Source organism: Hymenobacter setariae (assembly GCF_007713685.1).
In the GTDB taxonomy this organism is placed as follows: domain Bacteria; phylum Bacteroidota; class Bacteroidia; order Cytophagales; family Hymenobacteraceae; genus Hymenobacter; species Hymenobacter setariae.
On record NZ_VMRJ01000006.1, the window covers coordinates 1 to 114,989 of the forward strand.

Below are 114,989 nucleotides of genomic sequence, written 5' to 3' on the forward strand. Positions count from 1 at the left end.
CGGTCCGTGCTGACTGCACGCTTCCAAACACGTCACTTCTTCCGAACTCAACTCGGTGGCAGGTCGTCGCATGCCGCAAGCTACCAATTGCGCACTATACGCTTACTTCTGTATGGCTACTTAGTGCCTAGGTAATCAGTACAACAACTGGAAGACTGTATGCAAGCACCAGGTACCAGGGCACCAAAAACTACCTATATATTCGTCTTAGGGTCTTCCTCTACGGTGAGCACTTCGCGTGCCCGCTGGCGGTTGCGTTGTCGGCGGGTCGGCGACTCGCGGCCAAATAGCTCACGTAGCGAGTTAAATTCTTCGGTGTGCAGCAGCGAAATACCGGCCCGTGCCTGATTCTGGTTTACGTTGTTGCCGAGGTCGCCGGTGCGTGGGGTGGTTTCGTAGCGCAGCTTGGCCCGGAACTTACCATCGGGCCGCAGGAAATACTCTAGGCTAAAATCGCCGAGCAGCGACGACTGGTTGGTGGTAGTGATGCCCGTCGAGGTATTGGTTGTGTAAGAGCTATTGCTGATGCCACCCTCGCGGGTCAGGCGCAGGCGGCCGTTCAGGAAGGAGTAGCTCAGGCGCACTTGCAGGGCTTGCAACTGGTCGGCGGTGAGGCCGTTGATGTTGAAGTCAATCTCCAGGTTTTGGTCAATCTGCGAGGTGAGAGCCCCGAGCTGCGACGAAATAATCTGACCTAGGCTGTTTTGCACCGCATTGCCCTGCCCACTGAGCGACACGCTGGTAAAAGCGTTCTGCTGCGACAGTGTGCGGAAAACCAAGAGGCTGAATACCTGCCGGTTCAGCTCCTGCTCGTCGTTGCGTAGCAGGGCAATAAAGGCGGCCAAGTCATTCTGGAGCGAGCTAGGGGCATCGTTAAACTCCAGCGCCAGCTTGATAACCGGCAGCAGCAGCGGTCCAGTCAGGTTCATTACGGCCGTGACGGGCACCACCGCCGAGCCGCTGCCTGTGCCAGGGCCAGTAGTGCTTTGCAAAACAGGCGCGAGCGAGGTGCGCTGAGTGTACGTTGCCGTCACGTTCATTTGCCCGTCGAGCGGGTCACCGTTCCAAGTGATAACCCCGCCCGGCCGCACCACAAACTCTTTATTTACCAAACCTTGCAAGGTGAAGTTGTAGGCGCCGCGCACAATCTCGACTTGGCCATACATGTTAAACTCGCCCCGCGTGTCGATGGCCAAGCGCAACTGCCCGGTGGCCGCGCCCCGAATTACATCGCCGGTGGCTTCGTCGAGCAAAATCTCGAGGTAGGCATCGGGCGTCACCGTCAGGTTCATATTGAGCTGAATGCCTGACAGGTCCACCTTATTCTGCGCGGCCAGCGCGGCAGCCGTGATGGCCTGCCGCCGCTTCACTGAATCAGGCAGGTTGCGATTTACAAACTTGATGTAGGTGGCTTGCTGAGCTTTAGCGGCATTATCGAGGGGTAGCGCCAAGCGCGTGCCCGCCTCCGACGTAGCGCGCACGTCTACTACCAGGTCATCAACTGGGCCGCGTACCGTGGCCGAGCCAGAGGCGTAAGCTGTGCCAAAATACAGGTCGTTGTCCTTGCGCGTGGTATTGAGGACCTGAAACTTACGGAACGCCGCCCGCAGGTTCAGGCTCATGTTTTGGAAGCCCTGGTGGTTAACTGCGCCATCTACAGTGCCCGTGTTGCCCTGGGCATCGCGCAGCTTGATGCCCGCCAGCAAGATGCTGGTATTGGTGAACGTGATGCGGTCGGCAAAGGTGTACGTGGTACCTAGGTAGCCAAATGTGAAGCGACCATTCTGCACATCTACCGCGCCCGTGAGGTTGGGTGCGCTAAACATCCCGGTTAGCATCAGTTCGCCTTGGCCCGTGCCACCAAGCTTGTCGAGAATGCCAGTGAGGAAGGGCTGTGCTAGCACCACGGGCGCGTCGTTGAGCCGGCCGGTGAGGTTAAACTGCTGGGTGGTTGACTTGGGCGCCAGGTAGCCCGTCACCGTGAGCACGCGTTGCTGCTGGCGGGCCACGTCAAGGTTCACGCGCAGCTGGCTGCTGGGGTTGTCCCAATCGCCGCGCCCGGCCACCTGCCCAATAGGCACGCCCTCGTATACCAAGGAGTCAACCGCCAGGGTGCTGTTGATAGCCAAGTCGTTATAAATGCCGCTTACCGACGCCTGCATGTTCAGGCGCCCCCCTAGGCGCTGGCCAATAACCGAGTTGAGCGTGCCTAGGTCGAAGTTGGCAATGTCGAGCTGCAAAGGCGGCTGGCGTGGGTCGGGCGAGATAATGCCCTGTGCGCTTAGCCGCTGGTTGCCGTTGCTGAGTACGAAGTTCTGAATATCGAGCCGCCGGCCGTAGTCGCTGATGCGTATCACGTTATCGGCCGCAATAGTGTATTCTTTATCAAGTAGATGTAAGCCGCTCTGGCGGAAAACTACCTCTACCACCCGCGGCAAAAACGAGAGTGCTCCATTGATAGTAGCGCGGTTGGTGGTGCCACTCTGGGCCAGCGAAGTCGAAAAATTGATGCGTTGCTGGTCCCACACGCCTTCCACCACAAATTTCTCGGTGTTACCCAGTCCTGGCACCTGCTGGCGCGCCGAGGTCACGCTGGCCTGGGCCAGTACCTCGGGCTTGTAAGGCAGCTTCGAGGTGGTGAAGTCAAACTCGGTGGCCACTGTGCGCACTGGCCCATACCAGATGCTATCAAACCGACCCCCAAGCTGCAAAATGGACGTTTCGCCCTGCCGGAAGGAACCGTCGATGCGGCTGTTATCCGAGACCTGCAAGTCAGGCATCAGCAGATTTAGCAGCGGATTGATGTGCTTGAAGTTCAAGTCAAAATCAATCTCGTAGTTGGGCAAGGCTTGTTGGCGTTTGCGCCGGTAATAAGCCGCCGTGGCGGCTTCGTTGCTCTCAAAATTGAGGCGATACTCGTGCCACAGGGTTTCGATATCGCGCCGCACGGCGTCTACCTCAAACCGACCGGTCGCCGTCACAGCCAGCAGCTCCGAGCGCAGGCTCACCTGGCGCTCGCCGCGGCTGCTACGGGTGCTGGTCACGTCAAGGGTATCAAGTTCAAGCGTTTGGCCCCGCAGCGTAAAGCGCGAGTTGCGCAGCCGAGCGTAGCCGAGCAGCGAGTCGAGCTGCGTGCCGCGCAGGTGCACTTGTGCATCGGTGCGCACTACAAGCGGCATGCTCAGTAAGCCTAGCGTGCCTAGGTTGGCCCGCCCGATGGCGGCAGTCACGTCTATCTTTTGGTGGCGCGGGTTCAGGTCAAATTCGCCGTTGGCGCTAAGCTGTACGGCGGGGTCATTGGCCGTTATTTTGCCCTTAAAGCCCTGCCCGGCAAAGTCGCCGTCGAGCGTCAGATTGTGGTAGCGGTAGCCGCTCAGCCAGATGGCGGGCACCGATACTACCGCGTGCCCCTTGGCCACGGGCGGCACAAAGCCGGTGCCGGTTACCTTCCCATTCAAGGTCACGTCCCGAATCACCGATTCATCACCTAGAAACTTACCTAGCTGGAAGGCGGTGCTTTGCACGTCGCCTTCGTACACCGCGTGGTCAAAGTCGCTCTTGGTTTTGAGGTTAAGGTCAGTCGAAACCTTACCTAGGGCGGTGTCAAACGAGGCGTTGGCCACAAAGTCAGTCACGTAGCCCACAAACTGGCCATTCAGTTTCACCAGCCCTAGGCGCTGCACCAGCGTGTTGGCCGAGCGCGGCAGCCAGCGGCGTAGGTCGGCCGCATCTACTTGCGAGGGCTTCAGGCGCAAGTCCATCAGGCTGGTGCGCCAGTTCGGGAGGTTGTCGGCGTGGGCGCGGGAAGCCACCACGTGGGTGCGCCGGCCATAGCGCACATCGAGGTTTTTAATTTGAAAATCACGCACGTAGCCCTTGGCGTCGCCCGAAATCTGGATGGAGTCCTTGAGCGTAGCCAGCTGCGGCGCAAACTTGGCGATGTCGTCGGTATAGACCTTGGCGCCGCGCAGCTGCGTAATGACTCGCATCGAGTCATTGAAGTCGGAGAAGTTGCCAAAGCGGTGATACTCAAAGCGCAGGTACTTCTGTAGCTGGCTGCGGCCCACGCGCAGCTTCAGGTCTTTGAAGTCCCAGAAATGCTCATTGTACTGAATATCAGCCGTGAGCTCGCGCAGGCGCGTTTGGGAAGGCACCTCAATGGCGCGCAGGCCCGCCACCCGGGCTCGCAGCGTATCGGTTTTGAAATTCAGCGCCGAAATATCGGCGTACACGCTGTCGACCTGCATGTGGGCGTAGTCGATGCTGCGGCCGTAGGCCGGGTCGCGGGGCGCGTCGGGCCGCTCCAGCTCAAAGTGGCCGTTGCGAATAGCCACGTCGTGCAGCTGAAAGTCAAAGGGCTTCGAATCTTTCTTGGTCGAGTCGGGCGGCCCAGCTAGGCGCTTTATGGCACTCAGAAACTGGTCGAGGGTGGTCGAGTCGGGCTGGCCTGCCACATCGCGAAGCGCAAAGCGAGGCTCCGTGAGTGTGAGCGTGCCCACGTGCAGGTGGCTAGGGTCGAAGACTGAAAATAGCTGAATGTCTGCGTCGGCCCGCCCAATGCTGAACAGCTCGCCCCCGCGGCGGTCGCGCACCCGCACGCCATCGAGTAGCACGTGCGAAAAAGGCCGCACATCTACCCCGGCAATTTCTACTACCTGCCCCAGCTTTTGGGTGAGCACGGCGGCGGCCTTTTGGGCCAGCCGCGTTTGCACGCTGGGCACGCGTAGGGCCACTAGCACGCCACCCACCAGCACCAGCCCGAGCACCAGCAGGCCGAAGACGATTCTGAGCAGAATGCGAAAAGCGCGACGCACGAATTAGAGCAAAAAGGAGTTATGAGCAGCTAGGCCCAGCTAGTAAAACGCAAAGGTGCGGCTTTTAGCGCACAGTGTCTCGGCAAACGCGACAGATAGTCGGCGGGTTCGCCCGACCTTTGCGACAGTTTTTAAGCAGTGAGCCTGAAAAATGGTTGTTCTTGGTCGTGCTTCCTCGCAAGGACAATACCAGATTACGTTATTTACTAATGTCTATTACTCTTCTCGCCATCGAATCGAGCTGCGACGACACAGGTGCCGCTGTATTTCGCAATGGGCAGCTACTCAGTAATGTAGTAGCCGGCCAGGCCGTGCACGAGCAGTATGGCGGCGTGGTGCCCGAGCTAGCCTCGCGGGCGCACCAGCAGCATTTGCTGCCCGTAGTGACAGCCGCGCTGCGTCGCGCTGGCATCGAAAAAACCGACCTAGACGCTGTGGCCGTCACCCAGGGCCCCGGCCTGCTCGGGTCCTTATTAGTAGGTAATCTATTTGCCAAGAGCTTCGCGCTGGCCCTAGGCAAGCCCCTGCTAGCTGTCAACCACATGCGGGCGCACATTCTGGCGCACTTCATTCGGGAGCCCAAGCCGGCTTTTCCATTTCTGTGCCTCACCGTGAGCGGCGGCCATACGCAGCTGGTGGTAGTTCGCAGTGCCTTGGATATGGAAATCCTAGGTCAGACAATTGACGACGCGGCGGGCGAGGCGTTCGACAAAACCGCTAAGCTACTGGGCTTGCCTTACCCCGGCGGCCCCCGCCTCGACAAGCTAGCCCAAACCGGCAACCCCCGGCGTTTTACTTTTCCCGAAGGGGCGCTCGATGGCTATAATTTTTCGTTTAGCGGCCTCAAAACGTCGGTGCTGTATTTCTTGAAGAAAGAAACGGCCGCCAATCCTAAGTTCGTCGAAGAAAACCTCGCCGACCTTTGCGCCAGCATTCAGCACACCATTGTGCAAACGCTGCTCAAGCAATTGAAGAAAGCGGCGCAGGCCACTGGGTTGCGCCAAGTGGCCTTGGCTGGCGGTGTAGCTGCCAACTCAGGCCTGCGCCAGGGCTTGCAAGTATTGGCGCAGCAAGAAGGTTGGGAGGTATTTATTCCTGACTTCGAGTTTTGCACCGATAATGCCGCCATGGTAGGCCAAGCGGCACTGTTTCAGTATGAAGCCGGCGACTTTGCCAGCCAGCTCACCAGCCCCGACCCGCGGCTAAAACTATAAGTAAAGCGCAGAGGCACCTAGGTTGCTTCACCCGCGTAGCTAGCTTGCCGCTGGCAAGCGTAGCCACGCCATCCGTTAAATCCGTTTAATCCGCGGTATGAAAGACAAGACTCCCGCCAATATCAACATCCGCAACCGCCGCGCTAGCCACGAATACACGTTCTTGGCCAAGTACGACGCGGGCATGATGCTGCAAGGCACCGAAATAAAAAGCATCCGCGCCGGCGAGGCCAACCTGCAAGATGGCTATTGCACCTTCGACCATAAAGGTGACCTGTGGGTGCACAGCGTGCGCATAGCACCTTATACGCAAGGCACTTATAATAATCACGACGCCATGCGTGCCCGCAAGCTGCTGCTCACCAAGCGCGAGCTAAAGCAGCTCGCCGGCAAAAGCCAGGACGCGGGCCTCACCATCATTCCGCTTCGCTTGTTCGTGACCGACCGAGGCTTTGCCAAACTCGAAATTGCCCTGGCCCAAGGTAAAAAGCTGTTCGACAAGCGTGAAGACCTCAAAGCCAAAGACCAGAAGCGCGAAATGGAGCGGTTTCGCTAGGTAGCTTCGGCAAATACAATCTATTTATTTAGTACCCAAGAAATTGAACCACGGTATTTGCGCGCTCAGCGCCGTTCCCGTTCGGGCCGAGGCCAGCGACAAGGCCGAGCTAGTTACCGAGTTGCTATTTGGCGATTGCTACACCGTGCTGCTCACGCAGGGCAACTGGCTGCACATCGAAAGCGCCGCTGATAAGTACCAAGGCTGGATGGACTACAAGCAGCACCAGCCCGTGAGCCCGGCGTACTTCGAGGCATGGCAGGCGCAGGAGCACCCTAGGGCCCTCGACTTGGTGCAGGTGGTGTCAGATGCTGCTACGCGCCAGCCTATTACCGTTGGTTGCCGCCTGCCCTTCTTCGACGGCATGACGCTGAAAGTAGGCGATAAGTGCCTATTCTACAACGGCACGGCTACCAACCCTACGCAGCCTACCACCCCCGAGCGCCAGCTAGCCCTGCTGCGCAAGCTAGGCCAGCTCTACCTGCGGGCGCCCTACGTGTGGGGCGGCAAAAGCGTGTTCGGCCTTGATTGCTCGGGCCTCACGCAGCAACTCTTTGGCTTGCTTGGCGTGCAGCTGCCCCGCGATGCCTACCAGCAGATTGCCCTAGGCCAGCCCGTCGACTTTGTAACGCAGGCCCGCCCTGGCGACCTCGCCTTCTTCGAAAACGCCGAGGGCCGCATCGTGCACGTCGGCATTGTATTCGACGAAGGCCAAATCTTACATGCGCACGGCGAAGTGCGCCTTGACCCCCTCGACCACCACGGCATCTTTAACCGCGACCGGCAGAAGTACAGCCACAAGCTGCGCCTGATAAAGCGGGTGCTTCCTGCTAGCTCTTAGTGGACAGCCGCTAAGAGCTAGCAGTTAAAAAATCACCAGGTTATTGGCTGCTCGCCATGCTGCTCCAGCCAAGCGTTAGCCTTGCTGAATGGTTTGGAGCCGAAAAAGCCCCGGTCGGCAGAGTAAGGTGAGGGGTGCGCAGCCTTGAGCACCAAGTGTTTGCTAGTGTCAATGAGCTCATCCTTTTTTTGCGCGTAAGCGCCCCACAGGATGAACACCACGTGCGGCCGCCCCGCCGACACTTGCCGGATTACCTCGTCGGTAAATTCCTCCCAGCCTTTCTTCTGGTGTGAGCCTGGTGTGGCCGCGCGCACCGTGAGGGTAGCATTGAGCAGCAATACGCCTTGCTGAGCCCAGCGGTCGAGGTTACCGTTGGCCGGCGCTGGCGTGCCGGGTATGTCGTCTTGCAGTTCCTTAAAGATATTTTGCAGCGAAGGCGGCGTGCGCACGCCTTCATTTACCGAAAAGGCGAGGCCGTGCGCCTGGTTTTTGCCGTGGTAGGGGTCCTGCCCTAGGATGACGACCTTCACCTCATCGAAGGGGCAGGCATCGAAGGCGTGAAAAATCTGGGAGCCCAGGGGGTACACCGTGGTGGTGGCGTATTCGCCGCGCACCCACGCGGTTAGCTTCTGAAAATAAGGCTTTTCAAACTCGGCGGCGAGCACCGGCCGCCAGCTTTCGGCAATCTTGACCATAAAGGGAAGGGGAGGGGGAAGACAAAAAACAGAAAATAAAGCAGCACGCAAGCCGTTGGCAGCGTTAATTCGTATAAAACCAAAGTTTCCGGGCCGCTGTTGGCCTCGTAGCCTACCTTCGCATTGCCGCCGCTTATGCCTACTACCACTACGCAGGGCGTAACTGTTACGGTTACGACCAACTATCTGCCTGATTATTCTAGTCCTTCGCAAGAGCACTATGTATTTGCCTATCGCATTGATATTCGCAACGATAGCGAATACACTGTGAAACTGCTACGCCGCCACTGGTTTATCTCGGATGCCAACAGCACCGTGCGTGAAGTGGAGGGCGAAGGCGTGGTGGGCCGCCAGCCCGTGCTCGAGCCCGGCGAGTCGCACCAGTACATGAGCGGCTGTAACCTCAAGTCGGGCGTGGGCAAAATGCAGGGCACTTACCTCATGGAGCGCCTCGTCAACGGCGAACACTTCCAAGTCAATATCCCGGAGTTTACCCTGATGGTGCCTTACCGGATGAATTAATTTTTTAGTGCTTGGTGCGTAGCGCTCAGTGCCTGGTCTTCTGGTAGCCAAGTGCATAGCCCTAGGTGCCCAGCGCTAAGCACTATGCACCAAGTACTAGCTTACCTGCGTTTCTGGCTGCGTTCGGGCAATGCCCACGGCCTGCATTCGCCGTTTATCTACGGCCTCTACACCACAGTTATTTGCCACAGCGGCAAGTTTGGTGCGTTCGGCCCGATTGAAGCGCGTCGGCGCGAGCTCTTGCGCAGCACGCGGCGCATTGCCGTCACCGATTTTGGAGCTGGCTCGCAGGTGGCGGGGGCCGGCGGCCGCGAGCGGCGGCTGCGCGACATTGCGCGCCACGCGGCCAAGCCGCCTAGGTTAGCGCAATTGCTGTTTCGGCTGGTCAACCATTTTCAACCGGCTACCATTTTGGAGCTTGGCACGTCGCTGGGCCTTACCACGGCTTATTTGGCCGCTGCCGACTCGCGCAACCAAGTCATTACCTTCGAGGGCTGCCCCAACACAGCGGCAGTGGCCCGCGAAACTTTCGAAAAGCTGCACCTAGGCAACGTGCAGCTCGTGACCGGCAACCTCGACCAGACGTTGCCCGCCACACTCGCCGAGCTAGCCAAACCCGTCGATTTCGTGTTCTTCGACGGCAATCACCGCTACGAGCCTACGCTGCGCTACTTCGAGCAGTGCCTAAGTAAAGCACACGAAAACAGTGTGTTTGTGTTAGACGATATCCATTGGTCGGCCGAGATGGAGCAAGCCTGGGATGCCATTAAGGCTCATCCTGCTGTGACCGTAACCGTGGACTTGTTCTATGTAGGGCTCGTGTTCTTTCGCAAGAAGCAACCTAGGCAGGACTTCTGGCTGCGGCTCTGATGCCAATTCCTTAAAGCAAAAGGCCACCTAGGATTTTATTCCTAGGTAGCCTTTTTAGCTTTTTGCAAAGCCGAAGTAGGCAGTTTACCTATGCATTCAGCCCCTGTGGGTCAACGCCGCCGGTGGGGCGCAGCGCTTCGCGTATGCGGGTGAGGCGCTGCAAGAGGCCTTCGAGCTGGTCGAGGGGCAGCATGTTGGCGCCGTCGGAGAGGGCTGTGGCGGGCGTGGGGTGGGTCTCGATGAACAAGCCATCGGCCCCAACGGCAATGGCCGCTTTAGCGATGGTTTCGATGAGGGCGGGCTGGCCACCCGTCACGCCGCTGCTTTGGTTGGGCTGCTGTAGCGAGTGCGTCACGTCCATCACCACGGGCACGCCGAAGCTGCGCATGGTAGGTAGGTTGCGGAAGTCAACTACGAGGTCGCTGTAGCCAAAGGAGTTGCCGCGGTCGGTGAGAATAACGTTAGGGTTGCCGGCGCCTTGCACTTTGTCCATGGCCCAGCGCATGGCCTCGCCGTTTAGGAACTGGCCTTTCTTGATGTTTACAACCTTGCCGGTTTTGGCGGCGGCTACCAATAGCTCGGTCTGGCGGCAGAGGAAAGCCGGAATTTGCAGCACATCCACATACTCGGCGGCCAGGGCTGCCTCGTCCGATTCGTGAATGTCGGTGACGGTGGGCACGCCAATCTCGCGGCCTACTTTCTGCAAGATGCGCAGTGCCGTTTCGTCGCCAATGCCCGTGAAGGAGTCGAGCCGCGAGCGGTTGGCCTTGCGATACGAGCCCTTAAAAATGTACGGAATCTGGAGCTTATCGGTGATGTGTTTTACGCGCTCGGCTATGCGCAGCGCCATGTCTTCGCCCTCGATGACGCAGGGGCCCGCCATCAAAAAAAACTGACCAGAGTTGGTATTGCGGAAGTGAGGCAGGGTGTTGGCGAGGGAGGTAAGCATGGGCAAGTAGGTAATGACGAATTGAGTACGGCTGTTATGGCTGCGCGAGGCTTGCCATAAGTAGGGTGTTTACAGCTTCTGGAGGCAAATAAATAGCTCGCGGCCGGCGCGGGCGGGCAGCGAGTTGTGGGCAGTTTCGAAATGAATAAACCGGAAATACGGCTCGAAGTACGCTGCGTACTCTTCGCGGCTGCCGCCGAAAGGCGGCTCGGTGGCCCCAGCAAACGGGGTGTCGAAGAGCAGCCCAACGAGTTTGCCGCCCGGCCGCAACAGCCGCGCGCACTGCTGGCCGTAGGCCGGCCGTAGGCTAGGGTGGAGGGCACAAAAGAAAGTCTGCTCGATTATCAAATCGAAGGTGTCAGCCTCACCTAGGGCAAAAAAGTCGGCCTGCCAAAGATGCTGGCGCGGGAAGTCGGGTACGCGGGCGGCTAGCTCGGCCAGAGGCTCGGGCGCTAGGTCGGCTACTACTACTTGTTGCAGCCCTAGGTGGTGCAAATACTCGGCTTCGTAGGCGCGGCCCGCGCCCGGAATAAGGATGCGTGGCTGCTGCTGCACGTCGAGCTGGTCGAAGTAAGCTTGCAGCGGTGGGGTGACGCGCCCGGCATCCCAGCCGGCGCGGCCGGGGGCCGTGTAGCGCGCCTGCCAATAGGCAGCATCGAAGGCCGGAGGAACCGTTTGCATAGCAGCAAAGTATAACGCAGATTAGGCGGAGTAGAAATAAACGCTATTTTTACCCGTTACAAAGGTAGCCGCCTTGCTTGGCGGCTGGCTCTTGTACGCATCTCTTTCACTTTTTTGGCCCACCTCCCCGCATGGAACCTCAGAACGAACAACCCGAACCCCGCCAGAATAACAGCCGCGTCCTGCTATGGGTGGCGCTAGTCCTCGTGCTGCTCGGTATCAACGGCGTCCTGTTTTACCTGAATACTCAGAAAAAGACTGAGAACGAGCAGCTTACCACGCAGGTGCAAGCAAAAGACGCCAAGCTGGAAGCTCAAATCAAGGAGTTTGAAGACCTGAAAGCTAACTACGAGCGCCAAAGCCAAGACCTGCAAAAGCTAGGCTTGAGCAATGACTCGCTGGTGGCTCGCATCGCGGGTATCAACGCCGATTTGCTGAAGTTGCGCTCGTTTAAGGCGGGCTCGTTTTCGCTGGCCCAGCAGAAGCAGTTTAAGCAGCGTGCGCTCAACCTAGAGAGCCAGCTGAAGAAAAAAGACGACGAAATTGCAGCGCTGAAAGCATCGAACGAAACGCTGTACACCGAAACGACGACGCTAAAGGAAAAGCAGAACAAGCTGACCGATACCATCAGCACGATTGCTAAGACCAACCGCGAGTTGAGCGATAAAGTCAATGTAGCCTCGCGCTTGCAAGCTGATAACATCCACGTAAGCATCCTGACCTCGAAGAATAAGGAGAAGGATGATGACAAAGAAGAATTCAAAGCCAAGCGCGTCGACCGCTTGAAAGTGACCTTCAACCTGGCTCGTAACGACGTGTCGCCGAAGGAAACCAAGCAGATTTACATGCGCATTCTAGAGCCTGACGGCGCTGCTCTTTACAACCTGAGCACCGGCGGCGGCACCTTCACCGTGGATGGCCAAGAGGCCTTCTACACCCAGAAGCAGGACGTAGTATTCGACAACACTAAACAGCCCCTGAATTTTGTGTACGCCAAAGGCGGTGACTACAAAATCGGCCAGCACACCGTGGAGCTGTACGAAGGCGGTGCCCTGATGGGCAAGACTACCTTCACGCTGAAATAGAAGTAAGTAGTTAGCAATACAAAAAGCCCTGCCACCTAGGTGGTAGGGCTTTTTTGTGCTTGTCCTCGGCCTGATGAACCGCTTTTGGGAGTCTGCAACGCAGACTCGAGAACCTAGGCATCTGAATACTGGCAGGCGTAAGCCAAACGCTGGATAGCTAATTAGCCGCGGTGGTTAAGCGGCGGGCAGTGGCTTCGAGGCGGCGCACGGCTTCGCTTTTTTCGGCTTCTGGGCTTTGCTTTTGTAGCACTTGTGCCGCGCCTTGCAGAAATACCACCGCTTTGCTGCGCGTGTAAACTAGCGGCGTAGGCTGGCTGGCACCTAGGGTAATGGCAAAGGTGCCAAACTTAGTGTCTTTGCTAGTTGGCTTATTAGCAGTAGCATAGCTTTCGGCGTAGCGTAGCAGTGGAGCAAATTCAGTTGCTGTAAGCAAGCACACATTCTGAAAAATGTAGCGGCCATCGAGGCCCTGAGCTGCATCGAGGGCGGGCTCTTGGGTAGTGAGGTATAAGTCCGGAATAGGCCGGCCTGCGGTGCCTAGGTGCGAGATTTTGATAAACGGCGCGTTAGGCGTTTGGGCCCAGCCGCTGAGGGCGGCCAGAAAAAACAGGCCGTAGAAGAACAATGATTTGAACATGGTAATGAAGCTAGAGCGGCGTGAGCGCCGCCCTAGGCCAAATATACCCGACTTTTACGCGCTCGTCTCGCCTAAAACCACTCGCTTAGCTTCAGCCGTTTCATGATTACTAACTCAGCCGCAAGAGTCGCCTTTAGGTTATTGGCTCCGCTAGCTTGGCCTGGGCTTGGTAGGTGACAGCAGCGCAGTCGGTGCCTTTGGTAATGGGGCCAAACGTGGTGCCTAGGTTATCAAAGGCATTATCGAAGGAGCCACGCACGAGCAGCAGTTGGTCATCCTTGTTGGCCTTGAGCAAGCGGGCCACCAAATTGAGGGCTAGGTCTGAGGTAGCTGTAATCAGAGCTGCCGGAGGGGCAGCTACTGCCGCCGCGGCCAGTAGGGCGGCGCGGGCGGCGTTAAACTGCTCATCTTGGCGAACTTCGTCGAGCAGCGCGCCAATGGCCCGCAGGTCGCTGTCGAGCTCGGTGAGCAGAATCCGATAATCGAGGTACTGCGGAATGCGTGGCGCCTGGGTCCGGTAAAGCGTAATGCCGCCTTCGCCAAGAGGGAGGTGAGACCACTTCTTCACTCCTTCAAACGTTTCCGAACACAGCTGAATGGGCTCAGCCGAAATACCATCGGTTACGATGGTGACGAGCTGCACCTCGGCCCGATTGAGCTCGCCATGCCGCTTAATGTGGACGTCTTGCAAAACCAAGCGCACGGCCTCCACCGATTGGGGCAAGCTACTGGCCGCAATGGTGCCGGCCAGCACCTCCCGGCGCAGGGCAGCCGAGGGCTCAAAGACAACGTCAGCTTCTAATAGGGTCATGGTCCTAAACAAAAAGTTGAAACTGCTGGCGACGACCTGCTGGTAGCGCGGCCGGTCATTGCTTGCTTACGTTGCGAAGGCTGCTGAGATACAGCTAACCATAGTTTCTGGTCAGATAAGCAACCTAAGGGAAGCCAGGCTGGCATGCGCGCCGACCTAGACCAAATATATCCGACTTTTACGTGCTCGTTTCGCTTAAAACTGCCTGCTTTTGTCCCGTATCAAACTTCTGCTGCTTGCGCTGTTGCTGAGTGCGCCCCTATTAGCCACGGCTCAGCGCCGTCCCGCCGCCCGGCCCATAAAGAAAACTGTGCGCCGTGTGGTCCCTAGGGCCACTGGCCAGGCGCCTGGCTTCCTGAGCTACCTGCACTCGCCCTGGGTCGACAGCTTGATGCGGAGCCTCACGCCGCGGCAACGGGTGGCACAGCTATTTATGGTGGCAGCTTACTCCAATAAACCCGCTATCTACCAAGATTCTATCTCGACGCTAATTAAAGATTATGGCATCGGGGGCTTGATATATTTTCAGGGTGGGCCAGTGCGGCAGACGCGCTTGCTCAACCGCTTCCAGAGCCAGAGCCGAATACCGCTGCTGGTGGCCATGGATGGGGAGTGGGGCGCGGGCATGCGCCTCGACAGCGTGCTGCGCTTTCCGTACCAAATGAGCCTAGGGGCCGTACCCGAGGCCGATTCGGCGCTCATCTACGACATGGGGCGCGAGGTAGCGCGGCAGTTCACGCGGCTGGGCATGCAGGTAAATTTTGCGCCGGTGGTCGATGTCAACAACAACCCCGCTAACCCGGTTATCGGCTTTCGCTCGTGGGGCGAAAACCCGGCCGCCGTGGCGCGCCTCAGCCGCCTCTACATGCGCGGTATGCAAGATGCGGGCGTGCTGGCCGTGGCCAAGCACTTCCCCGGCCACGGCGATGTCGATGCCGACTCGCACCTGGCGCTACCCATTGTGCGCGTAGACCGCGGCCGGCTCGATTCACTGGAGCTGCCGTCGTTTAAGAATATGATTGCCAACGGTATTGGCGGTATGATGGTGGCCCACCTTAACGTGCCCGCGCTCGACAGCACGGGTGCGCCGACTACACTTTCGAAGCCTGTTGTGACGGGGCTGCTGCGCCAGAAGCTGGGCTTCAAAGGCGTGGTGTTCACCGATGCCATGAATATGAAGGGCGTGATTACCAAAGTGCCTACGGGCGAGGCCGAGGTGCGCGCCATTTTGGCTGGCAACGATGTGCTGGAATTCAGCAAAAGTGTGCCCGTGGCTCTGCAAGCCGTGCTGGCGGCCGTGGACAGCGGGCGCATTTCGCAGGCGCGCATCGACGAAAGCTGCCGCCGCGTGCTGGCCCTCAAGCAGTGGGCCGGCCTGCGCAAGTACCGGCCAGTCGTAGAGAAGAATATTATTGCTGACCTCAATCCTGCGCATGCCCGCTACCTCAGCCACCGCCTCACGGAGCACAGCATTACGCTGCTGCGCAACCAGCGCAATATCTTGCCCTTGCAGCGCCTCGACACCCTGCGCGTGGCTACGCTGGTGTTGGGTGGCACCCCCGCCGATACCACCGATTTTCAGCGCGCCGTGGCCGACTACGACGCGCAGGTGGCACACTTCCATTTGCCTGCCGCTCCGACCATGGACGAGCTAATGGACGTGCGAGCCAAGCTCTTCACGTATGACGTGGTGCTAGTGGCATTGCAAAGCCTAGGCCGCCTGCCGGCCACTAGCTTCGGCATTGCGCCCGAGGCTCAGTTGCTACTGCGCGAGCTTACCAAACCTGGCCAGCAGGTAGTACTCAGCGTGTTTGGCTCGGCCTACGCTGTGGCCAAAGTGCGCGACTACGACCGCGCCAGCGCCGTGGTGCTGGCCTACCAGGAAAGCACCGACGCTCAGCAACTAGCGGCGCAGCTCATCTTCGGGGGCATCGGCGCCCGCGGCAAGCTGCCCGTAACGGTGGCCAACAACTTGCCCGCGGGCTTTGGCCTTACCACCCAGCCCGGCCTGCGCCTCGCCTATGCCCACCCCGAAGACGCGGGTATGAATGCGCGCCTCGAATCGCGCATCGACAGCGTAATGGCGCAGGCCCTGGCCGCCGGTGCCACGCCGGGCGGGCAGGTCGTCATTGCCCGACGCGGAGTAGTAGTGTTGCGTAAAAGCTATGGCTACCAAGCTGCTATCAACGGTGCGGCTCTGCCGACTGCTGGCACACCGAGTGTGGCCGTAGCTTCGGCGGCTGGCAATTTTGGCAGCGAGCCGGGTAGTGTACCAGCGACTAGTCAGCCAACTGCAGTAACCGCGCAGCCTGCTTCGGCCCGCTTGGTACGAGATACCGATGTGTATGACCTAGCCTCGCTCACCAAGGTACTGGCCGCCACGCCCGCGCTACTCAAGCTGCAAGAGCAGGACAAATTCAGCCCCGACAGCACCCTAGGGCAGTTTTTTCCCTTCCTGCGCAAAACCGACAAAGCAAGCCTGAAAATGCGCGACGTGCTGGCGCACCAAGCCGGGTTGCCCGCCTGGATTCCGTTCTGGAAAGCCTTGGCCACGGATGATGGCACGCTGCGCCGCCGCTGGTTCCGGCCCGATTCGTCGGCGCGGTTTCCGCTGCCGGTGGCGCGCGGGCTGTGGGGCCGCAAGGATTTGCCGACCTTCATCTACGAGCAAATTGGAGCTGCGCCGCTCAATGCCAAGCAGGATTATGTGTACTCCGACCTCTCGTTTTATCTGTATCCTGACCTCGTGCGGCGGCGTACCGGCCAGCCGTTTGCAGAGTTTCTGGCCAAGCAAGTGTACCGGCCGCTGGGCTCGGGGCTGCACTTTCAGCCGCTGCACCACGTAGCCGAAAGCCGAATTGCGCCTACTGAATATGATTCGCTGTTCCGGCGGCAACTGCTGCGCGGCTACGTCGATGATGAGGGCGCAGCACTCCTAGGTGGCATTTCGGGCCACGCGGGTCTATTTGGCTCAGCCAATGATGTGGCGCAACTGGCCCAAGCCTACGCCTGGGGCGGGCGCTACGGCGGCCAGCAGGTGTTCAAACCAGAGATTCTAGCCGACTACACGCGGTGCCAGTTTTGCCCCACCAATCGGCGCGGTCTGGCCTTCGACCGGCCCAGCAGCCCCGCCACGGGCAACACGGCGCCCGGCGCTTCGGCCAGCAGCTTCGGGCACTCAGGCTTCACAGGGACTTACTTCTGGGTTGACCCCGAAAAGGAGTTGGTGGTAGTGGTGCTCACCAACCGCCTCAACCCTTCGCGGCGTAACAATAAACTGAGCCAGCTCAACGTGCGGACCCAAATTCAGCAGGTAGCTATTGAGGCGATAAGGTGAGCCGAGTAGGGGAGGAAGGCTGTGGCAAAGATTTTAACCCTAGGTGCGCTTTAAGCGTGACCTAGGCTGCTATCTTCCGCTCACCAACCTCATTCCCACCCATGCTAGGATTAATGATGTCGACGCCCCTGCGCATTGCAGGGCTTCTCGAGCACGACGCCAAGTGGCACGCCGATACCGAAATCGTGTCGCGCCTGCCTGAGGGCGGCCTGCACCGCTACACCTACGCCGCCGCCCACCAGCGTGCCCGGCAGCTGGCCAACGCCCTGCACCGCCTAGGTATCCAAATGGGCGACCGCATCGGCACGCTGGCGTGGAATACGTACCGGCATTTTGAGCTGTACTACGGTATTTCGGGGATGGGCGCGGTGTGCCACACCATCAATCCGCGCTTATTCATCGAGCAGCTCATTTACATCATCAACCACGCCGAGGACCGGCTGCTGTTCTTCGACCTCACGTTTTTGCCTTTGGTCGAGAAGCTGGCCCCGCACTGCCCTAAGGTCGAAAAGTGGATACTGATGGCCGGGCCCGAGCACTTGCCCGCCGAGTCAACGTTGCCCGGCCTAGGTAGCTACGAGGCCCTGTTGGCCGCTGAAGCCGCTGACTACGAGTGGCCGACGTTTGACGAGAACACGGCTTCGTCGCTTTGCTATACCTCGGGCACCACCGACGAGCCCAAGGGCGTGCTCTACTCGCACCGCTCCACGCTGCTGCACAGCTACGCCGCCTCGCTGCCCGACTGCTTTAATTGCGGCGCCCGCGACGTGATTTTGCCCGTCGTGCCCATGTTCCACGTCAATGCCTGGGGCATCCCGTACCTGGCGCCGCTCAATGGCTGCAAGCTCGTGCTGCCTGGCCCCGCGCTAGATGCGGCCAGTCTGTACGAGCTGTTTGAGAGCGAGCGAGTCACTTTCTCGGCTGGCGTGCCTACCATTTGGTTTGGATTACTGCAGTTCATGCGCCAAGGCCCGCGCAAGTTCAGCACCTTGCGCAAAATGATAGTGGGCGGTGCTTCGTGCCCACCGGCTCTGCTACGGGCCTTTGATGAGGAGCTGGGCATCGAAATTCGCCACGCCTGGGGCATGAGCGAAACGTCGCCCCTAGGTACCGTGAGCACGCTCAAAGGCAAACACCTCGACTTGCCGGCTGATGCACAGTTCTTCTTGAAAATCAAGCAGGGCCGCGTCATCTTCGGCGTCGATATGGAGATAGTAGACGAGGCCGGGCAGCCGCTGCCGCACGATGGCGTGGCCTTCGGCGACCTGCTGGTGCGCGGGCCGTTCATTGCCAGCGACTACTTTGGCACCACCCAGCCCAGTCAGCTCACGGCCAGCGGCTGGTTCAAAACCGGCGATGTGGCCACCATCGACCCCGATGGCTTCATGAACATTACCGACCGCTCGAAGGACGTGATAAAGTCGGGCGGCGAATGGATTTCGAGTATCGACCTCGAAAACCTGGCCATCGCGCACCCCGCCGTGGCCGAGGCCGCTGTCATCGGCGTGCCACACCCCAAATGGAGCGAGCGCCCGCTGCTAGTAGTAGTCCGCAAGCCCGACCACGACGTGACTGCCGCCGAGCTGCTGGCTTTCCTCGATGGCAAAATCGCACCCTGGTGGAAGCCCGACGCCGTGGAATTTGTGGCGCAACTGCCCCACACTGCCACCGGTAAGCTACTGAAGACTCAGCTACGCAAGGACTTCTCAGGGTACGAGTTGAACACCTAAGCTTCTGCTTCGAATAGCTTTTGAAATTGCACTTCCACAAAAAAAGCCACCTTCATAGGTGGCTTTTTTTGTGGGTGATTATAGGCGCTTACTGCCCGCCGCCCTGTAAGTAAGGACCTAGGACGTCGTATGCCTTCTTAGCGCGAGCTTGGTCGCCGACCTGGGCCGCGGCTTGGTACACGCTCTGGAGCGTGAGCAGGTAGCCGCGCTGGGCATCGTCGAACATGGCACCGTCGTGGGTCTGGTAGTAGCTCAGTATCTTGATGCTACGGTCAGTCAGCTTATCTAGGATAGCGTTAGCCTGAGCTTTTTCGCCCACGGCATAAAGCACAGGCACCAGCTGCGGCGTGTAGTAGTCGAAGGGCACGGCTGCGTCGGGCATCACAGCCAGGCATTTGTCAGCTACTTCTTTAGCTTTGGCTTTGTCGCCGGCTTCGAGGTAAGCATTGGCCAGGCGGGCAAACTTATCGCGGTAGTTGGCCGGGAAGCGCAGGTTGTTCTCGTCGTAGAAGACATTAGCGTTGTTGAGGCCGCGGTAGCTGAAGGTTTTCATAAGTTCCTCGTAGCAAATGGGCTTCTCTACGTAGCCCTCGTCGCCGCGGGGATTGTAGTTCGGGTCCTTCAGCGGCAGCAGGCGGTAAGCCATGCCTTCGAGCTGGAAGTAGGGCTGCAAGTTCATGTAGTCCGATGGAGCCACCGTGGAACTGAAGTAGATAGGCCGCTTCCAGTTATTGGTAGCAATCATGTCCAGAATCACTAGGTTCTTCTTCTCGATGGCCCGCTTACCCATGCTCCAATCGAGGCGACCTACGAGTTGGTTCTGCCGGTCTTTCGGAATGATACCTAGGGACTTCACCGCCGTCGTATCGACAGTCATGTAGAACTGGCTGGTCGGGAACGTCGTCACCTGCTGGCCTTCGCCGTAGCTCTGGCGCAGCAGCGGGCTGTTCTGGCTAACCAAGCCGATGAACTCCTTCAAGTTCAGTTCCTTCACGGCCTCGTTGGGGTTGTAATACAGAATGTCATTATTACCCTGCGAGTAGCTGGCGTCGCCCATTGAGATAGGCAGCGGCTCTGACTTGTAGGAGGGGCGCTTCATCTGCTGGATATACCAGTCGGTGTTCAGGTACGAGAGTACGGCCACGCGCACGTCGGTGCGTACGCCTTCCACCTCTTGGGCATACCAAAGCGGGAAGGTGTCGTTGTCGCCGTTGGTAAACAGAATAGCGTTTGGCGCGCAGCTGTTGAGCAGGTTCTTAGCCGAGTCTACCGAGTTGTAGCGGCCCGAGCGGTCGTGGTCATCCCATCCTTGAGCAGCCAGGATACCCGGCGCGATAACACCCAGCAGCACCGCAATGCCAGCGCGTACACCATCGGCCTTCACCGCCGAGCGCAGTAGCTCGGCAATGCCCAGCACCCCGAGGCCAATCCAGATGGCGAACGCAAACGTGGCGCCCGTGAAGGTGTAGTCACGCTCGCGCGGCTCCAGCGGCGGCTGGTTGAGGTAGACGATGATAGCCAAGCCCGTGAACAAGAACAGCAAGCCCACAATTAAGGCGTCGTGCCCGCGGCGATACACCTGGAAGAACAAGCCAATCAGCCCTAGGATGAGGGGAATAGCAAAGAAATTGTTGTGCGCAAAGCTCTGGCCGATGCGCGGCGGCAAGTTGTTAGCGCTGGCGCTAAATGGCGTAACTACACCCGCCTGCTGAATATCAGACTCGCGCCCGATGTAGTTCCAGCCGAAGTAGCGCCAGAACATGTGGCCCATCTGATACTGGAACAGGAAGCCTAGGTTCTGGCCCATCGTGGGCTTCACGCCCTCCTGCAAGTCAGGTATCCACTTCTTATACTCTTGAATGTGAGCCGGCTCGTAGCTATAGATGCGCGGCAGCAGCATCTTATCGGCGTCGGCGTAGCCAGGCTCTTGGGCGCGGGGCAGTATCTCTTCGTAGTGGCCATCCTTGCGCTGGTAGCGCGGCGCACCTTCCTCGTAGTGGTCGGGTTGGGCATTGAACTGGGGGCCGTAGAGCAACGGGCGCGAGCCGTACTGCTCACGCTTGAGGTAGCTCACAAACGACAGCACGTCGTTAGGATTGTTCTCGTTGATGGTGGGCAGGAAGGACGCCCGGATGGGCACTACTAAATAGGTTGAGTAGCCAATCAGGATGAACACGAAGCACAGCATGGCTGTGTTCAGCAGTTGGCTCCGAAGGCGATACGACAGCTTGAAGCCCGCGTAGATGAGCCCCAGAAACAGCACCAAGAAAATAATCAGACCCGAGTTGAAGGGCAGCCCGAGGTTGTTGATGAAGAACACCTCAAACCCGCCCGCCAGCGTGGGCAGACCGGGGATGATACCCACTAGCACCGAGCCCACAATAACCAAGCTCACGACCAGCGTGATAATGCCACCTAGGGTAGTGGGGTTAGCCGTGCGGCGGTAGTAGTACATGAAGGCCAGCGCGGGCAGGGCCAGCAGGTTCAGCAAGTGAACACCAATGCTGAGGCCAATAACGTAGGCAATAAGAATGAGCCACTTATCGGAGTCGGCCTCGTCGGCGTACTCTTCCCACTTCAGCATTATCCAAACTACTGCGGCGGTGCACAGCGCCGACATGGCGTACACTTCGCCCTCCACGGCATTGAACCAGAATGAGTCGGAGAAGGCAAAGCTCAAGGCGCCTACCACGCCCGCACCTAAGATGAGCAGCGTCTGACCGCCGGTCGGCTCAGGCGTTTCTACATCCAACTCTTTACGCGCTAGTAGCAGTTTGCGCCCTAAGCGGGTGATAATCCAGAATAGAAATAGTACCGTGAATGCGCTGCTTAAGCCCGATAGCGCGTTGATGAGCACCGCTACCTTGGTCACGTCGCCGAAGCTCAGCAACGACATCAGGCGGCCCAGCAGCAAGAAGGTGGGGGCCCCGGGGGGGTGCGGTACCAGCAGCTTATAGGAACAAGCTATAAACTCGCCGCAGTCCCAAAAGGAGGCCGTGGGCTCCAGGGTGAGGAGGTAGGTGACGGCCGCAATGGCGAAAACCAGCCAGCCAACCAGGTTATTCAGTTTTTGAAAAGAACGCATACAACGCAAAGGCGGCCGAAGCCGGAGTGGGCGACCCTAGGGGCGGAAAGCCAGAAAAGCAACGAAATAACTAACTGCCCGCTAGGCTACAGTCCCCCAAAAGTAGGCATGAAGCTCCGAGGGGTTGCGTAATGCGCACCGGGTAAGCACAAAAAAGCAGTTCTCGGGCGAGAACTGCTTTCAGGTAAAAATAAGTTGCCGGGCGGTGCGCGGGTTAGTCGGCCTGCAAAGTCAGGCGCTTTGTGCTCACTATTTTATCGTTTACTAGCAGCGAGTAGAAGTACAAGCCAGCGGGCAAGCCGCTAAGGTCTACGGCCAGCGCCTCAGAGGCCTGCTCGGGCCGGAAAGCCAGCAGGCGCACTTCGCGGCCTAGCACGTTGGCAAGGCGAAACTTGTAGCCCTGGCCCGACAAGCCGACGGCTTGCACTGTGAGCTGCCCCCGAGTAGGGTTTGGAAACACCGTAAGCGTGGGCGTAGGAGTAGCAACCTGGGTAGCCCGGTAGCTGGTGAGCTTGGGGTGGCTAGCCGTCTGTGGCGCCGCCCAGCTCGTAGCGCCGGTCAGGAGGGTGAGAAATAATAAAACAGTAGTAGAGAAGCGCATAGTCAGAGCCGTAAGGCGAGCCTGGAAAGGATAGTTCAGCTGCGTTGCCGAATACCTGCCACGAAAGTAGCTATGACAAGCACCGTGCCGTACTACGCAGTCGACCAAACTAGGCCGATACTCGCCCTACCACTATCTTATCTGTGTCAACGTGGCGGCCTGCTCCCTAGGTTACTTCCCCTAAATATCTAATTTCTTGCACGCCAAAGCGCCGTACTTCGCCACTCAGGCGCACGGCAAGGCGACCGTCGTCTTCCACGCCTACAATTTCGCCCGTCGTGGCTTGTCCATCTACCAAAAACTGATGCGGCTGCTGATAACGGTACAAGGCTGCTAGGTAGTCGCGCCGCAGCTGGCCCACGCGTCCTGCTCGTAGTTGAAGGTAGCGAGCCTCAAGGCATTCTAGTAGGCGGGCAGCCGTAGTAGCTAGGTCGTACTGGCGGCCCGTAAGCAAGCTTAGGGAAGTAGCAGTGGGCACAGCAAAGGACTGCTGGTTCACGTTCAAGCCTATTCCGACAATACTATACTGAATTTTTGCCCCGCTTAGGGTGTTCTCTATCAGGATGCCTCCGAGCTTCTGATTGCCGACGTACAAGTCGTTGGGCCACTTTACGCGTAAGCTGTCCTCACCACTGGCGCCCAGCCAGCGACGGGCCCAGTCGAGTGCCGCAAGGGCTACAGCTTGGCTAAGCAAAAACTGCTCGGTGGCAACCAAAAAGGTGGGTTGCCACACTACCGAAAGCGTCAGGTTTTCGTTAGCGGCGGCTTCCCATTGGTTGCCGCGCTGGCCTCGGCCAGCGGTTTGGTGACCGGTAATGACGGTACAGCCTTCACTGGCCCGGTTTTCGCGCTGCAGTTGCTGCGCCACCGAGTTAGTAGAAGGGCAGGCCGGCAACCAAATAAGTTGCTGGCCCGTGAATAAGGTGTCGGGGCTGATGACCAACGGAGTTAGCAGTCGTACTTTAGCAAAGTAAACAATTAGATTTCTCTATGAAGAGCACGTTAGTCCGGCAGGATTCGGACACATTGGCAGAAGTAGTCGTTCGCGGCATGCAAGAAAGAAAGGGCACTGACATTGTGGTGCTCAATCTAAAAGAATTGAAGAACGCTGTGGCCGACTATTTTGTCATTTGCTCAGCAAATTCAGATACTCAACTCGACGCCCTAGCGCGCTCAGTAGAAGAGGAAGTAGAAAAACTTACCGGTCAAAGCCCTTGGCAGACCGAAGGGCGCACCAATCGTGAGTGGGTACTGTTGGATTACGTAGATGTTGTAGTGCACGTTTTCTTGCGCGACCGGCGTCAGTTCTACGCGCTCGAAGAGCTATGGGGCGACGCCGAGTTTACCTATATTGAAGAGCCTGCTGAGGCTTCCCGTTAAAGTATTAGGGGGGTGTTGGCGTTTTAGTGCAGGTGGCCTCGGCAGTTGCGTAGCAACAAACACTGCGGCCTACAGTTTTACCCCAGATTTATATTCCCTCGTTAATCATCTTTTATGTCTGATACCACGCCTAACAAGCGCCGCAAACCTACGGTGCCCAATCCCTCGCCCCGGCCGGGCGTGCAGATGTGGGTGCTGGGGGGGCTCTTGTTCCTGCTGCTCGGAATGTTCTATTTCAGCGGCTACAATTCGGCCATCAAAACCAACCAGCAGAAATTCGAGCAGATGCTGCTGGCGGGTGATGTCGAAAAGATTACACTCTACAACGATAAGATTGTCGAGTTTGGCCTTACGCCCGCTGCCCTGCGCAAGCCCGAGTACCTCAACGAGCTAACCGCTCGCCGTGGGCCTTTCGTGGTGGGACGCGATGTGCAGTTTGCCTTTCCCATTGTCGACCCCAAGCTTTTCAAAGAAGACCTAGACAAGGTGCAGGCCAATGTTGACCCAACCAAGCGCCAAGGCTTTGATATTCAAAACCGTGTGAGCCTGATTGACATCATTACTGGCCCCGGTATGATTATCCTGCTCATGGTCGGTTTCTGGGTGCTGATGCGCCGTGTAGGCAGCGCAGGTGGCCCCGGTGGTCAGATTTTCAACATCGGCAAGAGCCGCGCTGCCCTCTTTGAAGGTGGTGATAAAGTGAAGGTTACGTTTAAAGACGTAGCTGGCCTAGAAGAAGCAAAAGAAGAGGTACAGGAGATTGTGGAGTTCTTGAAGAACCCCAGCAAATTCACCATCCTAGGTGGCAAAATTCCGAAAGGCGCACTGCTAGTGGGCCCTCCTGGTACTGGTAAAACTCTGCTGGCTAAAGCTGTAGCTGGTGAGGCTGATGTGCCGTTCTTCTCGCTATCGGGCTCCGACTTCGTAGAGATGTTCGTTGGGGTAGGTGCTGCCCGTGTACGTGACCTCTTCAAGCAAGCTAAAGCCAAAGCGCCCTGCATCATCTTCATCGACGAGATTGACGCTGTGGGCCGCTCGCGTAGCAAGGGCTCAATGCCCGGTGGCAACGACGAGCGCGAGAACACGCTGAACTCACTGCTAGTAGAAATGGACGGCTTTGGCACCGACTCGGGTGTTATCATCTTGGCCGCTACCAACCGCCCCGATACGCTGGACTCGGCGCTGCTGCGTCCTGGTCGCTTCGACCGTCAGATTAGCATCGATAAGCCAGACATTAACGGTCGCACCCAGATTTTCCAGGTGCACCTCAAGCCGCTAACCCTAGGTACCGACGTAGACGCCAAAAAGCTCTCGGCCCAAACGCCAGGCTTTGCAGGCGCCGAAATCGCCAATGTCTGCAACGAGGCCGCCCTCATTGCTGCCCGCCGCGACAAAAAGATGATTACCAACCAAGACTTCACCGACGCTATCGACCGCGTGATTGGGGGCTTGGAGAAGAAAAACAAAATCATCTCGCCCGGTGAGAAGCGCATTGTCGCTTACCACGAAGCTGGCCACGCTATCGCAGGCTGGTTCTTGGAGCACACCGACCCGCTGGTGAAGGTGAGCATTGTGCCGCGCGGTGTGGCAGCTCTCGGCTACGCACAGTACTTGCCCAAAGAGCAATTCTTGTACAACACCGAGCAGCTCATTGACGAGATGTGCATGGCCCTAGGTGGCCGCGCAGCAGAAGAACTGGTCTTTGGCAAAATTTCGACCGGTGCCTTGAGCGACTTGGAGCGCATCACAAAGATGGCTTACAGCATCGTGACGATGTACGGCATGAACCCCAAGCTGGGCAACGTGTCGTTCTACGACTCGAAAGGCCAGAACGAGTACGGTTTCTCGAAGCCTTATTCGGAAGCTACTTCGCAGATGATAGACGAAGAAGTTCGCACCATCATCGATAATGCATACACCCGCACCAAGGAGCTGCTAACCGAGCGCCGCCACGAACTGGAGGTAATTGCCAAAGAGTTGCTTGAGAAAGAAGTGCTGCTGCAAGATGACCTAGAGCGCCTAGTAGGCAAGCGTCCTTTCGGTGGCCAAACCAATTACCAGGCTCACATGGCCGGTACCGACCGTTCGGAAACCGCCAGCGAAGTGAAAAATGAGAATCCTGGCGCTAAAATCGCCAGCGACCTGCCCGAGCTTCATCTGCCCGGTATGCCCGAGTCAGAGCCCGTATAAAACGCGCTTTTAGATAAACAGATACAAAAAAGGTCAGCCGATTTCGGCTGACCTTTTTTGTTTAACGCTCAACTACAAGTTATACCAAAAGTGGGTGCTTTCTTAGGGGTGAACTTCACTCTTATTAGCAGCTACTAGCATGAAAACAAGGCGACTATTTGGAAAGCGTGCAGGCTGGTTAGCTAGCTTACTAGGGTTGAGTATGGCCGCTTGCCAAGCGCCAGCACCAGTAGTGAAAGAATATCCCTACCTAGTAAAAGTGCAGATAAAAAACTGCCAGAATGGGATTGGTAAATTGTATCGGCCTAGTGGCCGCACAATTGAGTTACAGTATACTACTAGGATAGTGAATGGGGAGGCCATTTTTAGGGGGAAGGTAACGTACCCTGGCGTTTACGACGTGTATTGTGTATGCGAGAATAAAGTAACAAGCAGCCTTGATGTGTACCTGCCAACTGATTCTATGGCGGCCGTAGTTACACCTGGCGCCAATCTGCGGCCCGATATCTACCAGACAGCGGGCCTAGGGCCAACTGGCGCCGGGTCCTATCACCGAGATGCTCAGCTGTTTTCAACGGCACCGCAGCAGCGGGAATTATCCCTTTTCCTGCTCACGCGTGATAGCATCTGGAACAGCTACTTTCTGGATGTAAAGCGAATGAAAGCTAAGATGGACGTGGCCATCGGAGCAGGTAATAAATCCGAAATTGACCGTTGGGCTGATTCTACTCGCCGGGTGCAGGAGCAGTTTCTCGACTATATGGCCAGGGCTTCAGCACAGTTTGTTAAGCGCCACCCACATTCAGAGGCAGCTCTTTTTGCCTTACGCAATGCCGGTGACTTGCCGGCGGCCCGGCAGCGCCTGCGCCCTTATTACCAAGCATTGCCCGATTCGGTGCGGACCAGCTATTTTGGCCGGCAATTGGCTACGCGCTTTGGCGCTTCTAAGGCTGCTGATGCCTCACAATAGTGGCCGCAGCCAGAGCAGCTAACTAAGCTAGCCATCATCCTACCCCTACCTTTGCTCTATGTCTTCCCGCGATACTATGCTAGCCCGCATCCGTACGGCCTTGGCTAATGGACCGGCGCCCCAGCCTCCGCAACCCGACTGGGCTGCTCCCGTGCACCTACCCTTGCCTGATGCCGAATTGGCCGTCACGTTTGCCGCAAGTTTTCGGCGCATCGGGGGCGAGTTCTTTTACTGCGAAACGCTAGCGCAGCTAGGTGCCGAACTGCGGGCTTGGCTAGCCGAGCGTCTACCCGACGACCAGCAGTTCTACGTGTGGGAGCCCACTCTACAAGCGCTGCTAGCTGAGGCTGGTGTGCCCTTTCAAGCCACTGAGGCTGAATTTAAGGCCCAGGCGGCCATCGGGCTTACTTCGTGCGAAGCGCTGGTGGCACGCACCGGCAGCATTGTGGTGGCGCCTGCCACAGCTAGTGGCCGGCGACTCAGCATCTACCCCGACCAGCACGTAGTGCTGGCCCGGCCTAGCCAGGTGGTGGCCGAAATCGGCGACGCGCTGCGCGCAGTGCAAAGCCGCTATGGCACCGAATTGCCTTCCATGATGTCGCTCACCACGGGCCCTAGCCGCACGGCCGACATCGAAAAAACGCTTGTGTTAGGTGCCCACGGCCCGCGCCGGCTCACCTTGTTCTTGCTCGAAGATGACGCCTAAGTTGCTGCCCGAATTGCCGCCGCTGGCTTTGCCAGCCGGCAAGCGGGTATATTTTGCTTCCGACTTTCACTTAGGAGTGCCCGACGCGGTCACCTCACGCGAGCGTGAGCGCCGCATTGTGCGCTGGCTCGATGAGGCGGCCAAAGACGCGGCGGCCATCTACTTGCTAGGTGATGTGTTTGATTTTTGGTTTGAGTACAAGCATGCCATTCCCCGTGGCTTTAGCCGCTTGCAGGGCAAGCTGGCCGAGCTTACCGATGGCGGCCTGCCCATCACGCTCTTCACCGGCAACCACGACATGTGGATGTTTGGGTACTTCACGCAAGAGATGGGCATTCCTATTCAGCGCGACCCGGTGACGCAGCGCATGGGCGACAAACTCTTTCACATTGGCCACGGCGATGGCTTAGGGCCCGGCGACTTTGCTTACAAGCGCCTGATGAAGCCGGTATTCAATTCGCGCTTTACGCAGTGGCTCTTTGCGCGCCTGCATCCTAACCTAGGTATCGGCATTGCCAGTAAGTGGAGCCAGCACTCGCGCATCCAAAACGGGGCCGCCGACGCCAAATATTTTGGTGAAGACGAGTGGCTGCTCGTGTACTGCCGCGAGGTGGAAAAACGCCAACACCACGATTATTACGTATTTGGTCATCGGCACCTACCGCTCGACGTAGCCGTAGGCCCCGGCAGCCAGTACATTAATTTGGGTGAATGGGTCAATTATTGCTCCTATGGCGTGTATGACGGTACCACGATGGCTTTGCAGGAATACAAGGGGTAATAATGCCCCTAGGTCGGTTGCGACGAGGTTGCAGCAGCCAAGCTGGATAGGGGCGTTGGTCGTAATCCTGGCTTTGCCGCTGGGCGCCCTAGCGCAAGCTACCGTGCCCAGCGCTGCCTCCGTAGCGCCGGCCGCTGGGGTAGCCCCCGTCGAGGCCGCGCCTGGGCCCAAGACACTAAACCCCAATGCACCCGCTCCGGCACCCAGCGCCTGGACATTGGTCAAAAGTCTAACGCTGCCGCAGGCTAGCGCGGCTTCTGTAGACCGGCGCGGCACGCTCTACCTAGCCGATAAGGACAACAACCTGCGCCAGCTTACTACTGCTGGGCAGCCACTGAATACTTATTCGCCAGCCCAGCCCGGCCATGTGGCGGTACTTGAAGCCTGGAACCAGAATAGCGTACTAGTCTTCTACGACGACCGACAGCAGGTGCTGCTGCTCGACCGCTTCTTGGCGCCACTGAGTGAAATCCGGCTGGCAGACTATGTCGATGGCACCGTGCGCACGGCCACCCTGGCGCCCGATGGCCTACTATGGCTGCTCGACGAAAGCAATTTGGTGTTGCGCGAGTTCGACCCGCAGGCCCTGCGCCTAGTGCAAAACACGCCGCTCGACCTGCTCATCGGCCGCAGCCGGCCCGATTTCCGCTTTCTGCGGCAGTACCAGAACAATATTTACTTGGTTGACCGCACGAGTGGCATCTTCGTGTTTGACAACCTAGGGAATTATCGCAAGAAGTTACCCTTCACGGGGCTCGATTTTATAACGTTTCGGGGCGATGAGATAGCGTACTTGAGTGGGGGCCAGCTGCATTTCTTTCACCTATACAACCTCACCGAGCGCACTCAGCCACTTCCCGCCGACCTCGATGCAACGACTGTGCGCCAGGTGCTGCTGAGTGACCAATATGCCTACTTCGTTACGACTAAGGGCGTGCAGATTTATCAGCTTTAATAAGAAGGGTGAGCAGTTGACCTCGAGTGGTATAAGTGCTCTTTGCGGTTGGGTTTGAGTGTCGCAAAAGGCTGAGCAATAGCGATAATGAAACTTAGTTGCAGGATGGCGGAAAGATGTAACCTAGCGCAACCAGCCGCTAGCCGGGCCGTTAGTTTGGGTACTTTTCTCCTTCCCAACTTAGCCTACTCCCCATGAAAGCATTAGTGTTTCACGGTCCGCGCAATGTTAGCGTCGATACCGTCGATGACCCCACGCTGAAAGACTCGCGCGATGCCATCATCCGCGTTACCAGCACCGCCATCTGCGGCTCCGACCTGCACATCTATAACGGCTCGCTGCCCACCTCGCCCATGGTACTCGGGCACGAGTTTATGGGCATCGTGGAGGAAGTAGGCAAAGGCGTGGGTAACCTCAAGCGCGGCGACCGCGTGGTAGTGCCCTTTCCGGTAGCATGCGGCACCTGCTTTTTCTGCAACCACTCGCTGCCCGGCCACTGCGAAAACTCGAACCCCGACCACTACGGCCCCGAGGGCGGCTTGCTGACCCAAAAGGGCGGCGCGCTCTTCGGCTACACTGACCTGTATGGCGGTTACGACGGCGGCCAAGCCGAGTACGTGCGTGTACCCTACGCCGACTTTGGCCCGCGCAAAGTGCCTGATTTCCTCACCGATGAGCAAGTACTATTCCTCACCGACATCTTCCCGACTGGCTACTCGGGCATCGATTGGGCCGAAGTAAAAGGCGGCGAGTTCATCGCCATTTTCGGTGCTGGCCCGGTGGGTATCATGGCAGCCAAAAGCGCTTGGCTGCGCGGTGCGGCCCGCGTGGTTATCGTAGATACGCAGCAGTATCGCCTCGACAAGGCCAAGGAAACGACCCGTTGCGAAACCATTCTTTGGGAAAGCCACGACCAAGTAATACAGATAATCCGCGACATGAGCCAAGGCCGCGGCGCCGACGTGTGCGTCGATTGCGTAGGCTTCGAGCCCGACCGCAATCTGCTTGACCGTGCCAAGGCCGTCATTAACCTCGAAAAAGGCTCGCCCAAAATCATTGAAGCCTGCATGAGCGCCGTGCGCCGCGGCGGTGTAGTAACGGTGCTTGGCGTGTACGCCACTACCAACGACAACTTCCCGGTTGGCCAGTTTTTCGACAAAGGCATCAAGCTAGTGGGCGGTCAGGCGCCAGCTCACAAGCATATCGATAAGCTATTGCAGCACATTATCAAGGGTGAAGTAGTGCTTGACGACATCATCTCGCACCGCCTGCCGCTTTCGCAGGCCGCCCACGGCTACGATATCTTCCGCCACAAAAAGGACAACTGCTTGAAAGTGGTGCTGAAGCCCGGCGAATAAGCCCACCCTCCATCATTGTAAAAAAGGCCAGTCTGCTCCTTTGCAGACTGGCCTTTTTTGCTTGTATTCGAGAAAAAAGTCAATCCTAGTTGAGCCGGTAGGCGATGCCGAAACGCAGCACCTGTCCGAAGGACTTTCGCAGTGGGCCACCCAATAGGCCACTTTGCGCGCTAATGAGCCCAGTTGAGTAGCTAATATTAATACCTGCCCGGCCATGCCAAGCAGTGAAGTCACCCCGCAAGCGGCCATCCAGCCCAAAGGAGCTACGCCGGGTATCGGTGACCCAAGTGCGCCCGTTGTTGAAGGTGCCTTCGCCGCTTTCACGGCTTCCAAATGTTGTGGTGATTTCGGGGCCAGCCAGTATATCAAAATGCCAAAGTCCTTCCCCAAAGCGGTGACCATACCCCGCAAATAAGCTGATATTCTGCGAGTGTAGGAAGGTTTCGCCGTCGGCCGCATACTGCGTCTGAGTGCCGGTTTGCGACTGCCGCGACCAGTCTACGTTGCTGACGGCCACTATGTCGGTGCGGGTGCGCTGCCAGTCATAGCCTAGGTCTATCACCAACAGTCCGGCCCGCTTCCCTACGTACAGTGCCCGCAGGCCTAGCCCTAGGCCTAGTCCGGCGTGCCTGCCATAAGGGCTGTTGGTGTACGCCCCACCTTTATACACTCCATCGTCCGAACTCCGGTTGATGAAGGATGTGCTATTGGCATCGGGCCCGCTGTACCAAGACAAATTTGGCGCGGCCCGTTCTACCACTTCAAAGTGCTGGGCGCAGGCCGGGCGCGCTAGCGCCAACAGCGGCAATAAGTAAATGTATTTTTTCATAGGAAAAGATGGATGGGCGATATAGTGATTGAGCTAAAGTGAAGACCTTTAGTTGCAAGGCATCATAGCTGCAGAAAGAAAATATGTCGTGGCGCCCCCAGCGCTACTGCTTCTCTATGCGCAAAGCAGGCCAATCGACCTAGGCGAAGTAGTATTAAGCGTGTTCAGCACTCTGCTTGACCTGCTGCGCTCGCTTAGCTCAACGCTTTTGCACCGTACCAAGCCAGGCCAAACCTTTCCGCTTGCTCAAACGGTTATATTTGCTAGATTCCTGCTTTCGTGCGGCTTTTCTTACGCCGCCTCAACTATAGATATATCAGCCTTATGGCTTGTGCTTCCTGTTCATCCGGCGGCGGCTGCTCTACCAGCAAGGTAGGCGGCTGCGGCTCCAAGGGTGGCTGCTCGTCGGGCGGCTGCACCCGGCTCAATGTGTTCGACTGGCTTGCCGATGTCGATATGCCCTCTGATTTTCGGGGCTTTGATTGCGTAGAAATCCGCTTTAAGGGCGGCCGAAAGGAGTTTTTTCGCAACGATAAAAACCTGCCGCTCGTGACTGGCGATGCCGTCGTAGTAGAGGCTGCTGGCTCGGGTTGGCACTTAGGGCACGTGTCGCTCAAGGGCGAACTGGTGCGCCTGCAAATGCGCAAAAAGAAGGTGCCCACCGACTCGCGCGATATTAAGGCCATTCTGCGCGTAGCTACTCCCGATGATGAGGAACGCTGGCAGGCCGTACGTGACCTTGAAAACGGTACCATGTTCCGGGCCCGCGCCGTGGTCGATGAGCTGCGCCTCAAAATGAAGCTTTCCGATGTAGAGTATCAGGCCGACCGCACGCGGGCGCTGTTCTACTATTCAGCCGAGGACCGCGTCGATTTTCGAGAGCTCATTCGGCGGCTGGCCGACGAGTTTCGGGTGCGCGTAGAGATGCGCCAAATATCGCTGCGCCAGGAGGCGGGCCGTATCGGCGGCATCGGAGTGTGCGGGCGTGAGCTATGCTGCTCTACCTGGCTCACCGACTTCAAGGCCGTGAGCACCACCGCCGCCCGCTACCAAAACCTGAGCCTGAATCCGCAGAAGTTGGCTGGCCAGTGTGGCCGCCTCAAGTGCTGCCTCAACTACGAGCTCGACGCCTACCTCGATGCCCTCAAGGATATTCCGCAGGTGCAGCGCCCACTGCAAGTAGCCAACGGTGAGGCCTTTTTGCAGAAGACTGATATCTTCCGCAAGCGTATGTGGTTTGCCTTCAAGGGCGACAACAACTGGGTAATGCTCTCGACAGACCGCGTGCGCGAGGTGCTGGAGCTTAACAAAAAAGGCGAGCGGCCCGAAACCCTGGCTGCCCCCCGCGTGCAGGAAGAAGTAGCGCCCGCTGTTTCGACCTTGATGGAAGGCGACCTAGACCGGCTCGACGACCAAATAAAAGGTGGTAGCAAGCGCGGCAAGCGCAAGCGCAAAGACAAAGACCGTAGCGACCGCCCCGAGGCCCGCGAGACCAGCGCCACTCCGGCCGCACCCGAAGCCCGCGAGCCGCGCGAAGCCCGTGAGCCCCGGCGCCGCGAGCGGCCCGACCGCTTGGAGCGCCCCGAAGGTGGCCGCCCGCCCCGCCCCGAAGGCCAGCCTAGTGCTGCCCCACGGGCCGAAGTAGTACCAGCCACTCCCTCGGGCCCGCCCTCCGACGAAGCCGGCGAGCAGCGCGGCCGCCGTGGGGCCGCCGCCCGCCCCCTCAACCGGCGCGGTGGTCGCAACCGTGGAGGTAATTCCAGCGATAGTGGCGCTACTACCCCCGACGCTACCCGGCCCGAGCAAGAGCGCCCGCGCCGCCCCGACCAGGCCAACCGCCCCCCCAAAGGCTCGGCGCCTGCCGAAGGCAGCGGCGCCCCCCAGCAGCCGCGCCCACCCCGCGAGGGCGGCGACAGCGGGCGTAGCGGCAACCGTGGCCGCGGTCGCCGCGGCGGTAGTGGCCGCCACGGCGGCGGTCAAAACCCCGCTGGTCCGCCCGCCAGTGGCAACTAAGCACCTAGCTTTTGTGAACCGACAAGCTTCTTTCCTGCTCATGCCCAAGCTGCTCTCTCGGCTGGTGGCCCGGCCCTGGCCGGTGCTGCTGGCGCTAGCTGCCCTTACTACCCTCAGCGCCTGCGACCCCAATCGGGTGTACGAAGAAAATACCGACCTCAAGTCGCCCACCGGCGACCCTTACGTGTGGGATGTGCAGCAGCGCCCAAGTTTTACCTTCCCCATTGCGGACACTACCGGCCGCTACGAGGTATACTTCAACGTACGCAATGCGTCGGCTTATAGGTTTTATAATCTATATCTCAAGCACACGCTCACCGGCCCCGATGGCCGCGTAGTGGGCCAGCCACTGCTGCATTACATGCCACTCTTCGACCCCAAAACTGGCGAGCCGCTAGGTGCAGGTGCGGGCGACATTTTCGACCACCAGTTTCTAGCGCTGCGCAATGTGCACTTTGCCCGGTCCGGCAACTACAAAGTGACCCTAGAGCAGTATATGCGCCAAAACCAACTGCCCGGCATTATGTCGGTAGGCGTGCGCGTGGTAAAGGCTGACGCTGGGAAAAAGTAAGTATAATCCCTAGGTCTACCAAAAAAGCGGGCGCAACGTCGGTATGACGTTGCGCCCGCTTTTTTGGTAGACCTAGGGATTACTTTATGTCTTTGAAGGCCACGTTCAAGCCTTCGGCCCACACGGGGTGAGCTATCACCATTTCGGCGAGTTCTTGGTATTGTAGGCCACCAGCCATAGCTACTTGCACGATGGTCATAATTTCGCCGGCTTCGGGGCCAATGATGGCCGCGCCAATGATACGGTCGTCGGGACCTACCAACATTTTCCAGAAGCCTAGGTCGTCGCCGGTTTGCTGGGCCCGGCTGATTTTCTTTACCGGCGTCACGCTCACGCGGTAGTCGATACCCTGGTCCTTGGCCTGCGTCTCGCTCAGGCCAATGCGCCCGAGGGCGGGGTCGGTGAATACGCAGTAGGGCAGGGGGCGCTGCTTGGCCGAGCGGCGCGGGCCCTGATGCAGTAGGTTGTCGCGCACCACGCGGTAATCGTCGTAGCTCAGGTGCGTAAACTGCGGCCCGCCGTGCACATCACCTAAGGCATAAATATGGTCTACGTTGGATTGCAGGCGGGTATTCACCTCGATGTAGCCTTGCTCATCGGTCTTGACCCCGGCCAGTTCCAGCCCTAGGCCCTCGGTGTTAGGTTTGCGGCCGGTAGCTACCAGCAGGTGGCTGCCGTGCAGGCGGCGCTCGCCCTGGCGGGTACTGGTAGCAAGGTTAAACTGACCCTCAGCGTTTTGTGACACGTGGTGCACTTCGGCGTTCATAATAAACTCGATGCCTTCGGCCGTAAGCGCATCTTGCAGTACTTGGCACACGTCGTCGTCTTCACGCTCCAGCACCTGCCCACTGTGCTCTACTATGGTGATGCGGCTACCAAAGCGCCGAAACATCTGCCCAAACTCCAGCCCGATATAGCCGCCCCCCAGAATGAGCAAGTGCTCAGGTACTTCTTCCAGGTCAAGCAGTTCGGTAGTAGTCAAAAACTTGGTATCGGCCAGGCCGGGTACTGGCGGCACGGCAGCGTGCGTGCCCGTGTTCACAAAAACTTGCTTGGCGGTAATCTCACTGCTGCGCTCCTTGGTTTCCTGCACGTGCACTTGGTACGGGCCAGTGAAGGCCGCATGGCCGCGCACTACTGTAATATTTTCGTGCTCGGGAGCCAGCGATTCAGTGAGGCTGCGGCGCGATTTGGCGAGCAGCTTTTCCTTGCGCGCCACCACGGTCGGCATGTCTATTTCGACCTCGCCCCGCACGTACACTCCTAGGTTAGCGGCAGTGTGCACCTGGTGGGCACGGGTGGCCGAGGCCAGCAAAGTTTTAGTGGGTACGCAGCCGTAGTTGAGGCACGAGCCACCCATCTGCGCGGCTTCTACCAGAATAACTTTTTGGCCGGCTTCGGCTAGCGCTTTTGCTAGGGGGTTACCAGCCTGGCCAGAGCCGATAATGAGGGCATCGCAGGAATAATCAGACATAAAAAAGGCAAACTGAGGCCACTGAACAGGCGGCTCCTTGCTATACGCGAAACGCCGCTCCGCGACCGGACCAGCTTTTAAATTAGGCTCCTGCAACGCTCAGCCCGCGGCTTGGCTCTCAGTAGGAAAGCTAGGCAAATAGCGCTGCCCCAGCTTTCTTTACGCTTCTTATTCCTTTTCTCATATCCGGATGGTTAATCGTTACTCAAAATCAGTTGTAAGTGCTTTGCTGCTAGGCGTAAGTAGCTGCTCAGTGTATGTGCCTATGCAGGGCGCGGCACCCGAAATCAGGGCTAAAGGTGAAGTGGAAATAACTGGCAGCTGGGCGCTCAGCGACCGCGTCGATTTTGGGGTTACTTACTCGCCCGTGCCTCACCTGCTGGTGCGTGCGGCCACCAGCTTCAAAGGCAGCCGCCCAGGCCCGGGCCAAGGCTTGGACAGCGCTAGCTACGCCAAAAACAACCAGTACGAGCTGGCCGTGGGTACCTATTGGCCCCTAGGCCAGCATTGGCTGGTGGGTGGGCTGGCCGGCTTTGGGCGGGCGCATGCGCAGGCACGTTACATCGATGATGGGTCCACCCTGTTTACGTTTCGCGAGCCCATTCGGCACCAGCTCGATGGCAATTACAGCAAATATTCGGGCGAGGCCTACGCCACCTTTCAACCCAGCCCGCTAGTTAGTTTGGGGCTGGCATATCGGGTGGTGCAATTGCGTCTCACCGATATCACCGACCAAGGCGTGCCGGTGGCCACGGCGCCCATCTTGCGCCAAGAGCCGATGTTCTATTTCCGCTTGCGGCCCGAGTTTGCCCAGCGTAGCCTGCAGCTTCAGCTGGCCCTAGGTGCCTCCAATACCTTCGGCTACCGCCGAGGTGCCAATGATGAAGCTGACCCGGCCCGGCAGTTCAAACTGGGGCGCAGTTACACGTCGGTGGGCATAGCATTTTTTCCGCACTTGTTGAAGCAGAAGAAGTAAGTAAAGATGGGTACTGATTTAATTCCAATCCTTAACCATCAATTACCCTTCGAAGGCAAAACGCTAGGCGAGATAATCGCCCTTATTCAGCCCCGGCTTGATGCAATGGTGCTAGCTAACAGAGGGTCTTTTCTGGAGCATATGTATGCTTGGAAGGGTGCTAGCCCACGGCAGCGATTGGCACTGGCTAAGCCTTCGGCCTGGCAGCCCATACTAGAAGACCCGCTTTATTACGATTTTGATACGGCAGCTATTCCAACTATTGATTTTAAAGGGCCTTACGGTCTTAGGCTCTCGTTCGACCCCTTTGCAATATTTTCCTTCTCACCGCCTTATCGTTATCGGCAGTGGTTTGGCCTGCAAAATGCTGATGGCAGCGAAGCTACGGCTGCCCGTAATGAGTGGCGTCGTTATTTGCGGCAGGTGGCGCATGCTTTTGGTGGCGACCGGGTGCTATATCTAGCTGACAATACGCATCCTCTAGAAAAATATTTGTATGCAGATAAACCCGTCGCAGAGATTGAGCGGCAGATGCGCCAGGAGCTAGGCGAGCCCAAAAGAACTTTTCGCGAAGTACTAGAAAACGAAAAGCATAGCTATTATATAGATTACTTTGCTGATTTATAATAGTTTGAATAATTAAAAAAAGCCCCGGCGCAAACCGGGGCTTTTTTGAAGATAAAGTGCGCAGCTTACTTAGCGCCCAATACTTTCAGCATCGTTTCGCCAATCTCGGCGGGCGAATCCACCACGTGGATGCCGCACTCGCGCATGATGGCCATTTTAGCAGCAGCCGTGTCGTCGGCGCCGCCTACGATGGCACCGGCGTGGCCCATGCGGCGGCCGGGAGGCGCCGTTTGGCCAGCAATGAAGCCTACCACGGGCTTCTTGTTGCCGCTTTCCTTAATCCAGCGAGCAGCTTCGGCTTCCATGCCACCACCGATTTCGCCAATCATCACGATGCCTTCGGTTTCGGGGTCATTCATCAGCAATTCTACTGCCTGCTTGGTAGTAGTGCCGATGATGGGGTCGCCGCCGATGCCGATGGCCGTGGTCTGACCTAGGCCAGCTTTGGTGAGCTGGTCAACAGCTTCGTAAGTCAGCGTGCCCGACTTCGACACGATGCCTACGCGGCCTTTCTGAAAAATGAAGCCAGGCATGATGCCCACTTTGCACTCGCCAGCGGTGATAACGCCGGGGCAGTTTGGCCCAATCATCGTGATGCCGGGGCGGTCTTTGAGGTAGTGCTTCACGGCAATCATGTCCTTGGTCGGGATGCCTTCCGTGATGGTGACGATAACTTTAATACCGGCCTGGGCAGCTTCCAGAATAGCGTCGGCGGCAAATGCCGGGGGCACGAAGATGATGCTGGTATCGGCTTGGGTAGCAGCTACGGCGTCGGCCACGGTGTTGAACACGGGGCGACCTAGGTGCTCGGTGCCGCCCTTGCCGGGCGTTACGCCACCCACTACCTGGGTGCCATAATCCATCATTTGCTGCGCGTGGAACGAGCCTTCGGAGCCGGTGAAGCCCTGCACGATGACCTTGGAATCTTTATTGACGAGAACGCTCATGGGCGGCTGACTTGTTGGGAGGAATGAATTGGGGCAAAAGTAGGGCCGGGCCGGGCATTCTGCACCGCTTTGCCTGCCGCCGCCCGCACCTAGGGCCCCTGCCTACCTTTGTGGCTTCGTGGCCGCTTCATTTCCCCTCCCACCTCTTCCCCATGTATTTTAATCATATAATAGAAACCCTCGGCAACACGCCACTCGTGCGGCTCAACAAAGTTACCGAAGGTATCAAAGGCACTGTACTCGCTAAGGTAGAGTATTTTAACCCCGGCAACTCGGTGAAGGACCGCATGGCCCTGCGCATGATAGAAGACGCCGAGGCGGCTGGCATTCTCAAGCCCGGCGGCACCATCATCGAGGGTACCAGTGGCAACACGGGCATGGGCCTAGCCCTCACGGCCATTGCGAAAGGTTACAAAACCATCTTCGTGATGAGCGATAAGCAGAGCAAGGAAAAGCAGGACATCTTGCGCGCCGTAGGTGCCGAGGTGGTCATTTGCCCCGTCGATGTGGCCCCCGAAGACCCTAGGAGCTACTACTCGGTGGCCAAGCGCCTGAACGCCGAAACGCCCAACTCATTCTACCCCAACCAGTACGACAACATGTCGAATACGGCGGCGCACTACGAGGCTACTGGCCCCGAAATCTGGACGGGGACCGAGGGCAAAATCACGCACTTTGCGGCGGGTGTGGGCACGGGAGGCACCATCTGCGGCACCAGCAAGTACCTGAAGGAGCAAAACCCTGCCGTATTTACCCTAGGTATCGACACCTACGGCTCGGTATTCAAGAAGTATAAGGAGACCGGGATTTTTGACGAAAACGAAATCTACCCCTACAAAACAGAAGGTATCGGCGAGGACATTCTGCCCAAGAACGTGGACTTCGACGTCATCGACCAGTTCATTAAAGTAACCGATAAGGACGGCGCTCTTATGACCCGCCGCTTAGCCAAGGAAGAAGGCCTGTTTGTGGGCTGGAGCTGCGGCTCGGCCACGCACGGTGCGCTCGAATACGCCCGCGAGCACCTCAACGAAGAGGACACAATGGTGATAGTGCTGCCCGACCACGGCACGCGCTACCTAGGCAAAATCTATAACGATGATTGGATGCGCGCCCAGGGTTGGCTTTAGCTCGGCAGTAGCTAAATAAAATAGCCACAACGGTAAAAAGAAGTGAGGCGAGCGTGGTAACTTCGTAGGAGTATAGCAATAAGTGAACAATCTAAAGGTTTAATAGAATACCCCATGGAAGTGCTCAACCATATCGTGCTGGTGGATGACAACGAGACGACCAGCTTCCTCAACAACCGGTTGCTGGGTCGCCTAGCACTGGCGAAGAAGGTTAGCACCTTCACGCGGGCCGAGGAAGCCAGCCGCTTCCTCTGGAGCGATACGCAAGACACACCCGCCCCGGCAGCCGATCTCGTCTTTGTGGACTTGAAAATGCCCGGCATGAGCGGTTTCGACTTTCTGGAACAATACAACCAACTGCCCGCCGAGGTGCAAGAGCGCACTGTAGTAGCCGTGCTCACAACCTCGATGCACGCCGCCGACACAGCCCGCGTGGCGCAGTACCCCAATGTGGAGTACCTCACTAAGCCGCTGACTGAAGAAAAACTTCAGCGTCTACTTGCCAAGCGTTTTAATATCGATTTTGCCGTACCTGCCAAGTAAACTTCCTAGGTATAAAAAAATGGGGCCAGGTAGCAATTGCTACCTGGTCCCATTTTTTTATGGCTTTCTAAACCTGGCTAACGCACAAAGTCGAACTTGTCGCCGTCGAAAAGGCCTTTGTCGCTGAGCTTGAGGCTCGGTATCACCAGCAGCGCCATGAAGGACAGCGTCATAAAAGGTGCTTGGAGCCCCGAGCGTAGCTCGATTTTAGCAAAGTCATCGAGCCTAGAATACGCCGCAGCCACTTCAGGACCAGGCTGGTCTGACATGAGGCCGGCCACCGGCAAGGGCAGCACGTACTCGGCGCCCGCGGGTCCCACGGCAGCTAAGCCGCCCTGCGCCGCTACTACTAGGTTGATGGCGCGGGCTATGCTGTCGTCGTCAACGCCCACGGCTGTGATGTTGTGCGAGTCGTGGCCTACGCTGCTAGCCAGCGCCCCTTCCTTCAGCCCAAAGCCCTTGATGAAGGCCACCGCTGGTGCGGCCCCCGGCGCGTAGCGGTTGAGCACCACCAGCTTAAGTACATCCTGCTCCAAGTCGGGCTGAATGTAGCCGCCCGCTGTGGGCAGGCCTAGGTCGCGCCGGGCCGTGATGAGCTGGCCATCAAAGCATTCGATAACTGGCGTGAGCAGGTGGCCCCCCGACACCGCGACGGCCAAATCGGCGGCCTGCACCGGCTGCGCGTGAAAGTTATTGAGTACTTCTACCGAAGCGGCGGGCAGTAGGCACTGGCCATTTTCGGCCACCAGCACCCCATCAAGGTAGGTTTGTTGCACCGCAAATTCCGTTAGGTTTTCGACCACGATAAAGTCGGCGGGGTCACCTAGGCGCAGCTGGCCCACCGGCAGGTTGTAGTGCGCTATGGGGTTGAGGCAAGCTATTTGCAAGACCTCAAATACGCTGTACCCTAGGGCAACTGCCCGCTGCACTAGCTGGTTGATGTGGCCCAGCAGTAGCGTATCGGGGTGCTTGTCGTCCGAGCAAAACATGAGGCAGTCGTAGTAGCGCGGCAGCAGCTCGATGAGCGCGTCAAAATTGCGCGCTGCCGAGCCCTCCCGGATGAGTACTTTCATGTCGGCGGCCAGCTTGTCGCGCGCTTCCTCAGCCGTAAAGCACTCGTGGTCGGTGCTGATGCCAGCGCTGGCGTAGCGCTCGGCATCGGCCCCACGCAGGCCCGGCGCGTGGCCATCCACGGGGCGGCCATAGCGCAGCGCTAGGTCGATTTTTTCCATCACCACGGGGTCGCGGTTCAGCACGCCGGGCCAGTTCATCATCTCGGCTAGGTAGCCGATTTTGGGGTTTTGAAAGAGGGCCTCGATATCGGCGGCCGTAATTTCGGCGCCAGCTGTTTCGAAGGGCGTGGCTGGCACGCAGCTCGGCGCACCAAAGCAAAACTTAAATGGTACGGTAGCCGCATTGTCGAGCATGTACTGCACGCCGGCCACCCCTAGCACGTTCCCAATTTCGTGCGGGTCGCTCACGGTAGCCACCGTGCCATGCGGTAGGGCCAGGCGCGCAAACTCACTAGGTACCAGCAGCGAGCTCTCGACGTGCACGTGCGCATCCACAAAGCCCGGCAGGGCATAGGGTAGGGCGGGGTCGGGGGCCGTAGCGTCGGGCGTGGCCTCAATGGCGGCAATGCGGCCATCGGCCACGCGCAGCGTAGCCGGATAAATTACGCGGGCCGGAATATCAACTAGATTGATAGAAAGTGAAAAATCAGAAGCCATGAGCGGTAGAATAAACTAGTTGCCCCCTGCTACACGTTGGGCAACCTAGCTGAAGTAAAGTACTTTTGATAAAAAAATATTCGCCGTGAAGCTATTCATTAACTCCCGTTTGCCCGCCCTGTTATTGCTGGCTGCCATGTTGGGCACCGCCAGCGGCTGCGCCCGCCACGGCTCGCTGCAAAAGAAAACCCGCTGGTATAAGAGCCACGCCGGTAAAACCACGCCGTGCCCCTGCGGGCATTAAGCTAGCCGCCTAAGGTGCTTAGCATACCAAAGTGACCTTGACGCATCACGTGGAGAACCCATTTCTCTCATCAGTGCCGAAGCAGCAGCTAAGCTCCTACTTAGCCCCACTGCGCGCTGCGTAGTGGGCAAAATAACAGTTGATTTAAGTACATGTCCGACCAATCTGCCGAAGCCCTTGCCCTCACTACCGCCGCCGAGCAGGTGCGCCAGCAACTGCGGCTGCCAGGCTACGGCGGCGAGGCCATAGCGCACCTCAGCCACACCATCGATGCACAGCGCACCAATTTGGCGCCTGCCGAGCGCGTCGATTTTATTACGGCCGTGGGCTGCTACCTAGGCGAGTGCTTGGTGCGCACCTACCAAGGCGAGTGGGCCGCCGGGCCCGACGGCACTACGGGGGTGGGTATTGCAGGCCAGCTTTTTTTTAATCCTTTTTTTCTGGTGAAAGAACAACTGGATAAGGGCGCTACGGCTTCGGTAGCGGGCTTTTTTGCGTCGGTGCCGTGGCGGCTAACCGACCGACAGGCGGCGCGAAAGGACAACATTTCGTAATCTTGCGGGGCCAATGGCCACTCCCGCGCGTTTATGAAAAACCTCGTCATTGCCATTGACGGCTACTCCTCTTGTGGCAAAAGCACTACGGCTAAGGCCGTTGCCGCCGCCCTGCACTACGCCTACCTCGATACCGGGGCCATGTACCGGGGCGTAACCCTCTACCTGCTCGAAAATGATATTCCGTTTGACGACCTAGAGCGGGTAAGGCAAGCTTTGCACCAAGATATCCACATTAGCTTTAAGCGCAACCGCCGCACGGGGCGCAACGAGCTTTGTCTGAACGACAAGATTCGGGAAGATGATATTCGCCAGATGCGTATCTCCAACGCAGTGAGTGAGGTATCGGTAATAGTAGAAGTGCGCCACGCCATGGTGGCCCAGCAGCAGCGCATGGGCCGCAAGCGCGGCGTCGTGATGGACGGCCGTGATATTGGCACTACCGTGTTTCCGGATGCCGAGGTCAAGATTTTTATGACGGCCGAGGTAGAAGTGCGGGCCCGCCGCCGCCAAGAAGAACTAGCCGCCAAAGGCGAGCACGTGCCGCTCGAAGACATTATCGAAAACCTGCGCAAGCGTGACCACATCGACTCGACACGTGCTGAAAGCCCCTTGCGCCGTGCCGCCGATGCTGTACTGCTCGATACGACGCACATCACCATTACCGAGCAGGTAGATTTTGTGCTTGATAAAGTATCGTCGGCTCTCTTCGCCGCCTACGCCCACAAAATCAACGAGCAGCTTAGCGAGTAAGCGCTTAATCCTGCTAGCTAGGTATGATGTAGCCTGGCGGGTTAAGATGAAGGCATACAGGCGGTGGAAGTAATGCAGATTCACACGGCTTAGCTTCGATGAATGCGATGGCTCTACGAACAGGGCTAAAAGTATAAGTAAGGAAAAACGATGGCAAAGGCCGCCAGGTAGTGCATAGTGCTGCTTGGCGGCCTTTTGTTGCTACTTATAAGTCACAGTTAGTGAATAGGCGTACTGAGTACAAGGTTTTTAGCTGTATTTATCATTAAAAAATAATATATTAAATACGCTTAATAGTGTCCGTTGTATATTGTATTTAAAGGTTTGATTAATAAGTATTGTGCTAAATGATATAATGTGAAAGTAAAAAATAATTCATTTTGAGCGCATTTAGGCATTTAAAAAATTACTTATTAATTTAGAAGTGCAATTTGCTTAAGAGCGTAGTGTTGATTACTTGAGTAATTTATTATCATTAATTAGTACAATTTACTAAAGATTAGTATTGCTAGATAATAAGCAGGTGAGGAAAGGACGGGTGAGAAATATAAATTTTTATGGGGTTGAGCTATAAAAAGTCAATTATACCAAGTAGCACGATAAACTCGGTATATTATCGGCCTGAGCAGCAAGGGGAAAAAACTAAGTTTTGGGAACTAAGTACTTCGGCAGCGTCAGCTCCTACGAAGAGCACTTTTGCCAGTACAGACTTGCCCGCCAGCAGATGCAAAGAGAGTAGTGCCTTGCTCGGTTGGCCTAGGTGCCACCGTTGCGCTGTGAGGCTGCTGATACTACTGGCTATGTTGCTGAGTGGCCTGAGCCAAGGCTGGGCACAGGCCCCGACCGCCGGCGGCAGCTGGCGTCCGGTGGGAGCTAACCTAGGTTATCCGCGCACGCTACTAAAGGCGGAAGCGCTGGCCGGCGTGCGGGCCACCCTGACTGCCCCCGACCGATTGGCAATCTACCGTAGCCTGTGGACCGATGTGCAAAGCGCGCCCACGGCCGACAATGCATCGTCGGCGGGCCGGCGGGCCCGTGCTACGTGGGCAAAGAATGCGGCTTTCGTAGTGTTGCTCAGCCAGCAGCCCAATGGGAGCGACGGGTTGGAGGGGCTCTCAGAAGCCCAACGCAGCATTTTGGTGAGCACTACACGCAGCTTGCTCGAAAATCTTAACCCTGCCGTCGAAGCCTTTGCAACCTGGACGGGCACCACACCTTACACCGAATGGCAGTGGCGCTCGAAGGAATTAATTGACTACCTAGTCGCCTATGATTTGCTGCGTGGAGCGGGCGAGTCGGCCGCCTCGCTACAAGCTAGCCAGCTCAAGCTTCAAGTTTTTGCCGGTAACCTCTACCGGCAGTCAACCACTCCGCTGTTGTGGGTTACTTTCTTCGGTACCATCAAAAACAACCACACCCTGATGACGTCCGCGGCGTTGGGGATGGCTGCCGTGGTGCTCAGCGAAACCAGTAGCACCGACGCCAACCAGCAGCCCAGTAGTTGGGCGGGGGCCGGGCTATACCACATCGACAATGTGCTGTGGCGTGATGCCCAGCGGCAATCAGACTCGACCCAGGTGACAGGCTATGCCGAAGGGCCCTACTATGCCAAGTATGCGCTACTCAACTGCTTGCCTTTCTTTCGAGCCCTAGGTAATTTCCTGCCCGATGGTAGCCAGGCTTACACTTTTGGGGGCACCACGCGGCGCATCCGTAACCCTTACTTCGACTCTAAATACACTCGACTCTACGACTGGCTGACGGCCATTATGTTGCCCGACGGGCGGCTGCCCGCCCTAGAAGATTCTTACGTAGACATGGGCATGCCTGAGCTGGCCCTGACAGGCCGGCCCGAGTACGTCAGGCCCATGTATTTCAGTAAGCTCTCGGGCACTAACATGGCCTCGGCTTTGGCTCAGCTGCGCGATGCTACCGTAGATATGCGGGCCGCCTGGCTAGCGGCGGCCGTGTTGCCCACATCGCAGCAGCAGCCGGCCCTGACCGTGCTGCCCGGCAGCGGCAATCTCGTATTTCGGTCGGGCGGCGATTCGGCCGCCACTTACCTGCACGTGTATGGCCGGGGCGGCCTAGCCCAGGCCAATGCGGGCGGCCATAGCCAAGGCGATGCCAGCAGCTTTATTCTGCAAGCCCAAGGGCAGTTGCTGGCCCTTGACCCCGGCTACCTCAGCTATAGCCGCCGCGCTGAGGTGGGCCAGGCCGCCCACCACAACCTAGTGCTGGTAGATGGCGCCGGGCCGGACATCGGCACGGCCGGCGCCGGTAGCTCAACGCAATCGACCATTGGGGCCGCATTTTGGACGCCCCAGTTAAGCTATGGAGAGGTCGCCACGGCCTACCAAGGCACCCGCATCGTGCGCAAAACGCTCTTTGTGCGCAACGCCTACTTTTTGCTGGCCGATGCAGTGAGCGCCCCGACCGCGCACGCCTACACGTGGCAGCTGCACGGCTATGGCCTAGAAGGGGGCACTGCTGTCACGGGCACCTTTGCTGGCAACCTAGGGGGGCAGGAGGGCACGTGGCAGAAAAATGGAGTGCACCTGCTGGCCCACGTCACGGCTACGGGCGGCGTACCTACTTATGGCACGACCACCAATGTGCACGAAACCACTTATAACACTGCCGAAAACCACACAACGCTGCTGGTAAAGCAGGCGAGCGCAACCCAAACGCAGTTTTTGGCGGCGCTTTATCCCTATGCCACGCAAGCGCCCCAAGTAGCTACCACTAGCCAGCCCACCACGGCGGCACTGGCCACTTCCAGCCAAGGATACATCGACGTGGCATTTGCCCAGGCCGACTCGGTACTGGTGGCTGACACCAGCGACCAACTATTGCAGGCCGTGCAGGCCGATGGGTTGCTCAACTTCTACTCGGCCAAAACTAATGGTGACTTTGCCCAGCTGTTTATGCAGGCAGGCACACGGCTGCAAGTAGGAGCGAAAGTTATGTTTAGCTCGACGCGCCGGGCCGACCTTAGCTGGCAACGCACTAGCCTGACCAGTTATACCGGCTACGCTAGCCGGGCTACTACACTCATCATTAGTTTGCCGCAGGGGCCCGTTTCGGTGGCGGGGCCGGCTGTAGTTAGCTACGCCTACGATGCCAGCCAGGAGCAGTTGCGCGTAGTGCTGCGCGCCGCTGCTAGCTTCGAGGTAGGGTTGCCGGCTCGCATTGCCCAGCCCTTGCCCGTACAGCTGACTGACTTTGTGGGGCAGCGCCAAGCAGGTGTAGTGCTGCTGGCGTGGCACACGGCCTCGGAGCAGCGCAGCCTAGGGTTCGAGGTGCAGCGCCAAACGGCCCTAGCGCCAGAAGCACTTTTCGAAACTATCGGCTTCGTGGCCAGCGCCGGCGACCACGCGCAGGCCACGGATTATACCTTCCGCGACGCTACTGCGCCCGCCCGCGGGGCTTACTACCGGCTGCGGCAGCTCGACCACGATGGCACTGGTACTTACTCGCCGGTGGTGGCTATTGGGGCGGCAGCGGTGGCCACGCCGGTGGCTACACTGCTCCCCCCAGTGCCGCAGCCTGCCACCGATTGGCTGCGCGTGCAGCTGACCGGCACCGATGCCGAAGTGACCCTGCGTCTGCTCGACGGCCTAGGCCGCCCGGTGCAGCAACTGCGCGTGCGGCAGCAAGCACAGCTGGCCGTGGGCAGCTTGGCGCCGGGCCTGTACTACCTAGTGGCATATGACGACGCTGGCCAACAAGTGGCTGGCCGCCATAAGGTAATAGTAGCGCACTAGTTAATTACTGGCAAATACTATTTGCAACGCTAAGGGCCCTAGGTTCTGTCAAGTCGATGAGGCACGACAAAATCTAGGGTCTTAATTCATACCTGACGACTGCCAGCGTGCTATCCTTAGGTAGCAAAGCTGGGCGGGGTGAGGTAAGGAGTACTCATCTCATCTAAGCGCTGCGAGTGTCAGCTTTGGGTAGCTGGTAACTCCATAGCGGTCACCGCCTCTTACTTAAATAGTCAAAAAATGAGTGAGTTCCGTGAGTAGGCGCAGCTGGTTTTGCGCGCGGTCAAGATTGTGGGTGGCGTGGCGCGTGGCATAGTAAACATCGCCATTGAGGTAGTCCGTCAGAAATCGAACGGCTTGGATGAAGATAACCGTTTGAGCCGCGTAGTCCAGATTTTTCGCTTCTATCGGCGCTAGCAGCTTGCCTAGGTGGTGGCTGAAGCCTTGCTTGACCGCTAGGTACATGTCGGGGTCAAAAACGCTAGTAGCCTGGGCATCGTCCTCCACCGTTTCATTGGTGTAGGAGCGCGCCATATCTCCAAAGTCGTAGAGCAGAGTGGCTGACATTACCGTGTCAAGGTCAATCACACACAGGCCTTGATTATTGCTATCAAACAGCACGTTACTAATTTTAGGGTCACCGTGGATAATGCGGCGCGGGAGCGAATCAGCGGCCTGCCAGGCTATCCATTGGTCGGGAAGCGTTAGATATTTATTGACTAAGTGAATGGCAGCGGCAGCTTGCTGCCGCCGCGTGGGGCTGGCCGACCCTAGGGCTGCCTGATAAGCGCGCATCCGGCCTGCAAAATCCACGAAGCCGGGTAGGGTTTCTTCAGGCTCCGCAGAGGAGTGCTGGTTTAAATAAAATAAGAATTCGCCTAGGGTCTTAGCGGCTTCAAAAGCAGTGGCCGGACTGTTGGCTTTGTGAATGGTATGCGCCCCGGTCACGAAGTCTAGCAGGCGCCAGGCAGACTGTGCGTCTACAGTAAGTAGGTCGTTGCCTACCGTGGTTTTTAGCTGCCGCACCAGCTGCCTAGGGTAACTGGTTTTGGCTAGCAGTTCATTAACTAGGCTATGGTTGCGCGCTACAGCGGCGGGGTTTCGGAAGATGGCAGTATTGATTTTCTGAAGGATAAACTGCTGTCCTCCGGCGAGTAGCTCGACGCGGTACGTGGCGTTGATGAGGCCATCGGTAATAGGCGTGATGCGCAGTTCGCCCTCGACGCAGGCCGGGAAATGACGGGCAATGGCGACTAGGTCCATAGGGGCGCGGGGTAGCGGTGCCGGTCGATTTCCTGTTGCACAAACGCTACCAGCTTCTCCTTGTCGCCGGCGTAAGTGACGCCCATCCAGCGCGAGGGCGAGAGCTGCACCTGTACCCGCACGGTGCCCGCGGCGAGCATCGTTTGCACGGCGGTTGGAATGTAAAACTCGCCGTCGGGGGCGGGCGCGGCGCGCAGAAACTGCTCGAACAGCGTGCGCAGGTGGCCGAACACCGACAGGTCAAAAACCCAGCAGTTCATCGACACCGGCCAGTCGGGCGGCAGCTCGCGCTGCTGCCCATCTTCCACGTATACTATATGGCCGTTTTCCGACTGCAAGCTGTGTTGCTCGGTGATGCGCAACAGCATTCCGTCCTTATCGACCTGGCAAATGCCCCGCGACACTACCCCCTGCTCGCTGAGCGTGGCCGCTACTGGAAAGGCCATTAGCTGGTACGTCGTGGCATCGACCTCGGCCAGCGCCCGCAGGGCCAGCGGGTACATTTCGCGGCCGTAAAAGTCGTCGGCGTTGATGACGGTAAATGGCTCGGCAATAACTTCCTGGGCGCACAAAATAGCGTGGCCGGTGCCCCAAGGCTTGCGCCGCTCGGGGAAGGCTAAGCCTGGTAGCACACCCACGGCCGGGTCCTGCACCACCCAGTGCGCCTGGGCCTGGCGCTGGGCCAGCACCGCCGATAGCCGCTCGATGAACGCCGCCGGAATGCGCGGGTTGATGATGAATACGAACTTGGTGAAGCCCGCTGCCAGCGCGTCATACACTGAAAATTCCAGGATGCTTTCGCCGTGCGGCGTGATGCCATCTATTTGCTTGAGGCTGCCGTAGCGGCTGCCTAGGCCCCCGGCCAGCACCAGTAGGGTGCGCGGGCTAGTGGTCGGCCCCGAGGGCGAAGGCAGGCTTGCGGGTTTTGTATTTTTCATTCGTAAAATCGAGTATGTCAATTACCTTTTCTTCCTGAATCGACTGCTCACTCAGAGGCATAATGGCGTACCAGGTAGCTAGGTCGTACACACGGTTCTTTACGCTTGATGCACTCGATAAAGCTATTGATGACGAAGAAATCCATACCGCCGTGGCTGGCGCCTTCCGCCTCCTTGGTGTAGCAAGCCCAAAGCGGGTGGTCGTTTTCGGTCAGCCACTTCCCAGTGTTTTCCCAGCGGTGGCTGTGTTTCATCAGCTTTTCGAAGCAGATGTTGCTCGTGTTCAAGGCGCTCGCGTCGTACTCTTCCCACAGGCGATTGATGCCCTGCACCCAGAAGCCCAGGTTGTAGGGCCCATACTCGGCAGCACTTCCCCGGCCTCACCAACGGCGAGTGGTACGGCTACCTCAACCGCCAGGGCGAAGTGCTGCTGCCGCTGAAGAGTAGCAGGTGGAAGAGCTGCTTCCAGGTGCCGCGCGGACTGTGCCAGTGCCAACAGGTGCTAGGAGGGCTATTGCGCAAGCAAACCAGTCAGGTAGAATAAAGTAAGATATTTGCTTGCTTCTATACCCACCCAAGATGCTCGCAACCCTTTCTTCAAAGCTCGCCGTTTTTCTGCTAGCGGCTGTGCTAAGCCTCGTTGCCACGGCCGCCCGCGCCGCTGACACCCTGCATGTGGTCACGCATCAGCGCGTCACGGTCGTGACGGACCCGGCCAAAGGCACCAATACCTACAAGGCCTGGGGCCGGTTTCCGGCAGCTAAAGAAGGCATTCGGAGCATCAAGTTGAACGTGCGCCTAGGGTGCCCCGACGGCATGCGCTGCGCCGATTGGGACTACAACGACCACATCACTATCCGGCGCACGGGCGGCGTGAAAGGCGCCTCGCAAGACTACGAGGTAGGGCGAATGCTGACGCCTTACGGGGGCGCATTCGGCAAAGACTGGCATTTCAACTGGGAAGTGGACATTACCGATTTTAGTTTGCTGCTGCGCGACAGCGTAGAAATAGAGTACAACCACACCGGCTACGAGCCCAACAAAGACCGGGGCTGGAGCGTGACCCTCGACTTTGAAATCGTGAAGGGACGCCCGGCCTGGGAGCCCATTAGCATCCAGAAAATCTACGACGGCTCGTTTCGTTACGGCGACCCAGCCAACAGCATCGAAAATCTGCTTAAGCCCGTGGACTTTACGGCGGCGAAGGACGCGGCTTTTGCGCGGCTGCGCGTGGTGCAAACCGGCCACGGCATGGACAAGCCCGACGGCTGCGGCGAGTTTTGTGACAAGTACCGCGAGCTGTGGGTCGATGGGAAGCTGTTTGATAAGCGGCCCATCTGGAAGCAGTGCGGCGACAACCCGCTCTACCCACAGGCGGGTACCTGGGTGTATAGCCGCGCCAACTGGTGCCCAGGCGACCTCATGCAGCCCGACCTATATAACCTGCCCGTGCTCGGCGGCAGCCGCCACACCATCGACCTGACTATGCAGCCCTACACCGCTGCCGCGGCGCCCAGCGCCGACGAGGTGATTTCGGCCTACCTAGTGCAGTACCGGAAAGCCGCCGCACAGCATGACGTGGCCCTGCAAGCCGTGGTGCGCCCCTCGCTCCAGGATGCCTATCGGCGCGAAAATCCGGCGTCCATGCAGCCCCGCATTATTGTCAAGAACATGGGCGCCACCCCTGTGCGCAGCCTGACGGTGCGCTACGGCTTGGCGGGCACCGCCCGGCAGCAGTACCAGTGGCGGGGTAACCTAGCGCCCAGTGCGTCCACGGTTATCGACCTGCCGGGTCTTATCGCTGGGCGGGCGGGGCGCAACACTTTTGTGGCCGAGCTGCTGCGCCCCGACGGCAAGGCCGACCAATACGCCGCTGATAACCGCCTAGCCAGCCCCTACGAAGCGGCGCCCACACACGGCAGCGACCTAGTAGTGCACTTGCAAACCAACAACCAGCCGGGGCAGAACAGCTACACCCTAACCGACAACGCGGGCAAAGTGTGGCGGCAGCGGCCAGCGGGCTCACTCAAGGCTAATACTTTATATCGCGACACGTTGCGCCTGCCCGTAGGCCAGTATCGGTTTGTGCTGCTCGACTCGGCCAATAATGGACTGGAGTTTTGGGCTAACCCTAGGGGTGGCCGCGGCAAGCTGCGCCTGCTCAATGCCACCGGGGCCATGCTCAAGGATTTTGAATCGGATTTTGGCTCCTCGGTAGTGTATGATTTTGCGGTGGGGCAGCCGGTGGCTCCCATCACGGCGCAAACCTCCTTTGGGCTCTACCCCACCAGCACCAACGGCCCCACCACGTTCGACTACTACGCCAACTTTCCAGAGGACCTAGTAGTGCAGCTCGTGACCGACCCCGGCGATGCGGTGGTGGAAGAGCACCGCTACCCGCAGCTCAAGGAGGGAGTGTTTACCTACGACCTTAGCCGCTTCCCAAAAGGGCGCTTCTACTTAAAGGTGTTGGTAAACGGCCAAGAGAAATTCAAAAAGCGTATTCGTTTAAAGGAGAGATAATTGGTAATTAGTGGCTGCCTTCTACTCGCCTTCAGGTGCTGCTGCTAGCTGCGTGATGTCGGTGGCTAGGCGCTGGCTGAACTGTTCGGCTGCGTCGCGCGTGAGGTGGTTGCCATCGTTGGTGGCGTAGGGTGAGTGCAGATAGGAACGATAAATAACGTGCTGCTCGGCCGCTGCCTGGCCCATTAGCTGGTCGAAGCCCGGCTGGTAGTCGTCTTCGAGTGCGGCCATGGCGGCGCCAGTGGGCAGGCGCACGAGCACCACCTGGCCGTGCTGCTTGAGCAGCGTAATGGTTTGCCACAGGCTAAGTAGGCGGACTGCGGCTAGGCGGCTATTGGCGGCAATGGGCCGGTAGGTGGCCAGCTTTTCGGCCGTGCGGCGGCGTAGCAACGCGGTGTCGGCGGTAGGCGGCGGAATGGCTATTTCGAGCCAGCCATCCGGGTGCAGGCGCTCGACTACGTGCCGCGGGTCAGTATCGAGCAGCAGCTGGTAAAACGGCTTGTGTAGGTAGTGCGCCAGGTAATCAAGATTGGGGCTTTGACTGACGCTGCGTAGCTGGCTGACCATTGACTGCGCCTCCGGAAACACCAGCGGTCGCTTGTCCAACACCGCCGCGGGCATCGACAGCGACCACGGGTCTACAGCCAGCACAAACAGGCCATGGCGCGTGCCCGGCGCCAGCTTGCGCTGGATGCTACCTAGGTAGCCCGGCCCGTAGGGCGACTCGGCCAGCGTGAACGCATAGTTGAGCCACGGCCCCTGGTAGCGCCCGCCCAGCCGCGCCGCCAGCACGCCAGGCTTAATGCCCTGAGCCGCCCGCGAGGTGCCCAGCACCAGCGAGCCCGCCGGCTGCGCCGCAAAGCGCGCATAAAACGCATCAACGTAGCCATAGCGTAGGCCCAGCCAAATGCCTAGGCCGCCCAGCAGCCCCACGGCCCCCAGCAGGAGCGCCACGCGTAGCAAGAGCTTGGTCATGGGCTTAATGTGCTAAAAATTCAGAAATCAACGCATTCATTTCTTGCTGCTGCGCGGCAGTAGCACCGTCCCACATATCATTGTGTTGCGTAGCGGGCAGCGGTACGATAGTCATCCCAAACTGCGCTTGTTCGGCGGGGGTGGGTAGTACGCCCACATCGGCGGGCTGGTCGTTGGAGCGTAGCGATAGCACGCGCGGCCGGCGGGTGCGTGGCAGCGGCATTCGGCGGTTGTCCAGCGTTATCACGCGCTCGACCAGCCTAGGGTGCTGCTGGGCAAAGAGCATCACCATATCGCCGCCGTTAGAATGGCCCATAAGTAGTAGCTGGCGGTAGTTGAGCGCGGGCTGCGTGCGCTTGAGCTCCTGTAGTACGTATAGCATATTCTGCACGCCCCGCTCCCAGTAGGGGCGCCGCACCACAGCTGGGGTGCCCATCGTGGGCATAGGGGTATCGGTAGGCAAGTCTTGCTGTAAGCTGACTACGTAGTAGCCGTGGGCCACCAGGTTTTTGGCCACAAAGGAATAGTCCGTATTAGTGCCACCATAGCCGTGGTTGAGCAAGGCCAGCTTGAGCCTGGTGGTGGGTGCCATGCCAGCCGGAGCATACGTAACCAGCGGAATTGGCCGGTGGCGAACGGCATCGACCATTCGCAGTGTGTCGGTGCGTAGCGCTACGGTAGTCCAGTCGGGCGCCGAGCTAGCTAATGGCTGTGGCACGGGCCGGCCTCCGCAGCCGCTAGCTAGCAGCCCTAGGGCAGTAATCCAGCCTGCCGAGCGCAGGAGTAGAGGTGCCGTTGCCATCGGCTTAGAATTGAAAATAAATAAACTGATTGCTGCCAAACACCCCGCCGTACAGCGTAGCTAGCAGCAGCCCTAGGTAGCTGGCCCAGCGCAGCGGTGCGGGCCACCGGGCCAGCCACGCAGCCACTGAGCCCCGCTCGGCGCGATAGTCGGCCACGGCCAGCAACGCTACCGCCCCGGCCGCCACCAGCAGCTCGGCTACAAAATGCCGCCCTAGGCCCGCCAGCAGCCCTTGAAGCTGCGCGGGGTGCAGCTTGCCCCAGCCCCGAAACAGGTGCGTGCTGATGTAAAAGGCATCGGGCAGCGAGTTGGCCCGGAAGAATATCCAGGCGTAGGCTACTAGGGCCACCGTAGCGGCCGAGGCCAACACCCGGTGTAGGCGCGGCCGGGCGGCCAAGCCCGTTAGCTTGGCTAAGGACGTACGAATAGGCGCGGTCCAGTTTTCGGCTACGAGGTACAGGCCGTGCAGCGCCCCCCAGACTACAAAGGTCCAGCTGGCGCCGTGCCAAAGGCCGCTTAGTAAAAACACAATCAAGATGTTGGCGTAGTTGCGCGCTGGGCTGCGGCGGCTACCGCCCAGGGGGATGTACACGTAGTCGCGAAACCAATTGGAGAGCGATAGGTGCCAACGCCGCCAAAAATCGCCCACCGAGGTGGCCAGGTAGGGCTGCCTAAAGTTGAGCACCAGCTGGTAGCCCAGCACCCGCGCCGAGCCCCGCGCCAAGTCGGTATAGCCCGAAAAATCGGCGTAAATCTGCCCCGTGAAGGCCGCCACTGCCAGCACCAGCGCCAGGCTATCAAACCGCCTAGGGTGGTCGAAAACCGGGTTGGCGAGCAAGGCCAGTCGGTCGGCAATGACCACCTTCTTAAACATGCCCCAGGCCATAAGCCGCAGCCCGCTGGCCACGCCACCGTAGTCGAACTCATGTGACTGGCGCAGTTGCGGCAGCATTTGGCTACCCCGCTCGATGGGCCCGGCCACCAGCTGCGGAAAGAAAGCCACGAACAGTGCAAACCGCCCTAGGTTACGCTCGGCCTCCAGCTTGCCCTTATACACATCCACGATGTAGGCCACCGACTGAAACGTGTAGAACGACACGCCCACCGGCAGCACTAGCGCCAGTGCAGGTGCGGCCATGGGCAGGTGCAGCGCCTCAGCTAGGCCATTAGCCGTATCGCGGAAAAAGTTGAAATACTTAAAAAGAAACAGCGTGCCTAGGTTGCTGGCCAGGCTCAGGTAGAGCCAGGGCCGGCGCTGCGCTTGGGTGCGTAGCCGGCTCATGCGCAGGCCGCTGTAGTAGTCGAGCAGCGTGGTAGCTGCTAGCAGAAGTGTATACTCGGGCCGCCAGCTAAAATAAAAATAGTAGCTAGCCAGCAGCACCAGCGGCGCCCGCCAGCGTGCCGGCAGCGCGTAGTAAAGCCCAACAACGAGCGGAAAAAAGACGAGAAAGTGAAGCGAATTGAACAGCATAGCCGGGCGCGGGCCGGCAAAGGTCGGGCCGGCGGCGGCAAGTGTGGCACAAGCTTTGGAAGGGGCCCGCGCGCCAAGGCTGCTAGTTGCCCGCCCTAGGCTGCGTACCTTTGTCTTTTCGAACCCGGCCATGCGCTGGGCTGTTATGTCGCTACCATGCAGGTTACTATCGATAAAAATTCCGGTTATTGCTTCGGCGTCGAGTTTGCTATCCAAATGGCAGAAGATGAGCTAAACAGCGGAGCCGAAACGCTTTACTGCCTCGGCGATATCGTGCACAACCGCATGGAAGTAGAGCGCCTCAACAAGCAGGGCCTGCGCGTGATAGACCGCGAGCAGCTTGGTACGCTGCACGATTGCAAAGTGCTCATCCGGGCCCACGGCGAGCCACCCGAAACCTACCAGCTAGCCCTTCAAAACAACCTGGAGCTCATCGATGCCAGCTGCCCAGTAGTGCTCAAGCTACAAAACCGCGTGAAGCACGCCTTCGACGCCAGCACCCGCAGCAACGGCCAGATTGTAATCTACGGCCAGCCCGGCCACGCCGAGGTAGTAGGCCTCACCGGCCAGACGCGCAACCAGGCGCTCATCGTGATGCACGAGGCCGACCTCGACCAGATTGATTTCACGCGCCCCGTCACGCTCTTTAGCCAAACGACCAAGAGCACAGCTGGCTTCTACAAAATGAAGGCGCTCATCGAAGCTCGTATCGCGGCGGCTGGCGGCGAATTGGAAAGCTTTGACGCCAACGACAGCATTTGCCGGCAGGTGAGCAACCGCGAGCCGCAGCTAGCCCGCTTCGCCCAAGAGCACGACGTTATTCTCTTTGTGAGCGGCCGCAAAAGCTCTAATGGCAAAGCTCTATTTACGGTAGTAAATGGGGTGAACTCGCGCAGCTACTTTATCGAAAACGAAAACGAGCTGCAAGATGAGTGGCTGGCCGGCGCCACCTCGGTAGGTATTTGCGGCGCTACCAGCACGCCGCTGTGGCTCATGCGCCAAGTAGCCGAGCGCGTAGAGGGCTTGAGCGTGGCCGTATAGTTCTAGTGTTGCGCGGACTTTGTAATCCGCGTGCAGACAGCCAGCCGTAGGCTATAAAGCTCGCGCAAGCTCTTGCTCGTATAGCTGCTTTGTCTCGGCATCAAAGGCCACTAACACCACTTCCCTAGGCCACTCGTGGGCTGCCAGCCATTGCTGTACTTCGCTCACAGCCAGGGCGGCGGCCTCTTGCTTAGGGTAGTGGTAAATGCCTGTGCTGATGCCGGGAAAAGCTACCGACTCAAGCTGACGCTCTAGCGCAATAGCTAGGCTATTGCGGTAACAGTTGGCTAGTAGGTCGGACTCGCCTTTGTGCCCGCCGTTCCAGCGCGGACCTACGGTGTGGATGACGTAGCTAGCCGGTAGCCGCCCCCCGCTCGTGATGACCGCCTCGCCCACCTTGCAGCCACCCTGCCGGGCCCGAATCTGGCGGCACTCCTCCAAAATTTGCGGGCCGCCCGCCCGGTGAATTGCCCCATCCACGCCCCCTCCGCCGAGCAGCGAAGAGTTGGCGGCGTTGACAATGGCCGTGGTGGCGAGCTTAGTGATATCGCCCTGCACAATGCGCAGGCGAGCGGTAGGGGAGGCAGACATGAGAGAGAGAAAAATAATAGACCTAGGCGGCTGTACGCGTCGCTTCGGTAGGCGTTTAGGCGGTTTCGGTAGCCAAGGTTGCGGCTTCGGGAAGGGCAAATTGCGAAGGGGTAGGTCACTATTCTACATTTGACTATCACTTCCAACCACCACTAACCCCCACGCGCCATGCAGCCCCTTCGCTCCGCCTCCGATACTACCCGCGACCAGCGTCTGTGGCAGATTGCCAATGCCCGCACCAAGTTTCAGAGCCACTTAATCACCTACTTGGTGGTAAATGCTGGGCTGTGGCTGCTGTTGGCCGTCACGACGTGGCCCCTAGAGCGGCACCACCACCTCGGCCTGCCCTGGCCTATCTGGTCTACCATCTTTTGGGGTGTGGCAGTGGTAGCTCAGGGCCTGACTGCCTACGGCAACTACAACCGCGGCGAGCGCACGCAGCGCGAATACGAGCGCCTGCTAAACCAGCAGCAATATTAAATTTAAGATAACATAGCGCACCACCGGGCTTGTGGTGCGGAAAAACGACGCTGCCCCCTTTCCTTTACGCCCACGAACTTGCTGGCCGTGCGGAAGGGTGGCAACGTCGTTTTTTCGCGTCGAGACACTTTCACGTACTAGCGCATGCTAAAGCCGAAGCCTAAGAAGAAGCGCCAGCTCGGCCGCCGCGAGCTCATCGACTTGCCCATGCTGGCTTTGCGCGGGGTAGAGGCCAAGGTCGATACCGGGGCTTACACCAGCGCTATTCACTGCAACGAGGTGCGCCTCGTGCCCGATGCCGCCACCGGCCAGCCCGTGCTGCACGTGCGCCTGCTCGACCCCAAGCACCCCGCCACCAATGGCCGGCCACTGGCCTTTCACGAGTTCGACCAGCGCCTCATTCGCTCCTCCAACGGCGAGGTGCAGGCCCGCTACATCATCAAAACGGTGGTGCGCCTCTACGGCCAAAACTTCACGACCGAGTTTTCGCTGGCTGACCGCTCCGACCTGCGCCATCCTGTGCTGCTAGGCCGTGCGCTGCTGCGCCAAGGCCACTTTGTAGTCGATGTGGCCCGGCGCGATTTGTCGTATAAGGCTGAGCACCGGGCTGCTGCTCGTCTAGGGGCCGAGCCGCCCAACAACGGAAAGGGGGATTAGCCGTAGTTTGGCGCCAGCAAAAGCCACTTTTTCCAACAATGACCGCGTGCCCAGCCGCCGGGCAGACGTGTTTCGAGAGCGGTCCAGTTTATTCTTCTTACGTTTTTAGGTAGTGCCGGTATTTTTTATATGAACCTGGCTATTCTTTCGCGGGAGCCCAAATCGTACTCCACGCAGCGGCTGGTGGCGGCCGCGCTCGAGCGCGGCCACGCGGCTCAGGTCCTCGACCATTTGCAATGCAACCTGGTGCTGGAGCAGGGCCAGCCCGATATTATTTACCAAGGCCAGCCCTTGGCCAAATTCGACGCGATTATTCCGCGCATCGGGGCCTCAGTCACGTTCTACGGCACGGCCGTGGTGCGGCAGTTCGAGATGATGAAAGTGCGCACGGCCGTGGACAGCCAGGCCATTGTGCGCTCGCGCGACAAGCTGCGCTCGACCCAAATCCTGAGTCGTGCCGGCGTGGGCATGCCCAAAACGGCCTTCACCAACTTCACCGACGATGTACCTGCCCTTATCGAGCACGTGGGCGGCGCACCCGTCATTATCAAGCTGTTAGAGGGTACCCAGGGCCTAGGTGTAGTATTGGCCGAAAGCGCCAAGGCAGCCCAATCGGTTATCGAAGCTTTTCATAATCTCAAGGCCCGCATCTTGGTGCAGGAGTTCATTGGCGAAGCCAAAGGCGCCGATGTGCGCGCCTTTGTGGTCAATGGCGAAGTGGTGGGCGCCATGCGCCGGCAGGGCAAGGAAGGCGAGTTTCGCTCTAACCTGCACCGTGGCGGTGTGGGCACGCTGGTCAAGCTCAGCCGCAGCGAAAAAGCCGCCGCCCTGCTGGCTACCAAGGCCCTCGGCCTAGGTATTGCGGGCGTGGATATGCTGCAAAGCAAGCGTGGCCCGTTGGTGCTCGAAGTCAACTCGTCGCCTGGCCTAGAGGGCATCGAGAAGGCTACTGGCCTTGACATTGCCGGCCGCATCATCGACTACACTGCTGCCCTAGCCCAGCGCAAACGCGGCGGTAAAGGCAAGGTAAAAGCCAAGAAATCAGCGCCCGATTCGGCGCCCGATTAAGAGCTTTTAAGTGTCCTTATAGTTGAATTGGCCGGATTCTTGAGCGGCGGACTGCTTTCCTCCTTATTCTGCGTGGCTGAGGCTTGCTCAGCCTGCCCGCCCTAGGTGCCGCTATGCCCCCCGACGATTCACTATACATCAATGGCCTGACTATCAAACCCGGTGAGCGGGTGCTTACGCGGCTCGTTATTTCGAAGCTGCCCTCAGGCACGGTGATAGATGTGCCGGTGCACATCATTCGGGCACAGAAGCCGGGCCCGGTGCTGCTACTGATGGCCGGCATGCACGGCGATGAGGTAAATGGCATCGAAACTATTCGCCGCATGCTGCGGCGCGAGCTGTTGCAGCCCACGCGCGGCAGTATCGTGGCCATTCCGATACTCAATATCTACGGCTTTCTGAATTTTAGCCGCGAAGTGCCCGATGGCAAGGACGTCAACCGTTCCTTTCCAGGGCACCCGCGGGGTTCGCTGGCCAGCCGTGTAGCGCACCGCTTCATGCGCGAGGTGATGCCGCTTGTGGACTTTGGTATTGACTTCCATACTGGCGGCGCTGCCCGCGCCAACTACCCGCAGCTGCGCTGCGTGCTGGGCGAAGACGACGTGACCGACGACCTAGCTGCAGCGTTTGCGGCGCCCTTCACGCTGCACGCGCGGCTGCGGGCGGGCTCGCTACGCGCCACAGCTCACGCCCTCGGAAAGTCCATCATCGTGTACGAAACCGGCGAAAGCCTGCGCCTCGACGAGCCCGGCATTGAGGAGGCCATTGCGGGTACGCTGCGGGTGCTGCACTACCTAGGCATGAGCACCGCGCCCAGCCCTGCGCCGGCGCGCCCCAGCATTGTGTGCCACCGCCACCGCTGGCTGCGGGCGCGCTATGCGGGCTTGTTTCGAGCCTGGGTCAAGCTCGGCGATTTTGTCGAGAAAGGCCAAGTCTACGGCTCCGTGTCTGATCCCTACGGCTTGCAGTCGGTACGCCTCGAATCGCCTATAAGCGGCTACGTCATTGGCTTCAACAATATGCCCGTCGTGAACCAGGGCGATGCCCTGCTGCACTTGGCCGTGCCCGCCTAGGTCAGCGCAAGCAACTATAAGCGGCGAGTAGGCCAAATAACGAGCGTTCCGCTTGCTCGTTGCTAATTGCTTATTGACTTTACCTTTGCTACTATGAAGAACCCTGCCCAACTAGCTTTTAATGCCGTGCTGCTCGTTGCAGTGGCGGTGCTTTATTTCCTGCATTTCAGCCAGCGGCCGGCCGCCGCGCCAGTGGCCGCAGCACTCACCGAAACTGTGGTTGCAGATAGCGCAGTAGCTGCTACCCCGGCTCCTGTAGAAGAAACGGCGACTCCAGCGGCCGTCGCTCCAGTCGCAGCTACCCCGGCGCCCACGGCGGGAGCGGGCGCCATTGTGTATGTTGAGTCGGGTAAAATGCTCGACGGCTACCAAGGCATGAAGGACGCTCGCAGAGCCTTCGAAGCCAGAGCCAAAGGCTGGGAGCGCCAAAATCAAACGCTGGTGAATGGCTTCCGCACCGCTGTAGAGCAGTACCAGAAAACGGCCGCCTCGCTCACACCCGAGCAGCGCGCTGCCGCCGAGCAGAAGCTGCAAGCCCAGCAGCAGCAGGGTGCCGTAGAGCAGCAAAAGATTCAGGCCCAAGCCCAAGAAGCCGAGGCTAAGCTGACGCAAACCGTACTCGAAAGCGTTAATAAAAAAGTAGAGGCTTACGGCAAGTCGCATGGCTACAAGATGATACTCATCGCAGCGCCCAGCGGCACCATCGCTTACGGCGAAAAAGGCCTCGACATCACTGCGCCTGTGCTAGCGTACTTGAACGCCGAATACCGCAAAAAATAAGCGTCACTTACGCGCCTCGTGCTGCAATAAAAAGAGCCCGCAACGAAGGTTGCGGGCTCTTTTTTGTGTGTATAAGTACCTTAGGCAATGGCTAGCACTACCTTGCCGAGCTGCTGCCCAGCCGCTAGGTAGCGTAGGGCGGCCTCGCCCTCGGCCAGCGCAAACTGCTTATCGACTACTGGCACCAGCCGATGCTCGTTTACAAACGCCAACATGGCGTCGAAGTCTTGTAAGCTGCCCATAGAGGTGCCTAGGATGCTGAGTTGCTTCCAGAAGACCTTGCCCGGCGGCAGCGACGTAATGTTGCCCTGTGTGCCCCCGTAAAAAACGATGCGCCCACCCGGCGCAGCAGCATCGACCAAGGCATCGAAACCAGCTCCCGCGGCGCTGTCAATAATGACGTCGAAGGCGCCGCCAGCGCGCTTGGTGAGGTCTTTGGCCCAGCCTTCGGTCTTGTAGTTGGCGCCGCCGCGCAGGCCAAGGGGTAGGGCAAGTGCTCGCGCCAGCTTCTCATCATCGCCCGAGGTCACCCATACCTCGGCGCCAGCCGCCGCACAAAATTGCGCTGCTACTAAGGCCACGCCGCCGCCGATGCCCGTCACGAGTACGCGCTCGCCGGCTTGCAGCTGGGCCCGCCCAAAAGCTGCCCGGTAGGCCGTGAGGCCCGCCAGCGGCAAGGCCGCTGCCTGCGCCCAGTCGAGGTGCGCTGGGCGGGGCCGCACGTAGGCCGCGGCCGCTGTGGTGTATTCGGCAAACGTGCCGGGGTCGGGCATACCTAGGACCCGAAAGTTGCGGCCTTGGGCTCGCTGACCATCGCCCCAGTCTACACCGGGGTACAGGATGACCGGGGCGCCTACTGCCAAGTTATTTACGCCCTCGCCCAGTGCTACCACTTCGCCGCTGCCATCGGCCCCTAGGGTGCAGGGCAGCTTAATGCCCGCGTACTGGCCTTTCTGAATCCAGACATCACGGTGGTTGAGTGCCGCCGCGTGCAGCTTGAGTAAGACTTGGCCGGCCGCGGGCGTGGGCTGAGTGATGTCCCGCACTACGGCGGGCTGGTGCACGGCATCTTGTTGGAGCGCAAGCATAATTAGAGAGGAATTTGGTGGGAAACACGAGCTAAACAGCGCACCCGCCAAATTGCTCAACTCGTTTCTTTTGTTTCGCCATCCAGTACTTCGGCGGGCATCGTGAACACTGCCGCCGGGCCAGCTATTAGCAAGCCCATCAAAAGCCCGCCTAGGTGGGCAATGTTGTCAATGTTGCCAGTAATACCCGAAATCAAGTTGCTTAGTATCAAATAGACTACTAGCCCGAGCATGGCCCGCCGGTCAAACTTATCGAGTACCATCTTTTTGCTCAGTAGCAGAGCTAGCATGAACCCATACAGCCCAAAAATGGCCCCGCTCGCCCCCATCGAGTTGATGCCGGCTGTGTGGTACCACACGGTAGCCAGGCTGGCTGCCAGCCCGCTGGCCAGGTACACGGCCAGCACCCGCCAGGTGCCCACGCGCTGCTCTAGCATCAGGCCCAGCAGCCAGAGGCTAATCATATTGAGCAGCAAGTGCGTGGCACCCCCGTGCACAAACAGGCTGGTGAGCAGTCGCCAGGGTTGCCCGTGCAGCGTGAAACTGCTCACGTTGGAGCCCCAGGCGGCGAGCTCGCGGCCGGCGGGGTCGGTGGGCGATATGCCGCTGGCCACCATCAGCAGCCACACGAGCACGTTGAGGTCAATAAGTAGCGGCACTGCCACATAGGGTGGGCTAGGCCAAAAGAGCCCTTTGCCAAGCTGCCGTAGCAGCTGGCCCCACGTTTCGCGAGGAGCCTCGGCGGGTGCGGGCGCAAGGGAAGGGGCGGGCGCTTCGGGCACGAGGCCCCGACGCTGCAACTCTGCCACAGCGGCCGCGCCCACGGCGGGCGGGTAGCGGCTGGCATGGCGAGCCAGGTAAAGCAATTCGGCATCGGGCCGCTGGGCAAAGTGCGCCGCCGCAGCCTCGGGAGTGGAAATATCCATTGCGTACCCTAACCGCCAGTGGCCGCCTTTGGGTTTCGGCGCGCGTGGGGCGGTCTCACGAAATCAGTGGCAACCGGCGTAGCAACTCGTCGCGGTAGGTGCGCCCTAGGGGGGCCTCCAGGGCCCCTGGCAGCCGCACAATGCCCGCCACAGGGTCCACGTACTCGACGTAGTTCAGGTTGACCAGCCACGAGCGGTGCACTTGCACAAACGTATCGGGTAGGCTTAGCAAGAGCTCGGCCAGCGGCGTGCGCACCGAGTGCCGTCGCCCCGATACCAGCGTTAGCACGGCGTGCTTTTGCTCGGTGTGCACGCACGTAATGTCAGCTAGGGCCAAGCGCATCAGCACATCGCGCTCGCGCACAAACAACCACGGCGAGGGCGCCGGCTCAGCACCTGAGCCGGGCTGCCAGTCGAGTGGCGTGCGCGCCTGCCCGTATAGCCCGAGCTCGACCATGCGGCGCAGGCTCGTGATGGTGAAGGGCTTAGGTAAGATAGCTACTGGTTGCAACGCCCGTGCCCGCGCCAGCAGCTCGGTGTCGTCGGTAGCAGAAATAAAAATGAGGGGCAGGGGGGCGCGTTGCTGTAGTTGTTGAGCTAGCTCTACGCCGTCGTTGCCAGCCTCCAGGCCTAGGTCGATAACAGCCAGCGCTGGCCAAGCAGTGGCACAGAGCGCCAGCGCGGCACTGGCTGTGGCAGCGGGCCCTAGCAGCGGTAGTCCTAGCTGCGTCAGGCAGGCGCCCAACAACCGGGCCTGGGCCGGGCTGTCTTCTACTACCAAGATGCTAGCACTAGGATGGGCCATAAGTATAGTATAACACGAATGGAACTAATAAAAATAAAATCTTGAAATAATCCTTAATAAATAGGCTATATTCTTCCGTTCACTAAAGATACAGCAGTAAAATGAAAAAAGTCCCTCCCCTGGGTAGGGGAGGGACTTTTGGCAGGCGCAAGCGCCAGAGAAATTACTTGGGGTCTTTAGCGTCAGCCGAGTCGCCGATAGCCTCGCCAGCTTTGTCAGCCGAAGCGCGTACCGAGTCAGCCTTCTCTTCCATAGCGTCAGCCTTAGCTTCGCCAGCCTCTTTTACAGCAGTGCCTTGAGCTTCAGCAGCATCTTCTTTCTTGCTGTCGCACGAAGCGAGCGAAAGCGACATAGCAGCAACGGCGAGGAACAATACTTTTTTCATGGTGAAAGGGGAAAGTGTTTTTTAAAATTTCCGCCCCTTAATGCCGTCCCACGGAGGAGGTAACCCAGCGCCATGAAAAAAATTATTTTTTTCGGAAAGCTAAACCAATCGGCACGCCCGTGAAGTCGAAGTGCTCGCGCATCCGGTTCTCCAAGTAGCGGGCGTAGGAATCGGGGATGTACTGCGGCAGGTTGCAGAAGAAGGCAAACACCGGGTTGTGCGTGGGCAACTGCGTGGCGTACTTAATGCGCACCATTTTCCCCTTCTGAATGGGGGGCGGGTACTTCTCAATCTCCTTCAGCATCACGTCGTTGAGCTGCGAAGTCGGAATCTTGCGACGCTTATTTGAATACACCTCCATAATGACCTCTAGGGCCTTATGCACGCGCTGCTTATTCAGCACCGAAATGAACACGACGGGCGGGTAGGCAATTGGCGCAATCTTCTCCTTGATTTTAGCTTCAAAATCGCGGGCCGTATTTGTTTCTTTGCCCTCGATTAAGTCCCACTTATTCACCAGGATAACAATGCCTTTGCGATTTTTGTCGGCTAAGGCGATGATGGCCACGTCCTGGGCCTCGATGCCGCGGCTGGCATCAAGGAGCACCACGCATACGTCGGCAGCCTCCATGGCCCGGAGCGAGCGCATATTGGAGTAGAATTCGATGTCCTCGTTTACCCGCGCTTTGCGGCGCAGGCCGGCGGTGTCCACCAGCATAAACTCGTGGCCGAAAGCGCTGTACTTGGCCTCAATAGAGTCGCGGGTAGTGCCGGCTACGTCGGTTACGATGCTGCGGTCCTCACCTAGGAGCAAGTTCACAAACGACGATTTGCCCACGTTGGGGCGGCCGATGATGGCAATGCGTGGCAGCTCTGAGTTGGGCTCTTCCTCGCCAGCTTCCTCAAAATTGCTCACGATGGCGTCGAGCAGCTCGCCGGTGCCCGAGCCGTTGGCCGAGCTAATGGCAAACACCTCTGTCTCGCCGAGACCTAGGGCATAGAATTCGCCCGAGCCGTGCGCCCGCAGGTTGGTATCAGCCTTGTTAGCCACCAGATAGATAGGCTTTTTGCCAATGTAGCGACGCAGGATGTGGGCGAACTCCTCGTCCAGACCGTGCAGGCCAGCTTCAGCATCAACCATGAAGAGCACTACGTCGGCTTCCTCAATGGCCAGCTTTACCTGCTTGTTGATTTCCCCCTCGAAAATATCATCCGAGTTGTGCACGTAGCCACCCGTGTCGATGACGGTGAAGTTGTGGCCCGTCCAGTCGCCGTAGCCGTAGTGGCGGTCGCGGGTCACCCCGCTTTGGTTGTCCATGATGGCTTGGCGGCGGCCCACCAAGCGGTTGAACAGGGTGGACTTGCCCACGTTGGGGCGGCCCACTATTGCAATGGTATTCATGTGCTTGACTCCAGCCGCCGGCCCGACCAATGGCGCGGCAGTACCCGGAGTAATTAAGTGAAGTATGGTCGGTTTTAAGCTGTTGTCTATTAGGTTGTCATGCTCTTGCGAAACATTTTGTCAGGCTAGTATTCCTGGCGTGAGAAGATGCTTCGCAAGCTCAGCATGACAATGAGTGGCTACTGGTAGCCAAAGCGGCTGAGCGCCTTGCTGTCCGTGCGCCAATTTTCATTGACTTTCACGAACAATTCCAGGAAAACTTTTTTCTGGAAAAACTTCTCCATTTCCTCGCGTGCCCAGGTGCCTACTTTCTTAAGCGCCTCGCCTTTGGCCCCGATAATAATGCCCTTTTGGCTGCTACGCTCGACGTAGATGACGCCGCGGATACGGATGATGTCGTCGTCCTCCTTGAATTCCTCGATGGTGACTTCGCAGGAGTAGGGAACTTCCTTTTTATAAAGCTTGAAAATTTTTTCGCGCACCATTTCGGCGGCAAAAAAGCGCTCGGGCTTGTCGGTGAGCTCGTCCTTGGGGTAGTACGGCGGGTGAATGGGTAGGCTGTCGAGGGCCAGTTGCAGCACCCGCTCGGTGCCGAAGGCGTTGAGCGCCGAGATGGGCAGCACATCGGTAGCATTGGGTAGCTGCTCTTTCCAGTAGGCGAGCTTAGCCTCCACGTCTTCCTGGCTGGCCTGGTCTATTTTATTGACCAGTACGTATATAGGTGTGTCCTCCGTCTTGCGCAGGCGCTCTACTACGGGCTCTTCGTCGTGCTTTTCGTAGATGTCGGTGACAAAGAGAATCACGTCGGCGTCTTCCAGCGACGAGTACACGAAGGCCATCATGGCGTTGTGCAGCTCGTACTTGGGCTGAATGATGCCAGGCGTATCGGAATAAACTAGCTGAAAATCTTCGCCGTTGAGAATGCCTAGGATGCGGTGGCGCGTGGTTTGGGCTTTGCTCGTGACGATGCTCAGGCGCTCGCCCACGAGCGCGTTCATCAGCGTCGATTTGCCCACATTGGGCTTGCCGATGATGCTGACAAAGCCGGCACGGTGTGGCTTAGGTTCGGGGTTCACGCGAGGTAGGGTTTTGAAAATGAGCCCGCAAAGGTACGGCGGGAATTAGTGGTTAAGGTTTAATGGTTAATTGTTAATAATTTTTGTGCTGTCATTAAAGTCTAAACCCGGACTTTTTGGTTAAAGATTCAACAGACATAAAGCAAGTGGCTGGTTGCGATTAGTGCAGGTCGTAAAGCATTAGTCATTAACAACTAACCATTAACCATTATATATAATGCCTACCCCCACCCGCCGCATTGGCGTCTTGCTAGTGAACCTAGGCACGCCCGACTCGCCGCAGACCGGCGATGTGCGCCGTTACCTCAACGAATTCTTGACCGATGGCCGCGTTATTGACATGCCGGCCGCGGTGCGCTACCCGCTGTTTCAGGGGCTGGTGGTGCCACTGCGGGCGCCTAAGTCGGCCAAAATCTACCAGCAGCTGTGGGATGCTGAGCGCGGCTCGCCACTGCTCTACCACGGCCTCGATTTGCAAAAGCTCTTGCAAGAGCAGCTAGGCGACAAATACGTGGTGGCCTTCGGCATGCGCTACCAGAAACCCAGCATCGAGAGTGCGCTAGAGGAGCTGCGCGACGCGGCCGTGGACCGCATTATCGTACTGCCGCTGTTTCCGCAGTATGCGGCAGCCAGCACGGGCTCGGTGCAAGAGAAGGTGATGGACTTTGTAAAAGATTGGTGGATAGTGCCGAGCATTAACTTCATCAGCACGTTTGCCGACGACCCCGGCTTTATTAGCAGCTTCGTGGCGCGGGGCAAGGCCGAAATGGCCAAGCACGACTACGACCACGTGGTATTTAGCTACCACGGCATACCCGAGCGGCACGTGCTCAAGGGGAGTTTCAAAGGTTACTGCCAACTGGGTAAGTGCTGCAATACCTACAACAAGAATAACCGCTACTGCTACCGGGCGCAGTGCTTTGCCACCTCGCGGCTGCTGGCGGCGGGCCTAGGGCTGCGCGACGACCAGTACACCGTGACCTTCCAGAGCCGCCTACAAAGCCGCCTGCGCGACCCCTGGCTGCAACCGTACACTGACGAGGTTATCAAGGAGTTTCCGGCCAAAGGCATTAACAACGTGCTGGCGTTTTCGCCTGCTTTCGTGGCCGACTGCCTCGAAACCACCATTGAGGTCGGCATGGAATTCAAGGAGCTATTTGAAGAGGCTGGCGGCAAGCACTGGCAACTAGTGCCCTCGCTTAACTCGGAGCCTTACTGGGTATCGGCCGTGGCCGACATGGTGCGAAGTAACTAAGCAATAGAGTAACCAAAAAAGCCTGTCATGCTGAGCTGGCGAAGCATCTTATCATGCTGGATTATCCAAACGTGATAAGATGCTTCGCCAGCTCAGCATGACAGGCTTTTTTGGGTTTCTAAACTTTAGTCTATTGTTTAGCTACCTAGGGCTTGTTGCATGGCGCCCTCAAATTCGCTCGGCAAAATAAAATCGACAAAGGGTGGGTAGCTGCTAACCGTATCGCGGCGCAAGGCAGTAACGAATACATTGTTGCCTTCCATGTCGAGATTAACAGCGGACAGCGGCAGCAAAATTTGCGTTTCGGCGTGCGGCGGGGGCGCTGGTACGCCAGGCAGGCCTCTTTCAAGCTCGACATTCAGGTAAAGAACGCGCCGGCTTTCTAGGTCAACCAGTAGCTCCGTGACGGTGCCAAAGGCCTGGCCATCGCCACCGCGCACGGCCCAGCCGCGGGGGTCGGGGTCGCCAGTGGCCATCTCGAAGGTAGGTAGGTCGCGCAGGCGGCGCAAGATGGGGGAGCTCATAGGTAAGCAGCGTTAGAGCACGTCTTTGGCAGGGTAGCTCATGGTATTGAGCAGGCTGGCCACCTGCGCCAGGTACGTGCGGTTTTGAGTTTGCTCGGTGGGGGTAGCGTCACGGCCCGACAGTTCGCTGGCTTGCAGTGTCAGCGCGTTGGCTTCCGTTTCGAGGTTGGGGTAGCCTTTTTGCTGCACGGCCAGCAGTAGGTTGGCAGCAGCCACGAGGCCGGGGCGCAAGCTGGCGGCGGGGTCATTGTCTTCGAGCCGCGAAGTGGCACTAGTAAAATTGTCGCGCTGCTCCCGGATGGTAGCATCGTCGCGCAGGTCGGTGCGGTCGGCAAGCTGGGTAAGCTGCGGGCCTAGCTCTAGCAGCCGGATGCGGGCGGGCGAAGCATTGCCCAGCGGCGGACTGGTTTCGATAGAGTCGCCGGGTGGCGGGGTGGCGCGGGCTGCGGCGGCTGGGCTGCCCGGGGCCAGGCTATCGGCGGGGGCAGGGGCCGATGTTGCTGCTGGCGCTGGGGCGGGCTCGTCGGCCGGGTCGGGGCGAAGGAAAAAGTAGGCAGCCGCAGCCAGCACTACCACTGCCAACGCCACCAGCAGCCACGGGCTAGGAGCAGATTTTTTGGGTTGAATACGAAGTTCGGCCATAGAAAAGCAGTTGGGTAGGCAGCAGTACGAAGAGCAGCCACTAGCAGTTGAGCTAGCGTACGGTGGCGGCGTGCCCTAGGTAGCCTATGTTTACGGCCGGTTTTATCTGGCTTTTACTGCTTCATGGCTCCTCCTATTTTCCGCCTGCTGGCCGACCTCGAAGCCGAGGGCCTACTGCCGCCCACCCAAGCCGATGTCATTCGGGCCGACGAGCGCACCCGGCCCTTCTCGCTGCACTACGAGTTGCGGGCGTTGCTCTACCTAGGTATCACGCTGCTAGTGGGTGGGCTGGGTGTGCTGGTATATCAGCACCTCGACAGCATTGGGCACGGGGTAATTATCGGCGTCATCATCCTTGCAATGGCTAGCTCCTTTGCCTATGCGGCCCGCCACCGGGCACCTTTTACGTGGGGCGAGGCACCGCGCACGTCCATTGCGGCTGACTACCTGTTACTGCTCAGTTGCTTGTTGTTTTTGGTGCTAGAAGGCTACCTGCAAGCGCAGTATGCGCTGTTTGGCACGCGCTACGGCTTAGCGGCGGCGGTGCCAACGGTGCTGTTTTTCTACTTGGCTTACCGCTTCGACCACCGCGGCGTGCTCTCGATGGCTATCACCGCATTGGCCGCTTGGGTAGGGGTAAATGTGGCTCCTTTGGCCTTGTTCACGAGTGGTTTTCCGGCTCAGGAACTGAGCGCGCCAGGCTTGCTGCTAGGCCTTGGGCTGCTGGGTGCTGGCCTGGCCTCGGAGCTACTGCGGCGCAAGCCCCACTTTGTTTACACCTATATGCTGCTAGGTAGTAATGTGGCGCTGCTAGCGGCCATGGTGCGGCTGTTTGATGACCTAGACCACGGCAACGATTGGCAGGCGCTGCTGGTAGCGCTACTGGTGCTGGGCATCTGCACAGTGCTAGTGTGGTACGCTCGGCGCACGCAGTCCTACGTCTTTTTGCTGCTCGCGGCGGGCTACGGGTACGTGGCTTTTACGACTGGACTAGTCATCGTGGCAAAAGCTATTTTGACAGATATAGTGGGCTGGCAAGATGCTATTTTCTCCCTGGCAGTGCTTTATTTTCCCATGAGCCTGATAGGCTTGGTCTTGCTATTAGTTAACATCAAGAAAATTCTGCACCGCGCATGAATACGAAAGCGTATCCTGCTACTTGGGCGCAAGGCGATGCCGTACGGGCGGCGGCTAGCCGCTGGCAGCGGCGGGGGCTGCTCACCCCGGCCCAGCGGGCGACCATTGAGGCGGCGCACCCAGTCACCTACTATCGCCCTAATAATTGGATACGGGTCTTGCTATTCGTCGTCACATTGCTCGGTGCGGGCACCGCGATGGCTTCCGCAACTATCACCACCGCCTTTGAGCTAGGACCGGTGGCGTATGCTCTGCTGACGCTCATTGGGCACCTAGCAGCCTTAGAGCTGCTCATTAAAAAATCTCGCTACTATCGCTCCGGCGTCGATAATGCCCTGCTCTACGGAGCGCTGCTGGCGTGGGCTTTCCTGATAGCCTGCCTAGGGCGCGATACTGACCCAAGCGCGCTCACTGACCCCGCGCTCTGGCGGTGGCTGGTGCCGGTATTGCTGGCGCTGCTAGCTGCCCTCGTGCGCTATGCCGACCCGCTGGTGGCAGCCACTAGCTTCGCCGCCGCCTTCGCACTGCTTTTTAATGTGCTTTTGCAAAGCGCTCTAGGTCGGTTGCTACTACCCTTTGGGATGATGGCTGCCGCAGGTGCCCTATTGCTGGCGCTAAGGCAACTGCCCGCTCGCGACGATTATTTTTACTATCGCAGTGCCGGGCTAGTGCTGCGTACACTGGGGCTGGCCGTGTTTTACTTGGCCGGCAACTACCTAGTGGTGCGCGAGGGCAATGCCCAACTGCTAGGCGGTGGCGGCCCGTCGACACAGATTCCGCTGGCGCCGCTGTTTTATGTCTTCACAGCGGGTATTCCGCTGGTGTATATCGGGCTGGCCCTGCGCCGCCACGACCGGCTTTTGCTGACCCTAGGGCTGCTGGCGCTAGCATTTTCCATCTTCACGCTACGCAATTATCGCTCGCTGCTGCCGCCCGAAATAGCGGCTACGGTGGGCGGGGCTGTGCTGCTCCTAGGTGCGCTGGCCGCCCTGCGCTACCTGCGCACGCCGCGCCACGGCCTCACGGCGGCCGCCGATGCTGAGGCCCGTCCCTACTTCAACCTAGAGTCGCTGGTAGTAGCCGAAACGGCTCATGCACCGGCTGCGCCTGAGCCCGGGTTTGAGTTTGGCGGCGGGCATTCGGGCGGCGGCGGGGCTGATAGTAGCTATTAGAGGGGAATCATTATTGACTGCTAGTAATCTTCAAAAGAATATGACTGACCCGCAAAAGGAATTTCTACGCCGGCATCTTATTGAACAAGAGTCCTATCAAACTATCATCAACCAAATGGGCGTAACCAGAAGCGACTTGTCTGGGTGGTATGACGAGCTAAAAATGGAGAGGATGGCAATTGCCAAAATCAGAGACCTTTGGCTGCGTAAGAAAGTGGCTGGGGTATTTGCAGACTTTTACACTTGGTACACGTGCCAAGAGCGAAAATGCGGATACTGCAACATCACTGAGGCAGAAATCAAACTGCTACTGGAGGCCGACTTGCTTGCTACGAAACGGATTGATACACGCGGAAAAAAACTAGAACTTGACCGCCGCCGTCCCGAAGCCGCCTACGACGACCTGGACAACCTAACACTAGCTTGCTACTGGTGTAACAATGCCAAAACGGATACTTTCACCGCCGAGGAGTTTGCCGAAGTCGGCCAGGTGTTTGCTAAAATTTGGCAGCAACGCTTGGCCCAACTGCCGTCTGCGGGGTAGGACGCTACCGAATTAGGCTAAGCAAGCCGCTTCAGATTAATCCCGACCTTTGTGCCCGCGCCCGAAACCTTCCGCCCCCCGGCCGGCGTTACCGCATTCATGTCCGACAATTCCGCTCTGCAAGTGGCCGCCCCGGCCCACGACGAAATCGACCACCTCGACCCGCGCCAGTTTATTGTTATCAAAAACGCGCGCGTGCACAACCTCAAGAACCTGAGCGTGGCACTGCCCCGCAACAAGTTTATCGTGGTCACCGGCCTTTCAGGCTCGGGCAAATCGAGCCTGGCTTTTGATACCTTGTACGCTGAAGGCCAGCGCATGTACGTGGAAAGCCTGAGCAGCTACGCCCGGCAGTTCCTAGGTCGCATGGACAAGCCCGATGTGGACTACATCCGGGGCATTTCGCCGGCTATCGCCATCGAGCAGAAGGTTAGCATCAAGAACAACCGCTCGACGGTGGGCACCAGCACCGAGATTTATGACTACCTCAAGCTGCTGTTTGCGCGGGTGGGCCGCACGTACTCGCCCGTGAGCGGCGAGCAGGTGCGCAAGGACACGGTGGCCGACGTGGTCGATTATTTATTTAGCCTCGAAGCAGGCACGCGCGTTACCATCTTGGCTCCGCTGCTGCGCACCGAGCCCGACCGGCCCATGAGCAAGGAGCTAGACCTGCTCTTGCAAAAGGGCTACGCTCGCGTGGTGCTGGCCGATGGCCAAAACGCATTTATCGAAGACCTGATTGGCGAGGGCAAGCCGGAGGTTGAGGGCGACATATCCATCCTCATCGACCGCGCTGCCGTGCAGCCCGACGATGAGGACCTGCAATTCCGGCTGTCCGACTCGGTGCAGACGGCTTTCTTTGAAGGCCACGGCACGTGCGTCGTGAAGCTGGACGACGAGACGCGTACCTTCTCCGACAAGTTCGAGCTGGATGGGCTGACGTTTGAGGAGCCGAACGTTAACTTCTTCTCGTTCAACAATTCCTATGGCGCTTGCCACACCTGCGAAGGCTTTGGCTCGGTGCTGGGCATTGATGAGGACCTAGTAATTCCAGACAAAAGTATGACGGTGTACGAGGGTGCCATCGCACCCTGGCGCACCGAAAAACAGGGCGAGTGGCTGAAGCCGTTGCTCAAGAATGGTATTCGGTTCGACTTCCCCATTCATCGCCCCTACAACGAGCTGAGCGAAGCCGAGCAGCGCTTGCTCTGGACTGGTAATAAGTATTTTGAGGGACTAGATGCTTACTTCCGGTGGGTGAGCGAGCAGACGCATAAAATTCAATACCGCGTGCTGCAAAGCCGCTACCGGGGCCGCACCACCTGCCCCGACTGCCGTGGCACCCGCCTGCGCAAAGACGCGCAGTACGTGAGAATCGACGGCCGCAGCATAACCGACCTCGTGCTGCTGCCCATCTCCGATGCGCTCACGTTCTTCCAGAACCTGGGCCTGAGCGAGCACGAAATGGCGGTGGCCGACCGCCTGCTGGCCGAAATTACGAACCGCCTAGGCTATCTAGACAGGGTGGGCCTAGGGTACCTCACCCTCAACCGCTTGAGCAATACGCTGAGCGGAGGCGAGAGCCAACGCATTTCGCTCGCTACGTCGTTGGGCTCAGCGCTGGTGGGCTCGATGTATGTGCTCGACGAGCCCAGTATCGGCCTGCACCCCAAGGATGCCGAGCAGCTCATTGGCGTGCTGCGCTCGCTGCAAGAGCTAGGCAATACCGTGGTGGTAGTGGAGCACGAGGAGAAGATGATGGAGGCCGCCGACCAGATTATCGACATCGGCCCCGAGGCCGGCAGCGGCGGCGGCAACCTGATGTTCCAGGGCACTTTCCCGGAGCTGATGGAGGACGAGGCGACCTACACCGGCAAGTACCTGAGCGGTAAAATGGATGTGCCAGTGCCCGCTGTGCGCCGCCCCTGGCGCAATGCGCTGGAGCTGACTGGCGCCCGCGAAAACAACCTCAAAAACGTGAGCGTCAAGATTCCGCTGAACGTGATGACGGTGGTGACGGGCGTGTCAGGCTCGGGTAAGTCCACGCTCATTCGGCGCATCCTGGCCCCGGCCCTGATGAAGCAGCTTGGTGGTGGCGCAGGCGAAAGCACCGGCAAATTTGACCGCTTACTGGGTGTGAACGGGCAGGTAACGCACGTCGAATTTGTAGACCAAAACCCGATTGGCAAATCGTCGCGCTCGAACCCGGTAACCTATGTCAAAGCCTACGATACCATCCGCACGCTGTTTTCGGAGCAGCCGCTAGCTAAAGCGCGGGGGCTGAAGCCGTCGCACTTCTCGTTCAACGTGGAGGGCGGGCGCTGCGAGGTGTGCCAAGGCGAAGGCCAGGTAAAAATCGAGATGCAGTTCATGGCCGACATTTTCCTGACCTGCGAAAGCTGCGGCGGCCACAAGTTCAAGCAGGATATTCTGGAAATCAAATTTCAGGACAAGAACATCTTCGAGGTGCTCGACCTGACGGTGGAAGACGCCGTGGAGTTCTTCAAAGGCCAGCCCAAAGTAGCCGAGCGCCTGCGCCCGTTGCTCGACGTAGGCCTCGGGTACATCCGCCTAGGGCAGTCGGCCAACACGCTCAGCGGCGGCGAAGCCCAGCGCGTGAAGCTGGCGAGCTTCCTCACTAAAGGCGCTACACTGCAACAAGATAAAATCTTGTTCATCTTCGACGAACCGAGCACTGGCCTGCACTTCCACGACATTGCCAAGCTGCTGGGCGCGCTCAACGCGCTGGTAGAGCAAGGTAATTCAGTGCTCATTATCGAGCACAACATGGACATCATCAAGTGCGCCGACTGGCTCATTGACATGGGCCCCGAAGGCGGCCTCAACGGCGGGCACCTGCTCTTCGAAGGCACGCCCGAGCAGCTGGTGAAGCTTAAAGACACGAACCATACGGCGCGCTTTCTAGCCGAAAAGGTGCAAGGCTAAACCTAGGGCAAGCGCCCGCGCTACGACACCAGCCGGTAGCCTACGCCTCTGATATTGAGGATGGCCAGGCTGGTGTCGTGGCGCAGGTGCTTGCGTAGGCGCGAGATGAACACATCCATCGAGCGAGCGTGGAAAAACGAATCGTCGCCCCAAAGCTGTAGCAGCGTAGCTTGGCGAGCCAGTGGGTGTGGTCGGTGGCTGGCGAGCAGGCGCAACAGTTCGCTTTCGCGGTGCGAAAGCTTGACCACCAACTCGCCCTCCAGCCACAGCTCTTGCTTAAGTGGGACGAAGCTATAGCGACCTAAGGCAAGGGTATCAGGCAACTCGGGTGCGGCGGGCACCCGGCGCAATAGTTCGCGCAGGCGCACGGCTAGTTCTTCGAGGCTGAAAGGCTTGCGCAGGTAGTCATTGCCACCCACGCCGAAGCCCTGCACCACATCGGCAGGCTGCGACTTGGCCGTGAGAAATAGAATGGGAACCTGCTGGTTGGTGCGCCGCACCTCGGCCACGAAAGCAAAGCCATCGAGCTGCGGCAGCATGACATCGACGATGCACAGGTCGAACGCATCGCGCTGAAAGGCAGCCAGCCCGAGCACGCCATTAGCCGCGTGGTGCACCTGGTAACCCTGGCGCTCTAGGCTTTCGCGCACAATGCGGGCGAGTGGTAACTCATCCTCTAAGAGCAGCAGCCGGGGCGAGGGCGACATGGGGCATGAGGGGAAGGGTGATGATAAACGTGGTGTGCTGGCCCTGGCTACGCACCACAATGGTGCCGCCGTGGTGCCGCACCACGGCCTGGGCGTAGTGCAGCCCCAGGCCATAGCCGGGCACGTCGTGGCGGTTGCCGGTGGGCACCCGGAAGAATTTTTCAAACACCCGCCCTAGGTACTGCGGTGGAATGGCTGGGCCTTCGTTGGTGAGCTGTACCACGGCGCTACTGTCGCGCACGCCGCCCCATAGCTGAATTTCGCCCCCTAGGCGGCCGTGCTTCAAAGCGTTGTCAAAAAGCGTCAGCAGCACATTGGTGAGGTGCACGGCATCGCCGGCGATGGGTAGGGGAGAGGGCGGCGCCTCGTACACCAGCGGACTGCCAGCCTGCATCAGCCGCGGCTGCACCTGCGCCAACACCTGAGCCAGCAATGGCCCTAGGTCGAGGGGGCGGCGGGCGAGGGGCGGGCCGGCGTGTTCGGCCACGGCACTCTGCAAAATCTGGTCGATGAGGGTACCTAGGCGGCCTGCTTGCTGGCGAATAATGCCCAGGTATTCAGCACTAGCTTCTGGGCCGAGGTCGAACTGCTCCAGCGCTTCAGCCGCCACGCCGATGGTAGCCACGGGCGTTTTGAGCTCGTGGGTCATATTGCTCACAAAGTCGTCCTTGAGCGCCGCCAGCCGCTCCTGGCTGAGCAGCGACCGCACGGTGTAGGCGAAGCAAAACACCACGATGCCAATCAGCCCCACCGAGCCTAGCAGCACGCCCTGCATACGACGCAGGTACACGCGCTGTGGGTTTGGAAACCACGCCCGCAGCCGAGCGTTCTTTTTGCCGAACGCATTGGCATCTACTGCACTTGTTGCAAAAATCAGTTCTCTTGTTGGTTGCGACCGTTGCGCCAGCGCCAGCTGAAATGGCGTCGAAATATCGCGTTGCCGCAGGGCGCGGGCGTATAGCTGCCCTAGGCGCCGGGTGTGCACTGTATCGGCCTCAAAGGCAGCCACCAGCTTGTCGCCTAAGCGGCGGGTGTAGTAGTAAGCCAAGCCTTCGCGCACATTGTTGGCTACAGTGCTAGCAGTGAAGCGCTTAATAAAGAAGGCCCGGCCGGCGGCATCAAGGCGCTTGGTTTTAAGTTCGAAATCGCGGAAGCCGATGGTGTAAGGCGCCCGCTTCTCCCTAGGCAAGGGATGCTTATCAGCGAGCGAGAAGATGGTGTAGCCTTCGGCTGAGTCTACGTGGGCCGCGATAACAAACTGGTTGGTATCGGCTAGCCAAGCCCGGCAGCGTTGGAATAGCGCTTCTTGACGCAGACGGATTTCTTGGCGGGTAGCGTCGGCCAGAGCCTCGTTGGCATCGCGCCGAAAGCTGCGCAGCGCCTGCTGGTAGGCCTGGTAGTTCCAGTAGGCTTGCAGGCCTAGCAGCGCTAGCGTGCACCCGGCCATAAGGGCCACCAAAAGCTTGATTCGTCGCTTCATCTAACTCGAAAGTAGCCGGCGAATAAGCAAAGTGCTTGAGGTTTAACACACCTTAACACTTCTTAACGGGTGTTAACTAAGGGTAGTGGAGAGCTACGGCGAGGTTTGCCAAAAAAACAATCGCCATGAAAAAGCTCCTAATTTTTTGGCTCGGCTTACTGCTGAGCACCCCGGCCAGCCACGCCCAAGCCATTCTAGGCCAGCTGGCACCCAACCTGCGCTTCAACACCGTGCTCAATGGCTCGCAACCCAGCCTCACGCTGGCGCAGCTGCGCGGCAAAGTGGTGCTGCTAGAGTTTTGGGCCACGTATTGCGGGCCGTGCCTCACGGCGATGCCGCACTTGCAGGAGTTGCAGCGGCAGTTTGGCGAGCGGCTGCAAGTGGTAGCCATCAGCCCCGACTCGCCGGCACGCCTAGGTCGCTTCCTACAGGCGCGGCCATCCAACCTGTTGTTTGCCTCCGTGGTGGGGGCGGCGAGCGACTCGCTCCAACAGCTCTTTTCTTACCAAATTATTCCGCACTCGGTGCTGCTCGACGCGGCGGGCCGTGTGGTAGCCAGCACCGAACCTCAATTCATTACGGCTCAGGTAATAGCGCGAGTGCTTAAGGGGCAAGCTATTAATTTGCCCCTTAAACAGGATGTCGTGAGCCGTAATGCTATCGCCACCTACTTTCCGGCCACGGCGGCCACTCCGCCGCGCTTCCTGATGCAGCCCGCCCTACGCGGCGTGGCAAGCATGACCCGCAGCTATCCGCAAGATTCGTCGGCCTTCCACAACCGCCGCCTCACGGCCCTCAACATTGCCTTGCCCGAACTCTACCGCTTGGCCTACGGCGGGCTGCCCTACGGCCGCACCCTCGACCTGCGGCCCGCTGCGCCCACCAGCTCCAAGCTGCCCCTGTACTGCCTCGATATCATTGTGCCCAAAGGGCAGGAAGCCAGCCTGCTGCCTACAATGCGCCAGGAGCTAGCCGCCCGCTTCGACTTGCGTGCCACTTTAGAGCCGCGCCCTAGGTCGGTGTATTTGCTGCGCGTAGCCGATGCCCGCAAGCTGCCGCCCGCCACTGGCTTCGAAAAGCCGAGTAGCGAAGCTGCCTCAGTAGGCACGTACCAGGGCGCTAACGTGACTTTAGCCGAAGTAGCCGATTACCTCGAAGGATTCGGTTTGGTAGAGCTGCCCGTGCTGCTGGCCACGCCCACCACTACCCGCTATAACCTGGAGTTTAGCTACCAGCAAGAAAAGCCCGGCGACTTGCTGCGGGCTTTGGCCGACCTAGGGCTGACGCTAGAAAAAGCCGAACGCCCAGTTGAGATGTTAGTACTGCGGTGAGCCGCTAAGCTGCTCGCCACAAATCCTGTTTCAAGGTTATGAATGTAAAATATCTCGCCCTAGGTGCCGTGGTGGTGCTGCTCGGCTGGTTTGTGTACGACTCGCTGAGCCAGCCCACTGGGCAGGACTTGCCGGGCAATTTTCAGGAAGTAGCGGCTTACCGCAATGAGAACAATACTGGTCCCGTCACCCGCGTAATGGCCGTGACGGTGGCCGATACACTCTGGCGCGAAATGCGTCAGTACGGCGACCTAGCGCCCTACACCAAGTACGGCACCACCAAAGTCTACTTCTTCCGGCAGGGCCAGCCAGTGCCCAAAACCGTGCAGCCTGGCGAAGTCAATTTCAGCCCTGAATTCAATAAACACTGCTTGGCCAAGTATGAGAAGGAAGTCATGAGCAACGTGTCCTTCAAGCGCTACCCGCTACGCTAACCTAGGCCGCAGCTACGGCCAGCGGCTGCTGATGCTTTTTGCGGTTGTGCTGCCGGCCGCGCCACACTAGGAAGCCTGTGATGGGCAGGCTAGCTGAAATTAGGCTGACGGTGAACGCGATAACCTTGCCTCCCAGACCCAGGATAAGGCCGGTGTGCAGGTCGTAGTTCATATCGGCCAGCTTCTTGCCGTTGCTCTTGCTATCGTGCGGCTGAACCATTAGCAGCTGGCCAGTGCGGGGGTGAAAGCGGTACTCGTCGCGGTGGTAATAGTGTAGTGACTTGCCGTAAGCGGTGCACCATACGGGCGTAGCGGCGTCGGTAGTAGGGCCAATGAGCAGCATCTCGGCCTGGGGCGACTGCTGCCGCATATGGGCGTAGGCAATGTCTACCACCGGCCGGGCGGGCCGGGCCGTAAGCAAGGTGTCAACCTTAGGCTCCGCGTTTTCGGCGGCGATGGAGCGGCCGCCATTGGCCAGGGCGCCCACGCCATCCATAAGCCATTCGTAGCTGATGCACAAGCCGGTGAGGGCCAGCACCAGCCCTAGAGCGCTGGCGTAGAAGCCCAGCACGTTGTGCAGGTCGTAGTTGCGGCGCTTGGGCGAGGCCTGCCACTTTACCGAAAAGCGCTGCTTGCGGGCCGCCTTGTTGCGCGGCCACCACAGCACTATCCCCGAGATAAGCATCACCACAAACGTGATAACGGCAATGTCTACTATCCATTTGCCGATGGCGGGCGGCAACAGCAGATACATGTGCAAGTATTGCACAATAGTAAAAAAGTCGCTTTTCAGATTCTGTACCTTCAGCAGCTGGCCGGTGTAGGGATTCAAGAAGGCATAATACACTTCCTCGCCCTTGCTCAGGTACACGGCCGTAGAGCGGTCGGGGCCGTTGTAGGTAGTCCAGGAAGCCGTGAAGCCAGGCTTGGCCTGGGCGGCTGTAGCTTGCAACACCGAAGGCGGTAGCATATGCCGGGCCTGCACCTCTAGCTTGCGCCAGGGCTGCGTTAGGTCCCGGATTTCGTCTTGAAACACAAACACTGCCCCCGACAAGCTTACGATGAGCACAATCAGCCCCGAGGCTAGCCCCAGCCACAAATGCAGCTTGCCGATAAGTTTGCGGAAGGTCATAGAGAAACGGGGAAGTAAAATAAGATTGTCATTGCAAGTGCAGCGAGACAATCGCACCCTAGGTAGTAGCCAAACAGGTGCGAATGCTTCGCTGCGCTCACAATGACAGACAGCAGTAAAGCTGTTATTAAAACTTATACGCCACCGAGCCGATGATGCTGCGCAGCTTCTGCGGGCTCATAGTGGTGTAGCCTATCCAATAGTGCTTATCGGTCAGGTTGTCTACTTTCACAGACAGGCGGTATTTGGGCTGGTCATAAAAGGCGCTGGCATTCAGCACGGTGTAGCTAGGCAAGGTAAAAACGCCCAGCGCCACGCTGTTCACAATTTTGTTGTCGCTGGCGTAGTTGCCGCCAAAGCCCAAGCCCAGGCCTTGTAGCGGGCCTTCGGGCTGGCGGTAGCTTACCCAGGCATTGGCTAGGTAGGGCGAGGAGGCAGTGTTAGGGCGGCGGCCATTCACGTCGCCGTCCGATTTCACGTACACCGAATAGTTGTAGGCAAAGCCACCCACGATGTTGAGGCCGCGCACGGGGTTAGCCGTTAGGTTCAGCTCGGCGCCGCGGCTCCACTGGTTGGCATCCTGCAGCTGAGCCGAGGGGTTAGCGACGGTAGGCGCCTGGCGTAAGCGATTGGCCACCCGAATGTCGTAGTAGCTAACCGTGGCACTTACGCGGCCACCAGCGGCATCCAGCTTCACGCCGGCCTCCCACTGGTTGGCACGTTCGGGCTTGGCAATCGTCGCTACAGTGCCGCCCGGCGCCACAAACGAACCTAGGTTGGTAAAGCTGTTCTGGTAGTTGGCAAACAGCGCCACCCGGTCTTTCACTGGCTGGTACACAATACCAAACTTGGGCGAGAAAGCCGTTTGGGAATACGCTTCTACCGGCGAATACAGAATGCCGCCTTTGTTGTCGAAATGGTCAACGCGCAGCGCGGCCAGTACACTCAGCTGGTCAGTCAGATTCAGTACATCCGACAGAAAGGCGCTGTACGTGTTCGTCTTGGTTGTAATCAGGTAGTGCGCGGGCGGGGTAGTGGCATAGGCAGCAGCCACGGCCGCCCCCGTAAAGTCGCGGTACGCATCGGCACCTAGGCCGAGGGGGCGCGAGTCAAAATTACCTCCGAGAAAATCTACGTTTGAGTCAAAGCGCTGAAAATCGAGGCCTAGCACTACGCGGTTGCGCAGGTTGCCGAGCTGAAAATCACCATTAAATAGTTGCTGCACCTCGAAAATCTGGCGGCGGCTATTTTGCGTCGATTGGTCGGCGCGGGCAATGGAAAGTGGCCCACCATTGGCGCCTGGCGACAAGTAGAAATAGGGCCCGAAGCCGTTGGAGAAGCTGTGGCTGCTGGTGAGGTAGGTAGTAGAAGTAAAGCTCGGCGAAATCTGGTAGCGTACTTGCCCAAACAGGTTGGTGCTGCGCGAGTCCTGCGTTAGCCCATCGCCCTGGTACGACTGCCGGTAGTCGAGCGGTAGCTGGTCGGCGCGGTCGGCCCCAAGCTGCGCCGCAGGGAAGTAGAAGAAAATAAGCTGCTTACCTACGTTGGTGCCTTTGTAAATCTCGGCATCGAGGTTGATGGTCAGCCGGTCGCTGGGGCGGTATTGCAGGCTGGGGGCTACGGCCAGGTTTTTGGTGAAGCCCGGGTAGCCCACGTTCTGGAAGTTGTCTTCGTAGGTGTAGGCCGTGTTCAGGCGCAGGGCTAGCTGCTTGGGCTGGTCGGCGGGTACGTTGCTGTCTACCAAGTTCACGTCGGCGCTCACGCGGTGGAAGCCGTAGCTGCCAGCCGCCACGTTGAGCTCGCCGCCGAAGGCATCGAGCGGCTTCTTGGTTACGCGGTTGAGCAGGCCGCCGTAGGAGGTAAGCGAGCTGCCAAACAGCGTGCCCGACGGCCCTTTAATAACCTCTAGCTTTTCTAGGTTAATGGCGTCGATATCGCTGGTGACATTACCGGCCACCCCGTTGCGCAGCTGGCTCGACACTACAAAACCCCGGCTGGCGTAGAAAGCGCCGCCATCGCCGCCGCGGCCAGTGGCTTCCCACATTTTCTGCAGGCCCGGCACGTTGCGCGTGGCATCATCTACCGAAAACACCAGCTGCTCGGTCAGCAGCTCCTTGCCCACGGTGGCGTACACCTGCGGGTTCTCCAGGTTTTTGAGCGGCATCTTGGCCACGTCTACGCTGACAGGGCGGTTAAACTTGTTGGTGCGGTTGCCGCGTACTACCACTTCCTTCAGCTCGGCCGCGCTCTCAGTCAGCGCAAAGTCTACGGTCGCCGTTTGGCCGGCCGTTACGGTCACGGTGCGCTGCTCGGTTTTCAGACCCACCGCCGACACTACGATGGTGTACTCGCCCGGCGCTACTTGCCGAATGCGAAACCGCCCCTGCTCGTCGGTCAGGTCCCCCTTCGTTTGTCCCTGCAAGCCCACGCTTACGGCCTCCACTGCTCCACCATTACTGTTAGTGACGCGGCCATTGATGGTGCCAGTAGTCTGAGCCTGAGCGGTAGTTGCCGCGGCACATACTACTAGCGGAAAGAGTAGGTAACGAGAGGGGTTCATTGAAACTTTAATTAGAAGCAATCTAAAGAAGTTGCAAATTAACAACCGCCAAGGGGCGCGCTCAAAATTTGTTTAGAATTAATCTACACAAATGATTGACGGGGCTATATAGAAAAAGGGACCCTAGGGTCCCTTTTCGGTAGGTAAACAAGCAAAGTCCAGCTAGGCGCTAGGCCCGAATGCTATGCACAAACTCTTTGATAGCCAGTGGCTGTCGCTCGGCAGGTGTCTGTTGCAAGAGGCGAATGAAGGCGCTGCCAATAATAGCCCCCGTGGTGTGCCGGCTCGCCGCCGCAAAGCTGGCCGCATCGCTGATGCCAAAACCCACAAGCGTCGGGTTTTGTAGACCTAGGGCTTTGGTACGGCTGAGATATGCGTCTACATCAGCGTTCATGTCGGTTTGGGCGCCGGTAGTGCCGGCGGCCGCTACCAGGTAGATAAAGCCATCGGCCAGGGCATCGAGCTGGCGCACGCGGGCGGCGCTGGTTTGCGGTGTTACTAAGAACACTACTTTCAGGCCGTACTGCACAAATAGCGGGCGGTACTGGCGCTCATACACTTCGAGCGGTAGGTCGGGCAAAATGACGCCATCGACGCCCGTGGCCTGGCACTGCTGGCAAAATTTCTCGACCCCAAACTGCACCACCGGGTTGAGGTAGCCCATGAGCAAAATCGGCACCGTAATGCCTTGCTCTCTAATATCTTGTAATTGCTCAAACAGCTTGGCCACGGTCATGCCGTTTTCGAGGGCCTGCTGGTTGCTGCGCTGAATAGTTTCACCGTCGGCCACCGGGTCGGAGTAGGGCATGCCGATTTCTACTAGGTCGGCGCCGGCCTCTTGCAAGGCTTTGAGGATAGGCACCGTGTCGTGGAGCTGCGGGAAGCCGGCCGTGAAATAAACGTTGAGCACGTCGGCCGTTTTGCGTTGGAATAGGTCGGTGAGGCGGTTCATGGTAAGAGTGTAAAAAGCTATCTATCGTGCTCATCTAGCGTCCCAAAGAGGGCATCTTCTCAGGTGCGCACGGTTTAATACCCGCGTGATAAGATGCTTCCTGTGGGATGCTAGATGAGCATGATAGATAGTTAGCTTGCGTATTCTTCCAAATGCTTGGTGTAAGTAGCTAGGTCCTTGTCGCCGCGGCCCGACAGGCAAACCACTACCACGTCATCTTTCTTAGCCCCGATGAGCGGCAGGCAAGCCAGCGCGTGGCCCGTTTCGAGGGCCGGAATAATTCCTTCTAGCCGCGAAAGCTGAAAGGCTGCGTCGAGCGCCTGCTTGTCGGTGATGGACAAGAACTCGGCCCGCCCGGTGGCAAACAGCTGCGCGTGCTGCGGCCCGATGCCCGGGTAGTCCAAGCCCGCCGAGATGGAGTACGGCTCGGTCACCTGGCCATCTTCGGTCTGCATCAAGATGGTGCTAGCGCCGTGCAAGATGCCGGGCTTACCTAGGGCCGTGGTGGCGGCCGAGTGGCCAGTGTCGATGCCCTGGCCAGCGGCTTCGGCTGCAATCAGGCGCACGCTGGGCTCGTCGAGGTAGTGGTAGAAGGCGCCCGCGGCGTTGGAGCCACCGCCCACGCAGGCCAGCATGAAGTCGGGCGTGGCCCGGCCGGTCTGGTGCAGGAGTTGGCTGATGGTCTCGGCCGAAATAACAGACTGAAACCGCGCTACCATGTCAGGGTAGGGGTGTGGCCCCACCACCGAGCCGATGATGTAGTGTGTGTCGGTGGGGTTCGAAATCCAGTGGCGCATTGCCTCGTTGGTGGCGTCTTTCAGCGTTTTGCTACCGCTAGTGGCGGGTACTACTTTGGCACCTAGCATCCGCATGCGGTCCACATTGGGCTTTTGTCGCTCAATGTCAATTTCGCCCATGTACACAATGCACTCGAGGCCCATGAGGGCGCACACAGTGGCTGTGGCCACCCCATGCTGGCCTGCGCCGGTTTCGGCTACAATGCGCTGCTTGCCCAGGCGCTTGGCCACCAGTATCTGGCCGATGGTATTATTAATCTTGTGCGCGCCAGTGTGGCACAGGTCCTCGCGCTTGAGGTAGATGGTGGTGCCGTAGTGAGCCGATAGGCGCTGGGCTAGAAACAGCGGCGTGGGCCGCCCCACATAATCGGTCAGCAGCTGCTGAAACTCGCGCTGAAACTCCGGGTCCTTGGTGATGCGCAAGTAGTTGTCGCGCAGCTCCTCCACGTTAGGATACAGCATTTCGGGCACGTAGGCGCCGCCGAAGGGGCCGTAGTAGCCGTGGGCATCTACCTGGTAGGGCGAGGGGGCGGTAGCAGTCATAATTAGGTTATGAGTTATCAGTTAAGAGTTAGGAAGCGGCCTGATGCAGGCGCTGCAAGAGCGTACGGGTGGCGGCCACATCCTTCAGGCCGGGCGCGGTTTCGAGGTGGCTATTAAAATCGAAGCCGTAGAGCTGGGGGTGGTGAAAATCGAGCAGTGCGTTTAGATTATCCGGCCCTAGGCCGCCGCTCAGCAAAAAGGGCGTGGTGCCCGTGTAACCAGCCAAAATCTGCCAGTCGAAGGCCGTGCCATTGCCGCCGGGCAGCGCACCTTTGGTGTCAAACAAAAAGAAATCGCAGCTGGCCTCGTAGTCAGCAAGGCTTGCAAAATCGAAGGTTTCACCTACTGCAAAGGCCTTGATTATCCGCAATCCTGAAGTATGCGCCTGTTGGCAGTAAGCCGGTGATTCGTGGCCGTGTAGCTGCACGTAGTCAAGCGTGTAGGCGCAGGCAGTAGCTTGTACTTCCGCTAGGCTGGCATCTACAAACACCCCCACTTTGGCAATGCTTGGGGGCAAGCTGCGGACCTGCTCGGGGTCAAGCGTCTCGCGCATGTAGCGCAGCGACTTTTCGTAGAAAATAAAGCCCAGCAAGTCTGGTGATAAGTCGGCAACCGCCCACAAATTGCCAGCTTCGCGCATGCCGCAGATTTTGATTTTCATAGTCGCCTAAGAAGCCGAAACCGGGCCGGATAGTTCGCTCACTAGCCCCGCGAGTGCCGCCGCAGGGTCAGTGGTTTTCATAAACGTTTCCCCAATGAGGAAGCCTTGGTAGCCTACCGCACGCAGAGACTGGATGGTGCTGGCGTGCTGCAAGCCGCTCTCGGCCACTTTCACAAAGTGGTCTGGAATGAGCGTCGCCAGTCGTGCCGAGGTGTCTACGTCGGTCACGAAGGTGCTGAGGTTGCGATTGTTCACGCCTACTAGGTCTACGCTGTCGGTGAGGTGGCTGCGCAGCTCGGCTTCGTCGTGCACTTCTAGTAGTACTTCCAGCCCTAGGCTGTGCGCAAACTCGCTGAACTGCCCGACCTCGGCCGGGGTAAGGCACGAGGCAATGAGCAGAATTAAATCGGCACCCATCGCTCGCGCCTCCGTAATCTGGTACTCGCTAACAATAAAATCTTTGCGCAAAATCGGCGTGGCTGGATTGGCCGCCCGAGCCGCCCGCAAGTCGGCCGGCGTGCCGCCAAAAAACGGCTCATCGGTAAGCACCGATAACACAGCTGCGCCCGCTGCCACGTAGCCAGCCGTAGTGGCCCCCGCCTCGGCCGTACCATTAATCAGGCCCTTCGACGGCGAGCGTCGTTTAAACTCAGCGATAATGCCAGTCGAGCCCGCGGCCGTGAGCGCCGCCCGCGCCGACAGCACCGGGCGCGTGAAATCGGGCTGCTTTTCGAGGTCGGCAACAAGGGTTTCAGCCTCGCGGCGGGCTACTTCCTGGCGCTTTTCGGCGATGATTTTATCAAGAATGGTCATGAGTGTCTTTGTCATCTATCATGCTTCGCGGCGCGCTGCATGACAATCGTGCTGTATGGTGACTGCTGTTAGTTTAAAGCCAGCAGCTTCTCAAAAGCTTGGCGCGCCCGGCCGCTGTCCAGCGACTCGGCGGCCATGGCCAGGCCTCCGGTCACATTGGCGGCGCGGCCAGCAGTGCGCAAGGCTAGCGCGGCGTTGGCGAGTACGGCATTGCGGTGGGCCTCCGGGGCTTCGTTGCGCAGCACTTTCATAAAGATGTGGGCCGCCTCAGCTACCGTGTCGCCGCCAAATAATGCTTCGGGCGTGGTTTGCGGCAGTCCTAGGTCGGTGGGCGTTAGCAGTTCTTCGCCCTGGCGGCTAATGAGCTTCACCGGCCCGGTTAGCGATACCTCGTCGTAGCCATCGAGGCTATGCACAATGAGAAACTCTCGGTTCGTTTCCTGCTGGTGCAGGTAGGCGTAGAGGCGCGCCAATTCCAAGCTGAATACGCCTACCAACTGCAAGCGCGGCCGGGCTGGGTTCACAAGCGGCCCCAGCATGTTGAAGAAGGTTTTTACACCTAGCTCCTTGCGCAGCGGTGCCACGTTTTTGAGTGCCGGGTGAAACAGCGGGGCGTGCAAAAAGCAGATATTGGCCTCCTCAAGTTGGCGCTTCAGCTGGTCGTTGTCGGCTGTAAACTTGACCCCTAGGTGCTCCAATACCGTGCTGCTGCCACTGATGCTCGACACGCCGTGGTTGCCGTGCTTGGCAATGGGCTGACCCGCGCCAGCTAGCACGAAGGCCGATAAGGTGGAGATATTGAAGGTATTGCGGCCGTCGCCGCCAGTGCCGCATACGTCCATCGCATCGACGCCGCCTAGGTCTACGGGGCGACACAACTCGAGCAGGGCGTTGCGGAAGCCCGCCAGCTCTTCTACCGTCACGCTGCGCATGAGGTACACGGTGAGGAAGGCTGCGATTTGGGCCGGGTTGTACTGGCCTTGGGCGATGCCTAGCACCACGCGGTGTGCCTCCTCTTGGGGCAGCGTGCGGTAGGCAAAGAGGTGGTTGAGCGTGTCTTTCACTTTAATAATTCAGGGTTTGGTCGTCATGCTGAACGCAGTGAAACATCTTGCGTGCAGCAGTAAGCAATAGGTTAGCAATGAAGCGGGCGAGATGCTTCGCGGCGCGCTGCATGACGGCCGAGTTTCTCGGCAATTACCCGTTGACCCAGTTTGCCAGCATGGTTTTGCCGTGCTCCGTAAGCACCGACTCGGGGTGAAACTGCACACCTAGGACATCGTAATCGCGGTGGGCGAGGGCCAGCACCTGGCCGTTTTCGTCCACAGCGGTTACGCGCAGCTCGGCGGGCACGCCGTCGGGCGCGATAGTCCAAGAGTGGTAGCGGCCCACGCGCACGTCGTTGGGCACGTCGTTGAAGAGACGGTTATCGGCCGCGTCGGGCGTTTGGTGCAGCACGTGCGCCACGCCGTGGTGCACCTCGCCTAGGTTAGCCAGCTGGCCGCCAAATGCTTCGCCGATGGCTTGGTGGCCCAAGCACACACCTAGGATATGCTTGGTGGGCGCGTAGCGCTTGATAAGTTCAGGCATGATGCCGGCTTCGCTCGGGATGCCGGGGCCGGGCGACAGCAAAATGTGCGAGTACTTATCGACCTCGTCGAGGCTGATTTTATCGTTGCGAAACACGTCTACTTGCTGGCCTAGCTCGCGCAGCATGTACACGAGGTTGTAGGTGAAAGAGTCGTAGTTGTCGAGAACTAGGATAGCCATTTTATTAAGAGTTTATTTCAACGTCTGTCATCCTGAGCTTGCGAAGGACCTTATCACGCTCGCACCGTTGGACTTAAATATTCCGGACGAAGCAGTCGTGATAAGATGCTTCCTTCGTCAGCATGACAGACAAACTGGTATTGTTTAATTACACCCGTTCCGCCTGCTGCAACGCCGCGCGCAACGCGCCTAACTTGTTGTGCACTTCTTGTAGCTCGCTGGCCGGCACCGATTTGGCGACTACGCCCGCGCCGGCCTGGTAATAGAGCGTGTTGTCCTTGCTGAGGAAAGTGCGAATCATGATGGCGTGGTTGAAGTCGCCGCCAAAGTCGAGCGCGCCGATGCAGCCGCCGTAGAAGCCACGCTGGGTGCTCTCGTACTGGTCGATGAGCTGCACGGCGCGGTATTTAGGGGCGCCCGAGAGCGTGCCGGCCGGGAAGGTTTCGCCTACCACGTCGAGCGGCTCGGTGTCGGCACCTAGCTGGCCCACTACCTTAGACACTAAGTGAATAACGTGCGAATAGTACTGGATTTCCTTGAAGCGCTCCACGGCCACTACGTCGCAGCGGCGGCTGAGGTCGTTGCGAGCTAGGTCCACGAGCATCACGTGCTCGGCGGTTTCCTTGGGGTCGTCGAGCAGCTGCTGGGCCAAGCGGGCATCGGCCGCGTCGTCGCCAGTGCGGCGGAAGGTGCCCGCGATGGGGTAGAGCACCGCTTGCCCCTTATTAACCACAATCTGCGACTCGGGCGAGGAGCCAAAAATTTTGTAGCTACCGTAGTCGAAAAAGAATAGGTAGGGCGATGGATTGAGCGAGCGCAGCGCCCGGTACACATTGAACTCATCGCCCTGAAACCCTTGCTGAAAGCGCCGCGACAGCACAATCTGAAACACGTCGCCGCGCTGGCAGTGGTGTTGCCCTAGGCGGATAAGCTCCAAAAACTCTTCGTCGGTGGCGTTAGAAGTTTCCTGCCCGTTTAGCCGGAAGGGGTGCGTTGCGAAGTTGCGGCTCTGAATGAGCGTCTCGATGCTGTCGAGCGTATCAGCGGCGGGCTCCTCGCCTTCGCCTAGGTACTGGTGCTCAAATAAATACAGCTCGTCCTTGAAGTGGTTGATGGCGATGACATAGCGAAACGCTTGGTACACGATGGCCGGCACCGTGCTGGCGCCGGGCTTGTCGCGCAGCGTCACGTCCTCAAAGTTTTGCACCGCCTCGTACGCCATGTGCCCAAACAGCCCGTTGGTGATAAACGGCAGCCCCGAAGGCGCAGCTGGCTGGAAGCTCTCCCGAAACTCGCGCAGCAACTCGAGAGCCTGGCGTGGGTCGGCGAGGGTATCGGTACTGGTCGACTGGCCGGGGCGCTGGGTGGTGAGCTGGTCTTTATCCAGCTCGAAGCGCGCTACCGGGCTGAAGCAGAGGTAGGAAAAGCTGTTGTTGTTGCCGTGGTAGTCGGAGCTTTCGAGCAGCAGCGTGCCCACAAACTGGTCACGCAGACGCAGGTATAAGCTCACCGGCGTGAGGGTGTCGGCCAGCAGCCGACGGTGTCGGCTGTGAACGAGAATAGCGGAGGAAACTTCAGTAGTGGCCGACATGGCAAAAAGAAAACGAGAAGCTAAAACAACAAAAAAGCCCGCTGCGGTGAGCAGCGGGCTTGGAGAATCTCAGAGGGGTTCAACCAACTTATAATGCCTAATGCTCAGCCTTCGGGGAAGGTTGAGTGCCACCAGCTTTGCGAAACGGTTGCGTAGAAAGACATAGTTGAAATCGGTTTGCGGGGGCAAAGGAACGACGCTTTTGGAGAAAAGCAAATTTTTGAAGCGAAAAGTTAGCAATTGGCTACTTCTCCGTTACGGCGAAATCGATGTTAACCTTATTAGTTGCTGGGTCAGGCTTGGGATTGATATCGACTTTAGTAGGGTCAACAAGGCCACTTGCCGCCAAATTACGTTGTGCCTGTAGCAGCTTGGCGCGACTGAAAAGCTCACCAGGATTTAGGGCGATTAGTTGGCTCAATTTCTCTGGCTGAGGCGCATCAGGAGCCAGTCCTTTTTTGCTTTCCTTTGCTCTTACAAAGACGGTGACGGTATTGATGTGTGCTACCGGACCTTCATTGATGGTGAGCACGATGTCGGTCGTTCCGTCGGGCCGGGTCGTAGCGCTCGGCGTAACCTGAAAAAACAAGTACCCATTGTCCATATAGCGCGAGGTGACGTCGCTATTATCGGGCCGGTAGAAGAGAGTCGTCCCTAGCACCTCTTTGCTATATGTGTCGCCAGCTTTCAGCCCTAGGGCTTCGTTGAGCTGTGCCGTAGTCAGAAATTTGTTACCCCGCCAAGTAATGGTGCCAATGCGACCTTGCGCCTCGGCTACCGGCTGGGTACTAGGTAAGCTGGCCGCCACAGATGGCGCAGGGCGTAGCACGGCGGCGCCCACCCAGGCCAGGGCAGCAACTGGCACAACTAACAAAAAACGAAGCTTTTTCATAGGAGAAGAGGGGGGAAAGGTGAGCATGTGAATGCGCTGGGTGACCTGCTTGGTAGAAAATGGATGCACCAGCGAGGTAGGTAGCGGCCCGGCGGCCAGCTTCAGCAGAAGGTGCCCGTAAGCGGTGCGGCGGCCGGCCGGGCGTGTCACGGCGGCATCGGCCAGGTACTCGTGCACTAGGCGCAGCTGCCGCTGGAAGTAGAACACGAGCCCATTGAACCAGAAAAACCACCCTAGGGCCTCGGCCAGTAACAAGTCGAGCGAGTGGTACTGCGCGCCGTGCACTTGCTCGTGCTGCACCAGCAGTGCATATTCGGCGTCGCTGAGCTGAGCGTGGGCCGGCGACAAAAACACGAAGCGCCCAAACGAAAACGCTGGCCGGCTGGGCTCGGGCAACTGCACCAACCAGCCCTGGCCAAGGCGCGTGCGCGGGTGCCACCGGCTGAGGCTATACAGCCACCCTAGGTGACGCAATGTGCCCCATGCGCGGTAGCCTACACCCAGCCAGTACACCGCCAGCGCCACACTTAGCCAAGGGATACCTGCTGGTGCGGCGGCCGTGGTAGCTGGCGCCAAAGCGGCCCCTAGGTGCCACGTCGGGAGTGTGGCGGTCGGTAGCGCCGCGGGCCACAGCAGCTGCGACCAAGCGGCGGGCAACGCTACCAGCGGCAGCACGGCGCTCAGCACGAGTGCGCTTAGTAGGTAAGCACGGTTCCAAGCGAAGGTGGAGAGCTGGGCCAGTAGTAGCCAATAGCCCAGCGCAAACACGCCCTGGCAAGCCGTAGCTGCCGCGAGGTACAGAAAAAAGCTGCTACCCACGGCCGGTCGAGTTTTTAGCCTCGTCCTCATCAAGCAGCTTGCGTAGCTGCTGAATCTCTTTCGGGTTCAGCGACTCTTCGACCATGTACGATACCAACGCAGCGGGCGAATTATCAAAGTAGCGAGCTAGCATGCGCTTTAGGCTTTGCGCCCGATATTGCGCCTTGCTGATGAGCGGAAAGTACTCGTAGGTCTTGCCATACGCCTTGAAGCCCACGTAGCCCTTGCGCTCCAAAATGCGCACCACTGATGACACGGTGTTGTAGGGCGGCTTAGGGTCGTCAGGCAGGTGTTCGATGATGTCCTTTACAAACGCCTGCTTTAACTTCCAGAGCGCCTGCATGATGGGCTCCTCGGTTTTGGTTAGTTCCTCCATGGGTCAAATGTATAACTGATATTTCAGTTTAAAAACTGTTTAGTGCGTTTTATAACTTATTTATCAGTTATATCATTACTAAGCATTTTTTTTAGGGCTCAAATTAGCGTGCAGTAGGTAGCGTACATTTGTTGATTATTAAGTGGTAAGCATCATTCTTTTGCCACCATCTTACTCTCATTTCATAAAGTATAGCACATAGTTTATATGAAGCAACTGATACTTCTTCTCTTAGTTGGTAGCCTATCGGCAAAAGCACAAGGCTCTCTAGATAATGGCTTGCTAGGCCGTTTCCCGTTCGATAATGATTTGGTTGACGCTACGGGTAACATTGCAAATCTTAGCAATGCCAACGTGGCATATGGCCTCGATGCGCGCAACCAAAACAATGCGGCCTTGCGCTTGGTAGGTACAGGCGAAGTAGCCGTGCAACCGAATGGTTTGCTTGACTTTGGGTCAACCGGCAGCTTTACCTTCACCATAGCTTTTCGGACCTTATCGTCGGGCACGCAGGCTTTTTTCAGTAATGCGGGTTACAGCATAGGTTCTACGCCTAGTACAAGCACTACCAGTGGCTTATCACAGGGCTGGAGCCTGGGTTTTAGCAGCACGCGAGTAGGTAAGTTGTACGTAAGCCTAGTGCGGGATAACTTTTACAACGGTGCGTTGGCCTTAGCTACGCAGGCTAGTTTCAACGATGGTTTGTGGCACACGGTAGCGTTGGTTGTAAACCGTAGTAGCCGTCAAATACGGATTTTTGTAGATGGTACTGCGCAGCCGTTGGTATTTATCTCTAGCAACCCAAACTATGGGACAGTATCGGGCTCTGTATTTAACCTAGAGGCGGCATACAGCCAGCTCGTGCAGATGAGCCCTGGCTACAGTTACGACGCCAAAGGGGTAAGTACGGTTAATAATCGCTTTGGCCTAAACTATAATGGCTGGCTAGATGAAGCTCGCTTTTATAACCGCGTGCTAACTAATACGGAGATACAAACCCTATCAGGGCGAGCGTTGGCGACCCTTTCGGCGCATGAAGCCGCTGCTTTAGTGCAAGTGGCTCCTAACCCCGTTGGTACTACTTCTTTTACGGTTACCCTTGCTAAGCCCTTAGCAGCTAATCAGCTACGGGTAGTAGACGTGATGGGCCGTGCAGTGCCCATCACTATTGTTGCGCGCCAAGCCAACAATCAGGTCTATGAGCTAAGCGGATTGACGACTGGCTTGTACCTGTTGCAAGTAAGCCTGCCGCAGGGATTGGCTGTGCAGCGCGTGCAAATAAACTAAGCACTTAGGCCTAAAAGCTCTAGGTTCGCTTTATAAGTAAAGTCTTGCTATTCGCCCTGCACCAGGCGCGTTTGCTCTGGCTCTAGCTCTACTAAGCCTTGCTTATAAAGCGAACCTAGGGCTTTCTTGAAGGTCTTTTTGCTCATGCCCAGGCGGCGGTACACGTCGTCGGCTAGGCTTTTATCACCTAGGGGCAGCGTCTTATTCGGGCGGTCGCGCAGGGCGGCGAGCACAAGGTTAGCAGCGGTTTCAATTTCGTCATAACCGGCTTGGCCGAGGCGCACATCAAGCTTGCCATCAGGCCGAATCTGGCGCACGTGGCCCGGCAGCAACTCGCCCACGCGCAGCGGCCGGAATACTTCGTTGCCGTAGAGCAGGCCCGCGTGCGTGCCGTTCACAATGACGGAGTACCCTAGGGGCGTTTCCTCGGCAATGAGCAGCTGCACGCTCGTGCCCTCGGCGCCCTCGAAGGGCTCGGGGCTGAGGAACTGTTGCCACTTGGCGGAGGCTACTAGGCGGTCGGAGGCGTCGTCGAGGTACACGTACACGAGCACGCGGTCGCCGATGCGCACGGCTTGGCGCTGGTTGGCGTGAGGCAGAAGTAGGTCTTTTTCGAGGCCCCAGTCGAGGAAGGCACCAGGCGCACCCATGTCGCGCACTGTAAGCGCGGCGAAGCTATTAACTACAGCCAGCGGCTCCAAGGTCGTCGCAATGAGGCGGTCCTCGGAGTCGCGGTACACAAACACGCGAATTATGTCGCCTACATGGGCGCCCACGGGACGGTATTTTTCGGGCAACAGTAGGTCGCCGTCGTCGCTGGTGAGGTAGAAGCCGATGCTGACTTCGCGGGCTATTTCGAGGTCGTTAAAATCGCCGAGGTGAAGCATGGGGTAAGGGCTAGGTTTGAGGCAAAGGTCGGCAGGGTATTCCGAACGATAGGCACTGCGCATAGTGCGCCAGAGTTGTACGGAAAGTGCAACGGCCCAAAATAAAGCCAGCCGGATTCCATGCTGGAAGCCGGCTGGCTTAGCTTCTTAAGGCTCAGCTGCTAGGCAGCAGGCAAGGGGTTGAGCGGCCGTTGCGGCCACCGCTGCATGTAGCGTTTGCCGTGGAGGAATATTGAATATAAAAAGGCAAAAAGAAGCAATAGCCTACTTATTGAGCTGGGATATAATTGGCTTCAGCTGCTGGCGCAAGTCACTTATTTGCTCTATCGTCATATCGAGGCAGTTACCCAGCTGAACGGGTATTTCCTGGGCTTGCTGCTCTAGGGCGCGGCCGGCCGGCTGCAGTGTGGCTATCACCGAGCGCTCGTCGTGCGTGGCGCGGCGGCGGCTTAGCCAGCCGCGTTGCTCCATACGCTTGAGCAAGGGCGTGAGGGTGCCAGAATCAAGCAGTAGCTTTTCGCCTAGCTCCTTCACGGTCAGCGACTCATGCTCCCAAAGCAATAGCAGCACCAAGTACTGTGGGTAGGTGACACCAAGGGTATCGAGCAGCGGCTGGTAGGTTTTGGTGATGAGGCGCGACAAAGCGTACACCGAAAAGCAGAGTTGATTGTCAAGCTTTAGCAGCGGATTGCAGAGCGGAATGTTTGGGTCGTTCATATCCTTCTGAATAAGAATGCAAAGTTAGTTGCTAAATGTTTAATTGTGCACAACCTAATAGGAATATTATAGTTCACTTTGTCGTGCTAGGTACCGCTATTTCGCAAAAAAGCCGCCCTGGCATAAGTCAGGGCGGCTTCCGAAGACCGAAGTGCTAGCGAGCACTACTTATTTCTGAATAATATCTTGCTTTAACTCAGGCTCGGCAGTCTGCTCTTGCAACGACGGGTAGTCGATGTAGCCGTGGTCGTCGCCGCCGTAGAAAGTAGCTTGGTCGGGCGTGTTGAGTGCCGCGCCCTGCTGATAGCGCTCTACTAGGTCGGGGTTAGCAATGTAGGGCACGCCGAAGGCGATGAGGTCGGCCTCATTGTTGTCGAGGGCGTGCTCGGCTGTTTCCTGGGTGTAGCCGCCGTTTAGGATAAAGGGGCCTTTGAAAATCTTGCGCAGGGCCGGGCCTACGGGCTGCTGGCCAGCTTTGGCGGCCATGGGGTGGCCGGGCAGCGCTTCAATCACGTGCAGGTAGGCGAGCCCAAACTTGTTGAGCTGCTCGGTGAGGTAGCTGAAGGTACCTAGGCGGTCGCTGTCGTGGATGCCACCCATGTTGCCGGTGGGCGCCAGGCGGATGCCTACGCGGTCGGCACCTAGCACGTCTACAGCAGCCTGCACTACTTCGAGGGCAAAGCGAGCGCGGTTTTCGACGCTGCCGCCGTACTCATCGGTGCGCTGGTTGGTGCTGTCCTGGATGAACTGGTCTACGAGGTAGCCATTAGCACCGTGAATTTCGACGCCATCGAACCCAGCTTCCTTCGCATTCTTGGCGGCCTGGCGGAAGTCTTCTACTGTGGCTTTCACTTCCTCGGTGGTGAGGGCGCGAGGCGTTGGAATCTCTTCCATGCCGTTGGCCGTGAAGGCTTTTACGTCCTTAGGCTGCACAGCCGAAGGGGCTACCGGCAGCTCACCATTTTGGAAGAAGGGGTGCGAGATAGCGCCCACGTGCCAAAGCTGAATAAAAATGCGCCCACCCGCGGCATGCACGGCATCGGTCACTTTTTTCCAGCCGGCTACCTGGTCCTCGGTATGAATGCCAGGCGTGTAGATATAGCCCACGCCCTGGGGCGAAATCTGCGAGCCTTCGGTGATGAGCAGGCCCGCCGAGGCGCGCTGCACGTAGTATTTCACTGTCGAGTCGGTAGGCACGTTGCCGGGGTTTTGGGCGCGACTACGCGTCATGGGCGCTAGCACTAGGCGGTTAGGCAGCGTAAAGGCACCGACCTTAAAAGGCGTAAACAGAACTGAATTTTGGCTCATGGTTGGGAAAACAAGCAGAACTGCCAGCGGGTAGCTCTGAATTTCAAAAGAATAACAGCTTAGTTTTGCTAAATTGTATTGCGAACAACCTATAGGGCTGCAAAATGTTATGCTGAAGGTGATTTTCTTAAGTATACGCACCGAATTAACGCGCTGTTGAGGCTAAGTGCGGCACCTAGGCAACTAGCTTACTGGTAATCGTAGCGCACCACACTGGGCTGCCCAAAGCTGAAGTCGCTAAACTGATACGAGTCGCGTGAGGTCTCAAACAGCCGCAAGCCATTGGGCGTGAGCTGTCCCCTAGGGTAAAAACCCAGCAGTAGCTGAAAAGTCCGCAATACTGTCAATTCGTTGCGGAAACGGAACCCGATGCCAAAGCCGGTGTAAGGCGTTTGGGTGCCAAACGGCGAGCCGCCCCCGATGGTCTGGTTGACAAAAGCCACATCGGCAAAAGCCAGCACTGCCATGCGAAAGCCCAGCAGCGAAAGCGGCGTGTATATAGTGCCTTCGTAGCTGGTAGTGAAGCGGCTGGTAGGCAGCACCTGGCCCGCCGGCTGAAAGCCGCGCACGGCCCCACCGGCCCCACCTACGCCGCTGAGCAATACCTCGGCCGGGTAGCGGTTGAAGCCCGCTGTGAGGCGCGCATTCAGCAGGTGGCGGCTCTGGTAGTTGCCCACCCGGTAGCGCCGCGTGAAGTACAGAAACTGTCCGGTCAGCAGGCCCTGCTCCCAGCCGCCATCCTGCACGCGCTGGAAGGTGCTAAAGCCTAGGCTGCCATAGAGATAGCCCTGGCGCTCGGAGTAGCCGGCAGTGGCCACTTTGGCATCGAAGTAGCGGCGCGCTCCCACCGGGTTGGCCTCCATGCCCGCCGTGAGGCTGAGCAGCGTGCCCGCTGGCACGTCTTCGGTGCGCCCAAAGCCGAAGAGGTACTTATCCTTATAGTAGCGGCGCACCGAGTAGCCTACCGCCCCTAGATACAGCGTGCGGGTGCGGTCGTCGGGGGTGTTGGTGGGGTTGGTGGTGTGGTTTTCGTGCAGCACACTAGCTGCCACAATCACCCGGCCGGGATTTTCATACCCTAGGTCGTAGGAGCGCAGGCGCAAAGCCCGGCCCACCCACAGGCTCTGGCTGGTGAAGGAGCGAAACTGAAAATTGGGCTGCTGCCCTTCGGCCGGCGGCGCATCGCGGGGCAGCACAATGCGCAGGTTGATGGCATCGAGCGAGAGCGCGCCCGCCCACCGGGCGCTGGGCGAGTAGAAATCGCGCTGCACTGCTACGCCGCCCGAGTGCGACTCAAACTCATTGAAATAGTACCCGCGGCCATACACGAAGTTGCGAAATGGTACCCGGTACGTGCCCTCGTAGCCCCAGTCCTGCGGTAGGTCGCGCCCATACTGGTAGCGGTTGTCAAACTGGTGCCCGAGGCCCAAAAAGTTCTGGTCGCCGGCCGTGACGATGGCCTGGGTAGGCGTGCGAAAATCGTAGCCCGCCGTGATGCTAAATACGTCGGTGGTGTACACCAGAATATCGACACTGTCGCGGGTGGCCGTAGCGTCGTTTACTAGCACCCGCGCATCGAGTAGTTCGTCGGTTTGGCGCAGTAGGCGCTCGCTTTCAGCCAAGGCCTGCGGCAGCAGCGGCTGCCCCGGCTTGAACAGCAGCAACTGCCGGATGCGCGCCGGCGCCGTGCGAATATGAATGGCGTTGCCAGCCTTTTCTAAGAAGGTGCGCGGCTGCCGCAGCGAGTCGTTGAGGCTATACCCAAACGCGTCAAAAGGTGTGATGGTGACGTGGCGCACAATCTTGAAGTTGTGCTGGTCAAACTGCCGGTTGAGTAGCACCGCGTCGAGGCCGCGGTCTTCCTCTCGGGGGCGCGTAAGCCGAAAAAATGCCGCCACGGCCCGCCCCGCAATGGTTTTGCGGCGCGTGTAGCGCTGCAAGCTTAGGCGCACGCGGTTTTCATCGAAGCGGCGACCTAGGGAGTCGGCTGGTAGGCTAGGGGCTTCTTCGGCCGCGTGGAGCGAGTCGGGTGGCACGGCCACGCGCGGCGTAAAGTCTTGGCCGCGCGTCTGCCCCAGGCTACTCAGCGCGAGCAGCCAGCCCAAAAGAAAAACGCAAACGGGAAAAGAAGTCAGCCTCGGCATAGGGCGCAAACGCACTCCCTGCAAGTTACGGATGCGGGCGCAGTGCTACCGCTGTCGAAGACCTAGGTGGTGTGCTTATCCCAGCAATGGAGTAGAAAGTAGCCCCCCGAAGAGTAGGGCAATTGCGGAGAAAAAGCGGAACTATTTCCAAAAAAATTAGCTTGTGAGTTGCTTGCTAATATCAACGGCAACTACTAGTTTTACCCCCGCTAACCCCCTTAGTCAAGATGAACGAGCGCATTCAAGAAAAGCTAAGCATATTGGCTGATGCCGCGAAGTATGACGTGTCGTGCTCGAGCAGTGGTGGCAAGCGCAAAAACGAGCAGAAAGGCCTTGGCAATGCCGAAGGCATGGGCATTTGCCACAGCTTCACCGAAGATGGACGCTGTGTGAGCCTACTTAAAATTTTGCTCACCAACCACTGTATTTTCGACTGCGCTTACTGCGTATCGCGCCGCTCCAACGACGTGAAGCGCGCCGCCTTTACGGTGGATGAAGTGGTGGATTTGACCATCAATTTTTACCGCCGCAACTACATCGAGGGGCTGTTTTTGAGCAGCGGCATTTTCTCGTCGCCCGACTACACCATGGAGCGCCTCGTGCGCATCATTAAGAAGCTGCGCACCGAGCACAAGTTCAACGGCTACATCCACGTCAAGACCATTCCGGGTGCCTCACCCGAGCTTATTCAGGAAGCTGGCCTGTATGCCGACCGCCTGAGCGTGAACATCGAGCTGCCTTCGGAGCTGGCCCTGCAAAACCTGGCGCCCGAGAAAAACTACGCCGAGATTCTGACCCCGATGGGCCAGATTCGCGACGGTATTATTCAGAACAAGGAGGAAAAAGCGCTTTTCAAGAAAGTGCCGCAGTTTGCCACCGCTGGCCAAAGCACGCAGCTGATAGTGGGAGCCAGCGACGAGAACGACCTGCAAATCATCAAGCTCTCCGACTCGCTTTACCAAGGCTATGGCCTGAAGCGGGTGTACTACTCGGGCTACGTGCCCGTAACCGACGACGCCCGCCTGCCGCAGGTGACGCAGCCGCCCATGGTGCGCGAGCACCGGCTGTACCAGACCGATTGGCTGATGCGCTTTTACGGCTTTGAGGCTGACGAAATACTGGACCCTGCGCACCCTTACCTCGACCTGGAGGTAGACCCCAAGCTGGCCTGGGCCCTGCGCAACCGCCACCTGTTCCCGATAGATGTGAACGTGGCCGACAAAGCCATGCTGCTGCGCATTCCGGGCGTGGGCGCACGCTCGGTCGAGCGTATCGTGCAGGCCCGTCGTTTTGGGCCGCTCACGGCCGAAACGTTGAAGCAGCTCGGCGTAGTGATGCGCCGCGCCAAGCACTTCCTGACCTGCCGTGGCTCGGCGCCAGCCCGCCTAGGCGAGCTCGACGAGCAGCAGATTCGCCGGCAGGTGCTGTTTGGGGGCAAGGCCGTGCGCTCGGCCTTGGTCACGCAGCAGCTCGATTTGTTTGCCCAAGCGGGGTAGACTAAACAGGGATGGTAACTTGCAACCACTAGGTGCCTTGTTACCATCCTACTGTTATGAAAAGTTTTGTAGTTATTTCTGCCATTGCCCTAAGTGCTAGTGCGCTCAGCAGTTGCCTTACCACCCAGGAGCCTACCTGCAACTCAACTAGCTACGTGCCCATCGTCAGTGCCATTGGCCCGAAGACGGTAGGTGTCAACCAGCCTGCCGTGTTTGCTATTGGCTACACACTGGGCAGTAGCTGCGGCACACTGAGCAATGTATCGGCGGTGCCCAATGCTAATGGTAGCCTCGTGCAAGTAGGCGTGTCGGCAAACTATGTCGGCTGCTCTTGCAGCCCAACTACCACTGTTTCACAAACCACTTACCAGTTTCAGGCTGCCACAGCCGGTACCTATCGCATTCAGTTTCTGTCAGGTAATAACATTTTTATCACCGATACGGTGATAGTAAAATAAGCCGGCCTAGGGGCCGGAATGTAACTCGTTCAGGCCATTGCGGCCCCTATTGCCATGCAAATCACCCACCGTGCTCTCGCCGACGCTGCTACCCTCCTAGATGCAGCAGCCCCAGCTAACGCCGCCGAACTGGCCCTGCCTACCTTCGACAAAGCGCCGCGCCTATCGTGCTGCTGCCGCCTCAGCGAGCTACTGCCAAAGGTGCGCCAGCTGCACGATGCGGCTCGCACGGCCCGCCTCGCTGCTGAGGGTGCCCCGAGCGTAGCTGCCTAAGCGCGGCCGCAACCCTAAGGCGGCCTCGCTAGGTACAAGCCGCTATGGATTATCCGCTGGAACACCACAACGTACAAACCAATGGCGTGCGACTGCATGTGGTACAATGCGGACCTGCCGCTGGCCCCCTGGTCATTTTGCTGCACGGCTTCCCCGAATATTGGTTTAGCTGGCGGGCGCAGCTGCCCGCGTTGGTAGCGGCTGGCTACCGCGTGTGGGTGCCCGACCAGCGTGGCTATAACCTCAGTGACAAGCCCCTAGGTGTCGAAAGCTACGTGCTGCCTACGCTGGCCGCCGACATCATTGGCCTTATCGACGCGGCAGGGCAGGCGCAGGCTGCGGTGGTAGGCCACGACTGGGGCGCCATTGTGGCGTGGTACCTGGCGGCGCATCACCAAGACCGAGTGGCTTGCACTACCATCATCAATGTACCGCACCCTAGGGCCGTGCTGCCGAACCTTTGGCAAGCGCCCGACCAGCTTTTGCGCAGTTGGTACATCGCTTTTTTTCAGATGCCAGGTTTGCCCGAGCGCTTGATTAGCCGCCGCAACTGGCAAGTTGGTGCCCAAATGCTGGTGCGCTCCAGTCGCCCCGGCACCTTCAGCCCGGCTGAAGTAGCACGCTATAAGACGGCTTGGAGCCGCCCCGGTGCCATCACCAGCATGATAAATTGGTACCGCGCCCTCAGCCGGCCACCCGTAAGTGACTGGCCGCGCATCAGTGGGCCAGTGCAGGTGCTTTGGGGCGAGCGCGACGCGTTCTTGAATAAGAAGTTTGCGCAGCTCAGCTTGGTCGAATGCGAGCAAGCCACGCTGCATTACTTTCCGCAGGCCACGCATTGGGTGCACCTCGAAGAAGCGGATAAGGTCAACGAACTGCTGTTACAATTTGTGCAGCAAGAAACTACTGCTCCTATTTCCTAACCTAGGTTAATAATTTTGCTATGAGCCAGCTAACGCCGCTTCATCGCCCTTCAAGCACGGCTGTTGGCGCAGTGGCTCCGCGGCCGGCCGCGCCCGAGCTGCGCAACCCACCCGCCGACTACACCTACGATGGCAGCTTCGAGGGCTTGCTCACGGTGCTATTTCGGGTGTACGACCGCCGCTCGGCCCCCAATAGCATTCAGCCCGAAGATGCCGTGCAAGGTGGCCTTTTTGCGCAAGCAGTGGCCGTAGCCACCGACGATGCATTGGCCACTCGCACCTGGGAGGGGCTGTTGCGCTTTATGCCTGAGCCAGCGCGGGCACGGCTCTACCACGTATTTTTGAGTGAAGACCCGGAGCGTGAGCTACTTATTTTTCGCTACGCCGACATGGCCTTGCGGGCGGGCCGCGACATCTCCGAAAATTACGCCGATGCCACTGTGCGCCGCTGCCAGCGCCTGGCTCAGCAGCTATTTCGTGAGAAGCACCGCATGGAAGCTTTTGTGCGCTTCGAGAAAGCCCAAGATGGGTTGTTTCACGCCACTATCGAACCTGATTTTGACGTGTTACCGCTCATCGCCAGCCACTTCACCAAGCGCTACGCCGACCAGCGCTGGCTCATCTTTGATAAACGCCGCCACTACGGGCTGTACTACGACCTGACGCGCACCGACGTCGTCACGTTTGAAGGCAGCGGGGCCACCCTGCGCCGGGGTGAACTGTCGGCCACAGTGCTCGACGAGCGCGAGCCGCTGTTTAAAGTCTTGTGGCAGGCGTACTTCGACCACGTTAATATTCCCGAGCGCAAAAACCTAAAGCTGCACTACCGGCATATTCCGCGCCGCTACTGGAAGTATCTCAGCGAAAAGCAGCCCCGCGAACGCCGCTTCGAGCCCATCAATAACAAGCGTGGGCCTAACGCCCTAGGTGAGTAGCGCAGGCCTGTAGTTCGCACGCATTTGCTTGGCTGCCCCTAGGTAGTTGCGTACGCAGGCGACTCGTATCCCGCGCTACTTGCCGAGCCGCCGTAATTTGCGCGCTCAACTTCGCATTGCCATATACATGAGCACTATTCTGGTTTTTGGGGCCTCGGGCCAATTGGGGCAGTGCCTAGCGCACGTAGCTAAGGAGCGCAATACACCGGGCCTCATCTTTCCGCCCGAAGACCAAGCTAACATTCTAAATCCTGCCGGCTTGCGTAGCCTTTTCGAGCAGCACCAGCCCGCCTACGCCATCAACTGTGCTGCCTACACAGCAGTAGATAAAGCTGAGGATGAAGTAGAAATAGCCCGCAAAGTAAACCGCGACGGCGCCGAAAACCTGGCCCGCCTGTGCGGCGAGTTTGGCACGGTGCTTATTCAGATTTCAACTGATTTCGTGTTTGCCGGCACCGGCAACCAGCCGCTGCTCGAAACGGACCCGGCCGAGCCCATCAGTGTTTACGGCCTCACCAAGCTAGAGGGCGAGCAGGTGATTGCGCCGCTCACCGAGAAATACTTCATCTTGCGCACCAGCTGGCTGTACTCCGAGTACGCCAACAACTTCGTAAAAACCATGCTGAAGCTGGGCCGCGAGCGCGAAGAATTGCGTATCATCTGGGACCAGGCAGGTACACCCTGCTACGCCATTGACCTGGCCGGCTGCATTCTCACTATCATCGAAGCGCAGAGCACTGCCTATGGCCTCTACCACTATAGCAATGAAGGGGTTACATCGTGGTACGACTTTGCCACGGCCATCTTCGAGTTGAGCGGCTTGCCTACGCGCACGGTGCCCATCCGCACGGCCGAGTACCCCACCAAAGCCACCCGCCCTGCGTACTCAGTGATGGATAAAACCAAAGTAAAACAGACCCTAGGTATAACAATTCCGCACTGGCGCACGAGCCTGCAAACGTGCTTAGGGCGCCTAAGCTAACCCATTTCAAAAAGCAGTTGCCTAGGCTAGTGCCTGGGCAACTGCTTTAGTTCGAGCCTAAGCATACAGTTTGGCTCAACCCATTTGCGCAATTCATGGCAACATTTCTCTTGCGAATTTCTTTTCGCAACCAACCCACCGGCAGCGATTTCCTGCTTACCGGGCGGGTGTACCCTTCTTCGACGATTATTAAAGCCGGCGATTGGCTTTTGTTCGGAGCAATTAAAGTGTTGGTAAAGCAAGTGGAAACTACTGATTACCAAGGCGTGATGCTGACAATTAGCCAGGACGCCGTCGAAACACTGCGTAGAGGCGGAATAACCCTGACGAAGTTGTACGGTACCGAAATTCCCATAGAAAGCGCAGCCCAGTAAGCAGCAGTAGCTAGCCAAGCCTAGGCCCTTCGTGCGGACTTAGGATGCGAAATGAAGGCCTTACAAGTCTGTTGCCAACGGACTCAGGCTGTTGCACTCGCGTTTTGAAGCGCGTTTAGCAATCGCCAGAAGCTTGCTTATCGTAGTAAGGTTGGCACCATTTCTCCTTGCGAAAAGTAAGGGTTGGTTGCAGCAGCGACTGAGCTAGTTAGCAATAGCTACGCCGCAGTGCGCCCGTAGTACTGATGCAGCGCCAGCGCCAGCAGCACAAATGCGCTGCCCACGGCGCACACGCCGGGCCAGCCGTAGTGCATCCAGGCTACGCCGCCCACTACCGAGCCGATGGAGCCGCCCGTGAAGTAGCCCGTCATATATACTGTGTTGAGACGGCTGCGGGCTTCGGGACGCAGTGAAAATACCAGCGTCTGGTTGGAAATGTGGGCCGACTGCACGCCTACATCAAGTAGAATAATACCCAGTACCAGCCCGGCCAGGTAGCCACCACTTACTCCTAGCAAGAGGTAGGATCCCAGCGCTAGCGCAATGCTCAGCGTAAGCGCGTAGCGCGAGCCGCGCGTGTCGGCCAGCTTGCCGGCTAGTGGGGCCGCTAGGGCACCTAGGGCCCCTACAAGGCCAAAAAAACCGGCCACATCGCTGCCGTAGTGGTATACTGGGCTAGCCAAGTAAAAGGTCAGGGTAGTCCAGAATACGCTGAACGAAGCGAAGATGGCGCCGCCCACCAGCGCCGAGCGCCGCAAGTCGGGCAGCTCGCGGGTGAGGGTGAGCAGCGACTGCATCAGCTCGGCATAGCCACCTGCAAAGGCGGGCCGGCTACGGGGCAAGCGCCAAGCCAGCAGCGCGGCTAGGGCCAGCATTAGTCCGCCCGCGCCGGCAAACACCGTGCGCCAGCCTAGGTGTGCGCCCGCATAGCCACTAATGGTGCGCGAGAGCAGAATACCGATGAGCAGTCCGCTCATCACGCGGCCTACAATGCGGCCGCGGTCGGCCTCGGGCGCCAGGGTAGCCGCCATAGGCAGCAGCAATTGCGGTACCGACGAGCAAATGCCAATGAGCACACTCGCCACCGCCAGCAGCCCAAACGTGGGGGCCACTGCGGCCCCACCTAGGCACAAGGCCGCCGCGCCCAGCATCCACAGGATAAGGTTCTTACGCTCCAGCATGTCGCCTAGGGGCACCACCAGCACCATACCCAGTGTATAGCCCACCTGGGTGGCCGTAGCTACGAGGCTGGCTCGGCTGTCGGAGATGTTGAACGTGTGGCCGATGGCCACCAGCAGCGGTTGATTGTAGTATATATTGGCTACCACCAGGCCGCAGGTAAGGGCCATAAGCCACACCAGCGCGGCATCGAGCTGGCGGAGCGGGGTAGTAGTTTGACTAGTAGAAGTAAGCGAAATAGTATCGGGCATGGGTTATACAACCCAGAGCCGGCAGTGAAGGTTGCCAGAAAGGTAACTTAGGCTTTGTAGTCAGAGCGCGAACGTGGCTCAACGCCGTGTTTAGTAGCGCAAGCCGAGTGAGCTTATGGTGGCGTGAGGTGCTCACTGCATCAGCGCTTATCTTGCAAAGCTCAAGCTACCCCGCGTGCTGCTTCTTGTATGCGCCCGGCGTTAGGCCTTCGTATTTCTTAAATAGCGCCTGGAAATACGACAGATTATTAAAGCCTGCCCGCAGGCACACCTCTGCCACGGTGGCTAGCGGGTGGCACAGCAGGCGCTTGGCTTCGGCTAGCCGCTCGCGCACGATGTACTCAACCGGCGTCAGGCCAAACTCGCGCTTAAACAAGCGGAAAAACGTGGCTTTGCTCATGCAGGCCACGGCGCTTAGCTTCTCAACGGGCAGTGGCTCAGCGAGGTGCTGCCGAATGTACTGCACCACCGCCGCGAAGGGGTGCGTGGTGAGGTGTCTGGTATAATCTTGAAAAATAAGCTGCCGAGCCTGGGTCTGCATCAGGCGCACCAGTAGCTCTTGTAGGGTGAAGCCGGCAAGCACGTCCTTAGCTGCATCAGTAGTGCGCGACACGGCTACCAGACGCTCTAGGGTACCCGTCAGCTCGGGGGTATTAGTAAGGTGGGCGAAGTCGGGTCCGGCTAGCGCCCAGGGCTGCGTGGGCTCCGTCTTGGGATAGCGTTCGTTCAGTAAGTCAACGGTTTGGCGGATGGTATCGGGGGCGATGGCTACGGCTAGGCACTGCGTAGGCTGACACAAGCAGGCGTCGGGAAAGTCGATTTCCATCAGCTCATCTTCGCCTACTACCACCGATTCGCCGGGCAGATAATCGAAGGCCGGGCGGCCAGGCAGGTGCATCACTTTCTTGCCTCGTAGCATGGTCGTGAGCGATAGCCCCTCTAGGCGCAAGGGCACGCGGTGAGCAGCGCGGTGCGTCTCAAAAATATTCAGCTCAAAGGCATCAAGGGAGAAAACCGTGCGGTTTTCGACCAGCGAGTGCAGCCGCTCCAGCGCCAGAGGCGGCACGGCGGTGGGCAAATGAACGCGGATGGGCATGGGGTGGGAGGGTGAGAAAAGCCGCTATTCAGGGCGCGCAGCGAAGCATCTCGTGTGGTGCAGTAATCAATAACGTTATTATCTACTGCGCTACGCGAGATGCTTCACTGCGCGCTGCATGACTAACGATAAATGCATGAGTAAGTACTCACTTCAACTTGCGGCAATTTCAACATTTTTTGCGACAATACCACAGTTGGCTTACCTGAAGCATAGCTCACCTTTGCCATGTTTCTTAACCTTTCCAATAATCCCACCTCATCATGGCCGAAGTTCTTGAAGCACCCACCACATTGGTGGCCCGCCCCCAGTTCAAAAACCACTACGACAACTTCATCGGTGGTAAATGGGTAGCCCCTGTGAAGGGCCAGTATTTTGATAATCCGTCGCCCATCGACGGCAAGGTGTTTACTAAAGTAGCCCGCAGCACTAAGGAAGACATCAACCTCGCGCTCGACGCGGCCCACGAAGCCTTCAAAACCTGGGGCAAGACCTCGGCCACCGAGCGCAGCAACATCCTCAACAAAATTGCCAACCGCATTGAGGAAAATCTACCCTTCTTGGCCGCTGTGGAATGCGTCGAAAATGGCAAGGCCATTCGTGAAACCACTTATGCCGACCTGCCGCTGGTAGTGGACCATTTCCGGTATTTCGCCAGCGTCATTCGGGCCGAGGAAGGTAGCGCCACCGAACTGAACAATAGCACCTTGTCGCTTAATATTCAGGAGCCCCTAGGGGTAGTGGGCCAGATTATTCCCTGGAATTTCCCACTGCTGATGGCCACCTGGAAGCTCGCACCTGCCATGGCCGCCGGCTGCTGCGTGGTGATGAAGCCCGCCGAGCAAACTCCCGCCAGCATTATGGTGCTGATGGAGCTAATTGGCGACCTCATTCCGGCGGGCGTGGTAAACGTGGTAAATGGCTTTGGCCTCGAAGCGGGCAAGCCGCTGGCCTCGTCGCCGCGCATTCACAAAGCCAGCTTCACGGGTGAGACGACCACCGGCCGCCTCATTATGCAGTACGCCGCCGAAAACCTGATTCCGGTGACGATGGAGCTAGGTGGCAAGTCGCCCAACGTGTTCTTCAAGAGCGTGATGGACCACGACGATGACTTCCTCGACAAAGCCATCGAAGGTGCGGTAATGTTTGCGCTCAACCAGGGCGAAATCTGTACCTGCCCCTCGCGGATGCTCATTCAAGAGGACATCTACGACGAATTTATTGCCCGCGTCATCGAGCGTGTGAAGGCCATCAAGCTCGGCAACCCGCTTGACATGAGCACCATGATGGGCGCGCAGGCCTCGAACGACCAGTTCGAGAAAATCTTGAGCTACCTCGAAATCGGAAAGGCCGAAGGCGCTGAGGTGCTAGTGGGCGGCGAAGCTTACAGCCAAGAAGACGGCGCGCTGGGCGAGGGCTACTACATCCAGCCCACCATGTTCCGGGGCCACAACAAAATGCGGATTTTTCAAGAGGAAATCTTCGGCCCGGTGGTTTCAGTCACGACCTTCAAAACCGTGGAGGAAGCTATCGAAATTGCCAACGACACACTCTACGGCCTAGGTGCTGGCGTGTGGACCCGCGACGCACACGAGCTTTACGAAGTGCCCCGCGCCATTGAGGCCGGCCGCGTGTGGGTAAACTGCTACCACGACTACCCGGCCGGCGCCCCCTTCGGTGGCTATAAGGCCTCGGGCTTCGGCCGCGAAAACCACAAGATGATGCTGGCCCACTACCGGCAGAATAAAAACATGCTCATCAGCTACAGCGAAAAGCCACTGGGCTTCTTCTAGGGCAGCTAGCGAGGTATCAATACTATCATGCTGAGCTTGCGAAGCATCTTATCGCGTTAGAGTCCACTAATTCTAGCGTGATAAAATGCTTTGCAAGCTCAGCATGATAGTGCATTTTAAAGCGTTACTCCTTAAGATTCTCTTTATGTCTACTCCTCGCGTCCTTTGTACCCAGGATGCCAAAGCTACCATCGACCTGCTGCGCGACGAGCACGGGCCACTCATGTTTCACCAGAGTGGTGGCTGCTGCGATGGCTCGTCGCCGATGTGCTTTGCCAAGGGCGAGTTTCGGGTGGGTAGCAACGACGTATGGCTGGGCCGCATTCACGGGTGCGATTTCTTCATGAGCGCCAGCCAGTTTGAATATTGGAAGCACACCCAGCTCACGGTAGATGTAGTGAAAGGCCGCGGCGCCAGCTTCTCGCTGGAGATACCCCTAGGGGTCCGGTTTCTCATCCGCTCGCGCTTGTTTACGGAAGAAGAAGAGCAGGATATGGCCCCTGTTTTTGCGGGCGATGAATACCCAGTAGAAGCATAAAGCTGTTAAGCCATAAACTAAAAGCGGCCGCTGCCATACCTGGCAGCGGCCGCTTTATGTGAACGGAAAGCTTATTTAAAATTACCTATTTGAAGTACAGCGGAGGCCCCAGGTGTGAAGTCACGCATGAAGCCAAAACTAAAATCTTCCGGTACGTTGTCTTCCGTGGCGCTGCCTTTCATATCGCCAACCTCTACCCGAAAGCTAATGGCCGTCAGGTGCCCGCTTGCATCAAATGCGAGCCGGTCATAGTCCAACGCAATGCCATCCTTGGCCACTTCTTTCTTGATGGTAGCCAGCTGAGCGAAGGTCGTTTGACGGTTGAAAAAAACGAGCACTTTCTTAGCGGGTGCAGCCACGGGCAAGTGCATGGGGGGTCTAGGCGACGCTGATGCCGCCGTAATCAGTAAAGCGCAACTTAGAAACAGGTATTTCATAAGAAAACTGGAGTAAAAGCCTTGCCCCGTGCAAGTGCCCGCTAAGCTACTACTCATTTGCTAGTCAACGGGTTTCAGGGTATTTAATTTTGCCAAATGTGCTACTTCGCCCCCGGTCTTCCGGCCCCTGCCTATCCTAGAAGAGGGAAGTCTACCGCAGACAAGCGTAGCTAATAAAAGAGCCTTTAGCACATTGCTAAAGGCTCTTTTGCTGGTAATAAAATTGTGTCCTGCTTCTCCCCAGGGAGGCCAGGGGGTAGCCACCTAGGTCCCTAATTCCGGCGGTGTTTCGTCTTTACGCTTGCGCTCTTCCGTTGCCTCGTCGTTGTTATTGGCCTCCGACGGGCCGGCGGGGTGCGTGCTTTCGCCCTGCGAGCCGTGGCCTTGGTGGCCGTGCTCCTCAGGCTTGTAATTGGCTTCCATCTCGGCGAGCTTTTTCTTACCGTAGGCCAGCTTGGTGATATTCAAGAATAGCACTGGCACCGCAAAAATGGCCAGGAAGGTAGCTGCCAGCATACCGCCCGTCACGGTCCAGCCGATAGTTTGGCGCGATACGGCGCCGGCACCCGAGGCGAAAGCCAGCGGTAGCACACCTAGGATAAAGGCAAGCGAGGTCATAATGATGGGGCGCAAGCGCAGCGTCACTGCTTCCATCGTGGCATCGAACACAGGCATGCCCCAGTCTACGCGCTCCTTGGCAAATTCCACAATCAGAATGGCGTTCTTAGCCGCCAGACCGATGAGCGTAATCATACCAATCTGGGCGTACACGTTGTTGGTGAGCTTGGGTACCAGCGTGAGCGCCAGGATGGCCCCGAAGATGCCCAGCGGCACCGACAACAGCACTGAGAACGGCACCGACCAGCTTTCGTATAGCGCAGCCAGTAACAGGAATACGAACAGAATCGACAGGCCGAAGATGATAATCGTGCTGTTGCCTGAGCTGATTTCTTCGCGGCTCAAGCCCGAGAAGTCGTAGCCGTAGTCGGCGGGCAGCGTCTGTGCAGCCACTTCTTTTAGCGCCGCAATGGCTTGGCCCGAACTGTAACCCGGCTTGGCATCGCCGTTGATTTCGGCCGAGCGGAACAGGTTGTAGTGCGAGATAAGTGGCGCGTTCTCGACCAGCTTGGAGGTGATAAGCGACCCTAGGGGCACTTGCTGCCCTTGCTGATTAAGCACATAAAACGAGTTCAGCGACGACACATCTTTGCGGTAAAAGGTGTCGGCCTGGGCCACCACCCTAAAATTGCGTCCGTACTTGGTGAAGTCGTTAACATAGGTACTACCCATGTAGGTCGAGAGCGTACTGAACACGCTAGTGAGCGGCACACCTAGCTTTTTGGCTTGCTCGCGGTTCACGGTGAGCTGGTAGCCAGGCGTTTTGGCCGTGAAGAAGGTGTAGGCCCGCGCTATTTCGGGGCGCTGGTTCACGGCGCCCACAAATTTGTTCACGGTCGCTTCAAAGGCCTTAATGTCGGTCGAGGCTTCGCGCTGCTCTAGCATAAAGCTGAAGCCGCCAGTGTTGCCGAGGCCCGGAATAGCGGGCGGTGGCACCACCACAATGTTGGCGCCTTTGATAACCGAAAACTCCTTTTGGAGCTGCCCAATTACGCCGTAGAGCTGCTGGGCTTCTTCCTTACGGTCGTCCCAGGGCTTCATCTGAATGAAGAACGTGCCGCTGCTCGACTTAAACGAGAAGTTTAGCGCGTTCAGGCCGCTGATGCCCGAGGCACTGCGAATGGCCGGCACTTTCTCCTTGATAATCTTAGCCATCTGGTCCATGATGGCCTTGGTGCGGGTGCTGGCCGCGCCCTGCGGCAACTCGACCGAGATAAACAAGCGGCCCTCGTCCTCCGTCGGAATAAAGCCCGACGGCTTGGTGCGAAACAGCCCGTAGGTGCCGCCATACACGGCCAGCAGCAAGACGCCCACCAGCGGCGCGAAGCGCAGTGCTCGCTTCACGCCATTGGCATACGACTTCGTAACGCGTTCAAACCACTGGTTGAACTTGTAAAACAACTTGTTGATGCCTTTCGAATCGGCCGTTTGCTCAGTGGGCCGCATCAGCAGCGAGGTGAGCGCCGGCGTGAGCGAAAGCGCGATAAAGGCCGATAGCACTACCGAAATGGCGATGGTAATGGCAAACTGCTGGTACAGCTTGCCCACAATGCCCGGGATAAAGCCCACCGGCACGAATACCGCCGCCAAAATGAGCGCGATGGCGATAACCGGGGCCGTGATGTCTTTCATGGCCTTCTCGGTGGCCTCGCGCGCCGAAATTTTCTCGGTGTCGATGTAGTGCTGCACGGCCTCCACCACCACAATGGCGTCATCGACCACAATACCAATGGCGAGCACGAAGCCAAAGAGCGTCAGCGTATTAATCGTGAAGCCTAGGGGTATAAACGCGATAAACGTGCCCACGATGGCCACTGGCACTGCCAGCACCGGAATGAGCGTGGCGCGCCAGCTCTGCAGGAACACGAACACCACAATGGTTACCAGCAGTAGCGCCTCACCTAGGGTGTGCAATACTTCCTCAATAGAAACTTTCACTACCGTAACCGACTCAAACGGAACGCTGTACGCTACGTCGGGCGGAAACTTGGTCTTGAGCTGATTGAGGGCTGCGTATACGCCTTCGGCCGTTTCGAGGGCGTTGCCGCCGGGTACCTGGTTGATAAGCAGCAGCGTGGCGGGCACCCCGTTCACAGTAGATGTCCGCGAATAGTCGAAGCTGCCGAGCTGCACGCGGGCCACGTCCTTGAGGTACACTACCGAGCCATCCTCGGGCTTGGTGCGCACGATGATGTTCTCAAACTCTTCGACTTTGCTCAGGCGGCCGTTTACAAAGAGCGTGTACTCAAAGGCTTGCGAACCGTATTGCGGGGCCGAGCCTACGGCACCAGCTGCCACCTGCACGTTTTGCTCGCGTAGGGCATTGGTTACGTCGGTGGCACTGAGGTTGAGCTGAGACAAGCGGTCGGGCTTGAGCCAGATACGCATCGAAAAGTCCTGGCCGATGCTCTGCACGTCGCCCACGCCCTTCACGCGCAAGAGCGCGTCGCGGACGTAGATATTGGTGTAGTTATCCAGAAACTTGATGTCGTGGGTGCGCTTAGGGGAGGTCAGCGCGGCCACCATCAGGATAGTCGGGTTCCGCTTCTTCACCGTGAGACCTAGGCGCTTGACCTCGTCGGGCAGCTGGGGCTGGGCCACGCTCACGCGGTTTTGCACGTCGAGCGTTGCAATGTCCACGTTGGTGCCAATCTCAAACGTCACGTTGGACGAGATGCGCCCGTCGCTTGTCGCGTTCGACGACAGGTAGGCCATGCCTGGCGTACCGTTTACCTGCGTCTCGATGGGCGTGAGCACGGTTTGCTCTACCGTGAGGGCGTCGGCGCCGGTATAGCTACCCGATATCTGCACCACGGGTGGCGAAATATCCGGGTACTGGCTAATAGGCAGGCTGAGTAGCGCCAGCACGCCCAACAGCACCAGCACTATCGATACGACGATGGCCGTGACCGGCCTTCGGATAAAAACGTCAGATATCATTCAGGAAAGAATATTATATTGAAAGCCAGTGCGCTGGCTGTAAAAAGAATGTCATTGGTCATGCAGCGCGCAGCGAAGCCTGACCAATGACAGCCGGCTATTTCCCAGTGCCCGCCGGAGCAGCGCCTTGTGCACTAGCCGGCTTGGTTGGGTCGCCAACCTGAATCTTCGAGCCTTCGTGCAGATTCTGGATGCCATCGCTCACGATGGTTTCACCAGCTTTCAGGCCCTGGCGCACCACAGTTTTATCTTTTACTTTGGTGCCAGTCAACACTTTGCGTTGCGACACCTTGCTGCTGTCGCCCACTACGTACACGTAGAACTCGCCCATCTGCTCGGTCACGGCGCGGGCCGGAATCACGAGCTGCTCGCCGGTATCTTGGTTGAGCACGCGCAGCGTCGTGTTCATACCGGCCTTTAGCAGGCGCCTAGGGTTAGGAAATTGCACCCGCACTTTCAGCGTACCCGTTTGCGGGTCCACGGCGCGGTCGATGGTCACGATTTTGCCGGGTAGCTTATAGGTCTGGCCACCGGGCACTTGCAGCGTGAAGATGGAATCCTTTCGCACGCCCTTGGCCTGCTGCAACTTGGCGAAGCGGGCAATGTCCTGCTCGCCAATGTTGACATCTACTGCTATTGGGTCTTCGGCCGATACGGTGTTGATAAGCGTTTGGCCTTGCGTCACGAGCCCTCCCAGCTTCACTTGCGCGATGCCGATGGTGCCCGTGAGCGGCGCCGTAATCACGGAATGGCGCACGTCGAGCTCTACGCTGCGCAGTGCGGCCTGCGCCGCTGCTATCTGCGACTGGGCATTGGCCACGTCGGCCTTCGAGATGTCAACTTGCTGCAGGGCAATGGCGTCTTGCTCGGCTAGGCGGCGGTAGCGCTCGGCATCCTTGGCCACGCGCACGTAGTTGGTGCGGGCTACTTGCAGCTGGGCGCGAGCCTGGTCGGCGGCGGCGGCGTAGCGCGTGCGGTCGATGGCGTAGAGCCGCTGGCCCTTAGTTACCTTCTGGCCATCCTGCACATAAATGTCGGTGAGGTAGCCCGTTACTTCGGCCAGTAGCTGCACCTCGTTGAGGGGCACTACGGTGGCAGGGTAGGTGTCGGCGCTCACTACGTCTTCGGCCTGCACCTTGTACACGGCCACGGGGGTAGCGGGGGGCGGGCCGGCTTGTTTAGCTTCCTCTTTCTTGCCGCAGGCGGCCAGCAATCCCGCGAGCAGCAGGGCCGGCGCCACGCGGCCCGGAGCGATTAGGTTGAAATTTCTCACTGGTTAAACGTAATGTTGCCTAGGGCGCGCTGCACGTCCAGCTTGCTGGACAACACATTGAACAACGCGTTGTAGTAATTGAGCTGGGCCGTGCGCAGGTCGGCCTCGGCAATGGTCAGCTCCAAAAAAGTCTTGATGCCCTCGCGGTACTGGAGGTTGATGACACGGTACACTTCCTTGGCATCTACTAGGTTGTCTTGCAGAGCGTTGAGCTGGCTCAAAGCCCCTTTGTAGACACCTAGGGCCTGGTCATATTCGGTGGTAATCTGATTTCTGGTATCAAACAAGTCCAGGTCTAGGCGCTCGTCTTGTAGGCGCGCTATTTTCAGGTTTTGCAGTCGCCGCAGGCCCGTGAAGAGTGGTAGCGCAAACTGCGCCCCGGCCTGCTGGTTGGGGTAAGCCGTTTTGTACAAGTCCGAAAACTGGTTGTTCTGATACACCCGGTTGTAGTTGTAGAAACCCGATAGCGTGGGCAAAAAACCGTAGCGGTAGTAGTCGATGGTAATGCTTTGCAGGCGCTTCTGCGTCTGCAGCTGCTGAAGTTCGATGCGGCGTTCGGGCACCAGCCGCTCGGCTGTGTCGAGCTGGGCTTCGCGCACCATCTGCAGGGTGTCGTATTGCAGGGTCAGGGGCTTTTCGGGAGCCAGGCCCATGAGCTGCTTCAGCGCCGAGTACTTGCCGGGCAGCACGGTGGCTGTGGTGCGGCGCTGGGCGTAGGCGTTGCGCAAGGAAACAGAGGCCCGTAGGTAATCGGTTTTATCGACCACGCCCACGTCGAGCTTGGCCTTCGAGTCCTTCACCTGCAGTTGCTGGCGCTGAATGGCCTCATCAAGAATGGCCAACTGCCGCTCGGTTAGCAAAATATCGTAAAACGCTTTGCTGACGTTCGTTACCACGTCAATCTTATTGGCGATGGTCGTTTGCTGGTACACTAGCCGCGTGGGGCGCACCGAGCGCGCGGCACGCAGCACATCATTGCTAAATAGCAGCTGGCTGGCCGCGATACCCAGCGTCGAGGTGTTATTCAGGCCAATGCGAATAACCTGCTGCGGCCCCGTGGGGTCGGTAAGGTTTGGGAAAACCGCCGTTGGCAGCTGGATATTACGGGTGTAAATGCCCGTAGCGTTTACTTGCGGCAGCCAGCCCGACAGCCCAATGCGAATGTTGCGCTCCCCAATCTGCTCATCGAGCTGCGACTGGCGCACCACGGGCTGGTTGCGCAGCGCAAAGCTGATGCACTCTGCCAAGCTAGCCGTGCTGGGTATTGGCTGCGACGCTGGCGCGCCGGGCGCTTGTGCGCTAGCCCCTAAGCCGCGCAATAAGCTTACGGCGAGCACTAAAAACAAAACGGCCGACCGACCTCGCAAGGTGCGAGGCCGAGCCGGCCGGTATAACCCACGAATAAAGAATTGGCTCAACATCAACTAGCAATTACTAAAGCTACCCTGCCAGCTCCCAAAGAGCTGCCAAGGTGTAGTAAGCCAGTTGTGCGGTAAAAGTTTATTTGAAGCTCATTATTTTTTCACCCGCACAGGCAGGTCTTCCAGTTGTGCGTGGCTGAGTTTCCAATTGCCGTCGCTGCCTTTCTTCCACAAAAACAAGAAGTTGCCTTCGCCAGTGCCAGCCGTGGGGTCGGCAGAGGTCGGCAGCACATCTACCGAGAACGTGCCTGCCTCATAAGCTGTGTTGGCGTCGGTGCCCGAGCTCACCACGCTCGTTTTGAGATTGGAAA

100 protein-coding genes and 1 pseudogene (1 of these 101 running past the window's edge) are annotated in these 114,989 nt (G+C 58.4%); 49 read left to right on the forward strand and 52 right to left on the reverse strand.

The features are described from left to right. Window positions 1–194 precede the first annotated feature (194 nt). Window positions 195–4,814: a translocation/assembly module TamB domain-containing protein gene (locus tag FNT36_RS20775; RefSeq protein ID WP_144851720.1), complete on the reverse strand. Its 4,620-nt coding sequence runs from the start codon at window positions 4,812–4,814 to the stop codon at window positions 195–197. 209 nt (window positions 4,815–5,023) lie between these two features. Here FNT36_RS20775 and tsaD point away from each other — a divergent pair, with 209 nt between their 5' ends. From tsaD to FNT36_RS20790, 3 genes are all read left to right on the forward strand, one after another. Further along, a complete protein-coding gene (gene tsaD / locus FNT36_RS20780; protein WP_144851722.1) occupies window positions 5,024–6,028 on the forward strand; it encodes a tRNA (adenosine(37)-N6)-threonylcarbamoyltransferase complex transferase subunit TsaD in 1,005 nt (334 codons plus the stop codon). A 97-nt stretch (window positions 6,029–6,125) separates the two neighbouring features. After that, the gene (gene smpB / locus FNT36_RS20785; RefSeq protein WP_144851724.1) at window positions 6,126–6,584 is read left to right on the forward strand and encodes an SsrA-binding protein SmpB; all 459 of its coding nucleotides are present in this window, start codon (window positions 6,126–6,128) and stop codon (window positions 6,582–6,584) included. Between the two features lie 43 nt (window positions 6,585–6,627). Continuing rightward, entirely contained in the window at window positions 6,628–7,425 is a 798-nt protein-coding gene (locus FNT36_RS20790) for a C40 family peptidase (RefSeq protein ID WP_233636114.1), read from the forward strand. A 32-nt stretch (window positions 7,426–7,457) separates the two neighbouring features. On the opposite strand, the gene FNT36_RS20795 is transcribed toward FNT36_RS20790, so the two are convergent. Next, window positions 7,458–8,120, reverse strand: a complete 663-nt coding sequence (locus FNT36_RS20795; protein ID WP_144851726.1) for a uracil-DNA glycosylase — start codon at window positions 8,118–8,120, stop codon at window positions 7,458–7,460. Window positions 8,121–8,255: 135 nt separating this feature from the next. On the opposite strand from FNT36_RS20795, the gene apaG reads away from it, so the two are divergent. Further along, on the forward strand, window positions 8,256–8,642 hold the full coding sequence (gene apaG / locus FNT36_RS20800; RefSeq protein ID WP_144851728.1) for a Co2+/Mg2+ efflux protein ApaG: 387 nt from the start codon (window positions 8,256–8,258) through the stop codon (window positions 8,640–8,642). A gap of 84 nt (window positions 8,643–8,726) precedes the next feature. Next, the gene (locus FNT36_RS20805) at window positions 8,727–9,512 is read left to right on the forward strand and encodes an O-methyltransferase (protein WP_144851729.1); all 786 of its coding nucleotides are present in this window, start codon (window positions 8,727–8,729) and stop codon (window positions 9,510–9,512) included. A gap of 88 nt (window positions 9,513–9,600) precedes the next feature. On the opposite strand, the gene kdsA is transcribed toward FNT36_RS20805, so the two are convergent. Both kdsA and FNT36_RS20815 read right to left on the reverse strand, forming a co-directional pair. Beyond that, window positions 9,601–10,461, reverse strand: a complete 861-nt coding sequence (gene kdsA / locus FNT36_RS20810; RefSeq protein ID WP_144851731.1) for a 3-deoxy-8-phosphooctulonate synthase — start codon at window positions 10,459–10,461, stop codon at window positions 9,601–9,603. A gap of 69 nt (window positions 10,462–10,530) precedes the next feature. Next, complete coding sequence (locus tag FNT36_RS20815) at window positions 10,531–11,142, reverse strand: methyltransferase domain-containing protein (protein WP_144851733.1); 612 nt, start codon at window positions 11,140–11,142, stop codon at window positions 10,531–10,533. Window positions 11,143–11,273: 131 nt separating this feature from the next. Here FNT36_RS20815 and FNT36_RS20820 point away from each other — a divergent pair, with 131 nt between their 5' ends. Continuing rightward, the gene (locus FNT36_RS20820; protein ID WP_144851735.1) at window positions 11,274–12,227 is read left to right on the forward strand and encodes a hypothetical protein; all 954 of its coding nucleotides are present in this window, start codon (window positions 11,274–11,276) and stop codon (window positions 12,225–12,227) included. Between the two features lie 157 nt (window positions 12,228–12,384). On the opposite strand, the gene FNT36_RS20825 is transcribed toward FNT36_RS20820, so the two are convergent. Continuing rightward, complete coding sequence (locus FNT36_RS20825; protein WP_144851737.1) at window positions 12,385–12,864, reverse strand: hypothetical protein; 480 nt, start codon at window positions 12,862–12,864, stop codon at window positions 12,385–12,387. A gap of 133 nt (window positions 12,865–12,997) precedes the next feature. Next, window positions 12,998–13,675 (reverse strand): hypothetical protein, encoded by a 678-nt coding sequence (locus tag FNT36_RS20830; protein WP_144851739.1) that lies wholly within the window; start codon window positions 13,673–13,675, stop codon window positions 12,998–13,000. A gap of 211 nt (window positions 13,676–13,886) precedes the next feature. On the opposite strand from FNT36_RS20830, the gene FNT36_RS20835 reads away from it, so the two are divergent. Together FNT36_RS20835 and FNT36_RS20840 are read left to right on the forward strand one after the other, a co-directional pair. Further along, the gene (locus tag FNT36_RS20835) at window positions 13,887–17,012 is read left to right on the forward strand and encodes a glycoside hydrolase family 3 N-terminal domain-containing protein (RefSeq protein WP_144851741.1); all 3,126 of its coding nucleotides are present in this window, start codon (window positions 13,887–13,889) and stop codon (window positions 17,010–17,012) included. 101 nt (window positions 17,013–17,113) lie between these two features. After that, window positions 17,114–18,742 carry a 3-(methylthio)propionyl-CoA ligase gene (locus tag FNT36_RS20840; RefSeq protein WP_262712186.1) on the forward strand — a complete coding sequence of 543 codons (1,629 nt, stop codon included), beginning with the start codon at window positions 17,114–17,116 and terminating at the stop codon, window positions 18,740–18,742. A gap of 88 nt (window positions 18,743–18,830) precedes the next feature. On the opposite strand, the gene FNT36_RS20845 is transcribed toward FNT36_RS20840, so the two are convergent. The 3 genes from FNT36_RS20845 to FNT36_RS20855 all read right to left on the reverse strand — a co-directional run bounded on the left by FNT36_RS20845 (window position 18,831) and on the right by FNT36_RS20855 (window position 23,371). After that, window positions 18,831–21,827 (reverse strand): glycosyltransferase family 117 protein, encoded by a 2,997-nt coding sequence (locus tag FNT36_RS20845; protein ID WP_144851743.1) that lies wholly within the window; start codon window positions 21,825–21,827, stop codon window positions 18,831–18,833. 214 nt (window positions 21,828–22,041) lie between these two features. Continuing rightward, the gene (locus tag FNT36_RS20850) at window positions 22,042–22,428 is read right to left on the reverse strand and encodes a T9SS type A sorting domain-containing protein (protein WP_144851745.1); all 387 of its coding nucleotides are present in this window, start codon (window positions 22,426–22,428) and stop codon (window positions 22,042–22,044) included. Between the two features lie 166 nt (window positions 22,429–22,594). Then, a complete protein-coding gene (locus tag FNT36_RS20855; protein WP_317129624.1) occupies window positions 22,595–23,371 on the reverse strand; it encodes a biotin--[acetyl-CoA-carboxylase] ligase in 777 nt (258 codons plus the stop codon). A 47-nt stretch (window positions 23,372–23,418) separates the two neighbouring features. Between FNT36_RS20855 and rsfS the strand changes: the two genes are divergently transcribed. The 7 genes from rsfS (at window position 23,419) to FNT36_RS20890 (ending at window position 30,768) form a co-directional block, all read left to right on the forward strand. Further along, complete coding sequence (gene rsfS, locus FNT36_RS20860; RefSeq protein WP_144851747.1) at window positions 23,419–23,808, forward strand: ribosome silencing factor; 390 nt, start codon at window positions 23,419–23,421, stop codon at window positions 23,806–23,808. Between the two features lie 114 nt (window positions 23,809–23,922). Next, the gene (ftsH, locus tag FNT36_RS20865; protein WP_233636115.1) at window positions 23,923–25,998 is read left to right on the forward strand and encodes an ATP-dependent zinc metalloprotease FtsH; all 2,076 of its coding nucleotides are present in this window, start codon (window positions 23,923–23,925) and stop codon (window positions 25,996–25,998) included. A gap of 463 nt (window positions 25,999–26,461) precedes the next feature. After that, the gene (locus FNT36_RS20870; protein ID WP_144851749.1) at window positions 26,462–26,968 is read left to right on the forward strand and encodes a hypothetical protein; all 507 of its coding nucleotides are present in this window, start codon (window positions 26,462–26,464) and stop codon (window positions 26,966–26,968) included. A gap of 58 nt (window positions 26,969–27,026) precedes the next feature. Then, on the forward strand, window positions 27,027–27,674 hold the full coding sequence (locus tag FNT36_RS20875; RefSeq protein ID WP_144851751.1) for a LutC/YkgG family protein: 648 nt from the start codon (window positions 27,027–27,029) through the stop codon (window positions 27,672–27,674). Then, a complete protein-coding gene (locus FNT36_RS20880; RefSeq protein WP_144851753.1) occupies window positions 27,664–28,455 on the forward strand; it encodes a UDP-2,3-diacylglucosamine diphosphatase in 792 nt (263 codons plus the stop codon). Before FNT36_RS20875 ends, FNT36_RS20880 begins: the two co-directional genes overlap by 11 nt. A 55-nt stretch (window positions 28,456–28,510) precedes the next feature. After that, on the forward strand, window positions 28,511–29,410 hold the full coding sequence (locus FNT36_RS20885) for a hypothetical protein (protein ID WP_233636116.1): 900 nt from the start codon (window positions 28,511–28,513) through the stop codon (window positions 29,408–29,410). Window positions 29,411–29,604: 194 nt separating this feature from the next. Further along, window positions 29,605–30,768 (forward strand): zinc-dependent alcohol dehydrogenase, encoded by a 1,164-nt coding sequence (locus FNT36_RS20890; protein ID WP_144851757.1) that lies wholly within the window; start codon window positions 29,605–29,607, stop codon window positions 30,766–30,768. A gap of 85 nt (window positions 30,769–30,853) precedes the next feature. On the opposite strand, the gene FNT36_RS20895 is transcribed toward FNT36_RS20890, so the two are convergent. Next, window positions 30,854–31,597 carry a hypothetical protein gene (locus tag FNT36_RS20895; RefSeq protein ID WP_144851759.1) on the reverse strand — a complete coding sequence of 248 codons (744 nt, stop codon included), beginning with the start codon at window positions 31,595–31,597 and terminating at the stop codon, window positions 30,854–30,856. A gap of 324 nt (window positions 31,598–31,921) precedes the next feature. Between FNT36_RS20895 and ricT the strand changes: the two genes are divergently transcribed. Together ricT and FNT36_RS20905 are read left to right on the forward strand one after the other, a co-directional pair. After that, window positions 31,922–33,610, forward strand: coding sequence for a PSP1 domain-containing protein (gene ricT / locus FNT36_RS20900; RefSeq protein WP_233636117.1), 1,689 nt, complete (start codon window positions 31,922–31,924; stop codon window positions 33,608–33,610). Between the two features lie 13 nt (window positions 33,611–33,623). Next, entirely contained in the window at window positions 33,624–34,181 is a 558-nt protein-coding gene (locus tag FNT36_RS20905; RefSeq protein ID WP_233636118.1) for a gliding motility lipoprotein GldH, read from the forward strand. A gap of 79 nt (window positions 34,182–34,260) precedes the next feature. Here the strand turns inward: FNT36_RS20905 and FNT36_RS20910 are convergent, their stop codons facing one another. Further along, window positions 34,261–35,655, reverse strand: coding sequence for a mercuric reductase (locus tag FNT36_RS20910; RefSeq protein ID WP_144851764.1), 1,395 nt, complete (start codon window positions 35,653–35,655; stop codon window positions 34,261–34,263). Between the two features lie 259 nt (window positions 35,656–35,914). Here FNT36_RS20910 and FNT36_RS20915 point away from each other — a divergent pair, with 259 nt between their 5' ends. Both FNT36_RS20915 and FNT36_RS20920 read left to right on the forward strand, forming a co-directional pair. Next, complete coding sequence (locus FNT36_RS20915; protein WP_233636119.1) at window positions 35,915–36,631, forward strand: hypothetical protein; 717 nt, start codon at window positions 35,915–35,917, stop codon at window positions 36,629–36,631. Window positions 36,632–36,637: 6 nt separating this feature from the next. Next, on the forward strand, window positions 36,638–37,258 hold the full coding sequence (locus FNT36_RS20920) for a hypothetical protein (RefSeq protein WP_144851768.1): 621 nt from the start codon (window positions 36,638–36,640) through the stop codon (window positions 37,256–37,258). A 65-nt stretch (window positions 37,259–37,323) separates the two neighbouring features. Here FNT36_RS20920 and sucD read toward each other — a convergent pair whose 3' ends face one another. Then, a complete protein-coding gene (gene sucD, locus FNT36_RS20925) occupies window positions 37,324–38,205 on the reverse strand; it encodes a succinate--CoA ligase subunit alpha (protein WP_144851770.1) in 882 nt (293 codons plus the stop codon). 152 nt (window positions 38,206–38,357) lie between these two features. On the opposite strand from sucD, the pseudogene FNT36_RS20930 reads away from it, so the two are divergent. Both FNT36_RS20930 and FNT36_RS20935 read left to right on the forward strand, forming a co-directional pair. Next, window positions 38,358–39,332 (forward strand): annotated as a pseudogene (locus FNT36_RS20930) (PLP-dependent cysteine synthase family protein); the annotation flags it as partial. A gap of 117 nt (window positions 39,333–39,449) precedes the next feature. After that, entirely contained in the window at window positions 39,450–39,878 is a 429-nt protein-coding gene (locus FNT36_RS20935; RefSeq protein WP_144851774.1) for a response regulator, read from the forward strand. A 77-nt stretch (window positions 39,879–39,955) separates the two neighbouring features. Here the strand turns inward: FNT36_RS20935 and ade are convergent, their stop codons facing one another. Next, the gene (gene ade, locus FNT36_RS20940) at window positions 39,956–41,608 is read right to left on the reverse strand and encodes an adenine deaminase (RefSeq protein ID WP_144851776.1); all 1,653 of its coding nucleotides are present in this window, start codon (window positions 41,606–41,608) and stop codon (window positions 39,956–39,958) included. A 109-nt stretch (window positions 41,609–41,717) separates the two neighbouring features. On the opposite strand from ade, the gene FNT36_RS25860 reads away from it, so the two are divergent. From FNT36_RS25860 to FNT36_RS20955, 4 genes are all read left to right on the forward strand, one after another. Then, window positions 41,718–41,852 carry a hypothetical protein gene (locus tag FNT36_RS25860; RefSeq protein WP_262712187.1) on the forward strand — a complete coding sequence of 45 codons (135 nt, stop codon included), beginning with the start codon at window positions 41,718–41,720 and terminating at the stop codon, window positions 41,850–41,852. Between the two features lie 152 nt (window positions 41,853–42,004). Continuing rightward, a complete protein-coding gene (locus tag FNT36_RS20945) occupies window positions 42,005–42,406 on the forward strand; it encodes a hypothetical protein (protein WP_144851778.1) in 402 nt (133 codons plus the stop codon). 33 nt (window positions 42,407–42,439) lie between these two features. Next, window positions 42,440–43,159, forward strand: coding sequence for a (d)CMP kinase (gene cmk / locus FNT36_RS20950; RefSeq protein ID WP_144851780.1), 720 nt, complete (start codon window positions 42,440–42,442; stop codon window positions 43,157–43,159). A gap of 800 nt (window positions 43,160–43,959) precedes the next feature. After that, window positions 43,960–46,926 (forward strand): heparinase II/III domain-containing protein, encoded by a 2,967-nt coding sequence (locus tag FNT36_RS20955; protein WP_233636120.1) that lies wholly within the window; start codon window positions 43,960–43,962, stop codon window positions 46,924–46,926. A 225-nt stretch (window positions 46,927–47,151) separates the two neighbouring features. On the opposite strand, the gene FNT36_RS20960 is transcribed toward FNT36_RS20955, so the two are convergent. Genes FNT36_RS20960 through FNT36_RS20970 form a run of 3 tightly spaced genes read right to left on the reverse strand, consistent with a single transcriptional unit; the run spans window position 47,152 to window position 49,459 of the window. Beyond that, complete coding sequence (locus tag FNT36_RS20960) at window positions 47,152–48,189, reverse strand: phosphotransferase enzyme family protein (protein ID WP_144851784.1); 1,038 nt, start codon at window positions 48,187–48,189, stop codon at window positions 47,152–47,154. Then, entirely contained in the window at window positions 48,180–49,127 is a 948-nt protein-coding gene (locus FNT36_RS20965) for a nucleotidyltransferase family protein (RefSeq protein WP_144851786.1), read from the reverse strand. The genes FNT36_RS20960 and FNT36_RS20965 overlap by 10 nt, the downstream gene beginning before the upstream one ends. 47 nt (window positions 49,128–49,174) lie before the next feature. Continuing rightward, window positions 49,175–49,459, reverse strand: coding sequence for a hypothetical protein (locus FNT36_RS20970; RefSeq protein ID WP_144851788.1), 285 nt, complete (start codon window positions 49,457–49,459; stop codon window positions 49,175–49,177). A gap of 247 nt (window positions 49,460–49,706) precedes the next feature. Here FNT36_RS20970 and FNT36_RS20980 point away from each other — a divergent pair, with 247 nt between their 5' ends. Continuing rightward, a complete protein-coding gene (locus FNT36_RS20980; RefSeq protein WP_144851790.1) occupies window positions 49,707–51,650 on the forward strand; it encodes a peptide-N-glycosidase F-related protein in 1,944 nt (647 codons plus the stop codon). Window positions 51,651–51,671: 21 nt separating this feature from the next. Here FNT36_RS20980 and FNT36_RS20985 read toward each other — a convergent pair whose 3' ends face one another. From FNT36_RS20985 to FNT36_RS20995, 3 genes are read right to left on the reverse strand one after another with little or no spacing between them, the layout of a single operon-like run. Further along, window positions 51,672–52,625 carry a hypothetical protein gene (locus FNT36_RS20985; protein ID WP_144851792.1) on the reverse strand — a complete coding sequence of 318 codons (954 nt, stop codon included), beginning with the start codon at window positions 52,623–52,625 and terminating at the stop codon, window positions 51,672–51,674. A gap of 4 nt (window positions 52,626–52,629) precedes the next feature. Further along, on the reverse strand, window positions 52,630–53,427 hold the full coding sequence (locus FNT36_RS20990) for a serine aminopeptidase domain-containing protein (protein WP_144851794.1): 798 nt from the start codon (window positions 53,425–53,427) through the stop codon (window positions 52,630–52,632). A 4-nt stretch (window positions 53,428–53,431) separates the two neighbouring features. After that, window positions 53,432–55,114, reverse strand: a complete 1,683-nt coding sequence (locus FNT36_RS20995) for an MBOAT family O-acyltransferase (protein ID WP_233636121.1) — start codon at window positions 55,112–55,114, stop codon at window positions 53,432–53,434. Here FNT36_RS20995 and FNT36_RS21000 point away from each other — a divergent pair. Next, window positions 55,055–55,939, forward strand: coding sequence for a 4-hydroxy-3-methylbut-2-enyl diphosphate reductase (locus FNT36_RS21000; RefSeq protein ID WP_144851798.1), 885 nt, complete (start codon window positions 55,055–55,057; stop codon window positions 55,937–55,939). The two genes, FNT36_RS20995 and FNT36_RS21000, sit on opposite strands and share 60 nt — an antisense overlap. 51 nt (window positions 55,940–55,990) lie before the next feature. Here FNT36_RS21000 and FNT36_RS21005 read toward each other — a convergent pair whose 3' ends face one another. Beyond that, window positions 55,991–56,530, reverse strand: coding sequence for an O-acetyl-ADP-ribose deacetylase (locus FNT36_RS21005; RefSeq protein ID WP_144851800.1), 540 nt, complete (start codon window positions 56,528–56,530; stop codon window positions 55,991–55,993). Between the two features lie 168 nt (window positions 56,531–56,698). Between FNT36_RS21005 and FNT36_RS21010 the strand changes: the two genes are divergently transcribed. The 5 genes from FNT36_RS21010 to FNT36_RS21030 all read left to right on the forward strand — a co-directional run bounded on the left by FNT36_RS21010 (window position 56,699) and on the right by FNT36_RS21030 (window position 60,588). Next, on the forward strand, window positions 56,699–57,010 hold the full coding sequence (locus FNT36_RS21010) for a 2TM domain-containing protein (protein WP_144851802.1): 312 nt from the start codon (window positions 56,699–56,701) through the stop codon (window positions 57,008–57,010). A 144-nt stretch (window positions 57,011–57,154) separates the two neighbouring features. Further along, on the forward strand, window positions 57,155–57,667 hold the full coding sequence (locus FNT36_RS21015; protein ID WP_144851804.1) for an ATP-dependent zinc protease family protein: 513 nt from the start codon (window positions 57,155–57,157) through the stop codon (window positions 57,665–57,667). Window positions 57,668–57,796: 129 nt separating this feature from the next. Then, a complete protein-coding gene (gene rimK, locus FNT36_RS21020) occupies window positions 57,797–58,735 on the forward strand; it encodes a 30S ribosomal protein S6--L-glutamate ligase (RefSeq protein WP_144851806.1) in 939 nt (312 codons plus the stop codon). Window positions 58,736–58,818: 83 nt separating this feature from the next. Next, window positions 58,819–59,808: a succinylglutamate desuccinylase/aspartoacylase family protein gene (locus FNT36_RS21025; protein ID WP_233636122.1), complete on the forward strand. Its 990-nt coding sequence runs from the start codon at window positions 58,819–58,821 to the stop codon at window positions 59,806–59,808. 93 nt (window positions 59,809–59,901) lie between these two features. Continuing rightward, a complete protein-coding gene (locus tag FNT36_RS21030) occupies window positions 59,902–60,588 on the forward strand; it encodes an OmpH family outer membrane protein (protein WP_144851810.1) in 687 nt (228 codons plus the stop codon). An 80-nt stretch (window positions 60,589–60,668) separates the two neighbouring features. Here FNT36_RS21030 and FNT36_RS21035 read toward each other — a convergent pair whose 3' ends face one another. The 6 genes from FNT36_RS21035 to era all read right to left on the reverse strand — a co-directional run bounded on the left by FNT36_RS21035 (window position 60,669) and on the right by era (window position 66,270). Further along, window positions 60,669–61,676 carry a zinc-binding dehydrogenase gene (locus FNT36_RS21035; protein WP_144851812.1) on the reverse strand — a complete coding sequence of 336 codons (1,008 nt, stop codon included), beginning with the start codon at window positions 61,674–61,676 and terminating at the stop codon, window positions 60,669–60,671. A 56-nt stretch (window positions 61,677–61,732) separates the two neighbouring features. Next, window positions 61,733–62,602 carry a rhomboid family intramembrane serine protease gene (locus FNT36_RS21040; RefSeq protein ID WP_144851814.1) on the reverse strand — a complete coding sequence of 290 codons (870 nt, stop codon included), beginning with the start codon at window positions 62,600–62,602 and terminating at the stop codon, window positions 61,733–61,735. Window positions 62,603–62,657: 55 nt separating this feature from the next. Then, window positions 62,658–63,407, reverse strand: a complete 750-nt coding sequence (locus tag FNT36_RS21045; protein ID WP_144851816.1) for a response regulator transcription factor — start codon at window positions 63,405–63,407, stop codon at window positions 62,658–62,660. Window positions 63,408–63,570: 163 nt separating this feature from the next. After that, entirely contained in the window at window positions 63,571–63,792 is a 222-nt protein-coding gene (locus FNT36_RS21050; protein ID WP_144851818.1) for a hypothetical protein, read from the reverse strand. 82 nt (window positions 63,793–63,874) lie between these two features. Continuing rightward, on the reverse strand, window positions 63,875–65,194 hold the full coding sequence (gene der / locus FNT36_RS21055; protein ID WP_144851820.1) for a ribosome biogenesis GTPase Der: 1,320 nt from the start codon (window positions 65,192–65,194) through the stop codon (window positions 63,875–63,877). A gap of 179 nt (window positions 65,195–65,373) precedes the next feature. Then, window positions 65,374–66,270: a GTPase Era gene (gene era, locus FNT36_RS21060; protein ID WP_144851822.1), complete on the reverse strand. Its 897-nt coding sequence runs from the start codon at window positions 66,268–66,270 to the stop codon at window positions 65,374–65,376. A gap of 217 nt (window positions 66,271–66,487) precedes the next feature. On the opposite strand from era, the gene hemH reads away from it, so the two are divergent. Further along, window positions 66,488–67,525, forward strand: coding sequence for a ferrochelatase (hemH, locus tag FNT36_RS21065; protein WP_144851824.1), 1,038 nt, complete (start codon window positions 66,488–66,490; stop codon window positions 67,523–67,525). Between the two features lie 137 nt (window positions 67,526–67,662). On the opposite strand, the gene FNT36_RS21070 is transcribed toward hemH, so the two are convergent. After that, the gene (locus FNT36_RS21070) at window positions 67,663–68,049 is read right to left on the reverse strand and encodes a PRC-barrel domain-containing protein (protein ID WP_144851826.1); all 387 of its coding nucleotides are present in this window, start codon (window positions 68,047–68,049) and stop codon (window positions 67,663–67,665) included. A gap of 12 nt (window positions 68,050–68,061) precedes the next feature. Further along, window positions 68,062–68,691, reverse strand: coding sequence for a hypothetical protein (locus FNT36_RS21075; protein WP_144851828.1), 630 nt, complete (start codon window positions 68,689–68,691; stop codon window positions 68,062–68,064). Between the two features lie 123 nt (window positions 68,692–68,814). Between FNT36_RS21075 and FNT36_RS21080 the strand changes: the two genes are divergently transcribed. From FNT36_RS21080 to uvrA, 4 genes are all read left to right on the forward strand, one after another. Continuing rightward, entirely contained in the window at window positions 68,815–69,828 is a 1,014-nt protein-coding gene (locus FNT36_RS21080; RefSeq protein ID WP_144851830.1) for a DUF2157 domain-containing protein, read from the forward strand. Continuing rightward, window positions 69,825–71,000 carry a hypothetical protein gene (locus FNT36_RS21085; RefSeq protein WP_144851832.1) on the forward strand — a complete coding sequence of 392 codons (1,176 nt, stop codon included), beginning with the start codon at window positions 69,825–69,827 and terminating at the stop codon, window positions 70,998–71,000. Before FNT36_RS21080 ends, FNT36_RS21085 begins: the two co-directional genes overlap by 4 nt. Window positions 71,001–71,040: 40 nt before the next feature. Beyond that, on the forward strand, window positions 71,041–71,544 hold the full coding sequence (locus FNT36_RS21090) for an HNH endonuclease (RefSeq protein ID WP_144851834.1): 504 nt from the start codon (window positions 71,041–71,043) through the stop codon (window positions 71,542–71,544). Between the two features lie 99 nt (window positions 71,545–71,643). After that, on the forward strand, window positions 71,644–74,490 hold the full coding sequence (gene uvrA / locus FNT36_RS21095; RefSeq protein WP_144851836.1) for an excinuclease ABC subunit UvrA: 2,847 nt from the start codon (window positions 71,644–71,646) through the stop codon (window positions 74,488–74,490). 20 nt (window positions 74,491–74,510) lie between these two features. On the opposite strand, the gene FNT36_RS21100 is transcribed toward uvrA, so the two are convergent. Both FNT36_RS21100 and FNT36_RS21105 read right to left on the reverse strand, forming a co-directional pair. Further along, on the reverse strand, window positions 74,511–75,197 hold the full coding sequence (locus FNT36_RS21100) for a response regulator transcription factor (protein WP_144851838.1): 687 nt from the start codon (window positions 75,195–75,197) through the stop codon (window positions 74,511–74,513). Beyond that, the gene (locus FNT36_RS21105; RefSeq protein WP_144851840.1) at window positions 75,160–76,677 is read right to left on the reverse strand and encodes a sensor histidine kinase; all 1,518 of its coding nucleotides are present in this window, start codon (window positions 76,675–76,677) and stop codon (window positions 75,160–75,162) included. The genes FNT36_RS21100 and FNT36_RS21105 overlap by 38 nt, the downstream gene beginning before the upstream one ends. Window positions 76,678–76,802: 125 nt before the next feature. Between FNT36_RS21105 and FNT36_RS21110 the strand changes: the two genes are divergently transcribed. Together FNT36_RS21110 and FNT36_RS21115 are read left to right on the forward strand one after the other, a co-directional pair. Then, the gene (locus tag FNT36_RS21110; RefSeq protein ID WP_144851842.1) at window positions 76,803–78,008 is read left to right on the forward strand and encodes a redoxin domain-containing protein; all 1,206 of its coding nucleotides are present in this window, start codon (window positions 76,803–76,805) and stop codon (window positions 78,006–78,008) included. Window positions 78,009–78,046: 38 nt separating this feature from the next. Beyond that, the gene (locus FNT36_RS21115; protein WP_144851844.1) at window positions 78,047–78,442 is read left to right on the forward strand and encodes a hypothetical protein; all 396 of its coding nucleotides are present in this window, start codon (window positions 78,047–78,049) and stop codon (window positions 78,440–78,442) included. Between the two features lies 1 nt (window position 78,443). Here the strand turns inward: FNT36_RS21115 and FNT36_RS21120 are convergent, their stop codons facing one another. The 11 genes from FNT36_RS21120 to FNT36_RS21170 all read right to left on the reverse strand — a co-directional run bounded on the left by FNT36_RS21120 (window position 78,444) and on the right by FNT36_RS21170 (window position 91,348). Continuing rightward, window positions 78,444–79,574: a PepSY-associated TM helix domain-containing protein gene (locus FNT36_RS21120; protein WP_144851846.1), complete on the reverse strand. Its 1,131-nt coding sequence runs from the start codon at window positions 79,572–79,574 to the stop codon at window positions 78,444–78,446. Window positions 79,575–79,701: 127 nt separating this feature from the next. After that, window positions 79,702–82,134 (reverse strand): TonB-dependent receptor, encoded by a 2,433-nt coding sequence (locus tag FNT36_RS21125; RefSeq protein WP_144851848.1) that lies wholly within the window; start codon window positions 82,132–82,134, stop codon window positions 79,702–79,704. A gap of 169 nt (window positions 82,135–82,303) precedes the next feature. After that, entirely contained in the window at window positions 82,304–83,086 is a 783-nt protein-coding gene (trpA, locus tag FNT36_RS21130; RefSeq protein ID WP_144851851.1) for a tryptophan synthase subunit alpha, read from the reverse strand. Between the two features lie 131 nt (window positions 83,087–83,217). Then, window positions 83,218–84,426 carry a tryptophan synthase subunit beta gene (trpB, locus tag FNT36_RS21135; protein WP_144851853.1) on the reverse strand — a complete coding sequence of 403 codons (1,209 nt, stop codon included), beginning with the start codon at window positions 84,424–84,426 and terminating at the stop codon, window positions 83,218–83,220. A 28-nt stretch (window positions 84,427–84,454) separates the two neighbouring features. Beyond that, window positions 84,455–85,087 (reverse strand): phosphoribosylanthranilate isomerase, encoded by a 633-nt coding sequence (locus FNT36_RS21140; protein WP_144851855.1) that lies wholly within the window; start codon window positions 85,085–85,087, stop codon window positions 84,455–84,457. Between the two features lie 6 nt (window positions 85,088–85,093). Further along, on the reverse strand, window positions 85,094–85,900 hold the full coding sequence (trpC, locus tag FNT36_RS21145; RefSeq protein WP_144852518.1) for an indole-3-glycerol phosphate synthase TrpC: 807 nt from the start codon (window positions 85,898–85,900) through the stop codon (window positions 85,094–85,096). 68 nt (window positions 85,901–85,968) lie between these two features. Then, window positions 85,969–86,964 (reverse strand): anthranilate phosphoribosyltransferase, encoded by a 996-nt coding sequence (trpD, locus tag FNT36_RS21150; RefSeq protein WP_144851857.1) that lies wholly within the window; start codon window positions 86,962–86,964, stop codon window positions 85,969–85,971. A gap of 133 nt (window positions 86,965–87,097) precedes the next feature. Then, complete coding sequence (locus FNT36_RS21155) at window positions 87,098–87,670, reverse strand: anthranilate synthase component II (protein ID WP_144851859.1); 573 nt, start codon at window positions 87,668–87,670, stop codon at window positions 87,098–87,100. Window positions 87,671–87,818: 148 nt separating this feature from the next. Beyond that, on the reverse strand, window positions 87,819–89,261 hold the full coding sequence (locus FNT36_RS21160) for an anthranilate synthase component I family protein (RefSeq protein ID WP_144851862.1): 1,443 nt from the start codon (window positions 89,259–89,261) through the stop codon (window positions 87,819–87,821). Window positions 89,262–89,505: 244 nt separating this feature from the next. Further along, a complete protein-coding gene (locus FNT36_RS21165) occupies window positions 89,506–90,972 on the reverse strand; it encodes a POTRA domain-containing protein (protein WP_233636123.1) in 1,467 nt (488 codons plus the stop codon). Further along, complete coding sequence (locus FNT36_RS21170; RefSeq protein WP_144851865.1) at window positions 90,965–91,348, reverse strand: BlaI/MecI/CopY family transcriptional regulator; 384 nt, start codon at window positions 91,346–91,348, stop codon at window positions 90,965–90,967. The genes FNT36_RS21165 and FNT36_RS21170 overlap by 8 nt, the downstream gene beginning before the upstream one ends. 207 nt (window positions 91,349–91,555) lie before the next feature. Here FNT36_RS21170 and FNT36_RS21175 point away from each other — a divergent pair, with 207 nt between their 5' ends. Continuing rightward, complete coding sequence (locus FNT36_RS21175) at window positions 91,556–92,635, forward strand: T9SS type A sorting domain-containing protein (RefSeq protein WP_144851867.1); 1,080 nt, start codon at window positions 91,556–91,558, stop codon at window positions 92,633–92,635. A 47-nt stretch (window positions 92,636–92,682) separates the two neighbouring features. On the opposite strand, the gene FNT36_RS21180 is transcribed toward FNT36_RS21175, so the two are convergent. The 4 genes from FNT36_RS21180 to FNT36_RS21195 all read right to left on the reverse strand — a co-directional run bounded on the left by FNT36_RS21180 (window position 92,683) and on the right by FNT36_RS21195 (window position 97,652). After that, window positions 92,683–93,522, reverse strand: a complete 840-nt coding sequence (locus tag FNT36_RS21180; RefSeq protein ID WP_144851870.1) for a CvfB family protein — start codon at window positions 93,520–93,522, stop codon at window positions 92,683–92,685. 264 nt (window positions 93,523–93,786) lie between these two features. Next, a complete protein-coding gene (locus tag FNT36_RS21185; RefSeq protein ID WP_144851872.1) occupies window positions 93,787–94,239 on the reverse strand; it encodes a MarR family winged helix-turn-helix transcriptional regulator in 453 nt (150 codons plus the stop codon). A 168-nt stretch (window positions 94,240–94,407) separates the two neighbouring features. Beyond that, window positions 94,408–95,547: an alkene reductase gene (locus tag FNT36_RS21190; RefSeq protein WP_144851874.1), complete on the reverse strand. Its 1,140-nt coding sequence runs from the start codon at window positions 95,545–95,547 to the stop codon at window positions 94,408–94,410. Window positions 95,548–95,735: 188 nt separating this feature from the next. Further along, window positions 95,736–97,652, reverse strand: coding sequence for a hypothetical protein (locus FNT36_RS21195; protein WP_144851876.1), 1,917 nt, complete (start codon window positions 97,650–97,652; stop codon window positions 95,736–95,738). 266 nt (window positions 97,653–97,918) lie between these two features. On the opposite strand from FNT36_RS21195, the gene FNT36_RS21200 reads away from it, so the two are divergent. From FNT36_RS21200 to FNT36_RS21230, 7 genes are all read left to right on the forward strand, one after another. Next, a complete protein-coding gene (locus FNT36_RS21200) occupies window positions 97,919–99,187 on the forward strand; it encodes a putative DNA modification/repair radical SAM protein (RefSeq protein ID WP_144851878.1) in 1,269 nt (422 codons plus the stop codon). Window positions 99,188–99,243: 56 nt separating this feature from the next. Next, window positions 99,244–99,645: a hypothetical protein gene (locus FNT36_RS21205; protein WP_144851880.1), complete on the forward strand. Its 402-nt coding sequence runs from the start codon at window positions 99,244–99,246 to the stop codon at window positions 99,643–99,645. Between the two features lie 54 nt (window positions 99,646–99,699). Further along, window positions 99,700–99,918 (forward strand): hypothetical protein, encoded by a 219-nt coding sequence (locus FNT36_RS21210; protein WP_144851882.1) that lies wholly within the window; start codon window positions 99,700–99,702, stop codon window positions 99,916–99,918. A 44-nt stretch (window positions 99,919–99,962) separates the two neighbouring features. Beyond that, a complete protein-coding gene (locus tag FNT36_RS21215; protein ID WP_144851884.1) occupies window positions 99,963–100,841 on the forward strand; it encodes an alpha/beta fold hydrolase in 879 nt (292 codons plus the stop codon). A gap of 20 nt (window positions 100,842–100,861) precedes the next feature. Beyond that, complete coding sequence (locus tag FNT36_RS21220; RefSeq protein ID WP_144851886.1) at window positions 100,862–101,776, forward strand: TIGR03915 family putative DNA repair protein; 915 nt, start codon at window positions 100,862–100,864, stop codon at window positions 101,774–101,776. 127 nt (window positions 101,777–101,903) lie between these two features. Further along, window positions 101,904–102,758 (forward strand): dTDP-4-dehydrorhamnose reductase, encoded by an 855-nt coding sequence (gene rfbD, locus FNT36_RS21225; protein WP_144851888.1) that lies wholly within the window; start codon window positions 101,904–101,906, stop codon window positions 102,756–102,758. A gap of 95 nt (window positions 102,759–102,853) precedes the next feature. Then, on the forward strand, window positions 102,854–103,132 hold the full coding sequence (locus tag FNT36_RS21230) for a hypothetical protein (protein ID WP_144851890.1): 279 nt from the start codon (window positions 102,854–102,856) through the stop codon (window positions 103,130–103,132). 218 nt (window positions 103,133–103,350) lie between these two features. Here FNT36_RS21230 and FNT36_RS21235 read toward each other — a convergent pair whose 3' ends face one another. Together FNT36_RS21235 and FNT36_RS21240 are read right to left on the reverse strand one after the other, a co-directional pair. Next, on the reverse strand, window positions 103,351–104,562 hold the full coding sequence (locus FNT36_RS21235) for an MFS transporter (RefSeq protein ID WP_144851892.1): 1,212 nt from the start codon (window positions 104,560–104,562) through the stop codon (window positions 103,351–103,353). 166 nt (window positions 104,563–104,728) lie between these two features. Further along, complete coding sequence (locus FNT36_RS21240) at window positions 104,729–105,658, reverse strand: AraC family transcriptional regulator (RefSeq protein ID WP_144851895.1); 930 nt, start codon at window positions 105,656–105,658, stop codon at window positions 104,729–104,731. Between the two features lie 263 nt (window positions 105,659–105,921). On the opposite strand from FNT36_RS21240, the gene FNT36_RS21245 reads away from it, so the two are divergent. Both FNT36_RS21245 and FNT36_RS21250 read left to right on the forward strand, forming a co-directional pair. After that, window positions 105,922–107,451, forward strand: a complete 1,530-nt coding sequence (locus FNT36_RS21245) for an aldehyde dehydrogenase family protein (protein WP_144851897.1) — start codon at window positions 105,922–105,924, stop codon at window positions 107,449–107,451. Between the two features lie 145 nt (window positions 107,452–107,596). Continuing rightward, a complete protein-coding gene (locus FNT36_RS21250) occupies window positions 107,597–107,989 on the forward strand; it encodes a DUF779 domain-containing protein (RefSeq protein ID WP_144851899.1) in 393 nt (130 codons plus the stop codon). A 71-nt stretch (window positions 107,990–108,060) separates the two neighbouring features. On the opposite strand, the gene FNT36_RS21255 is transcribed toward FNT36_RS21250, so the two are convergent. The 5 genes from FNT36_RS21255 to FNT36_RS21275 form a co-directional block, all read right to left on the reverse strand. After that, window positions 108,061–108,348, reverse strand: a complete 288-nt coding sequence (locus FNT36_RS21255) for a hypothetical protein (RefSeq protein ID WP_144851901.1) — start codon at window positions 108,346–108,348, stop codon at window positions 108,061–108,063. A gap of 342 nt (window positions 108,349–108,690) precedes the next feature. Beyond that, a complete protein-coding gene (locus FNT36_RS21260) occupies window positions 108,691–111,984 on the reverse strand; it encodes an efflux RND transporter permease subunit (protein ID WP_144851903.1) in 3,294 nt (1,097 codons plus the stop codon). 97 nt (window positions 111,985–112,081) lie between these two features. Then, window positions 112,082–113,257: an efflux RND transporter periplasmic adaptor subunit gene (locus FNT36_RS21265; RefSeq protein ID WP_233636124.1), complete on the reverse strand. Its 1,176-nt coding sequence runs from the start codon at window positions 113,255–113,257 to the stop codon at window positions 112,082–112,084. Further along, a complete protein-coding gene (locus FNT36_RS21270; protein ID WP_233636125.1) occupies window positions 113,254–114,594 on the reverse strand; it encodes a TolC family protein in 1,341 nt (446 codons plus the stop codon). Before FNT36_RS21270 ends, FNT36_RS21265 begins: the two co-directional genes overlap by 4 nt. A gap of 177 nt (window positions 114,595–114,771) precedes the next feature. Continuing rightward, window positions 114,772–114,989: the 3' end of a YybH family protein gene (locus FNT36_RS21275; RefSeq protein WP_144851907.1), read on the reverse strand. The gene runs 283 nt beyond the window's last position; 218 of the gene's 501 nt are visible here — the last part of the coding sequence; the start codon falls outside the window, past its right edge; its stop codon occupies window positions 114,772–114,774.

Bases quoted from the DNA above. Each gene is read 5' to 3' on its own strand.
- FNT36_RS20825 (WP_144851737.1), bottom strand. From the start codon at position 12,864: ATGTTCAAATCATTGTTCTTCTACGGCCTGTTTTTTCTGGCCGCCCTC.
- hemH (WP_144851824.1), top strand. From the start codon at position 66,488: ATGCCTACCCCCACCCGCCGCATTGGCGTCTTGCTAGTGAACCTAGGC.
- FNT36_RS21215 (WP_144851884.1), top strand. From the start codon at position 99,963: ATGGATTATCCGCTGGAACACCACAACGTACAAACCAATGGCGTGCGA.
- FNT36_RS21220 (WP_144851886.1), top strand. From the start codon at position 100,862: ATGAGCCAGCTAACGCCGCTTCATCGCCCTTCAAGCACGGCTGTTGGC.
- FNT36_RS20920 (WP_144851768.1), top strand. From the start codon at position 36,638: ATGGGTACTGATTTAATTCCAATCCTTAACCATCAATTACCCTTCGAA.
- FNT36_RS21085 (WP_144851832.1), top strand. From the start codon at position 69,825: ATGAATACGAAAGCGTATCCTGCTACTTGGGCGCAAGGCGATGCCGTA.
- FNT36_RS21045 (WP_144851816.1), bottom strand. From the start codon at position 63,407: ATGGCCCATCCTAGTGCTAGCATCTTGGTAGTAGAAGACAGCCCGGCC.
- FNT36_RS20820 (WP_144851735.1), top strand. From the start codon at position 11,274: ATGGAACCTCAGAACGAACAACCCGAACCCCGCCAGAATAACAGCCGC.
- FNT36_RS20960 (WP_144851784.1), bottom strand. From the start codon at position 48,189: ATGGACCTAGTCGCCATTGCCCGTCATTTCCCGGCCTGCGTCGAGGGC.
- FNT36_RS21155 (WP_144851859.1), bottom strand. From the start codon at position 87,670: ATGGCTATCCTAGTTCTCGACAACTACGACTCTTTCACCTACAACCTC.
- FNT36_RS21050 (WP_144851818.1), bottom strand. From the start codon at position 63,792: ATGAAAAAAGTATTGTTCCTCGCCGTTGCTGCTATGTCGCTTTCGCTC.
- ftsH (WP_233636115.1), top strand. From the start codon at position 23,923: ATGTCTGATACCACGCCTAACAAGCGCCGCAAACCTACGGTGCCCAAT.
- smpB (WP_144851724.1), top strand. From the start codon at position 6,126: ATGAAAGACAAGACTCCCGCCAATATCAACATCCGCAACCGCCGCGCT.
- FNT36_RS21015 (WP_144851804.1), top strand. From the start codon at position 57,155: ATGCTAAAGCCGAAGCCTAAGAAGAAGCGCCAGCTCGGCCGCCGCGAG.
- FNT36_RS21030 (WP_144851810.1), top strand. From the start codon at position 59,902: ATGAAGAACCCTGCCCAACTAGCTTTTAATGCCGTGCTGCTCGTTGCA.
- FNT36_RS20850 (WP_144851745.1), bottom strand. From the start codon at position 22,428: ATGCGCTTCTCTACTACTGTTTTATTATTTCTCACCCTCCTGACCGGC.
- FNT36_RS21180 (WP_144851870.1), bottom strand. From the start codon at position 93,522: ATGCTTCACCTCGGCGATTTTAACGACCTCGAAATAGCCCGCGAAGTC.
- FNT36_RS21125 (WP_144851848.1), bottom strand. From the start codon at position 82,134: ATGAACCCCTCTCGTTACCTACTCTTTCCGCTAGTAGTATGTGCCGCG.
- uvrA (WP_144851836.1), top strand. From the start codon at position 71,644: ATGTCCGACAATTCCGCTCTGCAAGTGGCCGCCCCGGCCCACGACGAA.
- FNT36_RS21070 (WP_144851826.1), bottom strand. From the start codon at position 68,049: ATGAGCTCCCCCATCTTGCGCCGCCTGCGCGACCTACCTACCTTCGAG.
- FNT36_RS21200 (WP_144851878.1), top strand. From the start codon at position 97,919: ATGAACGAGCGCATTCAAGAAAAGCTAAGCATATTGGCTGATGCCGCG.
- ricT (WP_233636117.1), top strand. From the start codon at position 31,922: ATGGCTTGTGCTTCCTGTTCATCCGGCGGCGGCTGCTCTACCAGCAAG.
- FNT36_RS21210 (WP_144851882.1), top strand. From the start codon at position 99,700: ATGCAAATCACCCACCGTGCTCTCGCCGACGCTGCTACCCTCCTAGAT.
- FNT36_RS21205 (WP_144851880.1), top strand. From the start codon at position 99,244: ATGAAAAGTTTTGTAGTTATTTCTGCCATTGCCCTAAGTGCTAGTGCG.
- FNT36_RS20875 (WP_144851751.1), top strand. From the start codon at position 27,027: ATGTCTTCCCGCGATACTATGCTAGCCCGCATCCGTACGGCCTTGGCT.
- FNT36_RS21080 (WP_144851830.1), top strand. From the start codon at position 68,815: ATGGCTCCTCCTATTTTCCGCCTGCTGGCCGACCTCGAAGCCGAGGGC.
- ade (WP_144851776.1), bottom strand. From the start codon at position 41,608: ATGGCTTCTGATTTTTCACTTTCTATCAATCTAGTTGATATTCCGGCC.
- FNT36_RS21250 (WP_144851899.1), top strand. From the start codon at position 107,597: ATGTCTACTCCTCGCGTCCTTTGTACCCAGGATGCCAAAGCTACCATC.
- FNT36_RS21185 (WP_144851872.1), bottom strand. From the start codon at position 94,239: ATGAACGACCCAAACATTCCGCTCTGCAATCCGCTGCTAAAGCTTGAC.
- FNT36_RS21115 (WP_144851844.1), top strand. From the start codon at position 78,047: ATGAATGTAAAATATCTCGCCCTAGGTGCCGTGGTGGTGCTGCTCGGC.
- trpC (WP_144852518.1), bottom strand. From the start codon at position 85,900: ATGACCATTCTTGATAAAATCATCGCCGAAAAGCGCCAGGAAGTAGCC.
- FNT36_RS20945 (WP_144851778.1), top strand. From the start codon at position 42,005: ATGTCCGACCAATCTGCCGAAGCCCTTGCCCTCACTACCGCCGCCGAG.
- FNT36_RS21075 (WP_144851828.1), bottom strand. From the start codon at position 68,691: ATGGCCGAACTTCGTATTCAACCCAAAAAATCTGCTCCTAGCCCGTGG.
- FNT36_RS21090 (WP_144851834.1), top strand. From the start codon at position 71,041: ATGACTGACCCGCAAAAGGAATTTCTACGCCGGCATCTTATTGAACAA.
- FNT36_RS21230 (WP_144851890.1), top strand. From the start codon at position 102,854: ATGGCAACATTTCTCTTGCGAATTTCTTTTCGCAACCAACCCACCGGC.
- FNT36_RS21175 (WP_144851867.1), top strand. From the start codon at position 91,556: ATGAAGCAACTGATACTTCTTCTCTTAGTTGGTAGCCTATCGGCAAAA.
- FNT36_RS20805 (WP_144851729.1), top strand. From the start codon at position 8,727: ATGCACCAAGTACTAGCTTACCTGCGTTTCTGGCTGCGTTCGGGCAAT.
- FNT36_RS20895 (WP_144851759.1), bottom strand. From the start codon at position 31,597: ATGAAAAAATACATTTACTTATTGCCGCTGTTGGCGCTAGCGCGCCCG.
- FNT36_RS20880 (WP_144851753.1), top strand. From the start codon at position 27,664: ATGACGCCTAAGTTGCTGCCCGAATTGCCGCCGCTGGCTTTGCCAGCC.
- FNT36_RS20965 (WP_144851786.1), bottom strand. From the start codon at position 49,127: ATGAAAAATACAAAACCCGCAAGCCTGCCTTCGCCCTCGGGGCCGACC.
- FNT36_RS20870 (WP_144851749.1), top strand. From the start codon at position 26,462: ATGGCGGCCGTAGTTACACCTGGCGCCAATCTGCGGCCCGATATCTAC.
- FNT36_RS20840 (WP_262712186.1), top strand. From the start codon at position 17,114: ATGCTAGGATTAATGATGTCGACGCCCCTGCGCATTGCAGGGCTTCTC.
- FNT36_RS21120 (WP_144851846.1), bottom strand. From the start codon at position 79,574: ATGACCTTCCGCAAACTTATCGGCAAGCTGCATTTGTGGCTGGGGCTA.
- FNT36_RS21005 (WP_144851800.1), bottom strand. From the start codon at position 56,530: ATGTCTGCCTCCCCTACCGCTCGCCTGCGCATTGTGCAGGGCGATATC.
- kdsA (WP_144851731.1), bottom strand. From the start codon at position 10,461: ATGCTTACCTCCCTCGCCAACACCCTGCCTCACTTCCGCAATACCAAC.
- cmk (WP_144851780.1), top strand. From the start codon at position 42,440: ATGAAAAACCTCGTCATTGCCATTGACGGCTACTCCTCTTGTGGCAAA.
- FNT36_RS21140 (WP_144851855.1), bottom strand. From the start codon at position 85,087: ATGAAAATCAAAATCTGCGGCATGCGCGAAGCTGGCAATTTGTGGGCG.
- rfbD (WP_144851888.1), top strand. From the start codon at position 101,904: ATGAGCACTATTCTGGTTTTTGGGGCCTCGGGCCAATTGGGGCAGTGC.
- FNT36_RS21240 (WP_144851895.1), bottom strand. From the start codon at position 105,658: ATGCCCATCCGCGTTCATTTGCCCACCGCCGTGCCGCCTCTGGCGCTG.
- FNT36_RS21260 (WP_144851903.1), bottom strand. From the start codon at position 111,984: ATGATATCTGACGTTTTTATCCGAAGGCCGGTCACGGCCATCGTCGTA.
- FNT36_RS20845 (WP_144851743.1), bottom strand. From the start codon at position 21,827: ATGCGTTCTTTTCAAAAACTGAATAACCTGGTTGGCTGGCTGGTTTTC.
- FNT36_RS21235 (WP_144851892.1), bottom strand. From the start codon at position 104,562: ATGCCCGATACTATTTCGCTTACTTCTACTAGTCAAACTACTACCCCG.
- FNT36_RS21010 (WP_144851802.1), top strand. From the start codon at position 56,699: ATGCAGCCCCTTCGCTCCGCCTCCGATACTACCCGCGACCAGCGTCTG.
- FNT36_RS21170 (WP_144851865.1), bottom strand. From the start codon at position 91,348: ATGGAGGAACTAACCAAAACCGAGGAGCCCATCATGCAGGCGCTCTGG.
- FNT36_RS21160 (WP_144851862.1), bottom strand. From the start codon at position 89,261: ATGTCGGCCACTACTGAAGTTTCCTCCGCTATTCTCGTTCACAGCCGA.
- FNT36_RS20955 (WP_233636120.1), top strand. From the start codon at position 43,960: ATGTTGCTGAGTGGCCTGAGCCAAGGCTGGGCACAGGCCCCGACCGCC.
- FNT36_RS20815 (WP_144851733.1), bottom strand. From the start codon at position 11,142: ATGCAAACGGTTCCTCCGGCCTTCGATGCTGCCTATTGGCAGGCGCGC.
- FNT36_RS20830 (WP_144851739.1), bottom strand. From the start codon at position 13,675: ATGACCCTATTAGAAGCTGACGTTGTCTTTGAGCCCTCGGCTGCCCTG.
- apaG (WP_144851728.1), top strand. From the start codon at position 8,256: ATGCCTACTACCACTACGCAGGGCGTAACTGTTACGGTTACGACCAAC.
- FNT36_RS21245 (WP_144851897.1), top strand. From the start codon at position 105,922: ATGGCCGAAGTTCTTGAAGCACCCACCACATTGGTGGCCCGCCCCCAG.
- FNT36_RS20935 (WP_144851774.1), top strand. From the start codon at position 39,450: ATGGAAGTGCTCAACCATATCGTGCTGGTGGATGACAACGAGACGACC.
- trpA (WP_144851851.1), bottom strand. From the start codon at position 83,086: ATGAACCGCCTCACCGACCTATTCCAACGCAAAACGGCCGACGTGCTC.
- FNT36_RS21040 (WP_144851814.1), bottom strand. From the start codon at position 62,602: ATGGATATTTCCACTCCCGAGGCTGCGGCGGCGCACTTTGCCCAGCGG.
- FNT36_RS21105 (WP_144851840.1), bottom strand. From the start codon at position 76,677: ATGAAGCGACGAATCAAGCTTTTGGTGGCCCTTATGGCCGGGTGCACG.
- FNT36_RS21035 (WP_144851812.1), bottom strand. From the start codon at position 61,676: ATGCTTGCGCTCCAACAAGATGCCGTGCACCAGCCCGCCGTAGTGCGG.
- FNT36_RS21110 (WP_144851842.1), top strand. From the start codon at position 76,803: ATGAAAAAGCTCCTAATTTTTTGGCTCGGCTTACTGCTGAGCACCCCG.
- FNT36_RS20980 (WP_144851790.1), top strand. From the start codon at position 49,707: ATGCTCGCAACCCTTTCTTCAAAGCTCGCCGTTTTTCTGCTAGCGGCT.
- rsfS (WP_144851747.1), top strand. From the start codon at position 23,419: ATGAAGAGCACGTTAGTCCGGCAGGATTCGGACACATTGGCAGAAGTA.
- FNT36_RS20985 (WP_144851792.1), bottom strand. From the start codon at position 52,625: ATGACCAAGCTCTTGCTACGCGTGGCGCTCCTGCTGGGGGCCGTGGGG.
- FNT36_RS21000 (WP_144851798.1), top strand. From the start codon at position 55,055: ATGCAGGTTACTATCGATAAAAATTCCGGTTATTGCTTCGGCGTCGAG.
- der (WP_144851820.1), bottom strand. From the start codon at position 65,194: ATGAATACCATTGCAATAGTGGGCCGCCCCAACGTGGGCAAGTCCACC.
- trpB (WP_144851853.1), bottom strand. From the start codon at position 84,426: ATGACTGCTACCGCCCCCTCGCCCTACCAGGTAGATGCCCACGGCTAC.
- FNT36_RS20795 (WP_144851726.1), bottom strand. From the start codon at position 8,120: ATGGTCAAGATTGCCGAAAGCTGGCGGCCGGTGCTCGCCGCCGAGTTT.
- sucD (WP_144851770.1), bottom strand. From the start codon at position 38,205: ATGAGCGTTCTCGTCAATAAAGATTCCAAGGTCATCGTGCAGGGCTTC.
- FNT36_RS20910 (WP_144851764.1), bottom strand. From the start codon at position 35,655: ATGTCTGATTATTCCTGCGATGCCCTCATTATCGGCTCTGGCCAGGCT.
- tsaD (WP_144851722.1), top strand. From the start codon at position 5,024: ATGTCTATTACTCTTCTCGCCATCGAATCGAGCTGCGACGACACAGGT.
- FNT36_RS20990 (WP_144851794.1), bottom strand. From the start codon at position 53,427: ATGGCAACGGCACCTCTACTCCTGCGCTCGGCAGGCTGGATTACTGCC.
- FNT36_RS20890 (WP_144851757.1), top strand. From the start codon at position 29,605: ATGAAAGCATTAGTGTTTCACGGTCCGCGCAATGTTAGCGTCGATACC.
- FNT36_RS21190 (WP_144851874.1), bottom strand. From the start codon at position 95,547: ATGAGCCAAAATTCAGTTCTGTTTACGCCTTTTAAGGTCGGTGCCTTT.
- FNT36_RS21100 (WP_144851838.1), bottom strand. From the start codon at position 75,197: ATGTCGCCCTCGCCCCGGCTGCTGCTCTTAGAGGATGAGTTACCACTC.
- rimK (WP_144851806.1), top strand. From the start codon at position 57,797: ATGAACCTGGCTATTCTTTCGCGGGAGCCCAAATCGTACTCCACGCAG.